This window comes from Brevibacillus centrosporus (genome assembly GCF_046622605.1).
Classification (GTDB): Bacteria; Bacillota; Bacilli; order Brevibacillales; family Brevibacillaceae; genus Brevibacillus; species Brevibacillus centrosporus.
This window is the reverse complement of record NZ_CP176856.1, coordinates 2,910,040-3,025,382: the sequence shown is the minus strand read 5'-3', so window position 1 is coordinate 3,025,382 and position 115,343 is coordinate 2,910,040. Positions and strand designations below refer to the sequence as shown.

Below are 115,343 nucleotides of genomic sequence, written 5' to 3'. Positions count from 1 at the left end.
GCTCGCAAAAATCTCGAGTGACCCTAGCAGCGATGTAAAGAAAATAAAGCACATAAAAATAAGAAAGAATCCGTGACAGCAGGCTTCCATAGGCTATCTTCAACAATTCATAAAAGCCTTTGCCCGGAAGAAGGGAAAGCATGAAGCAGTAGGCAAAGATCAAGAGCACTCCATAAATCGTCGCGATGCCAACAGAAATCCATGCATCCTGCTTGGCTGACTGTCCGAGCCCAATGACGATGGCTGTTCCTAATTGAAAGATAACAATCATTAAGAAAAACTGGCTGAGCGATATTTTTTCAACAAAGTCTGTACGCATATACCCTTCTCCAAACCACAAGATGGTAGATCACGAGCTCTGCTCTGAGCGCTGCTCCTTCCTACGAGACAAATCCGTACGAACGGTGAACACGAAGCTGACGAGATAACCAAAGATCACGTAATACTCTTTGGTGCCAAAGTCTATATCGAAAATATAAACGAGCGTGTCCCATACGGATCTACCGTACAAACAGATATCGATCATCGTAATCATGAAAATCATCGACACGCTAATAACGAGCACGGAAATCGTAATCATGATGCACCACCAGCCCGTGGAAATTTGTTCCTACTCATTATGTTTCAATTGGTGAGTGAACATACACTTCATCCGGCTTCTATTCGCAATTCCTACTATTCTCCTATATACTTAATGGTATTCTTTGACAGAGGTGAATGCGGATGAAGAACCAGACGAAAATCAAAATAGCGCGGTCGGCCCACGACGTGTTTGAAGCATTTGTCGACCCTTCAAAAATCGGGAATTTCTGGTTTTCTTCCAGTTCAAAGCGATGGGAGCCAGGCAAAACCATCACACTGCGCTACGAGGAGTACCAGGCGGAAGGCGAAATCACCATAAAAGAAATCGTAACGGACAAAAAAATCTCCTTTGAATGGGATTATGGTACGATACACCTGGTCACGATCGCGCTGACAGCGATTGACGATACGACGACTATTGTGGAAGTATGCGAGGAAGAGTTTCCGGAGAGCGCCGATGCGATCCCCCTGATCGTAGGAAACAAAGAAGGCTGGGTATACATGCTGACATGTCTAAAGGGCTACTTGGAGCACGGTATTACGACATTGCGCGCAGCACTTGTGCATGAGTAAACAGTCAGATTGACCACAAAAACACCCCTGAAAGCACAACGGGAAATCCGCTGCCAGCTTTCAGGGGTGCTTCTCAAGAACTACTCTTTCACGATCTCTTCGTACAGAGTATCAATCAGTGCTTCCTCCACGTTGTTGAAAGAACCGCGCGTGCCAGCCGATGCGTTCGAGCCATTTGTCACGAAAATAATGCCAAAGTCTTCCTCGCGGCTAAAGTACAGGCCTGAGTACAGCCCGTATGCACTGCCGCCGTGACCAAACATCCGTTTCGCTGGAATACATTCATCTGTAATATGGAATTGCAAACCGATAGCATGGAAGCCCTGATCAACTCCCGCTTGCGCCCATTGTGTGGAGAGCATCTGCTCCACCGTTTCTGGCTGCAGGATGCGTGCTCCGTTGAAGCTGCCCCCTCGCATAATAGCCATCATAAATTTGCTCAGCTCTCGCGCATTCGTGCGAAGCCCCCCTTGAGGTCCAAAGAGAGAGCCGTTCGTTCCTGGTGCAACGTTGGACCAGTCAATCGATTCCGGCTTCACCCCTTTGCAATCATCGACACCTGCGATAAACTGTCCCTCTTCCAAGCTGTAGATGACACCAAGCTTATTGATATCGGCTAAAGCCTGCACATGAAAGTCAGAGGCAGTCATCCCAAGTGGCCGAAGAATATGATCCCGGCAGTACTGATCGAAACGCTCTCCAGACATTCTCTCGACCAATGCCGCATTGATCATCGAAGCGAGGTTGGAATAGGCGAAGCATTGTGGATCACCAGGCTGAAACGAGCTCCACAAGCTGTCTACATACAAGGAGCCGCCTGGAACGAGCAGGTCTTCCATGGTCGGTGGGTCTGATTGGCGAGATGCTTTCGAGAACACCACATAGAGCTCGCCCCCTGTCTCATCCTCGTTTAAGCTCGTTGTATGTGTCAACAGCTGGCGAAACGTTATGGGAACATCCGGATAGTGTGGATTGCGGAACGAAAAGCCCAAGTAATCACTGATATCGTCATCCAGTTGAAACTTGCCCTGTTCATACTGCTGCATCAAGGAAGTGGCGACAAACAGCTTGGATATCGATGCAATACGGAAAACGGTGTCCTCCGTAACAGCAATCTCCCTATCCAGATCGGACCAGCCATATTCATTGGCCCAAACGACCTGGTTTTCTTTCACGACAGCAGCCGAGACTCCGACGATCTGATACGTCTCCATCAATGCGACTATTTTCTTGTCCACTTCTGCAATCAGTTCTTTTGCAGGCGGTTGCTTCCACAGACTCATCGCGTAAAACTCCCTTTCAGCATCTTTTCCCTAGATTCGGAATGGCTTTTTTCACTTCCTTACCTGTTTCATTTCCGCAGAAGCAGCCTGTTTTCCTTTCTAAAGATCACGATTGCCAGAAGTTTCGTACAAATCTAATCAGCTTTTTTGCAATGCTTAAACGCTTCCTAAAATTGTATTAGACTAACCGTGTTAAAAAAGTCAGTGACAGTCAAGGGAACGTTAATCAAGAATCCTAGACCGCCTCTGGATCATTGACGTATGGCAGCTAGTCATCGAGCCACTTAGCCGTTTTCTCAGCGTAGAGTGGCTTTCATTCAGGTATTGAATTTAAGAGTTCGTCTATAACAGTGGTTTGCAAGAATTGATTTACCAGGTTCACCCTCTCCTCATCGAACAAACCTGCCCGTTTCCTTGAGAAAAGAGCGCAAAACCGGCAGACGTTATTGAGCGATCGGTCCCGTTCGTTCAATAGCTGCAAACCGCTCACCATTCATCATATTGATGAATGGCCATACACCGAGTGAATCCAAGTTGTCTAATTGACCACACGAAAGCATTTCTTTCTCCCGGTTATCCCAACCCCGGAATTTCAACTCACGTCCTGCTTGCATCCCGTTCCCTCCTCGTAACTTCTTTGGTTGACTAGTAGCATGTGAAGGAGAGGATGTTCCGCTCAACCGCAAAGCCGAGCTCCTAGATCCGGCTAAAAACCGAGTCCGATCGACCAGGTGCACCAATTGGAGCCACAGGCAAATCGCTTTCTATTCATGCCATCCTTACCCTTTATCACAAATAATGATGTGTTATATCCGTATTTGTCTTTGAATCAATCTGTCTGTTATAATTTTTTCAATTAATTACAAGAGGTGATTTTTTTTGGAAAACACTGCGACAAGCGATGTCCAGTTACGAGATGTCATAGAGGCGGATCTTCCCGTATTTTTCGTGCAACAACTTGACTCAGCTGCCAACTATATGGCAGCCTTTACTGCCAAGGACCCAACAGACCGGGATGCATTCACTGCCCACTGGGTCAAGGTTTTAGGCGACAAAACTATCCAAAAAAAGACTGTACTCTTCCATGGGCATATAGTTGGCCACATCTCGAACTTTGAACAGTTCGGTGTGCCAGCCGTCAGTTATTGGATCGGAAAGGAATACTGGGGCAACGGCATCGCAACCAAGGCACTCTCAAAGTTTCTGGATCTCGTAAAGACGCGGCCCCTTTATGCCCGTGCTTCCAAAGACAATATCGCCTCTATCCGCGTCTTGCAAAAATGCAATTTCAAGATTTCCGGCGAGGACAAGGGGTTTTCCAACGCACGCAGTGAAGACGTTGAAGAATTTATTTTGATACTAGATACAAATGACCATTAACATATTGAAACGAACGTTGTAATTGCAAACACTCAATAAAGGTGCGATCTTATACTTGTGCTTGTTTAATCTGATACAAGCTGATGGCAAGTTCTAAGGACCGGTTTATCTCAGATACCACCTGCAGGGCAGGAGCCAGTGAGTCATCAATGCCATCCACGAAGAGATCAAGGTGGAACTTCAACGTATGACCCAGCTGTCTGCCAGACGGCGTCACAGGCGGCAACGCAAACGGCCGCAGCTGCATCTTGTGGCCGCCTCTTGCACAATCCCGGACGAACCAGCCGAGAAACTCAAGTGCTTGCCAACCTTCCTGTGACGACTGCAGCACAAGCTCAAATTGAATTAGAACCTCATTGTCCAGCCCTCCCCCGGTACGCAGCAGAGCGGCATGTGGCAGATGGGCATACTCCGATACGAAAAGCAGCTCCGCATGTACAGATGACAAATCATCCACACCGCTAATGGCAGAATCGACACCGGCTAAGCTGCACAAGGTTTGGTGAAACTGTTCAATTTCAGGGGGATACCCTCTCATTGTTTTTCCTCTTTTCTATTGGTGTATGGTCTTCATCTGTGATGAATCCGCCAAGCAGAACAGGTTCCGATGATTCCGGTAGTCTACCATTTAGCTCAACGAACCAATGATATCTCCATAAATATCTTTGGCATTCACATCAATTTCACAGAGTTTTTCGTTTTCGGTAGGGTTCGTTATGATCCTCAATAAATGAGGAATTAGTTCCTTTTAACTTCATTTAGTTCTGAAATAAAAAAACAAATGCATGAAAGCTGCCAGCAATCATCACCACTGTTCAAGACCATCTTGATTCATCAATCCATATCCAAGAATCCGCTCGAGAGTCATTTTGGGTGGGGCCATTCCCAGCCAAGCTGGAGGAAAAGTCCAAGACGATCACTGACGGCCCGAATCTCACTTATTTTTCCATCTGACACGGTGAAGATGAAAATCGCCTCATTCTCGAAGCATTTATTCGTCGGTTTGAACATCCGGGGATGAGTTCCGCTGTGAATACCATTTTGAGTAATCCGTACCACCACGCGGTCAATCTCAGAAATGATTTCGTCGATACGAGCATGGTGCCGCCAGCTGCTGTTTGATACCATCAAAGGCGCCACCCGGCTCGTCGGCTTCACCGTGGATGATTTTGTTGTAGTCGATGACATCGGCAGCTAAATATTCCGTCAATGCGCCAATCTGTCGATGGTTAATCGCATCGAAAAATTGCTCCACCACTTTTTTGTTGTTCTCCGACGTTACAAGTTCCATGCTCCTACGCTCCCCTACATCCCAAGATTTTCAATCCGATTCTAGTATTACGATGGAAAAAATGTCAAGAAGATTGGAGTAGAGATGAAGATAACTGCTCGTTACCTCCATACATCAAATAGGAGCTGTCCTTGAAGCATCTCCACGTTAGCCATTCCTGATCAGGGCACGATGTGTGCGAGAAGCCAATGACAGCGATGTCGGAACGGTTTTCACCGAAGTTGGGAAGCACTGGCACAAGCGGCTCGCCGAGGACGACGACCGATTAACGGAATTGTAGATCCGTGGCTTTCGCGCATTTGCTCAATCGGACGGCGTACCCGGGCACCACACACCTAGCCACTGCTCGGCACCGTAGTCCTCGAACCGCTCCACCTCGGTGAACCCCAGCTTCGCCGCGACGCGCATCGAGGCCTCGTTGGCGGTCTGGGTAGAAAGCACCACCCGCTCGCCGGGATGCGTGTTGGCGAACCAGTCGAGCGCCGCTGCGCACGCTTCGGTGGCGTACCCCCGTCCCCACGCCTGCGGCAGGAACATGTAGCCGAGCTCTGGCTCCCCGCCCTCTGGACGGATGTGACCCTTACGCTCCCGGTCGCGCCGATCGAGCGTGATCATACCGATCGTTGTTCCGTTGAGCTCGACCACGAAGAAGCCGAAGCGCTGCCCTGGAACCTCGGGCAGAGCGCGCTCGAGCTCTTCACGCGGTCGAGCACCGCCGACGTAGATGACCACCTCTGGTGAGGCGAACAGGTCGATCAGCGCCGCACGGTCCCGTGCCTTGGACTGACGGAGTACGAGCCGCTCGGTCTTGATCGGGGCAGGTGGCCAGTCGACGGGGTGTACTGTGATCTCATCCGACATGGTGTAATCTCCCTTCTTTCACATTGGGGTACCGCCAACAAAACGCAGAAAACCATACGCTTTGCAATTCGTTGCATAAAAAGCGAGCTCTCCTTTTCTCTACAAGGGGATCGCTTTTCGTAAATCGCAGCAGACTTGAACTAACGATATCCTTTAGTGATAGTTTTCCATTTCTGGTTTTAGCGGAAATAATTACTTAGACGATAATTCTACCAATAATTTTCTCGCCTCTTCAAAGCTTGTATATTCCTCATAAAATTCCTTATAGGTACTAATTTGGTCTTCAAGAAACTTATACTGATTAAAGTAATCAAAAAAAGAAAAACGTAAAAGCTCCACCTGATTTTGAGGGATTCTTTTACCAGCTAAAATGTAGCTTAGACTTCCAGCGATATTCATGCAGAAAGAATGAAAATCACCACTTAAACAATTCTCTTCGTCTGACAGCTTCAAGAACTCTGCGTGGAAATCCTCTTGTAATTTTTGTACATCCTTTTGAGGAAAAGGATCGAATAATTTATTATTTATGTAGGTTAGCTGTTTTACAATATCCTCCATAAGCGATTCCCCTCTGGACATATGTTTGTGCCAAAAAAAAGAGGGAGCATACATTTCCCTCTTTCCCTTTTACGAGCTGCTATGATTTTTTATCTAATATGGAGCGCAGCTCCTTCATGTCCTCTTCCGACAAGGAATCGTCCTGAATGAACTGAACGAGCATGGATTTCATCGTCCCACCATAAATTCGTTTCAAAAACGACTGTGCTTCGGCTTGTTGGCACTCCGCTTGCGTATAGCGGGGGTAAAACGTATACACCTTTTGATTTTGATTTACGCCGACTACCTCTTTTTTCACGAGACGATCCAAAAGGGTACGAATCGTCTTTGGCTTCCAATCCATTTTTTCCTGCAAGGAGGAAATGACTTCGTTCGCCGTTTGTGGAGACTTTTCCCAGAGTACATTCATGACCTCCCACTCTGCTTCCGTGATTCCTGGAACTTTATTTGCCACCATTACCACCCCCTTACGATTCCACTTGTCATGATGCGATCGTTGTCATCTACTGATCAACAAGGCGCGGGCTTTCATAGATTCCTTTTTCTTTTAAGATCGAAAGAGTGATCTCGGCTGCTTTGCTTCCAGAGCTGTGATCTTTACCCTGAATATTGGTTGCAAAAAAATACGTGTTTCCCTTCGTCTCCACATAACCGATAAACCAACCGTTTGTCTCTTTGTGATTGACTGCGCCTGTTCCTGTTTTTCCGGATAGCAGGACTCCATCTTTTTCTTCTAATGCAATCGCATTCTTCACTGTCTGTATGTTTGGCTCCTGGAACCCAAATTGATTGAAATAAAAAGAGCGAAGGAGCAGCACTTGCTCTACCGGAGAAATCTTTAGGGAGGATTCCATCCAGAATGAATCTACGCCACCTGACACGTTTTCATTTCCATAGCCAATCTGTGATAGATACGCCTGCAAATGATCGATTCCCGTTGCTTGATCAAGCTCCTGGAAGTACCAGTTCACGGAGCTTTTCATCGCGGTGTTCAGGGTCTGGTCTCTGTTCCATTCCGCATAGGGAGATGGCACACCGCTCCAAGCAAGAGTGGAATGGTCATTCGTAATCACATGTGTCTCCAAGGCGAACAACGCGCTATATATCTTGTACGTCGAATCGGGTGACACCCGTGATTCGCTCTGTTGCTTATTGTAAATGCTGTAACGATCAGCTTTTTGATCATACAAGACGAAGCTGCCATCATATCCAGCAAAAAATGACGCGAGATCCTCGTAGTCTGCGTTGTCGCCGTGAAATTGGTAGCTCGTGCTGTCGCTTGCGATTGCGGTAACGAGGGGGATCTGACTGATCACGATCGCGCCTGCAAGGATAAAAACAGCAATACTTTTCGTCCGCAGCTGTGTGGATTCCATTTGAAACGTGGCAATCTTTTGGATGCGCCTTTTTAATTGCTCTTTGGAGCTGCCCATTTCGCTTTCCAAGACAAATCTCTTTTGCTTTGAAATTTTGCCTACAAAATGAATGATCGTATGGCCGTATTCGACATGGCTACGTTCATCCAGCGTCTGAAGAACATCACTATCACAGGCGATTTCACGATCCACGCGCATCTCTCGAAAGGCAATCCAAACGAGCGGACTAAACCAGTACAGAAGCTGAAACAAGACGATCAAAAAATTGGACAGATTGTCTTTATTTTTGGAGTGACTCAGCTCATGCAAAAGCACATACCTGATCTCGTTTTGCGATAGCCACTCCTGAAAACCGATGGGAAAGACAATGTACGTCCTGCGCAGTCCAAACATCATCGGAGATTGCACCAGCGGTGATTCCCCTACGATCAATTCTGCGGATAGCTGGACACGCTGCTTGCACTCCTCGAGCAATCGCAGCAGGTCAGGATTATGGATGCGGGAAGTGGATTTTTTTATTTTCTCCATTTTAAGCACGGCGTGTATGGCAGGAACCGTAAAGAGCAGCATTCCTGCCACCCAAATTATCACCACAAGATGATCCAAATACGCCGGAGTTGCGCGATCAACCGAAACGGCAAAATCGTTTAACCAGTTCGCCTTTTCCTGAGCTGGACTCTGGGCCATCGCTTCTAAGCTGCCGAGCCAGCTGTCCGAGTGAAAAGCCTCTATCGGAAACGCACTGCTAAATGACAATAGCGGCTTGGGAATAAAGGGAATGAGCAAGGCAACAAACAATAAATACCAAATATTATAATGCCATCTTGCTGAAAGATTCCTTTGAAAGATCTTTTTCGTCAGCAAAATAACAGCCATGCTAAAAGAAGACACGATTAAACATGTCAGGAAATGGGTCAAAAACATACTTCTCCTCTCCTTCATGGAGCCTGAACCACTCATATATTACAAGTGTAAGACGAAATATGCAAGCGTAAAAGGAGAAGTCTTACGGTTAAGAAAACCTCTATCGAGGCCATCTCATGGAGGAGCGACCGCGTTTTAGGGAAAGTTTTACCGAAGGAATGCCAGAAGCGGACGCTGAGGCACCTCGCCATGCGCTCCAGAATTCATAAGCATGACGCTTATAAATTCTTATACGTTCAAAAAGACTCGCAAACAGCTGCGAAAGCCATTTGCGAGTCTTTGCTGACAGACTAATTGGAGGTTAAGGCATCGAGTGCGACTTTTGCGGCCTTTTCTATAAGCGCATTGTCGTACGTAGCATCCTGTTTTTCTTTACTGGATAAAACAGCCATGACAATCGGATCCCCATTTGCGGGCCAGATGACGGCAATATCGTTGCGTGTGCCATAGCTTCCGGCACCTGATTTATCCGCGACGATCCAATCCTTTGGTGCGCCAGCACGAATCAGCTTATCACCTGTTTCGTTGCCAAGCATCCAGTTAATCAGCATAGAGCGTTTTTCCTCGGGCAGTACATCCCCAAGCGTCAATTTTTGGAGTGTGACAGCCAGCGCCTTTGGTGTGCTGGTATCCCGAGTGTCACCAGGAATGGCTTCATTCAGCTCGGTTTCATAGCGGACAGGGCTCGTTACTTTATCGCCCAGCTCTCGCAAGATCTTTTCAAAGCCTTCCGGTCCGCCCAGCTGCTTGAGCATGAGATTCCCTGCCGTATTGTCACTGTAGCGGATAGCCGCTTCGCTGATCTCACTGAGCGTCATCCCTGTTTGTACGTGCTTCTCTGTTACTGGCGAATACGTTACCAGTTCATCATTTGTATAGTTGATTACCGCATGGAGCTGCTCGTCTGTACTTTGTTTGAGCACCGCTCCTGCTGCCAGCGCTTTGAAAGTCGAGGCAAATGCGAATCGTTCCTCGCCGCGATACTTGATCTCTCTTCCCGACCCTGTATCGATGGCATAAACCCCGAGGCGCGCTCCAAAGTCTTTTTCCAATTGAACGAACTGCGGATCAAGTGATGTTTGTTCGTTCGCCTGCTCCTTAGCTTGAGGAACCTTCTGCTCATCCTTAACAGACGAGCATCCCGCAAATACGACAGCCATTAATAGAAATGGGATCACTGCTTTCCCGTTCGCAAGATAACGTGCCATTTTTCTTGCTTTATTCATAGCTAACCCCTCATTTCTTCCAAATTTATAGGAATATCCTGTACATACGCTATTCCCTCTTTTGATTACAATTGTAATCCTTGAGACCGAAGTCATCCCTCGTTTCCAAACAACGAAGAGAGCTCACTTTTGCAGTCCGACGTATTTGTCATAGGCGTCATATACGGAGCGCGTAATTACAGCTGCGGAACGTCCACCGTACCCCCCTTCCGGAACGACTACTGCAACCGCCAGCTTGGGACGGTCTGCAGGAGCAAAGGAAATACTCACACCGTTTGTAATACGGGCATGCATCTTCCAGTCCGTCTTTTTCTCTCCCGAATTTGGATCCGTCGTCGTGACGGGTACATAGATGTCTTGTTCGGAAGTTCCTGTCTTGGCTGCGACCGAATACGGCAAACCTCGGAAGGCATTCACTGCCGTACCTCCCGGCTGTGTCACCATCATCATTCCTCGAGTAAGGATGTCCCAGTAGGCGTCTGGATGGGGGAATGTACTAAGTACACGCGGGGTAAAGCCTTTCACAAGCTTGCCGTCTGGTCCAGTGATCTTTTCAACTAATTGAGGCTGCAAGCGTACGCCCTTATTTGCCAGTGTCGCCGTATACTGGGCCAGCTGCATGGCGGTAGCTCGAATTTGCTGACCAAAGGAAGCTTGCACCATGGCTGCCAAGGGACCGTAATGATCATTCATCACGAGGTAGTCTTCTTTTCCCCTGCTTTCATTTGGCAAATCCACACCTGTTTGAATCCCGAGCCCAAACGCATGGTAGTAGGTTTGCAGAAGCGATAAAGATTTCTTCCCAAATTTGAGAGAGAGCTCCTCTCCAATCCGTGCCATGTATGTATTGGAGGATTTTTGGATCGCCTTCTCAGGTGTCAATACTCCGTAGACATGACCGCTATCATTCTTGATTCGATCGGTTCCTCTTCCATAGAAGTAAACGCCCGGATCTGTCCATTGATCCTTTGGAGCTATGATACCTTCCTGTAAACCGAGTAATATCGTAATCGGCTTGATGACAGAACCAGATGGAACGATGGAGCGCGGGTGCTTGTCGTTTTCCTTGGCAGCGGCTTCCCCTGTCAATGGCCTTGCGTCATACGGTGCTTCTTTGATTGTCCCATTCGTTACTGCGTACTGAATCTGTTCGTACTTTTTCTGATCGGGTCCCTCGATCCAAACATTCGGGTCGTATTCGGGGTAACTGACCATCGCCACGATCTTTCCGGTTTGGATCTCCATCGCCACGACATAAGCTCCCTTGGCATAGGAAGCTTCTGGGATGGTAGCGCGCAGGTTGGGCAAAAACTGCTGGATCGAATCTCGTATATCAGTTTGCACGCGTTGGTCAATCGTGAGAGTCAGATCGTTTCCACTTATGGGCGAGACTTTTTCGATCTGCTTGACAACCGTTTGATCAGCAGCCACCTCGTACAGCCGGTAGCCGTTTACTCCACGCAGCTGATCTTCATACGACAGCTCAATTCCATCCAAACCGACGAATTGATTAGGCAAGTATTTCTCCTGTTCGCTGCGATAATGGGCAATATCCAGGTTTTCGGCAACATGGTAGGGCCTCACGTACCCGACTGCCTGAACAGCAATTTGCTTAGGGTCGTATTGCCTGATCGGCTTCGTCACGACCTCGATCCCATGTAAATCCCCCCGGTGCTCGCTTAATTCTGCAATTTCTTTCTGTGAGAGATCACTTTTGAGCTCTTTTTCTATATATTTTGGCATTTGACGCGCGGTCCTGATGAAGCGGCCATTTTCAAAAGCGTAACCGATATCCATTTTTTTCAGAAGCGTCGCGCGATCTACGTTCGTCAATATGTTCTCCAGCTTTTCGACCAGTTGAATGTAGTCTTGCTCGCTCATCGTATCCTCCTCCCGAAAAACCGCGAGAAAGGCTGGACGGCTCTGGGCAATGACATGCCCGCTACGATCGTAAATGTTACCGCGCATAGCCAAAATCGCATCTTTTTTGAGTGATCGTGCCATGAGTTCGCTCGTATACTTGCCACCTTGCTGAATTTGTAGCTGTGCCAGCCGCAGAATGATGGAGGCAAACAGCAAGAACACCATGAGGTACACGATTTGCAGTCGGTTGATGCGCTTCTTTCGTTCCCCTTGTACCGATGGTTCACTCATCTTTCTTTCACCTCTTGCATTGCCTCTTTCTGCTACTCACTCCCCCGTAAAGGAGAGATTGCTTTCCGCTCCTCCCTTAAGATTACAATCGTAGTACAATACTACATTCGTAATCCGAAAATGTCAAACCTCTCTCCAACAAATCCTCTCGCATGCAGACACCACGTAGGATACCCTGTGAGCTGTCTCACTTGTGAGAGGCACCCCGGGGATACCTCTCGCAACGTTCGAGGCTTTGCTACCAAGTTTTATACCGAAGAAGGCATCTTTGATCTAGTATGCAATCATATTCCTGTGTTTCTGGTACGGGATCCGATCCGCTTTCCTGAATCTATCAAAGCCCTTTCCCCTTCTCCCGTAAATAACCTGCTGGACCCAGAGCGGTTCTGGAGCTTTATTGCCAGAGCGCCTGAGGCCACGCATTTTCTCGTCCGTCTGTACTCTGATCAAGGTACGGTCAAAAGCCTTCGCCACATCCCCGGCCATAGCGTCAATACTTACGTCTGGCGGAATGCACAGGGTGTCCGCAGCTATGTGAAATACCGCTGGCTTCCTTTCGATGGCGAGCAGTACATCGATCGTCAGGAAGCAGCTCGTCTGGCCGGAGAGAATCCTGATTATGCGGGACAGGATCTATTCCAGACACTAGCCGCAGGAAAAACGGTGGAATACGGGCTTTATGTTCAACTGATGAACCCCGAGGACGAATCGAAGCTTCCCTACGACCCGCTGGATGATACCAAGGTCTGGGACGAACGGCAATATCCCTTGCTGCCGGTTGGAAGACTGGTGTTGAACCAAAATCCGGATAACTACATGGAGCAGGTAGAAAAGGTGGCCTTTTCTCCGTCCAATCTATTACAAGGCGCGGAACTGTCTGCCGACAAAATGCTTCAGGGACGTGCGAATATTTACTGGGATTCCCAAAGGCGGAGATTAGGTCCCAATTTTCGCAGTATTCCAGTGAATCACCAGGAGGACTGGACCCCTGCTTCTCTGGTAACCAGCGGCAGTGGCGAATATGTGGAAGGTCACCTTGTCCGATCGGCTGCTCCCAAACCCGACGACTTCTCGCAAGCCGGACAGTTTTATCGTAGTCTAAATGCAACGCAGCAAGAGCATTTGGTAGGTAATCTTGCAGCTGACCTAGCGGGTATTTCCCCAGAGTTGCAGGATATCGTGCTAAGCTACCTGCACAACGCTTCGCCAGAGCTGGAGGAACGAGTATCTCAGCGTTTAAAGCGCTAGACTCAGCATAGAGGCCATAAAAATACGGCAGCTCTGAAATGATCGTAGATCGATCACCCTGAGCTGCCGTACCTTTTACATCAATAGATCTCCGCCGCTACGTATATCGCGATCCCAATCGACACAACGTTTGCAAAGATGAGATACCATTTGAACATCAGTTTGTTGCGTCTTTCAGAATCGAAGAGGCTCCAATTTAGATCAAAAAAACCGGGGATAAACCACATAATCATCACGATAATGTACACGACAATCCCTGTAAGCAACTGCTCTCCCATACTTTCCACTCCTTCAAGATCTTTCCCAACAGTGAAAATAGCAAATCGGAGCAAGCAAAAAAAACTAACCAAAGTTAGTTTTTTCGTAAAAGCATGAGACTCGATGGCTATTCCTTCAACAAACCCAGCTCTTTTGCTCTTGAAACAGCTTGAACCCGGCGATTCACCTGCAGTTTTCCGTACAGGTTCACGATGTAGGATTTGACTGTTCCAACAGTGAGAATCAACCTTTCCGCGATCTCCTGATTGGACAGCCCCTCTGCGATCAAAAGCAAGATCTCTTGTTCCCGGTCAGTGAGCGGCTCGATCAAGGAAGCGGTTTTTTCAGGTTCTTTTTTCTCGCTTACGCCCGCGTCGGAGAATCGCAGCAGCTTGGCGCTAGCCATTTGGGCAGATAGCATCTGGGAAAACTCCAGACGATCGGTATGGAATGCATCCGGAGTCAGGCTATTCTCTAAATAAAGCACCCCCACCAGTACGCCTGTGTAAAGGATCGGCACGCAGAGAATGGAACGCGGGCGATATCGCACCACGTAGGGGTCTTTGCTGAGCCATGAGGAACATTCGGCTTCGCTCAGTACGACAGCTTGTCTTGTTCTCGCCACATAATGAACGATAGAGGCGGGAATGTATGCAAAGCTGTCTACCGATTCTCCCAGATTTGCCGAATCAAGCAGAGCATCTGCTATTTTCCCGGCCTCGACCCGTAGGTCACCATCTTTCTCTAGAAGGACAAAACCCGTCTCGGCACCAGCATTTTTCATGGCCGTTTCCAGATAAGAGACGAGCAGCTTCGGCAAATCCGTCTCCTTTGAGAAATCCAGGAGCGCTTGCTGGAAGGTTTCTAGATCCAATTGGAAAGAAGAGCCTGAATGCGTAGTCGTACTGCTAAAAAACAGACCGTGGTGATCTCCCATGTGCAGTGGCTCCTGCTCGTCCTCGCCGCCCCATTGCGTTACTTGGTCTTCGCACAGCTCTGGGTATCTCTCTCGAAGCTGCCTGACCTTTTCAGTTGCCCCCCACTGCCCAAAGGCTTCGATCGCTTCTGTGATGTACGCTCTAGCAAACCTCTCCTTTTTCTTCTTTCCATAAAAGCTTGCCGCAAGCTCACAGGCGATCGCTTGGTTGCGGACATATTGCTGTTCCTTCGCTGACTGGATGGCTTGGTCGTATAGGTCGGTAGCATCTTGATCCCTACCATCCAAGCGTGCTTTTTCAGCTTCCATCAGTCGGTATTTATGCACAAAATTGTCTGGGCAATCTGCTGCCCATTTTTTCATTTTCTTGATATTTCTTTTCACGAGCCTTCCGTATTTTTGGCGGCTCGCATCCGAGAGCTCGTCAAATCCGGCGGTTATCGCCAGCGTCTGGTAGAATACCAATTCCGGTACATGCAGCAGATGCGTCGAGTATTTCAAATGAACAGCAGCTTTCTCGGCATAGCTGAGAGCCCCTTGATAATCGCCAAATAAATAGCAGATTTGCGTTTTGTACGTGTAGTATTGGAAGAACGTCGTTACCTGCGTATCTTCTTGTTGAATTTCCTGCACAAACGCTTCTTCGCTAAACTGATCGTCGCTAAGTGTAAAGCGATGATCCGTTTTGCCTTGCAGGTTGCGAATCAGCTGTAAATACACGTAAAAATTTTTCCGGACAAACTCGTCCTTCAGCTGTTGCAAGACGTTCAAATAACGAGTGACAAGCTCCTCCAATCCTTGCAAAGAGCCCCATACATAATACGCATTGACGTGTGTCCCCATGGCGTAGCTGGCGTAAATGAAATCGCCTCGCTCCAAACCCAGCTGAAGCGCCTTTGCGATGTCTGCATGAACGTGCTTGGGATGACGTACCCACGGGCTGAGCGTACCTCTTGCTACCACCAAGGTTTGGCAGGAAAAAGGATTTTGAGGAAACTGTTCCATCCATTTCATAGCAATTTCTCCCAGCTGATCCCCTTCCTTGTAGCGCCTCATGATCAGGCTGAGAACCAGACCGAAGCTTGCGTACGCCATCGCGGAAGCATCCGTGTTGCCATATTTCAGAGCAAGCTGGATATATCTGCACGTCAAGACAACAAACACTTCTTTGTTTGCAAAAAACGTTGGTGCGACCAGTGTCATAATCAATTTCATCGTCGCTTTGATCGTCGGATCACTTACGTTCGGAAGTTGAAGGAGCTGTTCCCTCTTTTTGATAACCTTTCCTCTCGTCATAAGCGATTCGAATAGAATGGTGTGCGGACTGGGCCTAACCGATATCGACGTCCCCAGCTCTTCCAATCCTTGCAAGCCGAGCTGAATCGCCTCTACATACTTGCCGAGATTGGTATAAAGCGCAATCCGTATCCGGTACACCTCCGCACGGTCGATACGATCCCGGGCACGATTCAGCAATTTCCCAAATTCTTCTTCTGCTTTTTCATAATGCGTGCACAAATATTCGCATTCCGCCAGGCGCAGATGCATTTGAAAGATGAGCGCATAGCGTTCGTCCCAATCTGTTTCCGAGAGCAGCTCCATCCCAGTGCGAAAATGCGCCAAAGCCGAGAAGTATGCCGTCGTGGCTTTTGCTTTCATCCCAGCCTGAAAATTCAGCTCTGCCAGCCTTTTTCGCTCGTCCGCGCTCTTGATCTCCTCTTTCCCGATGTTGAGGTGGTGAACGATTTGATAGATTCTCTCTTCCAAATTTTCCGGTCCGACTAGCTCTAGCATTGCTCTGCCAATTCTGGCATGGATGGACTTTCTCTGATCCTCTGAAATCAATAAGTAAGCCGTTTGCAGAACACGGTCATGCAAAAATTCGAAAGACGTGTTCCTATCAATGGAGGAATCCTCCTCTTTGACTAAGACCAATCCTTCCGAGATGACTGGTTCAAGCAGGCGCAGGGTATCTTGCAGGCCAAACCCGGAGGCGCGTGACAGTGTGTACAGATCGAAGCGGTTACCGATGCTTCCCGCGAACATGAGTATCTCTCTGGCTTCATCGGGGAGCTGCTCCATTTTTGCAAGCATCCATTCCATGACGTCCCCGAAGCTCTGCTGTTTATCCATCTCTTCCAGATCCCATTCCCATTTCGCGCTCTCGAAGTTAAAAAGCAGGAGGTGATCCTTGTACATGGCCTGAAAGAGCTGCTTGAAATAAAAAGGATTGCCTGCTGTCTTTCGATACATCACTTCAGCAAGCGGACGAATATGCTCTTTTTCAGTAGAAAGCGTCTGGGCAATCAAATGATGAACATGCTCCAGCGTGAGTGGGCCTAGCTGCACCCGGGTCAGCGCGATCCCCTTTTCCTCCAGGTCGGTAATCGTTTCGAGCAACGGATGAGAATCCGAGACTTCATTCTCCCGATATGCCCCTACCACAAGCAGATGACGGCTTCCCTGTTCGGTGAAAAGCAGTCGGATAAAATGAAGCGTGGCTTGGTCGGCCCATTGCAAATCGTCAAGAAATAAAATAAGCGGATGATTGCGATTGGAAAATACCTGAACGAATTTGCGGAAGACGAGCTGAAAGCGATTTTGCGCCTCAGCTGATGGCAACACTTCAACCGACGGCTGCTCCCCAATGAGCAATTTGATTTCCGGAATGACCTCGGTCACGACGGCACCTGTGCGTCCCAAAGCACGCTGCAGCTTCCTTTTCCACTCGGCGATCCGCTCTGATGACTCCGTGAGAATCTGTAGAACAAGATCCTGAAAAGCTTGAATCAGCGGCGCGAAAGGGATCTCCTGTTGCAGTTGCTCCCATTTTCCTGAAATAAAATAGGCTTTTTCTGAGGCGGCCAAACGATAGCTTTCTTTGATTAGCTCTGTTTTTCCTATACCAGAAAAGCCGCGGACAAGCACTAGCTCCGCCCCACCTGCCTTGGCCCGTTTGTACGCGTCACGCAGCTGAGCGATCTCGTTTTCCCGACCGTACAATGTCGGGGGCAGCTGAAACACACTCGAGGCATCTTTTTGCCCGATGACAAAGGGGCGGATCTCTCCGTCTTCCTCCCACATCCTGTGGCAAAGCACTAGATCCTCCATCAGTCCATAGGCGGTCTGGTAGCGTTCGGCTGCCGTTTTGGCGAGCAGCTTCATCGTCATGTCGGATAGGACTATAGGGAGTTCGGGGATCCATTCATGTGGAGGGATTGGCTTTTTCGCCATATGAGCATGAATCCAATCCAGCTTCGTCTCTGCGTGAAAGGGAGACTGAGCGGTCAAGATTTCATAAAAAATGATGCCCAGCGAATAAAGGTCGCTGCGGGAATCGACTGCCCTGTTCATTCGTCCCGTCTGTTCCGGTGACATGTAAGGCAAGCTTCCTTCCAGCGACTGTACCAGATAGCTTTTGCGATTTTCCTTGAACCAGATCGCATGGCTAAAATCAATGATAGATACTTGCTCGCTCTGCTCGTTGATGATGATATTGTCCGGCTTCAAATCCTTGTGAACCACGCCATGCCGATGTATGTCCATCAGGATCTGGCTCAGCTGAATAGCAATCCGGAAAAAAGCTGGCAGGGTCAGCCTTCCCTTTTGCAAGTAGGCTTTCAGCGATATGCCGCCTGTATCTTCCATAATTAGAGCTACGGTTCCCCCCGTTTGCTCCTGGGACAACGGCTTTACGATTCCTTTGATGGGCAGATGCTTCGCGACATCGTATTCATGCAGCAATCTTGCTGTATCACTGGTTGTCATCGTCTCTGCGTTCAACGCTTTGATAATGACTGACTTCCCATCCGCAGATCGCAAAGCGCGGTAAATCCTCTTTTTTTCGCTTTGGTATATCACTTCCTGCAAAGCGTAGCCAGGTAAAGCTGCCATTTTCAAAACTCCCCATGATTTCCATTTCTTTCGATATTATATAGCGCTCGCAGGCTCTCATCTATCAAAATTCTGCCATCATTCGACTACAGTTGGTACTTTTGAATCAAGGGAACGCCGAACCGCAAGAGGATCCATGACAACACACGCCAAACAATCCGACGGGACAAGGGAAGATGTCTGACGTACACGGCGGTATACTCTACTTCTCCCACTGCGCCTCGATCCGCCTTGAAGGCCCCAACTCCTGCGCTTTGATGCAGCAGCAGTTCCTTTTTCCTGGCTTCTTGTACCAGTAAGCTGGACAGCATCCGGTACAAACCCGCTTCTTTCGGCAGCGTGGTGTCATATCCGAATAGCGGTGTCGTCATGACCCCATTCCGCTCAAAGTACCCGAGGATGCCATCCAGCTGTCCATCCTTCTCGAGCCCTATTAATGTCAATGTCCTCTTTTTCAGAGCAAGCCTAATAAAGTCATGGGTAAACTGAGGATTTTGATGGGAGTATTTATCCAAATAGAGAGCGTTATACAAGTCGATGATCCGCCCGACCAAAGCTTGGTGCAGTTCTTCATGTGGAACGACGCGATAACCGGAGTTTTGCAGCATTCGCTGATCGCGCTTCAGCGTATTGCGTACTCGCCACCCACCAAGAGCAGGCCAATCAGGATGAAAGAGATAGATGCAACGGCTCGGCACCATGAGATACCCCGCTTTTCGCATCCCTTCGTACATAGCAGGGTGCAATTTCGCACTCACAGAGCGAAAGGCGATCACATACTGAAGAAATTCATGGGTACAAAATTGTGTGAGTGCAGATATCTGTTCCGGGGACAAGTCATGATAGAGATTGGTAGAGAGGAGCCAGTTGTTGAGGATGGCGATCTGATTGACCCTGCTTATCTTGAGCAGCCAACCGAGTCCCTTTAATACTCGCTCCAAAATCCATTCGAGCATCGGCATCCGCAGCATCCGCAGCTCTTCCCGGGCATAGGTAATGTAGTGAGTATACGGCGAACACACGTAGGAGTTTTCGTATTCCGTTTCATTGATGGTCACAGGCAACACGATGTCATCAACGGCTAGTGCCTCCATTTTTGTCCGTACGTTTTTCACATAGCGTTCTGCTCCATCTATCAGGCAGGCAGATAGGTAGGCTTTCACATAAGCTCCGTCTTTCATTTGTTCCCAGGGAACTTCCTGCAAAGCGCCTTGATCGTAGCGACGTACATTTCTACTCGATTTCACTTTGAGTAAACATCCTCTCCACTCGTCGCATTTTCTTCCCGCCTGACACTCGCTCGTATGGGGTAAACTGTATCTTCGGAATCTGAGCGCCATGCTGGCTTATGGCCTCCTGCAATCGACTTCTGACCTGCTCATACAAAAGCTCTTCTTTGCCTTCTGCTTTTATCGATACCTCGAGCAGCTGCGGATTCATCTGCTTGACTTTGTACTCCTGGATATCCTCAGACGTACGCAGCAGTGCACGCCGGATAAAATCAGGAAACACTGAAACCCAGCGATTTTGCGGTTGATTTTTGTGCCTGAACAGGAACACATCGTCTGCTCGTCCCTCAATCTTCTCCAAGGCTGTAAAAAGAGAACCGCATGGACAAGCGGTTTTCTTCTCTGTCAAAATATCGTTTAGCCGATAACGTATGATCGGCTGGGACGTACGAGAGAAATCTGTAAGGATTGGGTAAAATCGCTCCTTCTGTTCATCCAGATACTCTTTTCCCATCACGAGGATGTCTTCATTCACATGCAGGGTGCCGTGCGCACAAGTCACAGCAAGAAATCCTTCCGTGCATTGATAGATTTGGTGAATATTCTGGTGAAAGACTTGGCGAATGAAAGCTTCATCTAGCGGATCCAGCACTTCGGCTACCGAAATAATCTTGGCGGGAGACACCCGAAGCTCCCCTCTTTGTTTCGCTTCGGCTAACAAACGGAGCATGGAGGGTGGCGCCACGAGTACGGTTGGAAAAAACTCGTTTAGCCGTTGTATATGCTCTGAAATCGGATGTAACAGATCAAAAAAGGAAAAGCGAATGCGCCGCCGATTCACAGAGGTATAGAGATTGCTGTTGGCACGAAGGAAAAAGGCAATTCGATGGTCGTTCCACAGCTGCCCAGGAAGCGCCTTTGCCAAAACCATTCCCGCCCATCTCGCCCGCTCCTGTGGCCCGACGAGAAAAATCCCTCGGTTCCCCGACGTTCCCGAAGACAATCCAACTGTCACTTTTCCGATCTGCGGTGTAAAATCTCGTGAATCCTCCGCTTGAAAAGCGACTTGAAACGCATCCTCTTTGTGGATTCCAAACGTATTTAGGGAACTGAAATTTTCCATCATAAGCTGTTTATCGATGGGTGCAAGCTCCCTCCACGCATCCGGCAGGAGATCTCCAAACCTTTCCTGGTAAAAGGGAGATCGGGGCAAAATAGTGCGCAGCAGCTTTTGTACCTGCTGCTCTTGCCAGGCTTCCAGCTGGCTGCGTGTAGCCCACTTTTTCTGTAGACGCTTGGTCATCCAGTATTGCCACAGTAACGTTACGATCTCCATGCAAACACTCCTTGGCTCATTTGCCATACTTCCGCACAATGCGTTGGCAAAATTTTCAGACTAGGCCAATGAACAGACAGCTCATGGAGTCGTTTCAGATTTTCCCTGTAAGAGCGAATATCTCCCATAATGAACTGAGCTAGAGCATGCGGGAGCAAGTTTTGCCTATAAGCCGTGCTCGACCATGCCGCATCTGCACAGAGAAGTACGTCGCCTTGCTCCTGATCACGCAAAAACAAACCATATTGGCCGATAGCATGTCCGCTCAGATCAACCAAGAGCATACTTCCATCTCCAAAGAAATCATAGGCCTGCGAAAACGGCTGATAGGTTTGCGAGAGTGCTTTTGGGACCCCATGATCTACAAATTTCACGCGCTTTTCAAAATCGGAAGGCAGTAAATCAGGCAGATACCCTTCGCGAAGGGCACTGAGCCCCCGCTTTCCTTTTATATGCTCGTATGCAGCGGAAAAACAGAAAAGCTTTGCGCCTGGGAAATCCTGCAGGCCACCGATATGATCTGCATGGAAATGAGAGAGCAGCACCCCCGAAATACGCTGTGCTTCGATCCCGTGAGCCGACAGCTGTGCCTTTATACTTAGCTGCGGCGCTGTCACAACCGGGGTGATTTTTTGGTAAAGCGCATAGGGAAACAAACGGGTCGCCTCGAAAAAGCGTGGAGAGTACCCCGTATCAAATAAATACAAGCCATGTACCGGATGCTCAATGAGCGCAGCAATGGCATGAAAATCTATTGACTTCAGCCTGCCCCCTTTTATCGAAAACATCTCCAGCTGCCGGCAATAGCCTGTGTCCAAAAGGGTTAGCTTAACGTTCATGCTGTGTCCTCCACCATTTCGTAAACAATTCGATTCCTTCTTGCATGCTCACCCTCGGTTGGTAGTCAAGCTCGTCTTTCGCACGTGAAATATCTAGCGTCTGGCTTTTTGCCAGCACCCCGACTGAGTAACGCGTCAATACTGGCTCTCGGTATCCCAGAACCGTTTTGGATGCCAGTTCGAGCATCCATGCTGCTGCATATGCCTCCCTGTATGATATTTGCTTGGCTCGCAGTGGCATGCCTAGTCGCTGGAAGACCTCTCTGAGCACATAGATCATCGTCACAGGCTCTCCATTTGTGATGTTATAAGCCCGCCCCAGCGTCCGACTAGGTGAATCCATACAAAGCAGCAGGGCATCGACGACATTTTCTACATAAGTCAAATCGATTGTAGCTTTTCCGCCATTCACCAAAGGCACGAATTTCTCCTCGTTTGCCCGAATCAACCTGGGAAGAATCGCGTTATCTCCCGGACCGAAAAGCCCCCGCGGCCTGATCGTGATCGTCGCCAGCCCTCCTTGAAAAGCCTTTTCGATCTCAAGCTCGGCCAAATATTTCGTTTGTGCGTATGAATTGGCAAAGCGCCTGGGAAGCGGTACGGATTCTTTTATGTCGAGTCGGTCTTCAAAGTCAAAATAGATGCTGGGCGTGGAGACATGAACCAATCTCTCTACTCCATGTGCTAGGCAGCCCTCGATGGTATGGATCGTCCCTTCTACATTTGTCGCGTACATATCGGTGTATTTTCCCCATGGGGAGGAAAACGCTGCAGCGTGAAAGACGATTTCCTGACCTTTGCAGGCATGTCGAATCGCTTCCCTATCCGTGATATCCGCTTGGACAAACGCAATGCCACGATCGGTTAAATAGCGGCCAGCCATCTCGTTTCGCCCAATAACGGTAACGAGATGGCCATTGTCCTGGAGGCGCGTCGCCAGTTTTTGTCCGAGGAACCCTGTTCCGCCTGTCACCAATACTCGTTTCATCATGCCTCACCATTCCATTCTATATCGCTCGTGCTGCATTCCATCATACTTTTGCCAGTCTTTCGAGACTGCATCGCTAGATCAGTCAGCATGCGTACCTGTTGCAAGAACGGGAAAGGGTCTGTCCTGCTCCATACGACATCCCGCGCCGAACGAAAGTCCTGCAAAAAGCGCCGGCCATCTGCTGCTGACCGTACCGCCGGAAGACCGTACGCCATCATTGCCATCCCCAGCATAGACGGATGATTGCCGTGAGGAACGAATAACTCTGATTGTGTTCCAAAAAACGCTGCCGTTGCTTCAGGCTGATCTGCAAATAAATGAATGCCGCTGGTAAGGCGTGGGTTACACTCGATCACGTAAAGCTCGCCTGTTTCGCCTTCTATGAAATCAAAGGCAATCTGCCCCGAAAACTGCTGTCCATGGACAAATCGGTGAACAAAGTCCTTGACCTTGAAGTGATTGGCGTATGAAAAATGAATCGTGGCCCCTTGTCCAGCCGTATAAGAGGTCTCGTAATCTGCATAAAGGGCCAGTCTCCCTTCATGCGCCACAGCGTAGCTACAGATTTGCCTGCCTTTGATGAAATCCTGGACAAGCCATGGCTCTTGTTTGGAAACGGCCGGCAATTCCCCAAGCGCTGCCGAACGTGGGTCTGTTACGATCCGTATGCGTGAGGCAAATCTGGAAAAAACGGGCTTCAGTACGACCTGCCTGCTCGAATGCTTCAATGCTTCCCTCAGCTGCTCTTCTGTCTCTACCTTACGAGTAAGAGGCACTGCAGCCCCCGCCTGTTTCGCCAATTGCTGAAAGCTCCATTTATCATGAAGAGGACGCAGTATTTCTAGCCCTTCTGTCAGGACCTGCCCTTTCTCCAATAACCCATTCAGGCCACGCGAGACGTAGAATATCTCTTCGCAGGTTGGCAGGAGCATATCTACTTTTTCCTGTTCCATGATCCTTTGCAGTGCTTGGATATACCCCTCAGACTGTTGCCGCGGAGAAGGTACCCGATAGGATCGGGACACGGCCCGGGAACCCTGGCAAAGATGGTGACGGGCACTTTCCGCCACGATGACCCGATGCCCTGCCTGATGAAACAGGCGAGCGAGCTCCAGTGTAGCGGGCGCTCTCCCTCCTGTCAGTAATACCGTTTTTCTAGTACTCAAGGAGGAGTCCTCCAAGCGATAATCCTGCCGATGTTCCTAATAGCAGCAGGAGATCACCTCGCTGGATTTTTTCCTGCACGATTGCCTCATGCAAAGCCATTGGAATGGAGGCAGCAATCACGTTTCCATGGTTTTCGATGATATTCATCATTTGACTGCTGGAAAAGCCCAGCTTGGTTCCCATGATTCTCAAAGCCATTCCACTTGCCTGATGCGGAACAACCAGCCGTATGTCTTGCTTATTGATACGAACTGAATTCAACAGCTCTTCGACAAAGCCGGTGATGAGCTGGGAAGTCATTCGAAATATCTTCTTCCCATCCATGTCAAACTGAAAGTCTGCCTCTCGTCCTTGTCCGTATTGGCTCGGGTGTACCAGCGTTCCTCCTCCCCTGATTTCCGAATAATGAGCTCCTTCGCTGTAGGTTTGCATGCGAGAAGACAGGATACGGGAATTCTCCCCTTCCCCTGTTCGCCCGATCACCACGGCAGCAGCTCCATCGCCAAAAAGGATACAGCTCTCTTTTTGACCCCAATTTAGCCCTACGGAGGATACTTCTGTAGAGACGATGAGAATCCGCTGGTAGCATCCCATGGCTAACGAGCAGGATAACATATCCAAAGCCGTCACAAAGCTCAGGCAGGTCGAGTTCATATCAAAGCAGGGAATACCCGAATGGGATTGATGCAATTCTTTCTGAATGAGTGCTGCTGTGCAGGGAATTTCCTGCTGAGAGGTTCCACTTGCGCAAACGAGACAGTCGATATCAGAAAAGTCGAGCCCAGCCATTTCCAATGCTCGCTGCGCCGCGATGGCTCCCATCTGGGATGCCGTTTCGTCCGTCACGAAGTGCCTGATCCGCACACCCGATTTTTTTGCAACCCACCCTGCAGAGAGGCCAAGCTTTTCATCAAGCTCCTCTGCCGTCACTTGTCGCTGGGGCAAGTATTTACCTGTCCCCAAGATTTTTACTTTTCTTTCCATGCTGCGGTTCTCCTCTACTTCGTTCACAATCTCTCTTTTCTTCCTACAATTTACAATATATGAATGGAGTGGTATGTCAATCTATCTTTCGATTCATAGAAGTAATGCTCTCAAGTTGCTCGAATCTTATCGCTTTACCAAAATCCGCATAAGGAAGCCCTGAAAATGGCATCATTACCCATATAGTCAAAAAGGAAGGTTGTCCTCATAAGTGGGTAATGAATCAAGCGGAATCTCTGTGATTCAATTGTTTACGATATTCGCCCTGATGAATGGGCTCAAGAACCATGTGATCATCAACCCTATGCTGCTTGACGCTTCTGGAAGAGATGCTTGGATTACCGTTCTGGTGACCGGGCTGCTTTTTATTGGATGGTGTCTCCTTTTAAACTGGATGAGCACGAGATCGGGTCAACGTCCTTGGAAGGAGTGGTTAGCGAAGAGTACGCATCCCGTGATCATGTGGATTCTCATGATCCCCATTTGGTTGAATTTGTACTTGATTGGTGCGACAACGGTTATCCACACCGTTACCTGGAATACGACCAACTACTTGCCGGGATCATCGGCGATTTTACTTGTTTTGGCATTGATCATCATTTGCCTGGTCCTCTCTATCTGGGGAGTTCGGATCATCGCGATTACTTCGGGAATTTTGCTTCCGATCGTCATCCTCTTGGGCATTTTCGTCAGTCTGGCAAACTCGGCCGAAAAGAACTTCCAGCTCCTCAAGCCTATACTGGAATACGGATGGGAACCTGTGAGAAACGGTATGATCTATGCCGCTGGGGGCTTTTCTGAAATGCTCCTTGTTCTGTTGCTCCAGCATCGATTGACGCAGAAGCTTAAGACCTGGCAATTCTTTTCGTACAGCATCTTCACGATCATCATCATGATGGGACCAATCTTGGGAGCTATCACAGAGTTTGGTCCAGTTGAGGCTGCCAAGCAAATGACATCCCCTTACGAACAGTGGAGACTTGTCAGCATCGGCCAATACATCGAGCACGTAGACTTCTTTTCCATTTTCCAATGGCTGGCGGGTGCCTGCGTGCGGGTAAGCACTGCTGTTTATTTGCTCATCGATACCTTGCCCATAAAAAAAAGTGGGCATCGGATATGTACGATTCTTATCGTGATGGCAAGCTACATCTTGCTCTGTAGTATTCCAGCCATTAATGATTACACCTTTTATCTGTGGATGTACCACTATTCCATCCCTATTTCCTTTTATGTACTCTTCTCCTTATCGATCATTTGGTTTTTGATTACCTTATTTGCGAAACCTCTGCGAAAGGCTGAATCCGGATGACGAAGATGAAGCGCAGTTGGTCGGAAGATCAATTCAAGGATCTCTATAAAGGGTCGGCTGATGTCAGTATTGAGCCTTGCTATTTTCAGTCAGACTCTACTCCGACTGTCCTTCTGATCTATGTAAATGGCTTATGTGACTCCATCCGTATCCAAGAACTCGTCCTGCCTGAGCTCATTCGTTATTACGAGTCTCCAACTTTGGAGGATCAATCGCTGGATCTGTTGAAGACCAAGCTTTCCCTCGTCTCTTTTCTGGATGTTCCTTCTATCGACGAAATTGACGAATCTATTTTCGAAGGGGATCTTTTTCTTTTTTTTGTAAACGAATTCCGATTCTACCGAATGCATTTGAACAGCGTACCCAAGCGTCCACCCGAAGAGTCGAGTACAGAAATCTCCATCAAAGGGCCGAAAGACGGTTTTACGGAGGATATCACGACCAGCGTGGCGCTTATTCGCAAACGAATCCGCAGCCACTCCCTACACGTGGAAGAGTTTGTCATCGGCAAACGAACAAAGACCAAGGTAGCCTTGCTCTATTTTACTGATATTATCAACCCCAAAATATTAGCAGAAGTAAAAACAAGACTTACCTCGATCGTAACCGATGGCCTTTACAGCATAAACCAGCTGGAAGAAGCTTTAACTGGCTCTAAGCTAAAAATTTTGCCGCTCATCGAATACACAGGCAGAACAGACTTTTGCGTGAATGCTTTACTGGCTGGAAGATTTGTGCTTGTCCTTGACGGAAATCCGATGGTTTTAGTCGGACCTGCAGGGTTAAGCTTGATTTTGAAGTCTCCTGAAGATATACATTTCAATTATACCTACATCTCTTTCGCGAGGGTCATTCGAATTTTCAGCCTTTTTCTCTCTGTCTTTTTACCAGCCGTATGGGTCGCTTTGATGGCGTTTCATCAAGATCAGCTTCCCTTTCGAATCATGGCTACCATTGCCGTTTCACGTTTGGGGCTACCCTTCTCCTCGCAGATTGAGATGTTCATCCTGCTGATGCTCCTGGAGATATTTCGGGAAGCAGGGATTCGTCTGCCCAATGCGATTGGCCAAACACTGACTTCTATCGGAGGGTTAATTATTGGCGATGCCGCTATTCGAGCAGGGCTCGTCTCCCCCTCGGTGGTTGTTGTCGGTGCCATCACAGCTATTTGCAGTGTAACATTGGTCAACCAATCACTCAGCTCCGTCAGCAGTATTTTGCGTTTCTTTTTCTTCTTTCTCGCTTGTTTTCTCGGGATGTACGGGGTCATTCTGGGCATCGTCTTATTTGTCGCCTATATGGCAAGCCAGCGATCGTTTGGAGTAAGTTATTTGGCGCCGCTCTCCCCGTTGCTCTTGAAAACAGTCGTTCAGTCTTTTTTGCGAGTGCCATGGGAGATGCTGCGCCGCCGGCCAACCAGCATCCGAACACAGGACGATGATCGGTAAGGAGGGTGTGTGCATTGAAGGTAGATCGCATTTTTGTCCATTCCCTGCTCGTCCTTCTCTTGTTCCTTCCCGGATGCGGAAACTCGCGGGACATTCAGAATTTGGCCTATGTGACTGCTCTTGGTGTTGATTATGTCAATGGCAAGTATGTATCCTATGTGCAAGTTTTGAATTTCAGCAATATCGCCCGCTCAGAGGATTCCGTGCTAGGAAAGCCCGTTCCGATATGGATTGGTGTTGGAGATGGACAAAGTCTGTCTGGTTCGCTGACGGAAATCAATGCTACCTCCCAATACCCTTTGTTTTGGGGACATCTCAAATCTGTGGTCGTGACGGAGAGAGCCTTGAAACAGGGAGTTGCCGAAATATGCAGTACGTTAAATCGCAATCGTGAAATTCGCTACAATATCCTCGTATACGGTACCAAAGATAATTTGACGGACATTTTGACGCAAAAGTCGATCTTTAACCTCTCTCCCCTGGACACGATCATGTTTACTGGCGTGCAAATGAGTAGCCAAAAATCTTTTTTAGTCCCCTTGAACGGAAACCATGCCATCGCGAATCTTCATGAAAAAGGGAACCCGGCCATGATCCCCTCTATCGCCATCTCCAAGAAGAACTGGCGGGAGGATCACCTGAAAAAAGGAATGTTTATGATTTCTGGCGCTTACTTTTTCGAGAATGAGCGGTTAAACACGTGGATGCCACTCTACGAGCTAAAAGGCATACGCTGGACGAATCACGAACTCGAAAAAACTCCTCTCCGCATACCGTCAAAAGCTCCTGCGGGTATCGTGATCATGATGACTCATCCTCGCTTTAAAGTGAAACCTCACATCAAGGGAAATACCGTGACGTTTGATATACACGTAAAAGTAGAAGGAACGATTTATGAGCAGTTCGATGATATTCCGACAAGCACGCTTGAGCGGCATGCCGCCGAGGCCATCGAAGCTGAGCTGAGAAAAACGTTTGCGAAAAGCGTAGCCCTCAAATGCGATCCTTACCAATTACGCGAAATCATCTACCGTGATTTCCCTGCTGATTTTCATCGCCTGACCAAAAATAAGCCCTTCTTTTTAGACAAAAATTCGCTCGGAAGTGTAAAGGTAGAGGTGAAGGTGACTAGCACAGGCAAAATGAAAGGAGGATTTAATCGCAAACCGTAACAGCAGGCCCTTCAAGCTTAGAGGTGCCTGCTGTTTTTCTCGAGCAAAGCATGTTTTCCTTTCAACAAGGCATTCAGCTTTTCCGTAAAAAAGAGCATTCCCGCAGCGCTCAGGACAATTGCCCACGGAAAAATGGCAATGGATGTTTGGGACGCCAAAAAACCAAAAAGCGGCGGCAGACAAGTACTTCCCGTATAAGCGAACGCCATTTGATAGCCTATCATGGACGGAGCGTTTTCCCTTCCAAAGCGTCTCGGTGTTTCATGGAGCATGCATGGATAGATCGGAGCAAGGCCGAGCCCCGTAATGATTATGCCTGCCAGTGAAAAGAAGGGCGGCAATGGCAGGATCAGCAAGCACGCCCCAAATAACGCTATCCACTGGCCGAGACGGATGAGGGATTGATTTTTTATCGTAAAGGCAACAAATCCCGTAATGAACCTGCCTACCGTAATGCCCGCGTAATAGAAGGAAATCCATTGAGCAGCAACAGCTGCAGGAACTTCTTTCACATGGACAACAAAGCTGCTCCCCCATAAACCGATCATCGCTTCGACCCCGCAGTACAATAAAAAAGAAGCGAGTGCCAATCGCCCCCCTTTGATCTGAAGCGGATGAGAAGTATGGACACCTTCTGTCTCGATAAGAGGTGCTTCGATTAAGGGAGCCTGTGCGCGATTGGCTGCTGCTCGTTCCCATAAAGGGAGTGTAAGGAACAAAATAACCACTAACATAAATTGAACGCAGGCAACAATGAAATAGCCCTGCCTCCATAGAGTTTCCTCAGAAATATAAGGCGCCATGATCAGCGGTCCAAGCATGGCCCCAACACCCCAAAAGCAATGCAGCCAGCTCATATGATGCGCTTTGTAATGGGCCGCTACGTAATGGTTCAATCCCGCGTCTACTGCTCCACCTCCTAGCCCAAGCGGAATGGCGAGTATCCATAGCCATAACAGCGATGGGGCAAAAGCCATTCCGAGCAAAGCGGTGGCAGTCATGATGCAGCTAACCAAAGTGACTTTACCAGTACCGAACCGCTTCAATACTGTTCCACTCGCTAAACTGGATACAATGGTGCCGGCAGCAATGCTCATAAAGAGGAAGCCAGCCATCTCCATCGGGGCCTTCAAATCCTTTTGCATCACCGGCCATGCTGCACCGAGCAACGAGTCAGGCAAGCCCAGGCTGATGAAAGCCAAGTAGATCAGGACTAAAAAGAAAGTCGCCATCCTTACCCCCCGCTTATATCTTCCCGTAGTCGGTCAAAAAACAGAACCTGCATCCATACCTATTCAGCGCCATTGGTTTCATTACGGAAAGGAGCAAATCAAAAAAGCGCTATCTTCCTCAAGCTGGTCGAGCTTTTCAACGGAGAGGCTGCTCAAGACCTGCGTGAGATTGCGTTGTGCGCTTTCCGCTCCCCATCGAGATGATGTGGCCATGTGGCCATTCCGGGAGGCTTTCAATTCGCCTGATCAGCAGCAAGTCCTTGTATGCCATGTTGAAAAGGTGCGTACCAGCTCTCTTTATCGAATGTGGAATCTAGGACCTTCAGTAGCAAATCCATTCGGCTCACAGACAGCTCCTCCTTGTTGGTTGGATTACTTCAAGTATCTTCCCGTAATCGACTGCTCGGCATGGATGATCTGCTCAGGTATACCCTCGAACACGACCTGACCGCCCTTGCTTCCTCCATCCGGTCCACTATCGATAATCCAATCCGCTTGGCTGATCACTTCCAGATTGTGCTCGATCACGCCCTCCACCGTAATATTCGTGGCCTTCCCGGCGAAATCCATCTTCACTATCCTCCTTATAGTCCGGCAGCAAGATGGCCCCTTCATTTAATGATTTTGACATGTCCAGCGCCTTGCTCATGTCTACGACCAGCTTGCGTCCAATCCCGTTACACTCGGGACACATACCTTGTGGATCGTTGAACGAGCCACCCAGCCGCTTTTGATCCACGATCACAGCCATGCTCAGGTTTTCGATCGCGTCTGTATCCGGCTGCGGATAGCGGGGCAGGAACGTACGCACGAACATGCTGAAGTTCTCGTTTAGCAAACGCGTAGACTCTGCGGCGGTCGTATCGAAGACGATCGAGGATTTCCATGGCACCATTCTTCGGGCTGGGAAAGTCGACTGCCCGACACGGGGGCTCGTACATGAAAAAACCGGGGGCAAATATATACCCTCTGCTAGCTGATTCTTATTGTGGATTCAATAGAGGACTTCAAAGCAGCTTCAGAATCGGCCTATCGTTGTGCCAATCCAACTGAAGCGGTACGTGATAAGCACGCGACAGGTTTTCTGTGGTCAAAACCTCATGCTTTGCACCAGCCGCTATGATTTTCCCTCTTTCGAATAACGCGCAATGGGTAAACAGGGGGACAATTTCATCCAAATGATGGGTAACATAGATCAAAGTGGACTCAGCAACCGTTTTTTCTAAGGTCGATAGCACTTGCTCACGCTCGTACAAGTCAAGCCCGGAGCAGACCTCATCCAGTACCAATAGATCCGGAGATTTCATGAGCGCGCGGGCAAGCATGACTTTTTTCCGTTCTCCTTGGGAAAGAGAGCCAATCAACTGATCATGCAGATGCGCCAAGCCGAACTGCTCGAGCTTCTCGTACGCTTTTTCCTTCAGCTTTGGAGGCATTTCCTCATACATCCGCAAGTAGCTGTATTCACCGGTGGCGACGACTTCCCATACAGGGTCGTGAGAGGTCAGTCTTTCAAATAACGATTGGCTGACATACCCGATGCGCTTCCGAATCTCTCGTACATCGCATTCACCGTATGTATGTCCAAGTACCTGCACACTCCCCTTGCTGGGAAACAAGTAGCCAGTGATCAGCTCTAGAATCGTCGTCTTGCCAGAGCCATTTCTCCCTAGAAAGACCCACCGCTCCCCTTGATCAATCTGGAGATGCACATCTGTAATAACCTCGCGCTCCTGGCGTTGAAAAAAAATCTCTTCCAAGCGAACTACGCTGCTCATCAGCCGATTCCCCCGTTTTTCATACTCCGTCTTTTTTTCTTTCTACTTGTCCCGTCAAAACCCGATGAGACTCTTCACCGTCAAATATACCACTGGAAAGAGCAACGCGGGTATCAGATTCATCGTTTTAAACTTCTTCACCCCAAGAATGCTAAGTCCTGAGCTCAGAATCAAGACACCGCCGATAATTGAAATTTCCGTGAGCAGCTCAGAGGTAATAAAATCGGCAACATACCCTGCTGCCATGTAGAAAAAGCCTTGCCAACAAAACAAAACGATGGCAGATAAAGCAATCCCGATGCCGAAAGTGGCAGCCAGCACCATGGATGTGATCAAGTCCAAGATCGCATTGGTAAACAAATAGGTCTGATTGCCGTTCAATGCACTCTCAATCGGTCCGACTATGGACAAGGTACCGATGCAGAATAGCAGTACAGCCGTCGATAAGCCCTCAGCCAGGTTTCCTTTGGAGATACGAGAGACGAGGTTCTTAAATCGGCTCTCCATATCCAGCTTTTCACCAACAATACTCCCTACTGCGAGACTTACGATGAACAAAACCGGGTATTGACTATTCCCCATATGCTTCGAGATGGAAAAAACGCCAAGCGCCGTGACGGCGAGCCCCATTCCCTGCATCAGGATGTCTTGATAGGATTCTTTCATCCCTCTCTTAAAAATACTTCCAATCACACTGCCAATGATGATCAATACAACGTTCACAATGGTTCCGAGCACAGTGATTTTCCTCTCCTTCATTTATTCTTGGAGAAAGAATAAACCCTCCAGTAGATGGAGGGTCAATAAAAAGTTGCTGCTCGCTTATAAGTCGACTTCTTTGGTTTCGGGACCGATCAGTGCGCCTATTGTAATGAAGAGTCCACCTATGACCAGAATCACGATCGGGGTATAGACATAAGGCATGAAGCGTTGGAAACCGAGCATGATAAATGGTGTTAGCGCTGGAATGATAAGTGCCAGGCTGTAGCCGACTCCATAGCCGGAAGCTCGTACTCCGGTATGAAAGCGCTCCGTAATGTAAGAGGTCAAGACGCCGAAGACTGGCATCACCAGCGAGTTCACCAGCACAACCAAAAGGATGAGAGAACCAGCATGCTGGTAGCCGCTGCTAAGTAGATAATAGTAGAGAATCGGAGAAACGGTAAAGCCCAGGATGCCGAATAGAATCAGGACTGCTTTTCGACCTATTTTTTGGCTGATGGCTCCTGCAAAAATAAACAGAAAGAACATGACAATGTTTGTAATGAGTTGTGCATTGGTGGAAAGGGTACTATCTACCTTCAGCATCTTCAGCATACCAGGCAAGGAAGAAATGATTGCGTTGGTCGCAAACCACACACCGCTCATGACCAGAAATACTTGGCCGAGCTGGGCGAGGTTTGCTTTGCTGACTAAATCCTTGAGAGGGTTATCCGCCTTTTTGGATTCTTTCCATACCTCTGATTCTGGTACTTTATAATAGGAGTAAATAAATAGGGCAAAAGAGAGCAAGGCACCGATGATAAAAGGAATTCTCCACCCCCACACGGCATAGGCGGAGGTCGCGTCACCCGCCGGGAACAGCTTCAGGGTAGCCAGCGTCACAACGGATACGATAATCGTTCCAGCTGGAAAGCCGGCATTGATAAATCCGCCAAACAGTCCACGCTTTTGCTTGGGCGCGTACTCCATAGCCAAAGGATTCGCTGACGTATACTCGCCTCCCATAAAAATACCCGCAAACAGTCGGAGGATCGCCATCGTGATAATGCCGCCGAGCCCCCAGACAGCATACCCGGGCAATAGCGCAATCAACAGTGTCGAGACCGCGATGCCGAGAATGGATACCAGGGTCGTTTTTCTCCGCCCTATCTTGTCTCCGTAATAACCGAAGATCATGGAACCAATCGGCCGTCCAATCAGTGACAGGACAAATACCAGGAAATAGAGCGTCGTTGCTACTGTCGGCGAAAGATCTGCCGGCTGAAAATACACCATCGCAGGCGCTAAGGCAATAATCGGCAAATACACGTCAATCATATCGACTGTAAATCCAAAGAAGGCTGCCAGTAACGTTTTCTTTCCTTCTTCACTCAGCTTCTCGCTGGATTGGTCTTTCGTTACAAGGATGCTGTCTGTAGCTGCTTTCCCCATGGATAACCCCCCTTAGGCTCTAACATGCTTGGAAGCTGCGCCTTACGCGTTTTCACGCAAGGCACAGGCTTTGGCGATACCTTCTATTACCTGTTTGAACAACGCAACATCGGACGCCCATACAATATAGGGAATTTGATGTTGGAGCGCAAAGCGATACTGCTCTTCATTTGTGACGGCGATTCCCGCTTGTTTCCCCCGCTGCTGACAAACCTCCAAAATGCGATGGACAGGCTGGGCGAGCCCTCCGCGCAAATAGTCGGCTCCAACTCCCAAGGATATTCCCAAATCGACTGGCCCGATAAATGCTACATCCCATCCCTCTACCTGGCAGATCGCATCCACCTGATCGTAAGCGCTTTCAGTTTCGATATGAATGGCTATCGTTGTCTGCTGGTTGGCTTTTGCCAAATAGTTTGGCGGTGTATTCCCGAAACCTGCTGCGCGGTGGGCGTAAGTGACGCCACGTGACCCTTCCGGTGGATATTTCGCTTTGTCTACAGCATCCTTGACCTCCTCGACTCCGTACAGCTGCGGGATCTGGATGCCTGTCGCACCCAAATCCAACGCTCTGAGCACGGAGCTCCTGGTCGCATCCGGTATCCTCACCATGCTCGTCATACCATGGAGATCTGCTGCGCGAACCATCTGCTCCACCTGAGAGAAGCTCAGGGTGGTATGCTCCATATCGATCACGATAAAGTCAAAACCTGCCATCCCTAACAGCTCAATGATCTCAGCGGAAAATATTTTCACAAAAGTCCCCAGCTGCGGCTCGCCCGCTCTCAGCCTCTTTTTGAAGGTGGAGTCCCTCTCCTGCCTATGCATCATACTCTGCTCTTTTCGGTGTAAAGATGTCCAGATTGTATACAGGCTCATCGCCAACAACTTCTGCGTAATGCTCTACATCGGGCGGCACTACGAGAAGTCCTCCTGCCTCCAGATAGACGATCTCTGCACCCACATGAAAATTCACCTTGCCGCTCACGATGTAGACAATCTGCTCGTAGGAATGATGATGCGGCTTCGGTTCATGTCCGGGATGAAGTACGTGCAGAGCGAGCGTAGCCCCTTCTCCGCTGAATGCTTTTCGAGTCACACCTTCGCGTACAAGCACTTCCTGCATCGTGTTCCAGTTGGCTGCCTTAATGGTTGCGTTCCCCATATGTTTCCCTCCTGAGTATGTGGATTTCTAGCCTTCTACCAAAAACGTCGTGTTGGTTGCAGTCATTTGCTTGATTTCTTCTTTCCCAAAGCCATTGTTCAGCAGATTGGAAACAAAAGTGACCATTCCTTCATCTGGGAACGGATTGTTCACTTGTCCAAGGTCGCTGGAAAGAATCGTACGCTCTGGTCCGACAAAGCGAATCATTTCATAAAACTGTTCCCATTCCACGCCATACGTCGGTGTAATGACACCAAAGCACTGCTCCATGAAAGCTCCTAGCTGCGCGAGCTCCTTTTGCTCCTCTTTGGAAAGGCTTACAGAAGAAAACGTGGGATGGGTGACTACGACCTTTTTCACACCGTGATCGCGTGCGGCTCGAACCAGATGATAAATTTCTTCCTTGCCCAAGTGACCGGTGGCCAAAATCAGATCTCGCTGCGCCACAATCTCCACCACTTCTAGGGCAGCTGCCGTCAGCTTGCCATCCTCTAGAATGGAAAGACCGGCCTGAGTTTTGCCCTGCTGATTGAGCTCCAGCTGGACCTTCGCCCAAGGGGGCAGCTCTTCATAGCTGTTTTGCGCCAATAAGTATCGGAGCTCATTGGCTGCATCAAAAGTAGGCATCCAAACTATTTTGGCGCCGTCGCGCGCTGCCATCTCGACTGCCATCGGATTGATTCCGCCTGTCGGATAGTTCAGGGCAATCGCCCCGATCGGATTGACGTCAGGATACAGCTTCTTCACCAATCTCGCCCGCTCTGCTGTACAGAAGTAATGAGATTTGATCCCAAAGCCTTTCATTCCTAGACGTTGCACCCGCTCCGCCATCTCGAGGTCATCGAGCTTTCGTTCGTTGACATCAGGTCCGGTGTGTACATGGAGGTCATACGCTCCCTCAAGCAACTCTGCGTACATCGTATCAGCTCACCTTCTGCTCAAAATGATATGGAAAATTTTCACCATTACATATGATGATGAGTCAAATTATATATAATCTGAATCATGACTGTATATTATAAAAAATATTGCGAAACTTCAAGAGCTTTTTTCCATGAATTTTCTCATGTCGCGTTTGCAAAATACCCTTCGTTTACGAATCATGTACAAAATCAACAAAATCATATATAATTACTATCCGACATGATATATTTTTAGTGGATTCTTTATGAAAAGGATCCTACTTCTTACATCTATAGAATGACTAGAATGGGATTTGCGAGAATCATATTTCGAGGGAGCGTTTATTCCATGACAATCGGAGATTTTGAGGGGAATACCAAATCAGATAAAGTATACGAGTATTTGAAGGAGAGAATTTTGACCGGGGCCTACAATCCTGGAGACCGTCTCGTCATTCGAGAGGTATCTCGCCAGCTTGGAGTGAGTGACATTCCCGTACGTGAAGCGATCAAGAAGCTGGCTTCCGATGGTTTGCTCGAGCTGAAGTCACATAGTGGCGCTCGAATTGCACCTCTGAATATTAAAAACCTGGAGGAAATCTTCACGATTCGCGTAGAACTGGAGACGCTTGCCACTAGACTTGCCGTAGATGCAGTGACTTCCGAGGAGCTGGACCTCTTAGAAAGCTATGTACAGAGCATGGATGAAAGCATCCAGAATAACGACATTCCCACCTACACCGCGAGCAACCGCCAGTTCCACCAGCTGCTCTACCGCGCCTCCCACGCGCCTATTCTGGTAGAAATGATTGAGAATCTGTTCATGAGAAGCGAAAATTCAAAGATGATTTTCCACCATGATCCCGCTCGTCTACGCGCATCCAATGAAGAGCACCGCGCCGTTGTAGAGGCGCTGCGCAGCAAGGACCGGGAAAAAGCTGTATCCGTCATTCGGGCACAGAAAGAGAGTGGATTTAAAATCGTCATCGATGCCTTAAAGCTTTCCAGATCACTGCTCGGGGGGTAAATCTGCCTCCCTGCTCGTTTTGACTCGTATCTGGATTTCGGTGACAAATTTGGATCTGTCATTCGTAAGACCATAATCGATCAACGTAATTTCAATCGCATCCTCCGTCATTTCGTAGCCTTTCCGCTCGAAATAATCCAAGAGCTTTCCATAGTAAAAAGAGGCGTCGGCATGCGTCCCTGTAAAGCGAATCGTGGCGTATTGGCCTGCAGGGAGCGTCGTTGCCTGCGCCTCCTCCATTTCCAAGCTTTCATTTTCCATGATGACAAAGATAGAGTCATACTCCTCAAAGCTCCGTTCCTTGACCTTTTCCACGTCAAGCAATAACCCGACCTTCCCCAGAAAAATCGTGGATTTCATCCTCGTACTGTTTTCCAGCAGGCGTATAGACATTTCCAGGCTGTCGTTCTTCTGAATTTTTTGTTTCAGACGAACGATCATGCGTTCCGGAATGAAAACTTCTTTGATCTTATCCAGCTCTTCTTTCTGTGTGGCGTCCGTGATCTGATGGATGCGGCTCGCAATCTTTTTTTCAATCTGCTTAAATTCCTGGATGCGCCTTTGTGTTTCCCGCTGTTGTTCTTCCAGTAACTGCAGGATTCGGTCGATATCCCGGTTTTCCAAAAAGTACTTCACATTTTTCAGCGGGATGTTCAATGCTTTTAAGTACAGAATGGTATTGAGCTGTTCAAATTGCTCGATCGAGTAGTAACGGTAGCCCGTTTTTTCATCGACGTGGGCAGGCTTAAACAAGTCGATATCATCGTAATATCGCAAGGTGCGGATATCGATTTGGAAGAGTTTTGAGATTTCTCCTATTAAAAACATCAGGCAGCACGTCCTTTGGGAACTTTTCTCCAGCAGCGGAAAAAGCGAAGATAAAATTAGTATAGAAGCTAGCATACAATCATTCAATCTCCGCAAGCCCTGTGCCCTGTGTTGTCCCTCCTCCCTTCGAAAACCGTGAGCTTCAATGAAAAGCATTTGGACTGTGCTGGCTCGATGCGCATCGCCACTCCTTTTTCTATCGAGTCTAGCAAGCCTTCCTCTGAAAACGTGCTGCAAGGCTCCACTCCCATGACGTAGCAGCGCCCGTAAAACGGGTAGTCTTTGAGTCCCTGAAATTCTTGCCAGAGCCATACATACGGCATCACACGCAAATCCCAGGCAACGCCTACCGACAGATCAAGTTTGCCATTCGTAAGCTCGTAATAGCCCTCTGACAATTCGCATAAAACGCCAAAATCGGTTGTTTGCTCGTGACGCGGCGGCAATTTGCTCATATCGTGGATGGCGCCGTGTGAAGTAACGAGTGGCCAATTGGATGGACCAAAAGGCAATCGAGACAAGCGTTGATCCCGCACAGCGCCGATGATCGATTTGGCAGGGACATGCAGCGAGCAATCTTCCGAGAGAAACGGTTCGCCGAAAGCAATATGCTGCCCCCACTCGCAGTCCATGGCTTCCCTACCCAGGTTTGTGATCTTCTCTTCGATCGTCAGAGTCGCCGTGTTCGCCTCCAGCTGCAGTACCCGCTCCAGACGAAAGGGGGATCTCGTCAAATCGGTGCAAAATCGTACACGCAGCTTCTCTCCCGTTTCCTCGACCTGGTACTTCCAGAGAACCATGCTCGCTTCTCCATGAAAGCCGTACAGTGCGCCTTTATAGTGGCATTCATTCCCCGCATTCGGAAACATGAGCTGCCAGCCTCCATGATAGGCATCCAGCCATCGCTGCTTGGAGCCTTCGCTGTGAAGCATGCACATTCCCGGCGCGCTCACACCCCAAGGGGCTTTCCACAAAAGCTCCAGATTTTCGCGTTTTTTGTACTGAATGCTGTATATATCCGCTCCCTTCGCTGGCAGGACGACTACCCGCAGCAGCGGGGTATGCATTTCGATAGCGAGCATTCCGTTTTCCAGCCTGCTTTCCTTGACGATGCACAGATTGTTAGGCATTGCGATCTATCCCCCCTATTCCGACTGAAAAACAGCCCAAGAAAATCGGGCTGCTTACATTCTAACGGGCACGCTTTTTCTGAAATTGGATCGCCGTAATGAGAACAGCAATGAGAATCAACAGGCCTCGAACGATGTATTGCACGTACTCGTTAATATTTAATAGAACCATGGCGTTGATCAGTACCCCGAGAAAGATCAGCCCGATAAAGGTGCCCCACACCTTGCCAATACCGCCCATCAAGCTGGTTCCCCCGATAATAACGGCCGCAATGACCAACATCTCCCACCCTTTTCCAAAGTTAAACGATCCAGACATCACTTGTGATGATACGAGGATTCCGCTCAAGGCTGCACAAAGCTGAACGGCAACCATGCAAATGATCTTCACGCGGGTAACATGGATTCCGGAAAGACGCGCTGACTCGGGATTGCCTCCAACGCCATACACCTCACGCCCAAATTTCGTATGGTTCATGATGACAAAAACGACTGCGAAGACCAAGAGCAGAATGATCGCAGGGATTGGGATCGACCAAATCTTCCCCGAGCCAATCACGCTGTACCAGGATGGAAGCGTCGTAACGGGAAACCCTTTTGATAAAACAGCAGCAAGCCCGTAGATCACATTGAGCATCGCGAGCGTGATGATAAACGAAGGCAGTTTGTATTTGGTCAGTATCCATCCGTTAAAAAGCCCGAGCAAGCCAGCTGCGAAAAAAGCGACAACGATTCCTACGAGGGCCGCTTGATCGATTCCCATCCAGCCTGATTCAGACAACCATCCGCTCACAAGACCGACAATCACACCTGTTAAAGCAACGGTCGAGCCAATCGACAAATCAATCTCGCCTGCGATAATTACCATCGTCATGCCGAACGCGATGCATCCCTGCAGAGCCATGTTCCTCAGGATGTTCAGCAGATTATCCGTCGTGAGAAAGCCAGGAGAAGCGAAGGTCATCGACAGAATAATCACGAGGAGGATAATCTCCAGTACGTATTTGTTGACGATCTTGCTCCATAGGGCTGCTTGGCCCTGCTTGGTAGTATGGTTAACCTCGATCGGGGTCGATTTCACGTTCCTCGCCTCCCATACTCAGCGCATACACATCTTCCATCCGCAGCTCTTCCGGAGCGTATTCCCCCACAATCTGTCCATCGCGCAGGATCAAAATGCGATGACACACCTCCAGCAGCTCCTCCAGCTCAGAAGAAACGATGATGCTGGACACGCCTTTGCGCGACTGATCCCAAATGATTTGAAAGATTTGTTGCTTGGCGTTCACATCGATACCTCGGGTTGGCTCGTCAAAGAAAATGACGCGGGGATTGCTATTCAACCAGTTGCCCACGACTACTTTTTGCTGATTGCCACCCGATAAAGAAGAGATCGGATGCTCGATGTCGGTCACCTTGATTTGCAGATCAGACACTTGGCGATCGACAAGCTGGAGTTCCTTCTGACGATCCAGAAACAGACCTTTTCGGATCTGGTCGAGATTGGCAAGGCATAGATTTTCCCGGATGGAATGGATTTGAATCAAGCCTTCTTGTTTTCTGTCCTCCGGGGTCAGGGCAACTCCCCATTTTTTCATTTTTTCGGGAGTAGGGGCAGGAATGCACTCCCCTTGATAAATAATCTCTCCGCTGTCAAATCGCTCTGCGCCAAAGATGGATTTTAACAGTTCTGTACGTCCTGAGCCGAGCATCCCAGCAATTCCGAGAATTTCTCCTTCACGCAGCTGAAAGGAGATGTCTTTCCATTTGTTTTTTCGGGTTAATCCTTTTACCTCCAGGACAATCCGTTCCGATCGGCGTAAATCACTCGGACGCGTCCGAATTTCCACGTCGCCAAACATCATGCTGATCAGCTCACGCCGGGATAGCTTTTCCATGGGTGCTGTACCAATCAACTGGCCTTCTCGCAATACCGTGCAACTGTCCGCTATTTCCCATAGCTCGTGCAAGCGGTGCGAAACGTAGATGATAATCACGTCCTGCTTTTTTAATTCGCGAATCATCGCAAAGAGCGCTTCTACCTCGTTCTTCGCCAAAGCTGAGGTGGGTTCATCCAACTGCAGCACCTTTGGCCGAAAGCTCATCGCCTTTACGATTTCGATCATCTGCGCTTGCCCGACACTTAAGTTGTAGACCATTTCGTCTGCGGGTATATCAACGCGCAGCTCTTGTAATAGCTCCTTTGCCTTCGCATACGTTTGCTTCCAGTTGACGAGTGGACCACGCATGGGGGTTCGGCCAAGCAGAATATTTTCCGCTACGGACATCCCGGGAACGAGGCTTAGCTCCTGATACACGGTAGCAATTCCTTTGGCAAATGCTTGACTCGGGTCTGTGAACTTCAAGGGGGTGCCATCGAGCACGACCTCGCCGCTGGTCGGCGGGACAGCTCCCGAAAAGATTTTGAGTAGAGTGGACTTTCCAGAGCCATTTTTCCCGAGCAGCGCATGCACCTTGCCACTTTCAAAGGAAACGGATACTTGCTGCAAGGCAACCGTGCCAGGGTATATTTTGGTTATGCTTCTCGTCTCCAATCTCGTCACTTTGGGCCACCACCATTCCCTTGCAAAAATAGAAAGCGGGCCCTGCAGAATCGAGAAGAGGCATACTGCAGGAACCCTGGAAATGCGAATCGAACACCTATTTCCCCATCTTTGCTTTCAGATCTGCTTCGAACTTGGCGATGCCATCCGGATTGGAGCGGCTGAGCAAGATACCGTCTACAATCTCGGTCTTCCCTTTGCTCGCACTGACGTCTTCTCCCTTTACTTGCTTGATCAAAAGCTCCATTGCCTTGTAGCCCATAGTGTATGGATCTTGACCGGTTATCGCCTGCAGGATGTCGTCATCTGCTTTCAGCATGGAGATTAGCTGGTCGCTGGCATCAGTGCCAAAGACTTTGATCTTCCCTGCTTTTCCAGCATTCTTAACGGCCATGACCGCACCGATCGTCCCGCCTTCATTTGCCGCCCAGATGATGTCGACATCTGGATGAGCGGTCAGTACGTCACCTGTCACAGCTACTGCTTTATCCTGGATCCATGCGTCCTGATCGGCCACAATCTCGACGTCCGGATTTTCCTTTTTTACTTCTTCCACAAACCCCGTATAGCGTGCCGCACTTTGCTCAGGGAGCAGCGACTTGTATTGGATGATCGCAATCTTCGCTTTGCCGCCCAATTTTTCTTTGATATAGGCAGCTGCTTCTTTGCCCGTAATCTGCCCGATGTTCTGATTGTCGGATGTAAAACCACCAACAATGAATGGGGCATTGCTCAAGGAAATATTCGTGACCGCTACCTTCACCCCTTGCTCATCTGCCCGCTGCAAGGCCGCTATGGAGGACTCCTGATTCAATGGGGCAATCGCAATTCCGTTCACCTTTTGGGCAACGTAGGTATTGATCAGCTCTGCCTCTTTTCCTTGATCGTTTCCTGTATTGCTCGTCAAGATTTTCACTCCGGCAGCTTTGGCAGCATCCTCATACCCAATAGAGAGCAGCTTCATGAATTGGTCTTCCTGAAAAACGACACCCGCAACAGTCAACTCCCCTCCGCCCGATGAGCCTGATGCTCCACTTCCAGCACTGCCACCGCCATTCCCGCCAGCAGGTGTACTACTGCATGCGGCGAGCATAACCGTCAGAAGTGTTGAGACACCAATCAGAAGCGATTTCCTCCACTGCTTCATTGCCGATTACCCCTTTCCATTTGTAAGGAATCTGACAAAGCGAAAGTAAGCGCTTACTAAAACACCTTAGCTGCTGTTTTGGGAATTTTCCGTCAAAACGGCGCCTTACGTATTGATACCTTCCAATCGATTTAGACCTGGGTCAGTAAACACATCGAACTCATCCCGGCTCGTACTGGAAAATTCGGATACAATCGCCCCTTCGTCGCTCGCCTGAAACCAGTGCTTCGTATGCGGAGGGATCGTGTACTGCTCGCCTGGTCTCAAAATGATTTCGTGCTTGGCTGTGTAAAAGGCTTCTTTTCCTGCGGGAGGAATGCCTTGAATGTTTGGCGTTTCCTCCCCCTCCACGTACAGATAGACAGTCCCCCAACGGCAGCGAAACGTTTCCATTTTCCCATCTTCGCCATTTACAGGTGGATGCAGATGCTCCGGGCACGTTTGTCTTGGGAAAAGCACCAGCTCCTTGGCGCAGTAACGATCAGTATTGATGTACGTAAACAGCTGCAGTCCTTCGATCTCAAGATGCCCCAATCCCATATCCGCAATCTCGATTTGTTTCTGCTCTTCTTCTGTCAGCAATAATCCCGCTTTGTGTAAAAGCTCTACCGTGCGCTGCTTTACTTCTTCACGATTGGCCATGGACAAAAACCTCCCTGAAATTTAGACGAGAACGAGCTTCGGACTTTCTTTTTCCTGGAACTCGCGCTGGTACTCCGCTTTTACTTGCGTGGTCGAAATCACGGCATCGACGTGCTCCCATCCGGCGAATCTGTTGAAGGCTGTTTGTTCAAATTTTGTATGATCCGCGACTACATAGACGTGACGGGTCACGGTCATCATTGTACGTTTGACTTCTCCTTCAACCATGTTGGAATTCATGAGACCGCGCTGCTGGGAAAGCCCGCTGCAGCCAATAAAGGCGTGATCCACCTGCAGCTGCCGTAAAAACTGAACGGTTGTGGGGCCGACCAGCGATTGCGTGGAATGACGTACATCGCCCCCCGTCATAATGACCTGCAGATTCACATTTTGCGACAGCAAAGAAGCAATATTAATCGCATTGGTAATGACCGTAATGTTTTTTTGAGCGAGCAGCTTCCTCGCAATTTCGAGTGTGGTCGAGCCTGCATCCAGCAGCACAGACTGCCCCTCCTGAACGAGGGAAACCGCCTTTTCGGCAATTCTCTCCTTTTCCGGCTTGTGCGAATCCTCGCGAATGGAAAGCAGGATGTCTTCTTCCAAATCTTCGGTGTAAACGACACCGCCATGAACCCGCTTAAAGGTGCCCAGTTTTTCCAGCTGCACCAAGTCGCGGCGAACAGTCATATCCGATACCCGAAAATGCTCGATCAATTGTTGAACCGTAACGTTTTTCTGTTTCTCGATAAACTCTTTCATCTGTATTTGTCTCGTGCTGTTCAGCATGATTTTCCCCCTCGAAAGCGAAAGCACTTGCCTCGATTCATTCAATTCCACAAACAAACATTTTCAAACAACATTAAACGCGCGATCGATCCTTGGGTCCGATCCATACCGTTGCCGCCTCCTGCCACTCCCAGCAGGCTGGAGCCTGTCGCAGAGGAAGTCGATCGCCCCTCTCACGTACCCGCACGGATACTTGCTCCCACGGAACCACGCCGCTTGTAGCATCGATCGCTTCCACACAAAAAGCACCGACGGCAACGGCATGATTCATCGCGCTCTTTGGTGAAAGCCCTTTGAGCAAACCCGCCAAAAATCCAGCGATGGTGCAATCTCCCGCACCTGTCGTTCCTTTTACATTTGTTTCAAAGCAAGGTGCCCACAGCTGCCTTTCGGACCAGCGTTCCACGTCGCCAATCAGTCCTGCCCCTATTTCTAATAGCCGCTTTTTGGAGCCTGTTTGCAAATACAAACCGGATTCTCCCAGCTTGATGACAACCATTCCACATCCCATACCAAGCAGCTCTTCCGCAAGCTCGCCAATCACTTCTTCTCCGACGAGAGACAACATTCCGTCCTGGCCCGCCCGAAGCTGCAGCTCATCATAGTAAGGGCGCTTCAGCATAAACAGGATTTCCTCCAAGCTGGGCAAGAAAATATCTACATGTGGCAAGGTTTTGCGCAGCACGCCTACCCAGTCGATGCTCCCAGATTCTGCATCCGGGTCAGGCATCGCCATGTCCAAAGAAGTGGCTGCCCCTAAACCTTTTACTTTTTCCATGAGCTGCGCAAGATTATGCCCTTCACGCTCGCGGATTCGTTTCATTTGTGGCGGATAGCCAAAATGGAACAGCTTTGCCCGCTCGACCTGTTCGGTTTTGATGTCCTCAACAGTAAATGTATCATTGGCGCCAGGACAATGCAGGAAGATGCGATCAACGCCAGGAATGCTCAAGACGATCGAGTAAGAGGTGTGCTGTCCCTCTGCTACGATCATGCTCTCAGCCAAACGAGGATCTACTCCCTTCAAGGAATCAAGGAGAATCCTGCCGAATTCATCATTGCCCACCTTGCCCATGAGACTCGTCGATATCCCCAAACGATGCAGGGCAACCCCCGTATTGGCAACGGCTCCGCCTGTTGCGATCGTCGCAGCTCCTACCTCGATCAGCTTGCCTGGCAAGAAAAATTGCTTTAGTAATTTCCCTTCCTGGATGGAAGGGATGACATCCAGACAAACAAGTCCAGCGACTACGACTTCCGGTATATTAGGGGTCATTTCGTTACCACTCCTTATTCCAAGTTGACAATCACACCCTTCCGATGGGATTCCAAAGCAGCTGAAAATAACTGATGGGTAAAAGCAGCTTCTTGTGGAGTTGCACATGTGAAGGGCTGGCGCATATTTGGGCCATTTACGACTTCATCGCAAAACGCTGCCCACATCTGCAAAATCGCATCGGAAAAGCCAAATTCAAAAATAGGTCCGGTAATCGTCGGGTATGCAGAAGCATAAGGCAAATCTTCCGTGCACCAAGCCTGCTCTCCTCCGGGCCGATAAAGCATCGAACGCCATTCTTTCGGATTCTTGGTACTGAATTCGACGGAGCCTTCCATCCCAAGCACACGAATGAACCAGGTGTTGTTATGACCAGGAGCAATGCGCTTCATCGATAGACTCATGGGGAAGACATGCGAATCCGCTTTCACTTCGCAAAGCAAGGTAGCGTTGTCCCACGTCTCACATGGGACCAGACTGTCATCTGCTTCTGGCCTTTGCTCCACCAGATTACTTAGGATCGCTCGCACATTTCGCGGCTTCCACCCAAGACGCAGCGGCAAGTGCAGGACGTGCATCCCCAAATCTCCCATGCAGCCGTATTCGCCATTCGTAGCGATCCGGCGCTTCCAGTTGATCGGCTTTTGCGGATTCAAGTCGCTGCTATGTAAAAATCCTGCTTCCACCTCGATGACTTTCCCCACGTTTCCTTTTCGCACAAAATCATAGACCTTCAAACCCCCTGGGAAAAATGGCAGCTCAGAGGAGCAGCGCACCACCAAATCTGGACGCTCCGAGATGGCTTCCAGCACTTGCACATTTGCTACCCGATCGATACCAAACGGTTTTTCGCCCAGCAAATGCTTGCCTGCCCGAATAATCGCTGTGTATAGCTCTGCGTGCAAGTGATGGGGAACCGCACAATAGATGGCATCGATTTCCGCCAGAGAAAGCAGCTCCCGGTAATCCTTTGTCACATGACGAATGCTGGGGAAATGAGAAGTGAACCACTCGGCAGCAGCCAGATTGGCGTCACAAACAGCGACAATCTGCGGCTCGGCCTCCGTATCTAAAAGATGACACCAGCGCGAAACGGCACTGGCAAACTCTTTTCCCATCAAACCGCATCCAATGACTGCGAATCTCACCTTCTTCTTTGACATCTTCAGCGATTCTCCTCTTTCAAGATTTGCATCGCATGCTCGACAGTCGCCCCATCATGAACAATTGCCATGAAGGCCCGGGTTATTTCTCTAGGTTTCGGATGTTGGACGACATTTCGCCCATAAACAATTCCAGATGCACCTTGTTGCATGAGCTGATAGGTCCTTGTGAGAATCTCCTCCTCCGACGCTTTTCCGCCTCCACGTACCAAGACAGGAATTCCAGAAGCGGCTTCAATCACCCGATGATACTCCGTGATGTCATCGCAGGGATCTGCTTTGATGATGTCTGCCCCCAGTTCTACCGCCTGTCGCACAAGCGGGATAATTTTCTCGATGTTCCCGTCCACCATATAACCACCGCCCTGCTCATTTGGCAGCATGACCAACGGTTCAACCATCAGCGGCATCCCGAATTTTTCACAGGCGAGTTTGATTGTACATACGTTTTGGATACATTGATGATAGACCTCAGGCTGGTTCGGAATAGAGAACACATTGACCACGACACAAGCAGCATCCAGCAAGAGAGCCTGCTCCACCGGATTTTGAATCATCTCGCTGAACAAATGTCTTGGCAGCTCTTTTCCATAAACATTGGCAACATCTGTGCGCAAAACAAGGGACGGTTTTTGTCTGCCAGAAATCCGCTGCAAATACTTCGCCTGACCGACGCTGAGCTGGATGGCATCCGGATCGGCCGCCACGACCGTCTTTACAGCGCGCTCCATCGACTCGATCCCGGACAGAAAAGCATACTCATTGAAAAAGCCGTGATCAATGGCCACATCAAAGCATTTCCCATCAGCAGCAAAGAGCCGGTTGAGCCGGGCAGAAGGCGACATCTTCATCACTCCATTAACGGAATATTTTTGTTTGTAAGATATATGCCTATCATAGACAGGAGATAACTGGAAATCAACATAATTATCACAAACGAACATTAACAAACAATCAGCTTGTTTATCGCTAAGGAATGTCGTTCACTCTGTTCACTTACACGCGAATTTCACCCGCTGCTTTCTTGCCTCGATTCTTCGGCATACGATGTTAGCACGGAGAGAAAGGAGGTATGACTGTTGAGCATCAAAAGGACGATGGAGTGTTTCCATCGCTTCTCCTTTTATTCGCATGTTTGTTGGTTTACATAATGATTGTTATGTTGCGTAATTTGCCATACCCGTGCTCTATTTACCTACATGCTTAAAACGCAAAAAGAAAAAGCTTCATCCGCGATTGGACGAAGCTTTGTATTAAGCAGATTCCGAGCTGCTTGGAAATATGAGCTTGTACTCGGTTCCTTTCCCAGGCTCACTGGTGATTTCAATCTTGCCGTTCATTTTTTTGATGATCCCAAATGAGACCATTGTCCCCAGACCTGTCCCTTTTTCCTTGGTGGAATAATACGGTGTTCCCAGTCTCTTGATCTGTTCCGCAGTCATCCCAATCCCTGTATCGTTCAGATTGATGATGATATGATCATTCTTTTTGCTTGCCTTTATCTCCAGCATTCCCCCATCACGGAGGGCCTCGATCGCATTTTTCCCAATATTGATTAAAGCTTGACGGAATTTGTAGCGATCCCCGATGATCTGGAGCGCTTGATCTTCAGGAAGCACTTTGTGAATTTGGATATTGTTGTAATTGGCATACGTGATCAGTAGATTCGATAAATAGGTGATCTCTTCGTGTACGCAGATGGCTTCAATCGATTCCGGATCTGGCTTTGCCAAGGATAAATAATCACTGATGATGAGCTGCGCACGATCCAGTTCTTCCAAACAAATTCTTTGATAGAACTGCTTCTTTTGCTTGTCCACATCATCGGCAGCGAGCAATTGGATAAAGCCTCTTACGGTTGTCAGCGGGTTGCGGATCTCATGGGCGACCGAAGCCGCCATGTCACTGACGATTTTGGTTTTTTCGCTTTTAACGACCTCTTCTTGCATATAAAAGTACGATTGCAAAAACTCCATAGCATACACGCAAACGCCAATAATGACCGCTTGCAGGATATAGGTATTCAGGGTTGCGAGCGGATACTGCAATACTTGCTGCAAGCTCCCTTGCGTGATGAAAAAATACGTCGAAAACGTAGTGAGCTTTATCGCCGTACACAACAGAATTGCGACAGCAATTTTTTGATACAGCTTTTGATAAGGATAGTTTTTGTACAGCAAAAGAACAAAGGCGAAGCTCGGCAGTATGGAAACTGCATAAAGAAAATTGTTGGGATTGCCTAACAAAAATCGATAAATGAGTAAGGTCAAGTAGAGCAGAATAGAGACGACGGGCCCACCGTATAGAGAAGCGATCGCCAAGGGAACCGACCGAAAATCATACGTGACTTCATTTACTTTTACCGGAAACGACATGCTCAGCAGCAAGGCTGTTGCGAAGAGGACATAAAAAAGTAACCGGTGATAAAATACGTTGCTTCTGTTTTTATACAGATAGGGATAGAAGACAAGCGGGGAAAAAATGATAAAAATATTGAGTAAAAAATCCTTGAAGTAAACGAACGCCGGCCCCTCCCTTTTCGTAACGAGAAGTATATACCCTCTTCATACACATTTTAACATTTATGAAAAAATGTGCACAGAGTTAATTGTGCCAACAAAATTGGCGTGACTTTGTCGTTGAAATCGTGATTTGTTCCTATCGTAGCATGTCTTCTCTTTCGCACTCTGTCAAGTCTATTTTCCATTCGGAGCTCCATTGTCATTCCATCTATTGCTGACTGAATCGTCTGCTTGGTACAATCTATTCGATACATACTTAGACGTATGGAGGGGTGTAAGCGTGAAATACTTTCCTTTGAGTGACACGAATCTCGAGGTTTCTTCACTCGTGTTGGGCTGCATGCGGCTCAAGCAGCTGTCGATATCTGAAGCAGAGTCATTGATACGATCTGCGATTGAGCAAGGAATCAACTTCTTTGACCACGCCGATATTTATGGCCATGGCGTATGCGAAGAGATCTTTGCGGAAGCTCTCCAAATGAATCCCAGCATACGCGAAACCATGATCCTGCAAAGCAAATGCGGCATCCGCTCCAAAGAAAACTACTACGATTTGTCAAAAGAGCATATTCTCCGATCCGTAGACGGAATTTTGAAGCGACTTCAAACCGATTACCTGGATATACTCCTTCTCCATCGTCCGGACCCGCTTGTAGAGCCTGATGAGGTTGCCGAAGCCTTTGATCAGCTGCATAGCCAAGGCAAGGTGAAGTACTTTGGCGTGTCCAACCATACACCGGCACAAATCGAGCTGCTCCAGCGCTCGCTTCCACACAAGCTGATCGTCAACCAAATCCAGCTAAGTATTGCCCATACACCCGTGATCGACTCTGGTGTTTCGTTCAATATGAAGGTCGATCAGTCCATCAATCGTGATAGCAGCATCGTGGACTACTGCCGCTTGAACAACATCACCCTTCAGGCATGGTCACCTTTTCAGCATGGATTTTTTAAAGGGCCTTTTCTTGGAGATACCACCAACTTCCCTGAATTAAACCAAATCATTGACACCATTGCAAAAAAATATGAAGTGACCAATACAGCGATCGCCACCGCCTGGATCGAACGTCATCCGGCAAACATTCAAGTGATCCTCGGCACGACGAAGCCGGAGCGCCTGCTCGACGCTTGCAAAAGCTCAGGGGTAACACTGACGCGGGAAGAATGGTACCAAATCTACAAAGCCGCTGGAAATATCGTGCCGTAGCTGTCCCGTTCTCCAAAAAAGAAACGAAGGCCGGATCAGCCGACCTTCGTTCTTTTGTGCGTTCTTCAAATCTTCCGTTTGTATTTCAGCATATCCTTGATTTCTTTGTAGGTGCGAAATGGTTTGCTCATCACACGATAAGGGAGTGAAAACAGGAAGTGAGGTAAGTTATCCCCTGCCTCATTTTTAAACCGCTTCGGCTTGCTGAAGACACGCTCCATGTAGTTTAAGTACAGCTCTCTTTGAATGTCCGCCCCGCGCGAATCCGATAGGGAGCATACTTCGCAGCGAATTTCATACAAAATGTTGTCGACATACGTCACTTCATGGATGGTATCGTCCATGCATTTGATACAGAACAACGAAGCCTTCATCTTATCCTCTTTCACTTATACTCACCCCCTTGGCCTTCTCCAGTAATCGCTCTGCCAAATATTCATCTATGATCAACTTGTCGAAATAGTTGCCTTGCAAACCTGCCCAAACTGCCGCAAGCTTTTTCGTGCCTGAGACAACACCTACAACCGTCGGGATATTTTTGAGATCTGCAAGCTCGATTCCGATGACCCGGTTATTCAAATTGTTATCGATCGGCTCTCCTGTCTTGTCAAAGAAACGGGAGCTAATGTCCCCCACTGCTTCGCCATCCCGCAATTGTCGGATGTCTTCTTCTTTCAGATAGCCCATCTCTGCCATGGTGGATTCGTATGGATTTCCGATCCCTACTATGGCCAGCTCGACACGGCGCGCTTCCTCCTGAATGGAGCGTATGTCCGGCGAGTCTACCAACTGCTTTTTCAGCTCGATGGAGTCCGCGATGGCTGGTGCGTAAAGAAACTCACAGGTTCCTCCCAGCTTTTTGGAGAACTCGTAAGCAAGCTGGTTGGAGTGAATTTCAATGCGGTGCCGACCGATTCCTCCTACTAGAGGGTATACTTTCATTTTATGATGTCTCTCAAATGGATATTCATTGACCAGATGGTATAGCGTCGTTCCCCAGGAGATACCGATCCGCCGTTTGTTGCGGATCCACTTCGGAAGGTACTGTGCTGCTGCTTTCGCTACCTGCTGCTTGATGATTTCTTCATTTGTAGAGCCTTGGGCGGGTACGACAATGACCTCATCCATCTTCAAGGCTGCTTCCAGCTCTTGCTCCAGCTCAACCATACTTACAGTCTCGTCCCGAATGTAGATTTCTACGACTCCTGTATCTTTGGCACGCTGCAGCATTTTGGAAATAACCGGCCGGGAAACTCCGATTTTTTTGGCGATTTCCGCCTGTGTGAGTCCATTGACGTAGTACATTTTGGCGATGCGTACCAGTTCGCGTTTTTCTGTCCAGTTATCCATATGTATCCCTCATTAAAAACGTTACTATACTCTTCTTCCTTACATATTATAACAGATTTCCCCTGTTTTTTAGAAAGAAAAGAGGAAGACGGCTGTTGCCTTCCTCCCACTGTTTAATCATTGTTCTCCATTTGTTCACGAAGTCGCATGATCGTATTTTGTTCGGTGATCTCAATATCATGGAAAGTAATCACGGAGCCTTGGGCAACGTCTCTGCTAAGCCGAATATTTGGACCAATCAGACCAATCGGCAGCGCTTCTTGTTCGCGCCTATCAGCTGCCGTGATGATTTTCCCGTACGCAGAGAATCCTCCGATGCCATCGAGCGCTTCGCCAGCTTGCAAATCTTTTTTGGCTACGGCCACCGTTTCTGCCACCATCCCAAAGTAGGGAGCAATTGTCGCTTCCTTTTGCAGGTAGGCACGGGCGATGGAGAGCGGAGTCTCCAGACTGGTCAAATGATAAGGCCGATACAGGACGTAGTTTGGACCCGAACCCATCTTCAAGTACTTCATCGTGTCATGTACCTCTTGCATCGAGGAAGAGATGATTGCAAACACTCCGGGCGCAACGCCGTCCACATAATCAACGATCTTGGTACGATGCAGCATGCCGCCTGCTTCTGTCAGAGAGAACAGCCCTGGCAGCTCAGCCAGCTGTGCTTTGCGGCCATGCATCCCCGGAACATCCGGAACGAACCCGGTTGCGTTTGCCACTGCCGTCATTTCCACCATCGTCTTGGTGCCGTCCTGGAACGAAGCAAGCATCTTGGGACTGGAGCCTTTGGCAGCAGCTTCTTCCCGTGCCGTATCGGGATTGGCGTGAACATTCAGAGCGTTGTTCTTTCCTTTTCCGAGCGCAACGATCTCAAAGCCTAGCGCGTCGGCAAAGTCATGAAGCTCCATAATCGCACCCGGCTCATCCCCAGCAGAACCCGTATAGACGACTCCTGCATCATCTGCCAGCTTCTTCAGCCATGGTCCTACGGTGACATCCGCTTCTACGTTCAGCATGACGATATGCTTTTTATGGCGGATGGCTTCCCAAGCTATTTTCGCCCCGATGTCTGGCATACCAGTCGCATCCACGATCACATCCACATTGGATAGCTGTGGGATCAGCTCGGCTTCTGTGGTCGCGACCGAATAACCCGAGGCAATCGCTTGATCCGCTTTGTCAAAATCCTGCGTCTCCAGGATGCGAGTATCTGGTACACCTGCTCTGCGATAGGCAGCTTTGATGTTTTCCGGAAACAGGTCAGCCGTGATGACGACTCTCATTCCGTGCATGCCTTCTATTTGCGAGATCAAACCGCGTCCCATTTGCCCAGCGCCGACCAGACCGACGCGAATGCAGCCTCCTTCTTTTTCTAGTGCTGCAAGTCGTCTATTGAATCCCAACATGGTGTCTCTCCCTCTTTTCTCTTGATTGGATGTTGTGAATTACGGACGGATGAAGGCGACTTTCAGGCCAACTTCCAATGGGGGAAAGTCAACCTTTGCTACGTGGATATTCCCAGGCAGCTGCGGGGTTTCACTTCCATCCGCTTTCACAGTGCAATGACCGATGTTTTGAAGGGTTTCGTTTGCTTTCTCGCCCACACTCGTCACTTGCAATTGCGTATCTCCCAGAAGTAGAATGTCCCCTGGCTTGATTTCCTCTGTATGCGCTGATTTGGTATGCAGCACGGCCATATCGTGCAGCTCTTCCGGGGCGTCCTGATTGAAGAGGATCAGCATATTTTCATTCAAAAAGTCTGGAACCATCGCTCCAATCGAGACAACAGTGCTGGTAAACAAGGTGTTCATGGAATACCTCCTGAAATGATTACTCGCTGTAGAGTCCAAAGCTTGCTACGTAGGCAATGACGACTGCGATCGGGCCCGTGATCTGGCGGGAGAGCAGTACGGCTGGTACCCCCACTTCGATGGTCTCTGGCTTTGCTTCACCCAACGTCAGCCCTACTGGTACGAAATCGCAGCCTACTTGCGGGTTGATGGCAAAGAGCGCCGGCAACGCCAACTGTGGCGGGATCGTGCCACGACCAATCTCTACCCCCACCAAGACACCGACTACTTGCGCGATGACGGCACCTGGTCCAAGCAAAGGCGAGAGGAACGGCAGTGCGCAGACGATCGAGATGATCAACAGGCCGATGATATTTCCTGCGAGCGGTTTGATGACGTTCGCTAAAATATCGCCAATCCCGGTGAAGAGAATGATCCCGATCAAGGTACTGACGAATGCCATGAACGGAAGAATATTGCGCAAAACCTGCTCGACCGTATCACGACCTGCCTGATAGAAGGTTCCGACCACGCCCCCCATCAGGCGACCAATTTTCTCAATGAACCCGGTTTTCTTCGGCGGCTGATTGCCCTGCATGCTGGCGACTTTCGCGCGGGCTTCCGCTTTCAACTCCTGTGCCGATTTTTTTTGCTGGCTTGCGGCATTACTCGCGGCAGCAGTCGCCACTTCATCCATTAAGGACACATTGTTCTCTTTTACGCCGGAGACAAAATTCGTCTCTTTGATGAAGTTAATCAGTGGACCAGAGGGAGAAGCAGGAGTCACGTCTACGGTAAGAACGCCTAGCTTTGGATACACACCGCAGCGTGCTGTTCCACCGCAATCGATCACGACGCATGCCATTTCATCCGGCTCTACTTTGCTGGAAAAGCCATCGACGGCAATCCCGCCCGTCAGCTCCGCGATTCGGGCTGCAACGGGATGAATCCCTCCCCCTGTAATCGAAGCGATATATGGTTTTTCGTCTGTCGGCAGGATGGTAAGAGGACCTCCCCACCCACTTGACGCTTTTGTTACTTGCACCGCACGATAGTTGCTCATGTCAACGTCTCCCCTCTTCGCTTCCTTATACTGCTGCTTGTGCTTCGCGGCGTTTCATCATCGCCTTTGTGATGTACTCGGTTACGATACCGCGAATCAAAATGACGAGGATCCCGACCAGGAAGTAGCGAATCGCCAAAGGCCCGAGAGACAGTCCCAACTGAGTGATGCCGGTCGCAATACCCATGTAAACGAAGAGCTCAGAAGCGTTCGCATGAGGGAACAATCCCGTGATCGGATGGCAGAACGATACGGCAGAATCGTAGAAGGCCGGTTTTTGATACTCCGGCAAGAATTTACCGAATGTGTATGCCATCGGATTGGTCAGGAAAAACATGGATAAGATCGGGAAAATGGTGTATCGCAGGATCATATTGCCTGTGCATTTGGCAGCGAAGCGTTCGATGCGTTCTTCTCCAACGAATTTGATGAATGCGTTTACAGCTGTGATCAAGCAAATCAATGTAGGAATGATTCCTGTCACTAATCCTACGAAGGTCTTGCCGCCTTCCTGAAACATTCCGATAAACCCTTCTGCAAGATGTACAAAAAAGTCCATTTACGCATACCTCCCGATTAAAAAATAAAAACCAGATGAAAGAATTCATCTGGCCCGCGGCCCAACTTTTTTATCCAATTTGTTCATGTTCCCTTTGTTGCTGCTTGGCCTGCGCGGCCCGGATTTGCTCGATTGCCATTCGAAGCGCTGTCTGCACCGGCTGCTTTTGCTGTTTGGAGGCAGTGTCGTACAATGTGTCCATTGATTTGCCAATCGGTTCCCCGTACTTCTGAAACCGGGAGAAAACGCTGACCCCCGACATCCGCTTGCACTGAGTCACAATTCCTTGTGGATCGGTAACGAGAATGACGACGGCACCGACTCCAAAGCGTCGTTTGTTCACTCCCACTCCCAGGTAGCCGTTCGGTTGCTGCTGCATGAGACGCAGCTCCTGATAGTAATGGCGTGACTGTAGCTGTGTCAGCACAAGCTGCAAAATCCAAAGCCCTGCGAACAACAGAACAACGTACCCCCAAGTCAAGTGACCACCTCCCTTTACAAATGTTCTTACTAGTTACAATTGTAAATTGAAAACGTTTTCATGTCAAACAGATTCTTTCTTAGGCGTGGATGCCTTTCCCTAGCCATTTTGCTGCTGCCTCCATGAAGCTCTCTGAAACGGTAGGATGCGGATAGATCATGTTCGCGACATCGTCTACGGTTGCTTCCAGTGACAGGAAGGCCGTGCCTGTTGAAATCATTTCCGTGACGTGTGGGCCGACCATGACGACTCCCAGCACTTCACCGTACGTTTCTTCCGCAATCAGCTTGGTAAAGCCGCTGTTCTCGTCTGAAGCCATCGCTTTTCCGTTTCCTGCATGCGAATAAATCGTTGTCTTCACGGCATATCCTTGTGCTTTTGCTTCCTCTTCGCTCAAGCCCACGCTGGAAATCTCAGGCGAGGTATAAATGCAGCGAGGAACTGCTTTCATATTTCCCTTTTGTTTTCCGCCTGCTGCATTGATCGCAGCAGCTTGACCTTCTGCACTCGCGACATGTGCCAGCTGCCATCCACCGATGATATCTCCCGCCGCATAGATACCTGGTATCGATGTTTCCAAGTATTCATTGACCTGGACAAACGGGCCGTTCATCTCTACACTCAAATTTGCTACAGCGGACAAATTTGGCTTCCGACCCACAGCTACAAGCAACGCGTCGGCAGGAATCGCTTCGGTATTCCCCTTCGTATCCTGGGCATGGATTACGATCCCTGTCTCACCATTTGCGATCGAAGTCACTTTTAACCCCGTCCCAATCGTCACCCCTTTCTTGCGCAACGACTTGGACAGGCTACTAGCTGCGTCTTTGTCCTCTTGAGGAATAAGTCTGTCCGCCATTTCCAGCACAGTCACCTTCGACCCCAGGCTCGCAAAAATGCAGGCGAACTCTACTCCGATAAAGCCTCCCCCGAGAATCGCGATTGACCTTGGTACCTGCTCGACATCAAAGATCGTGTCACTCGTGAAATAAGGTACCTGTGCTAGTCCTGGAATCGGTGGTACAGAAGGCGTGGAACCCGTTGCCAAAATGATCGAGCTTGCTTTGACGACCGTGCGCAAGCCGTCAGCTGCTTGAACGGAAATGCTCTTGTCTGGATTCACCTCGCCAAAGCCTTGTACAAGATCGATTTTGCCTGCTTTTAATAGACCCGCAATTCCCGTGCGAAGGGTTGCGATCACCTGATTTTTTCGGTTCAGCATCTTCTCGAGAGAAAACGTCACCTCCCCGGTCTCGATTCCCCAGCTAGCGGCATTCCGGATCTGGTCCAAAATCCCCGCCTGATGCAGCAGCGTTTTGGAAGGGATGCAGCCTCGATTCAAGCAGGTACCACCCAAATGGTCTGCTTCAATCAGTGCCACGCGCTTTCCTTCCTTTGCACCGCGAATGGCTGCAACATACCCTGCTGGGCCTCCCCCAATCACTGCGATATCGTATGTTTGCGACATAGTTAGCTCCTCCTTTTACGCCAGCAGGTGGTATGGTGCCTCTAGATATTCTTTGACATCCTGCAAAAAAGCTGCCGCAGGAGCACCATCCATGACACGGTGATCAAAGGAAAGACTCAAAGACATCATCGGGCGCAGCACAATCTGTCCATCGACTCCCACAGGCTTCTCATGAATTCTTCCCACACCTAAAATGGCGCTCTCCGGTTGATTGATGATCGGGGTGAAGGCATCGATCGCGTACATCCCTAAATTGCTGATCGTGAATGTACCACCACGCATGTCATCTGGCAGCAGTCGTCCTTCACGTGCCAATCCTGCCAGTCGTTTCGTATCGGTGGTCAGCTCGGCAAGACCTTTGCGATCGGCATGCTTAACGACGGGGACGAGCAGTCCATCGGAAACCGCTACGGCCAATCCGACATGAACCGAATCGTGGTACACAATCGTTTCATCCTGCAAGGAAGCATTGACCTTTGGATGGCGTGCCAAAGCGGCTGCGACCGCTTTCATGATCATTTCGGTATAAGACAGGCGCTGACCGGTCGTTTTCTCGATGGAGGGAAGCAGTGTCGCTCTGACTTCCTGCACGCGTGTCATGTCCGCCTCTGTCGTCAATGTCACATGAGGAGCAGTGAATGCACTCTGCGTCATTCGCTGTGCGATTACCTTGCGCATTCCCTCGAGCTTACTTGACGTACTCGAGGAAGCAACTGTTTCAAAAGCTTGGCTCACAGCAGGCTGGGACTGCCCTTTCCGTGCTGAAATGGCGTGCTCGACGTCTCCTTTTTGAATACGTCCATTCGGTCCGGAGCCTTTTAGTTGGCGAAGGTCTACATCATTTTCACGCGCAATCCGTCGAGCGACTGGCGTGGCTCTGAGTTTGTCTCCATCCGATTGGGTTTCCTCCATCTTTCTTGCTGTTTCCTCATGCTCTTCCTGTTTTTCTCCGACCTGCTGGGTATCAGCTGCTTCCAAAGAAGGAGGCGCGTCTGCTACCACCTCGCCTGCAGCGCCGACATATCCTATAACCTGGTTGACAGGTACGACTTCATCTGGGCCATAGTAAATTTTCAGCAGCGTCCCTGTCGTATAGGACTCTACCTCGATATTGATCTTATCCGTTAAGACTTCCAGTAAAACATCACCTTCACGAACCGGGTCTCCCTCTTGTTTAAACCATTGGATGACGGTTCCGGTTTCCATCGTCATACTCAGTTTTGGCATGAATACTGCGGTTGCCATCTTGCTTATCCCCTTCCTGTCAGCGGAATACCGTTTCCTTGACTGCTTGGATGATATCTTGTTCTTGTGGAATGGCTGCTTTTTCGAGGACAGGATTGTACGGAATCGGAACTGCCTTTCCTCCCAGACGTTTGATCGGCGCATCGAGATAATCGAAGGCTTCGCTTTCCGCGATCAGGCTCGCTATTTCTCCGCCAAAACCGCCGCGCTTGACTGCCTCATGGACGACAACCACACGCCCTGTCTTCTTGACCGATTCGACGATCGTCTCGATATCCAAAGGCACCAGCGTGCGCGGATCGATAATTTCTACACTGATTCCTTCCTTCTCCAGCTCGGCTGCTGCCTGCAAAGCTTTGTGTACCATAATCGCAGTTGCCACGATGGTCACATCGGTTCCGGCACGTTTGATATCGGCTTTTCCAATCGGCAAGCTATAGGACTCCTCCGGCACATGGCCCTTCGTCCGATAGAGCAGCTTGTGCTCGTAAAAGATGACAGGGTTGTCGTCATCGATGGCGGCTTTCAGCAATCCTTTAGCGTCATAGGCGGTAGAAGGCTGTATGACCTTTAGCCCCGGAATATGCGCCATCCATGCTTCCAGGCTTTGGGAGTGCTGGGCTGCAGCACCTGTCCCCGAGCCAGAGGGCGTGCGCAGAACGAGTGGAACCTTGCCTTTCCCGCCGAACATGTACCGGTTTTTCGCTGCCTGATTCACGATCTGATCCGTCGCAATCGTGATGAAATCGGAAAACTGCAGCTCCACGATCGGGCGCATTCCCGTCATGGCTGCTCCAACAGCTGCCCCTGCGATCGCCGCTTCCGAGATCGGTGTATTTCTCACGCGCTCTTTTCCAAATTCCTCGATCATGCCGCGCGTTACACCAAACGCGCCACCGTAGACGCCGATGTCCTCCCCCATGATGAATACATCCTGATTGACCCGCATTTCCTGACTCATGCATTCCCGCACCGCTTCCAAATAAGTAAGCTCTCTTTGTGCTGACACTGTGTTCCCTCCCTCGCCTATGCGTAGACGTCTTCTTCTAGAATTTCGATGGGCGGCATCGGGCTTTCCTCAGCAAACTTCACCGCATCCTCTATTTCCGCTCTTGCCTCCGCTTCGATCCGGGCTGCGTCCTGTTCACTGAAGATTCCTTCACTGATCAGCACCCGTTTCATTCGCTCAATCGGATCGCGGTTGTTGCGCCAGTCCATTTCCTCTTCCCGAGTCCGGTACTTTTTGGCATCGCTTTTCGAGTGGCCTTTCCAACGGTAGGTTTTCGCTTCGATCAGAGTTGGACCCTCGCCTCTACGGGCACGTTCTACTGCTTCATGGGTCACATTCATCATGGCGAAAATATCATTTCCGTCTACGACTGCTCCAGGAATGCCGTACGCTGCAGCCCGCTCTGCGATGTTGGCGACCTTCACCATCTCTTTTACCGATCCAGACATGCCGTACTGGTTGTTTTCACAAATAAAGACGACAGGCAAATTCCAAATGGCGGCCATGTTCATCGCCTCGTGAAAGCTCCCTTCATTCGATGCCCCGTCTCCGAAAAAGCAGAGGGTGACATAACCGAGCTGCTTCATTTGGGAAGTCAGCGCAGAGCCAACAGCGATCGGGATCCCTCCACCGACAATGCCATTCGCCCCCAGATTTCCTTTCTCTACATCGGCTATATGCATGGAGCCGCCTTTTCCTCGGCAGTAACCGGTTACCCGTCCTAACAGTTCCGCCATCATCCGGTTGGCTTCTGCACCCTTGGCGATGCAATGGCCGTGTCCTCTGTGTGTGCTCGTAATCTTGTCGCGATCCTCCAGCACCGCAATGGCACCAGCTGCGGAAGCTTCCTGCCCTACACATAGGTGCGTGGTCCCGTGAATCATCCCTTTGGCAAAAAATTCATCGACTTTCTCATCGAAAAAGCGGATCACCCACATTTGGCGAAACAGCTCCACCAGCTTTTTCTCTGTAACCATCGATGGAACACTTACATTGATAACCAAATTCCTCTCCTCCTCAAGTTGTCTTTCTCTCCAGGCTTGTATATAGCAAAAACGGATCAGATGGAGGGAATATTCCCCCACCTGACCCGTGGTCCAAGCGTCGGTCTTGCCTATTGAGATTATGGAGTTGACTGCTTTTGCTGGCTTTGATCACGCTCGTATTCTTCGCGCGTCATCTTTTTGACGGAGATGAGAAACACTTCATCTTTTCCTTCGCAAATCAGCTCTTCGTGTTCAAACAGTTTGTAGACCTTCGTTCCGGGAGTTACCTTTTCAATGACCTTCATGCGTGTCACCTCCGGATGTCTTTACATTTGTTCTTAGTAGTTACATTTGTAATTCATTATAAATATTCTGATAACCTAGTCAAGTGGCAAACGTTTATTCTTCCCCAAACTTTCTCTCCACAAGAGCGGAAAGCGAGTCGATCGCTTCTTCCTCATCTGGTCCTACCGCCTTAAGTGTCAATACCGATCCCATCGTAGCTGCCAGGGAAAGAACATTGAGTATGCTTTTCGCGTTTGCCACTTTTGTCCCCAAAAGAATCGTGATCTCTGATTTATATCCCGCCGCCAGCTTTACAAATTCTGCAGCAGGACGGGCATGCAAACCAGTTTTATTCAAAATCGTTACTTGTTTTTCCATATGGAATCCTCCCTGATGTTTCACCATTTTCGAGTAATGCTTGCAAATCGGGTGATTGATTCGCCTCTTGTCTTTCGCTTAAAAAAGAATAAAGCTCCTCCACAGCTAACTGGCAGTGCTCCGTGATCGCCAGCATGTAAACGTATTGGACGAATAGACCTGGCTCCCATTCCACTGGATGAGCGAGTCTGGCGGCAGCAATTCCCGGACGGATTGTTTGCATTGTATCCGCATGCGGGATAGCCGCTCCCAGCAAGCATGTATTCCCCATCCGTTCCCGTTCCCAAACCTTCTGGGCAAAATCTTGCTCGACAAACCCTTGTTCTCGCAAAAGGCTTGCAAGGGCTTCGATGACTCGTTCCTTACTGGCCCGCTCCTCACAATTCCAGATCAGTTCGGGATGCAATAATTCTCGTAGCCCGTAAGAATGCGGCGGCAGCGATGGGGAGAGTGTTCCATTTGCCACGAGCAGCAATCTCTTGATAAAGCTGATTCCTGTTTCATCTACGATCTCTTTAATGGAAATAAAAGGAATTCCGTCCAGCATCGGATTGACTGTCCCTACCACTGCGAAAATATGATATTTTTCCAGCCACTCCTTGTATAGCTTGCGAATGGAGAGCGAGCTTGCCTGAAGAATCGTCACCTGTTCTTCTGTTGCATCCAGCTTTTCCTTCAAGAGCATATCCAGTCTTTTCGCCGCTCCTTCTCCAGTCAGGCAAATCGTCACGATCGCAACCGGCTTTGAATTGGTCGTATAGACGGACGGCAGCGCATTCGTCGGCATTGTGCGCAACCGATTCACGATCTGACTCATCGACTCGCTCGAGTACAGGCATTTTCGAATGACCTCAATCACCAAGGTCGTTGTCACGTTTGGCAGCACCTGCACACGCACGCCGGTCCGCACCTCCCACTCGGCTTCACTCAACAAATTACTGCCCATATCCGCGAGCAAAATGACGCCCTCTCCCTGATCCACCTGCCGTATCGAAGCACTGATACGTTTGATCGCAGAAGAGAGGTCGTCGTTCCAGTACAGCTCGACGGCGAGCGCATGCTTCCTCTCAAACAAGCGCGCAGCAACCTCGACCATGCTTTTTGCTACCTGCCCATACGAGGTGACGACCACGCCGATCACCGGTTTTGGTTCCGTGAATACCGAGCATTGCTTCAAATACATCTCGAGCAGCGCTACTTCCGAATCCGGCAGGGTGATTCCCCATATGGTCTGCACGACCTTCGCCATTTCCAGGGCGACTTTGTACTCCATCGATTCGCAGTCTGACTCCAGCGGAAGCTCTCTCGTTTTTGGATCCGGCCATCGATCCAAGAGGCCGTGCAGGTGAATCGCCAAGGCATAGGAAATTCGCTGGTAATCCAGCGTCATATGCCGCTCCGCAATCCATAGCATTTGTTCGACCGCCTGAACTACCTGATCGCCGACAAGCTTTACCAGCTGTTGCAGGCGCAGCGCTCTCTTTTCATGTTCACCTGCTGCAGGCTCTAGACGAGTATCCAGCTCTTTGTTTACGATCAGCTCAATCAGTTCTTCGCTTTGGCCCTGGTTTTTCAGGTTGCGATACCGTTCAACAACCCAGTTGTATAAATGCTGGGCGGAATCTTCGCACAACTCACTGCCGAGATCGGAGCGCTGTCCCGGAATAAACAGGAACTGATCTTTTTTCAGCATGGGCAGCTCGGGTGCCAGCCCGTTCAATTGCTGCTGACTTACGACGTGCATGGGCAAATCGTACCGATCCACTTGCACCACGGACTTTTCTTCCTGATGGATCGTTTTGAGAAAGGCTTTCGCCAGCAGTACCCGGATGTCACTGTGCAGCTGCCCCATATTGGCGGGACATTCGTACATCATGAGGGAGGCAATCACTTCTTTTTGGACGACGACCTCTTTCCCGATCCGATCGGTTTCTTCGTTCAAAAAATGCAAAATTAGCGAGAGCCGCTCCTGCTGCGTCCACTCGGATAAGGCAGGCAGCTCAATGGTCATCGGGATGCGCCTGCGCAGTGTCAGCAGCAGGCTCGACTCCGGGCTTTCCGTAGTCGCACCCACGATCAAGATCGTCGCCTTTTGCTGGAACTGAACCTCTCCTAGCCGACGATATACCCCTTTGTCGATCAGATAAAAGAGGTTCTCCTGCCCTTCTGGCGGCAAGCGATGGATCTCATCCAGAAACAGAATGCCCCCATCCGCCTCATCCACTAATCCGAGCTTGTCTTGCTGCGCACCTGTAAATGCACCTTTCACATATCCGAATAGCTGGGACAGCAAGAGCTGCGGGTTTTTGGCATAGTCCGCGCAATTAAAAATGATAAAAGGGGCATTTCGCTTCATCACTTGCTGCTCAATCGCGAAATGATACATCGCTTCGGCCATCCTGCTCTTCCCGACGCCACTCGCTCCAAAGAAAAGCGTATGCAGCCCATTTGGCGGGTAAAGCGCCGCTGCCTGTGCTTGCTGGATCGCTGCTTTGAGCGTCCCCTTTGCGCCGATCAAGCTGGCAAAGGTCACCGCCTGGCTGGCTTTGCGAGCTTTTTGACGCGTGCGTTCTTCCGTTTTGGGCGTATCCTCTTCTTCTGAGAACGCTTCCATTTTGCCACGCAATTGATGGACCATAAAACGCGAAACCTCATAGCCCATCTCATTTAAACGACTGGTAAGCTCTCGACTCGGCATGCTAGGGGTTTGCTTCAGAAGGTGCTCCATTTCTTTGAGCAGGAGTGGCTGCCTGCGTTTTCGAGAATCAGGAATCTGCAGCTTGTGTCGAAGCAAAGTCACCTCGTCACGTCGCACTCCCAATTGACGGGCGATTTGCTCATCGGTTAAGGGAGCTTTTTTATCCTCGTATTCGATGATGTGCCTGATGCGTTCCTCCATACCATCCCCCCACAATCTATCACAAGCAACATTTGTGCCAATGGTTAAAACTCGCATTTTCCTCGCCATTTCGCTCTACATTATCTACCATAACATAATTCAAAAACGGTATCAGAATATTCTGTGGCATTTTTTGTGCACGTTTCTCCACAATGTATACCTTTTCGTTGACGATTATGAGAGGAACCGCTAAGATAAACGTATTCAAATCCTTTGGATCATGGGTCAGGGACGATTCCCTGGCCTTTTTTGCGTCTATAACTTTACTTTCACTGGAGGGATACGATGTATAAAGGGATTGCCGCCTCACCCGGCTATGCCGCAGAACGCGCTTTCGTATGGAAGGAACAAGCATTATCCATTCCCCATGAAACAATCACAGCAGACCAAGTGGAGCTGGAAAAGCAGAAAGTCCGCGACGGCCTAGAGCAGGTCAAACAGGAGCTTGCCTTCACACGAGAAGATGTCCGCGAGCGCTTCGGTGAAGAGGAATGCGCCATTTTTGCCTCTCACTTGATGATGCTAGAGGACCCTATTCTACTAGAAGAAATCGATCGAGAAATCCTCGATTCAGCCAAAAATGCTGTCTGGGCAGCCCACGATGTCCTAACGACTCACGCTTCTGTTTTTGAATCGATGGACGATGCCTATTTGCGCGAGCGTGCCGCTGATTTTAAAGACTTGCGTGGCAAACTCGCGAGACGACTTCTCGGTGTCGGTGACGTATCTCTTGAAGCGCTAGATCGACCCGTTATTCTAGTCGCCCATGATCTGACGCCCTCCCAAACGGCTCGGCTGAATCCGGAATGGGTCAAAGGAATCCTGACGGAAATAGGCGGACCGACCAGTCATTCTGCTATCCTGGCACGCACTCTGCAGATTCCTGCTGTCGTGGGTTGTGGTCCGATCGCCTGCGAGATTACCGATGAAACGATTCTTGCTCTAAATGGAAATACGGGAGAGATCACGATCCATCCAGAGCAGGAGCAGGTCGAGCGCTACCACCGGGAGCAGCACGCCTTCCAAGAAGAACAAACGCGATTGCGCGCCGCCGCTTTTGAAACCGTATACACGGCAGATGGAAAAAGGATTGAGATTGCAGGGAATATCGGGAACCCCGCGGACTGCCGCTCTGTACTCGCGAACGGCGGAGACGGTGTAGGCTTGTTCCGCTCTGAGTTCCTTTTCCTTGAGCGGGATCAAATGCCGAGCGAAGAGGAACAGTTCGAGGCGTACGCCGAGGTGGCACTTGAAATGGCTGGGCGCCCTGTCATTATTCGAACGATGGACATTGGCGGAGACAAGCAGCTGCCTTATCTGCCGATGGAGGCGGAAGAAAATCCATTCCTCGGATTTCGTGCCATTCGACTCTGTCTGGCTGAAAAGGAAATGTTCCTAACCCAGCTGCGCGCCATCCTGCGAGCTTCCAGCCAAGGCAAAATCAGAGTGATGTTTCCGATGATTGCGACAGAGGAAGAATTGCTCGAGGCGAAGTCTCTGCTCGCACAAGCGAAGGAACAGCTGCGAGAAAGACAGCTTCCATTTGACGAGAAGATCGAGACAGGAATCATGATTGAGATCCCTTCCGCAGCCATCATCGCCGATCAGCTTGCTCCTCATGTCGACTTTTTCAGCATTGGCTCCAATGACTTGATCCAGTATACCTTTGCCGCTGACCGCATGAATCAAAAGGTCAGCTATCTGTACAATCCGGTTCACCCGGCTATCCTTCGTCTGATCGGTCGAGTCGTCCAAGACGCGCATACACATGGCAAATGGGTCGGCGTTTGCGGGGAAATGGCTGGTGATCCTCTTTACGCAAAGGAACTGATTGCCCTTGGCGTCGATGAATTAAGCATGACTCCTTCGCTGATCCCCAGAATGAAACAAGCGATCAAAGGCATGTCCGCTACTACTCTCATCTATAAATAATTGCTGCCAAAACAAGACCCACAAATGATTTTGTGGGTTTTTGCGCTTTTCAGGTTGATTGAAACGGACAATTCCTTCAGGTATACCTTTGCCGACTAAGCACTTCTTCAAAAGGAGAAGCACTCCTGAAAATAACGGTACTACGCTGACTATTGGCAATTCGAGATTGAAGAATAGCATCGGGAATATCAAAATTTACGATTATGCTTACAAAACCTTTTTGACGGAACCGCTCGAGTAAATCCAGACGACCTTTGCGACCACGATTGGCATTACATAAAATGAGATGAAAATTTGTTTCATTAACAGCATAATCGACGATCGTTCGAGAGATAGCGTCCTTAAGTGTATTGACTCCTTGTTTAGGTAGCAAGCTTTTATAATAGGTCTGGATAAATTCAGCATGGTTATCTCTGTCAATCACAACGGAGTTTTGTAAGTGCTGTTCTAATTCTTTAGCGAGCCTTTTCATTCATGCACCCCTTCCATTCTCAAATCATTAGTCGAACAAAGTCGGCTGTTAGCTTTGTGTCTGCCCCACCAATAGTGGGTTCTATCTCAAACATGGGATTGTTGTCGCCACCCAGGTTATAAAAATTCCATCTGAATGTTTGTAGCATTTCAACCGTTCCAGGAGAATATCCTCCCTACTGTAAGCTAACTTTCCTGTCTACGCTTGCAGAAGCAACAGTCTTTATGAATAGAGCCAAAGAAAACCACCCTGTACATGCCAGCAGGCAACGTACAAGGTGGTTGTTCGTTTTCGTCCTTTATAATGCTTTGTTCACAGATTGCGAAGAATTCTTTTGCTTGCGCTGGACCAGGTAAGCGACGCCCAAGCCAATGACGGCAATCCCGATAATCCCCACGTAGCCTAGCTTTGCTCCAAACAAGAAGATTGCCGTAGTCGGAACCGCCCCATCGACAAGAGAGGATATCGCACTTGCCCCGTCCGGGAATTTGAAGCCGGCGTTTTGGGCTGCTTGCGTAAACAGCGGCGAAATATAAGTAGCCAAAAGCAAGCCAAATGCGAGCGAGATCGTTGCCCCGATCACGGTACGGATGACGTTTCCTTTAAAAATAGGCACCATCAAGCACACGATGAACGGAATGGTAGCCAGGTCTCCAAAAGGAAGAACTTTATTGCCCGGCATCAAAACGGCCAGACCCAAGACAATCGGAATCATCAAGAGTGAAGCGGCAATCGTGGCCGGATGACCGACCGCAAGTGCTGCGTCCATGCCGATATTGACTTCACGTCCAGGAAAGCGCTTACGAACAAATTCACTCGCAGCTTCCGAGATCGGTATCAAGCCTTCCATCAAAATACTGACCATTCTCGGCAAAATCAGCATGACAGCAGCGGTTTTCACGCCCAAATCGAGAACCTTCTGAAGATCCCATCCAGCCAAAAGCGCGATAATAATGCCTAAAATAAGTCCTAAAACGGTCGACTCACCCAGCAAGCCCAAACGTTTTTGAATCGTTTCGGGGTCTGCTTTCAGGTTGCGGAAGCCCGGAATCCGATCAAACAGCTTTTCCAGCGGCAGAGCGATCAAGTAATACGGTGTCGACGTTCCGTGCGGGAAGGAAATGTTCGGGTAGCCATAATAGTTGGATACGTGCTTCGCCGTGAGATCCGCCAAGACAAGAAGGATAATGGCATGGGCAATCGAAGTCAAAATCCCCAAGGTAATGTTGTTCGACATGACTGCGACCAGCGAGCCTGTAAATGCAATATGCCACAGATTCCAGAGGTCGATGTTCAGCGTTCGTGTCAGACCGAGCACCAGCATGCCCAGATTGACGGCAAGCCCGATCGGAATCGCAAGTGCACCGACTGCCGATCCAAACGCAATGGCCGAGGTAGCTGGCCAGCCTACGTCAATGATCGTAAGCTGGATGCCCAGGTTTTTGACCATATCCTGGGCAGCGGGTCCAAGACTTCCCATCAGCAGGCCAATCACAAGGTTGATCCCAATGAATCCAATCCCGACCGTCAGACCTGCACGGAAGGCTTCCCCCGGCTTTGTTTTCAAGATGATCCCAAACAGAAAAATGAGAACGGGCAAAACAACCGAGGGGCCAAGGTCTACGAGGTACTTGATAACGTCCATAGTGAACCTCCTTTGATAAGGCACATATTGATTTTAGGATGTTAGCTTTGCTTCAATTTGTTCAAACACTTGCTCTTTTCCGATTCCTGTAAGCAGGGGAACCGCATTGATGACTTTTTCTTGCAGCGAAGGAGGTACCGTCGTGGTGGAAATGATCAGGTCGTATTGATCGGCTTTGTTTAGTACGTCACTGACTTTGGACTGATCCAACGATGCATCGATGCCTTTGTCCCGTAAAAACGCTTTCAATTTTTGCATGACGACAGTTGAAGTAGCTACACCGGTACCACAGATGACGAGTACTTTTTTCTTGTTCATGATTTCTCCTCCACCTGCTCAAGCTGGGCGAGTACATTCCATACCTCTTCCGTTCCTTGAGCATCCATAATTTTCCGCATATTCGCCTGATCCTGAATCAGGTTCATGACTTGTTCCAAAATGATTAATTGCGTCTCGCCTCGCTCGGGAGCAAGCAAAAAAACCACTTGTACAGGCAGGTCATGGTTTGGATCTGCCATATTGCGAAAGCGCACACCTTGTCTGGCTACTCCTACAGCGATCGTCGGTTTCCGAACGTGCAGGGGGTCCGCATGAGGGATAGCGACATTCACCTCGCCTGTGAGCAAACCTGTCGGGTAAGATTGCTCCCGTACGCACACCGCCTCGATGTACTCCGTACCTACTGCTCCGGTTTGTATCAATGTGTCTCCCAACTGACGGATCAGCTCGGACTGCTCCAGGTGTTCTTCAAATATGCGAATATGGTCCTTCCCAATATATTCAGACAGACTCACTCTTTTATCGCACCTCCTTTCCCTTTTGAAATAGCAATTCCCGTGCCAAAATCGTTCGCATGGATAAAGCCTTATTCCGCAAGCCTTCACAACATTTTCCACACAATTTCTGGCGGTCTGCACACAAATTCTTCTGCATGGTTTGTGGGCGGTTTTGCGAAAGGGAGAAAGGATAACGAAACCAAGCGCTACTGCTCCTTTTTTGAAAAGCTCTCCCGATGAAAACGAGTGATGAAGGAAAACAAATGCTCGCCGCTGGTTGAAATCGGCTTAGGGTTGAGCTGATAGTACATCGCCCGATAAGGTTCTGGGACCCAAATGTATTTATGCACATATTCCGTTGAATGAAATCCCGCTTTTTCCCAAAACTTCGCGCGCTCTGCATTCGTCTGGGTGTCTTCCGCCTCCACTTCTATGAGGAGGATCGTGTAGTCGCCATCCGCTTTTGCCCATTCCTTCAGTAGCGCGAGAAAGACGGAGCCGATCCCTTTGCTTCTCAGGTCAGCCCGCACGGCAAAATAGTCGATTATGATAGCACGGCTAGCTTCGACTGTTCCCGTGATCGCCATCGCCACAAACTCCCCCTCACTCTTCGCAAGATGCAATTGACAGAGCTGTTTTTGAAACATGTTGCGGATGATCGCTTTGCTTTTCCTCCCATGCTCCGGAAAAGCCGCATAGTAGATAGGCTCCGCTTCACGCCACAAGACTTCGTCCCAATGATCTGTGGTAATGACATCCATGCCCTGCATCCCCTTTCTGCTCGTACCTCCTATTGGCTTTCCCACTCTCTTCCTTTTTCATGAAAAAACCTTGAATCAAAAAGAGGTGCATGGGCACGCTTTCCGATTCAAGGGTTGTACTTTTGCTAAATAGCAGACTGAGCTAATCATTTTGTTTCAGTTGTACGCCATTGATTTGCAAATGGGCACGGAACATCTCAAGGATGGAAGGCACCGTTTCTTTTTCCGGCCAGGACGATGTGTTCCATATACCTGCTTGTTTGAAAGCTCGCGGGCAATGGATGAAACATTCTTCTACTTTTACGACCACGCCAATATTGAGCGTTTTGCCTTTCCATTCTTGCTGAGCCAACAATTCAGCATTTTTGGTTAAAGTAGCGGTACCATTGATTCGCAGCACTTCTTCCAGCCCAGGAATCACAAAAATCATGCCAATCTGCGGATTCTCCAAAATATTCAACATGGAATCTACACGCCGATTCCCCATTCTTTCCGGATAAATGAGATGGTGATCGTCCAGTACCTTCACAAAGCCAGGCTCGTCACCGCGCGGAGAAACATCTCCTTTTCCTTCTGAATTGGCCGTAGATAAAAAGAACAGGGGGGATTTTGACAAGTATTGCCGGACGTGTGAGTCTACTTGCGCAATCGTTTTTTTGACGACAGTTTCATGAGGGGCTCCCACGAGACTTCTTAGTTCATCCGCTCTAGTGATGCGATCTTCCGCTGTCATTTGATTCCACATCGATTCCCGCTCCTCTCTAACCACTATGTATGCCTATCATATTAAATATTGCGAATGATTCTCATACTTACTCCTCATCTTAATGGCTCATCGGTTTGAATGCAAGCTTCTCCAAACAGCCATTTCATTGCCGCTATAAATCGGATCGAAAAGAAGAAGGAGTCGTGTGTACCAAGCAAATCCGTTTCCAAGCGGAGGTTCGCCGGAACAAAGCCTTTTTCCAGAAGGACGTGATGAGCTTCTTTCGTTTTACTGACCATTTGGGACTGAATCGTCTTTTTGTAGATTCCTTCCAGCTCCCCTGCATATATGTACATCTGGTGGTCCAATGCTGGCAGCGATTTGCTCCGAATGAATTCGACAAAGCTACCATACCAAAAAGAGGCGGAGATCAACGCGCTCTTGCCGAATATCTCCGCATGCTCATAGAACGCGTAAATACTGACCAGGCCACCGAGCGAGCACCCAGCAATGGCAGTGTTTTCTTTCTCCGGTAGTGTACGATAGGTTGTTTGGTCTATATATGGCTTTATCTGGTCGACAAGTGTTTGCAAGTAAGCCTTCGCACCTCCGCCAAAATCTCTACCGCCTGGAACAAGCGAAGCTGTCGGCCAAGGCGTATACTCATCATTTCGCTCGTGCGGTTTGATCCCGACAAAGATGATTTGGGGAAGCTGCATGGTGGGTGATTGCTCTCAAAATAATGAACAGGCAAGTAAATACGCAGCTCAAAGCCGGCAACTTCTTCGATGATGATCCGTTTCTTTTTCATTGCTCTTCCTCATTTCCACGGTATTTCCCCTATTATAGAGAGAGTTCGTGGCACTGAACATGTACGATATCCAGATGCTCCATGGAGCAAGTACGGATGTGCTCATGAAAAAACTCCGTTATACGGCAACGGAGTCGTTTTGCATGTGATTGCTCAGTCTTTCCTGACCCCCGCTTCCACCACTTCAAGGAAGGCTGACATCATGACCGACGTAATGACTACGGCAACAAACGCAGTTCCATTCTCAAGCTCTTGGCGTACACTTGCTGGATTGGCTGCGATATTACCTAGAGGAATATTTTGCTGCTGGGCTCTTTCTCGCAGCTGTGCGATAACGTTTTGCACCTCAGGATGCCGAGCTCCCTCTTCCTTGTAGCCCATGGAAATCGACAAATCAGTCGGACCAATGAAAGCCATGTCAAGACCAGGCACACTGACAATCTCCTCAAAGTTTGCCACTGCCTCCGGTGTCTCGATATGGACGATGACCAAGGTTTGATCGTCTGCGGCATCCAGAAAGCCGATCCCGTGATCCTTTCCGTAGCGAGCAGGACGTGTCGTATAATTCGCTCCCCTTTGCCCGAGTGGAGGAAACTTCACCCTCTGTACCACTTTTTCAGCGTCTTCCCTGTTGTTCACCATCGGTACCTGGATTCCTTTCGCCCCTCGGTCCAACGCCTTTTGAATGCAGGAAGGGTCGTAGGCAACACGAACAGATCGACGCATTCTGCCGCACGGATCATATTTTCCAGGTCTCTCGGACTAAACGCCCCGTGCTCGTCGTCGATGACGAGAAAATCGAAGCCGGCGTGCCCGAGCATCTCTACCATTTCCGGGCTATAGATCCCTACAAAAGCGCCAACTGTTTTCTCCCCGTTCTTCAGTTTTTCTTTCACTCTATTTTTCATCATCGGTAACCAGTCCTTTGCTTTTCAGCTAATCTCGGTTGCTATTCGAGAGTTTGGCGACATTCTCCTCTTTCCGTTGATGAATCATTTATAAACAGGTGTGACCCATTCCATGTAGCGCTCGTCTTTACCTCTCACAGCCGAATCATAGGCTTCCTGCAGCTGCTTTGTAATCGATCCCATCTTTCCTGTACCTACAGGACGACGGTCTACGGAAGTAATGGCGGCGATTTGCGCCCCTGTACCTGCCAGAAACATTTCATCGCAAATGTACAGCTCGGTTCTGTCTATCTGGCGAACCTCGTAGGACAGCCCGAGATCATCGGCTAGCTGCATGATCGCACGTCTCGTAATCCCTTCCAGAATGTCGGAGGTAATCGGTGTTGTAACCAGCACACCATTGCGTACGATAAAAAGATTGGCAGAGCTTGCTTCTGATACCTGTCCGTCACTGGAGAGCATGATGGCTTCATCATAACCATCTGCTGTCGCTGCATCATTCGCCAAGGCGGGGTTTATGTAAGCGCCTGTCACTTTGGCACGGGAAGGAATCATGTTGTCGGAAATGCGCTGCCAGCTGGAGACGGTAGCAGCCAGCCCGGCCGTATCCACGTAATTGCCCATCGGAACAGAAAAGATCGCCAGTTCATCGCGGAGTCCTGTGAGAGTGACCTTGATGACTTGCGAGGCTTTGAAAGCAAACGGGCGGATGTACACGTCCTCGCGGTAATCGTTTTTGGCAAGCATGAGACGCGTCCGTTCGACCAGTTCTTCCGCATTGTACGGAAGGTTGATTTTCAGAATCCGGCAGGACAAGAGCAAACGCTGGTAATGCTCCAGAGCTTTTAGGACATACAGCTGCCCTTCTTGTGCATTCCAGTAGGCGCGTATGCCTTCGAAGCAGCCGGTGCCGTAGTTGAGCGCGTGTGTGGAAATATTGACATTTGCTTCTGCGAGGGGCATGATTTGTCCCTTAAAAAAGCAATAGCCGGACGTGATCTCCTGATTTGGAGATGGGCCTTTCGTGGTCTCGATGATTTCCATTCGTTACTCCTCCTTTGCGTTACCTGTTGGTCAAAAAACAACCTGGAAGGTGATTCGCTCTTCCTTCCAGGCTGTGTGCACGTTATCTTGCTGTACGAAGCTTTTCGGTTGGTTTCATATAGGTGATGCGGCTCTGCTTGACCTTCATCGCGATGACGCTTTCCAGTACTTTGGCAGAAGCAAACGATGGATCAATAACCGGAACATCGTAGCCATGCTCCTTCAGCTTGTTTTGCAGCGTCTCGGCTACGCCCATCATACCTGTGCAGCCCAAGATTAAAGAATGAGCTTTATCGATTTCGATAGCTTTTACCATTTCCTCGAACAGCGCTTGCTCCATTTTCTCTTTGTCCACGAGGTCGAGCACAGGGATGTCGACGTAACGGATCGACGCTAGCTTGCCGTGAACGCCAACGGATTTCGTCACATTCTCGATCATGGCAATCACGTTTGGCAGAACGGTAACGACTGAGTAAGATTTGGCCAGCATACTTGCGAACAGCATCGAGGATTCACCGGCACCTACGACAGGAATATCCACTGCCTCACGAGCCGCTTTGACACCGGGGTCAGCGAAACACAAGCTGATCACACCGTCGCAGCCTTCGTTTTGCGCTTCTATGGCTTTTTCCAGCATGTTCGGAATCGCCAGTGCTTCATCGTACTCGCCTTCTACAGAAGCTGGACCGTAATCGAGGTGGCGAACCTGTACTTCGACGGATTCATCCAAGTAATGCGCAAATTCCTGCTGAACCTCCTCGTTGAAAATATCCATGATGGTTGGCAATAAGACTCTGATTTTCATCTGAATCTCCTCTTTTCTATTATTTTGGAGCTGCCGTGGTCAACAAAATGGAACCTTCGCGGAATATTTATACCTCTACCGGTGCTGCAAGCGTCCCTGCCGCTTTTACGCGAATACGGGTGGCATTGCCCAGATAGGACAAAGGAATGTCCTCAAATTCAACGATTTCAACGGTTTCCGGTTCAGCTCCAGCTGCGATGGCTTCATCGATCGCCATCCGTTTCGCCGTTTCCAGCGTCTGCTCGCGGCCCGTTTCATCCAAGGAAAAGACCCGATCAATCTGTCCACTGATTTGCGCAATCGCGGCACCAATGGCATTCGCCACACCGAAGTTTTCAGGGCGGATGAGCTGTGATGCGCCTTTTAAGGAATCAGGGAACAGAATGCTTCCGCCACCTACCAGAATGACCGGAACGGGCTCTGCACTGGTCTTCATCTTGTCAATCGCTTCCTCAGCCATCTCGACGATCCGGCTGTAGATCTGCTCGAGAAGCCCTTTATCCAGATGGGCCACTTTTTGCGGATCACCCAGATTCACTTTTCCGAGCGCAATCACAACATCCGTCGTAGTCAGCGTATCCCCGCCAAAGGCAAGACCTTTCTGTGGCAGCTGATAGCCAACGCTGTCTGGCCCTACCGTAAACTGTCCGTCGTCTTTGATTCGCACAATCGTTCCTCCACCCAAACCAATGGAGATCAGGTCAGGCATGCGGAAGTTCGTGCGTGCCCCACCGATTTCCACGGCCAGTGAGGACTCGCGCGGGAAGGAATTGACGAGGACACCAATGTCTGTCGTTGTTCCGCCTACGTCTACCACGAGAGCATTTGCCAATCCAGACAGATAGGATGCGCCGCGGATACTGTTCGTAGGGCCGCAGCCAATCGTGAGGATCGGGTACTTGATGGCGTACTCGATGCTCATCAGCGTCCCGTCGTTTTGTCCGAAGAAGACTCTTGCGTTGACGCCTTCTGCTTTCAGTGCGTCTATGAAGCCATAGGCGGTCGTTTTTGCTACCGTCACGATAGACGCATTCAGGATCGTTGCGTTTTCGCGCTCCAGCAGACCTACGCTGCCGATTTCGTACGACAAGGAAATGGGAACTTCATCGCCTAGAACTTCTCGCAGGATTTCCCCAGCTCTCAGCTCGTGATCTTTGGCGACAGGCGAAAAGACAGCGGCCACCGCTACCGAGTCTACTTTTCCTTTGATCTCACTGGCGATCCGATACAGCTCCTCTTCATCCAGCTTCACGATTTCACGCCCATCGAACTCGTGACCGCCACGGATGATGTAGACACGCTTGCCCAGCAGCGCTTTTAAGTCATCCGGTACGCCAACCAACGGCTTGATCGCCAGGGATGCAGGTGCTCCAATGCGGATATAGGCGATTTCATTCAGTCGTTTTCTTTCTACAATCGCGTTGGTGCAATGCGTGGTTCCGAGCATCGCGTACGTAATCTGCTCGCGAGGAACACCTGCTTGCTCGATCACTTCTCTCATGGCTGCATAGATCCCGCTGCTGACATCCTGCGTTGTAGATGATTTTGTTTCCGCCAGCACTTTGTATTCACTGTCCAACAAAACAGCGTCCGTATGCGTACCACCTACGTCAATTCCGATGCGGTAATTCATTTCGCAACACTTCCTTTCTCTACCAGCTGCTCTACCGGGATGTAGTCGGCATCATAACGGAAGTAACGTGGTCCCACCGTTTCAATCCCTTTTTCTGTCCGCCATTTTGGATGGCAAGGCATGCCGATGACGACACAACGTGCACCGTAGCGCAATCCTTCCGTGGTGATGGGAAGTCCGGTTTCCGCATCCAGGACGGCAATCAAGTCAGGAGTGACGCAAAGCAAACGATCCTTAGTACGGGCCAGGAGATGTTCGTTTTGGAAGCGGATTTCGAGATTTTCACCTTTATAGGCCTGCAATCCTTCGATTTTGGCGACTCCACGTGCCCAGCCGCCTTCTGTTTTGCGATCTACGTCTACCACTTTACCGCGGAACAGCTCAAACCCGCTCGTTAGCTTCAGTACCTCGTTGACCGGGTCTACATTCGTTTCCTTCGCCAAACGGATAGCACGGCCGATCTCTTCTTCCAGCTGCAAGATGCTGTGAATACCGCTTTCCTTCAGGTTTTTACCCAGCATCGGGTAAATGGCGCAAGTGGCGGATCCGCCTTTTTGTACCGTAACGCTGCGCGCAATGCGTTCCGTCCAGGAATTGTCGATCGTATCCATGATGGTGACATTGCCTTTTTCATCCGCTAGCACCATTGGCGTAGCGGAAATGCCATCGAGGTAAAAAGTCGTCATTTGCAGCTCAGGGAATGCACGACCCATTCCGTCTACATCCACGACAGGGAGACGAAGTTGTGCCGCAAGAGCCAATGGCAGCATGGAGTTGATTCCGCCAGCCTCGATTGGATACGTGGCAAAAACTTCTTTCCCCATGTATTTCTCCAGGGATTGAAAGGTTTGCGCGACTTCATGGCCGCTCGGAATTTTCTCAATCAGGACGGTAGGAGCACCCATTCCACCCGATGCGACGACGAGAGCGTCATCTGGAACTTCATCTACCGACAGCAAGGTAATAGGTCCGTATTCTTCTACTGCCTGCAGAGCCATCAATTTGCCGATGTACGGATCTCCTCCGCCTCCGGTTCCGAGTACGGCCGCACCAATTGCGATGTCTTCTATTTCTTGTTTACCTATCTGTCTCACATGTACCTCTCCTTTGATTTCAGATTTACCCTGCTTTGTCCATTTTCACATTCCATTTTTGATCCAGAGATGCCCCGAATACCTTCATACCGGCGTAGTAGACAATACCGGCGACCAGCAAGGAGTTGATCGAAGGAATCCCCCATTGAACCATGTAGCCGACTCCAAAGCCTAGCGCCCAAGCGACGAGTGAAACTGGATTCCACGTTTCACTCACCACTGGCAGCTCCCCGCGCTCTCGACTCTCATCCAATACTTTTCTGCTTCGTTTTAAGATGAAATAATCAACTACCATGATTCCGGCGATAGGTGGGATCCACACCCCGAGAAAAATGAGGAAATTAACGAATTGATCCAAGATACCGAGAACAGATAAAATGGTTCCTGCAATTCCGACAATTAGCGTGATAAGTCCGCGATTCACGTTCTTACCGAACAGGGCATGGATGATGTTGGTGAAACCTAGCGAAGCCGAGTACAGGTTAATATCGTTGATTTTTACAGTAGCAAAAATGACGGTTGCAGCTCCGATCCAGCCAGACGTCTGCAAAGCAATCGTCACTACGTCACTCGTTTTGACAGCGTGAGCCATTAGGACCGCGATCAGATTGATGATAATTTCTCCGATGACGACGGAGATCAAAGTCGACCAAAGCACGTCTTTGCTGCTTCGGCAATAGCGGGTCATGTCTGGGGTTAGTACCGCCCCAACCATGAAGCTTCCTGCAACCATTGTCGCCGCCGCGCCCAAGGAAAGAGCTGGACCAGGCGCTGCAGAAGACATGAGCTCAGGCAGCGAGTGGCTTTCAAACACGTTGTAGATACCGTATGCAATGGTCAATAAAAATCCGGGGACCGCGATCTTGGCCGTTACTCCCAGCCACTTGAAACCAAAAATAACGATCACGGTGACAAACAATCCTGTCAGAGTCGCAGCGAGAGGAAATCCTAATGCCCCACCGACAGCGTCATTGATCCCGTTTGCAAATACGGAGTTCTGCACACCGAACCAGCCGATGGTAGAAACCGCGATGACGAATCCGATAATACTGGACCCGTATTTGCCAAACCCCGTCCATCTGCTCAGCATACTGGTCGAAAGCCCCTCGCGCGCACCAGCAATTCCGATGAGGAGGATGACTACTTCCAGGATAATGGCACCGAGAAAGCTAGCTAATGCAGCGTCCCAAAAGGACATGCCATAACCGAGAAATGCACCGAGAATGAACTGACTGAGAGAAGTAAACGCCCCAATTCGAATGACGAGAATTTCCCACATCGGCACGCGTGCCTCTTTCGGCACCCTGCTCAGCGAGAAGTCGTCTGCCATGTTTGAATGACCTGCCATGATATCGCCCCTCCTTTACCTTGTTTGTTTTTCTGGATGGAACAGAAAAGACTGAATGTTCACCTCCGAACAGTTTGAATATTCTTTGTTGCAAATGGCATGCCAACCTGAAAAGCTAGATATTTCTTGCATTTTGGGCTGCATTTGAGAAAATTCTCAGCTCAAAAAACAATCAAAATTCACAGATAATGATTGTTATGGACTGTTTTTATATTCTTTTCTCATTTTTTCTCTATTTTTCGCACTCTTTATTTTTTCTCAACCTGAGAACTCTCCGTCATAAAAAAGAAGCCGGATTTGCAAGGAGCAATGCCCAATGCAAATCGGCTTCATGCTTGATACTTTTTTTACTCATCAGTTGTACTTGTTCGCCATCCTATTTCTTGTGACCAATTATGGGCTTTCTGCAGAATATCCCATACGATCGGACCTTTTCCTTCCACATATTTCGGACGTTCCCCTCTGTATAGCTCCATTAATCGATGCTTTTCTTGGGCGTAGCGCAAACAATCATCAGGGTGAGCACGCAAGAAGTCCCTGAAAAGCAAGGTGACTTGTTCGGAATAACTACCTGCCTCTCTTACATGAACGTGCGTCCTGCGATTTCCCGGTATCTCCCGAAAATACCTCTTCGTCCTGTCCCGATTTTCTTCTCGTAACACGAACCCCACGTTTTCAATCTTCGTCTGATAGGTCGAGATATCATCATAGTTTCTTACAGATATTTGGATATCGATAATAGGCTTTGCTGCCAGACCAGCTACAGAAGTTGAGCCGACATGGTCGATTCGAACAGCCGAATCTCCCAACGACTCTCTTAAACTAGAAGCAACGTCACGAAACAGACTCTTCCATCTAGGGTCATACTCGGATATTCTCCACTGATCCTCCACTGACACTCACCTCTGGAGTCGTATTCTCAAGGTTGAAATGATTGCTTTGGATTACCGCAGATGCTGAAAATCCAAAGTCCCTATGGCTTTTACATTGATACGTATTGCTTTCGTCGGCATATAGGCAATGGGGTTGATTTCTACTCTTTGTACGAATACCGACTTGGGGGACGCTCCTTCTGCGATGGCAGCTTGAATGGCTTCCTCTTTCGCGATCTGAATCGTTTTATCCCGATCTTCTTCATCTACCCAATAAATACGATCGACTGCTCCGCTCACCTGTGCGATACATGCACCAATCGCACTAACATTTTCAAACTCGGCTGGATGAAGTACATCTGACCATGGATACTTGAACGAAGGGAAAATGCGATCGCTCCCATCCCCCACAAAAACGATAGGGAGGGGTTCGAAGCGAGGCTGAAACCTTTGAATCGCGTGGTAGATCGCATCCAGATTGTCGTCGTCTGCAGTACGATCCTCGCTTATGATGAGATTCGTAACGTCTGACATTTGCAGACTGACAGGAACACCGGCCATTTTCATGTTACGGCGTTTTTCTTTTGGAAATCCGCGTTCCAATGCCCCGATGCTCGCTTTCGATTGGCAAATATCGACAATTACACAATCGTTTAAACCTGTGAGCAGCGAAGCTCCACGAAAGCTGTTGGAAATGCGTGAACCACAGGTACGAATCGGATATTGCAAGGCAGACTCATAGCCTAAGAGAGAACCATCGTTCTGAGTAAAGTAGATCTTCGCGTGGAGCCCGTTTTGATGCATCAGGTCTTGGAGCCCTTCGACGGAACGCAGAATCGTCTTCGATAAAGCAGCATTGAAAATACTGGAGTTTTCCCGCTCCAAAAAACCGATACTGCCGAGCATATGCGATTTGGTGACGGTACAATCATCCCCCACGATCTCGCGAATCCATTGCTCGACGATATTTTCATGCGCAGGGTTCACAAGTGAAAAGGCGCCTGTGATCGCAAATGAATTGATGCCTTCCTCACGAATCGTTTCCAAGAATGTTTCCAGATCGTGCTTTCCGGGTTGCAGGGAGGAACTGCCGTCCATCTCATGTCCCCCGTATAACTGAAAAGGAGTGACTTCGATCGCTTTTTGAATAGAATCGGATGCTCCGTACAGTGGCGGGATTGTGTTTTTCGCTTGCCCTATGCGGATGGAGCAGACTTTGGAGAGCCGCTCCCCTTTTTCTAATAGATTGGCAAAGTAATCGGTTCCAATAATCACTTCACCTATACTCGTGCAGCTCTTGTCAGGAGCCGTAATTTCTTTTATGACTTCGGAAAGCCCGACTAAAAAGTCATTCTGGGTAGGTGACTTCGCCACATGCAGGATCGATCCATCACGGTTCATGACAATTCCCGTCGTTGTTTTGCTATTGATATCAATCCCAAGACGCAGCACGATGTATGCCATTCCCCTCTTCTGAGATTAGTTGTTCGACCGGTACATACTGGTCCATCAGGCCAAAATTCCAGGGGCCAACGACATCGAGCATTTTCGGATGGCGAACGAGTATTGGGCAAGGGATCGCCACGACCCACACCTTCATTTGCAGCTCCAGCTCATCAATCATCACGGGAAGTCCTGTGTCCGCATCCAGGATACAAAGAATATCAGGTACGGTCGTGATGACTCGCTCGCCCTGCTTTGCCAGCAAGTATTCATTGAAAAACTGAACCTCAATTTGCTCACTGTGATGATAGCCCGTGCCTTCCACGATGGTTTCCCCCCGTAGCATCCCATCCTTCAAATAGCGCTGGACGTCCACAATTTTTCCTTCGATGAGCTTGAAGGGCTTACCGTATATGGAGTTTTGCAAAACGCGCGAGAGATGGAGAAATACACGGTGCACATCCGCTCCTGCGGCCAAAATACCTTCTCCAAGCCTTTTGCACAATAAGAATGTGTGTGGAATGACCGCTTCTTGCAGCGCTTTGGCTTGCATCGGAAAGGAAGCAGCTGCTACCGCTCCGCCCATGCCAGGTAAAGCATTGCGGGCCATTTTCTCCACTTCCAAGGTGGATTCATGAATAATCCGTACGTACTGACCGTTGTCGGCGCAAAGGATAAAGGGGCTCGCCTGTACGCCAAAAGCATGAAACGTCGTCATTTGCAATTCCGGAAAGGCTCTTCCCATCCCATCACAATCAACCAGTGGAAGGTTCGTTAAGGATGCTGCCAAAATGGGCGTAATCGCATTGATTCCCCCGATTTCAAAAGGCACAATCACCTTGGCTGTAATCTGCTTCTCGTTTTCCAAAATACGCAAAGCTGTCGTAAATTCTTGTCCGGATAGGAACCTTTCATATCCGATCGTTTGGGAGCCCATCATCGATATGGTGACACCCCAATCCTCGTCCTGAAGCTCAAAGGGCGAGAGAAGTCGAACGGGTCCCCGATCCCGTATCTCCTGCTTGGCCATAATTTGGATAATGGAGGGATCTCCTCCGCCACCAGAACCGAGAAACAGGGCACCGCAGGCAAGGGAATCGACGTCCTTTTCCGTTAATATTTGACTCATGTCCACCCTCCCCCTATGTGCTACACCAAGTGCTTTCGCTTTAGCTTATTTAAACGTCTGTACAACGTCGCAACACTGATTCCGAGATGCTCGGCTGCTTTTCGTTTTCCTTCTGTTGTTTTGCCAAATCGTTGGATCGCTTGAATAATCAGCTGCTCTTCCGTCTTTTCCAAGGAAGAAGCCGCAAAGGGCGGGGCTGGAGCAGCGGTTGCAGCCATGGTTTGCTCTTCTTCCAATACCCGATCACCTCGAATGGACGCAGGCAAGCTGCTGATCGTAACCAAATCCCCGATCTCCAGGTTCACAATGTACTCCAATGTGTTTTCCAGCTCACGGATATTCCCTGGCCATTGATATTCCAGCAAGCATTTCATTGCCGCTGTGGTAAAGCGCTTGGACTCCTTGCCTAGCCGATCTCCGAACCATTTCATGTAAAACTGAATCAAATCGTACAAATCTTCTTTACGATTCCGCAAAGCCGGGACATAGAGCGGGATGACATGCAGGCGATAGAACAGGTCTTCACGAAATTGTCCGCTGACAATCATCGACTCTAGATCCTTATGAGTAGCAGCGATCAGTCTCGTGTCTACCGGAATACTCTCTGACCCTCCAATGCGCTCAATCCGCCGCTCTTGCAAAACGCGCAGGAGCTTCGCTTGGAGAAAGGGTGGCATATCTCCGATTTCATCCAGAAACAAGGTCCCGTTCAAAGCCAGTTCAAACCTCCCTGGCTTTCCTCCTTTTTTGGCTCCGGTAAAAGCGCCATCCTCATAGCCAAACAGTTCACTTTCCAATAGGGATTCCGGTATTGCCGCACAGTTGATGGCGACAAACGGCCCGTTGCTTCGGTTGCTCGCATGATGAATCGACTGTGCCAGCACTTCTTTTCCCGTGCCGCTCTCACCCCGGATTAATACGGTCGAATCGCTTTTTGCTATTTTTCGCGCCTGCTCCAGTAAAGCGATCATAGCCGGACTGTTTCCCCGAATATCCTCGAATGAATAGCGCGTGGCATATTTTCGGTTTTTTTCGAATTCGGTCTCGATAACTTGCTCTGTGAACTGAAGGATGGCCCCTTCGACCTGACGATTGACGAATAACGGGTGCAAGCGGCAAAGATAAGGAAAGTGCTTGCCGGCAGCGTCCTTGATTTCTACCGGATAATCTCGAAGGGGCTTGCCTCTCCGTACAAAATCCAGCAGCTTCGTCGATTCTACGAGATCCGTCAGCCTCTGATTCAGCAGAACGACCTGTGAACGGCGCCAGATGTGCTCAGCTGTTGGGTTGACGTGTATGACTTGTCCACTCTTCTCAACTACCAAAATAGGCAAGGAGATAAAAGACAGAAGCCCCTCAACTTCCTGTAAAAGCATTTTCCGTTCCTTTTCTGTCTGCTCCGCCATTTTCATCCCCCCTTCGCGCGCGTCCCTGTATGCGTGTTTAGATTATTATAGCCGATCTATCCGCGCTCCCCCAAAAAAACTTGCTTGATCGCGATTCGACAAGTTGGCTGCCCCAAGACTTGTGCGGTGCCTTGGCACGAAAGGGTTAAAAAACCTAGTCCAAAAAATAAAAAAGAGCTGCACGCAAGCAACGTACAACTCCTCTTATTCACTCTATGGCTTGCCTACTGCAAGACTTTCGCTTTATTCACAATATGAATGGCGTGACCGAGTACCGCTTCTGCCGCTTCCAACCATACCTCACTCAGTGTCGGGTGGGGATGAATCGTGAGGGCCAAATCCTCTACTCGTGCAGCAAGCTCTAAGGCGAGCACACCTTCTCCAATCAGATTGGAAGCATCCGCGCCTACCAGGTGCAGCCCTAGCAGCAGATGGCTCTGTTCATCCACAATGACTTCTGCAAATCCTTCTTTTTCATCCGTCGCCAAAGCACGCCCGTTGGCACGGTAGGGAAAGGCTGCCGTTTTGACGCGATAGCCTTGCTTCTCCGCCTCTTCCTTTGTCAATCCCACTCCCGCGATTTGCGGCTCCGTAAAAATTACATATGGGACATACGGGGTGTCAAAGCTGCTTGGCAGCCCGGCAATGACCTCTGCCGCTACCACACCTTGCTTCGACGCTCGATGGGCCAAAGCTGGACCTGGCGTCACATCCCCGATCGCATAAATATGCGCCACGTTCGTACGCCCCGTGCTATCCACATGGATGTACCCTCGCTCGTCTGTCTGTACGCCTGCTTGTGACAGCCCGATCTCCCCTGTATTCGGCACACGCCCAATCGTAACGAGGACTTTTTCCACTGATACCTGCTCCCGTGTGTTCTGATGGGTCAAAATATCAAGGGTAACTTGAGCTTGCTCTACAGATGCAGCCTCTACCTTCGTCCCAGTGCGGATCGTGATCCCCAGCTTTTTTGCTTGCTTTAATACCTCTTGGCTGAGACTGGCAACCGTCTGCGGCAAGACCTTGTCTGCCGCTTCCACAATGGTGACTTTTGCGCCCAGCTTGGCAAAAGCCATCCCGAGCTCCATCCCGATATACCCGCCGCCTATAATCCCCAGTGACTGAGGGACTTCCTGCAGATTCAAAGCATCCGTGGAGTCCAATATATGTACCCCATCCGGTTTCACGAATGGCGGCGTGAAAGGTCTGGAGCCTGTCGCGATAATTGCTTGGCGAAACTTGTATGTCTCGAAATCACCGCCGGTCTCGACTCCGATCCGGTCATTGGACAAAAACGTCGCTGAGCCTTTTACTACGGTGACGCCATTGGCTTGGCAAAGATGGTCCACCCCATTTTTCAACTGATTTACGATCGATTCTTTCCACGTCTGCCAGGTGGACATCTGAAAAGTGACGTCTCCTTTTGGCAGCTGAATTCCCAGCTTCTCCAAACTCGCCAGCTTGTGATATTCCCCTGCGCTGTGAATGAGCGCCTTGGAAGGAATACACCCTCGATTCAGGCACACTCCACCGAGCTGATCCTTTTCAATCAGGACCACTGATTTTCCCAGCTGGCCGAGGCGAATGGCAGCAGCATATCCGCCAGGTCCTCCACCGATTACGACAACATCTGTCTCGACTGCAACCTCTCCGACTACCATCTATACCATCTCCACGAACAACAAATTCGGATCCTCCAGCAGCTCTTTGATGCGGTTCGTAAACCGGACTGCCGTAACTCCATCGATTAGGCGATGATCAAAGGACAGTGACAGGTTCATCATCCAGCGAATCACGCCCTTATCTTCGCGAACAACCCAGCGCTTCTCCATTTTGTGCAAAGCCATGATCGCGACTTCCGGGTGATTGATGATCGGAGTCGCTTGCAGGCCGCCGATCGGACCTACGTTGCTGATCGTAAAAGTACCGCCCGTAATCTGATCCAGCGAAAGCTTGCCATCTCTTGCCAGCTGAGCAAGCTCGCTGATTTCGCGAGCGATCTGGAGGAAGGATTTACGATCAGCTTCCTTGATCACCGGTACGATCAGCCCGTCTGGTGTATCGGTAGCAATTCCAATATTGTAAAAATGCTTCAAAAGAACTTCATTCGACGCATCGTCTATGGAGGCATTAAACGTCGGGAACTCTTTTAAGGCGATCACTAGCGCTTTCACGAAAAACGGCAGGAACGTCAGCTTGATTTGGCGCTTGTTTGCATGAGGCTGCAAACGCTCGCGCAATTCGCGCAGCTGATCCATTTCGATTTCATCGACGGAGGTGACGTGCGGGATGATCGTCACGGATTTCACCATATGCTCCGCGATTTTTTTGCGAATCCCTTTCAGTGGCAAGCGTTCTACCCGCATCTGCGATGAGGTCTCAGGCGCAGCGAAGGCAGTGGCCGCTACCTGCTCCTCCGCCTTTCGCACACTGGCCGACTTTGGTTCTGTTTTGGCTGGGACCAGCGAAATATCTGGCGTGCTTGGCTTGCTGCTTCCCTGTTGGAATTGTCGCAGATCTTCTTCCGTTACTCGTCCGATCGGTCCTGTGCCGATGACTCGCTCGATGTCTATTTTCATTTCGCGAGCCAACTGACGCACATACGGCGTAGCCAATGAACGTCGATTCTGAGTCGTTTGACTCGTTTGCGGGACTGCGGGGCGCTTCTCTGCTGCCTTTTGGATTGGTTTTTCGGTTTCTTGAGCAGGGTCAGCTGGAGCACTCACTGCCGCTTCTCCCGTTCGGATCACTAAAAGCGTCGAGCCTACCTCTACGGTTTCTCCCTCCGCTACTTTAATTTCTTGGATGACTCCGCTAACGGGTGCAGACAGCTCTGCGTTTACTTTATCCGTCTGTACTTCGATTACAGGCTGATCCTGTGACACGGTATCGCCAGGACGGACCAGAATCTTCAGGATTTCACCTTCATGCATGCCTTCCCCCACATCGGGTAGCTTAAACTCTACCATTGCCCTCGCTCCTTCTTTCTAGTACGTAACCGTTTCCAAAATTCCGTTCATGACACGACTTGGCGTTGGCATGTAATCATCCTCGATGCTAAATTGCGGAACGGGTACATCAAAACCGGTTACCCGCTTCACAGGGGCTTTCAGGTAAATCAGTGCTTCATCGTTTATGACTGATATGATTTCGGCACCCACACCCATAGTCTTATGCGCTTCATGGACGACCATCGCACGCCCCGTCTTTTTCACGGAGGAGACGATCGTATCCCGATCCAGTGGGTAAATCGTGCGCAGATCTACCACTTCGCAGCTGATTCCCTGCTCTCTCTCGATCTGTTTCGCTGCGTCATCGGCTACGCGAAGCATCGCTCCCCAGGCGAAAATAGACAGGTCATTTCCTTCACGGACCACCTTTGCTTTGCCGATTGGCTCCCGGTACATTTCCTCTGGTACTTCTTCCTTAAAGGCGCGGTAAAGCTTTGTCGGCTCCAGAAAAATAACGGGATCCGGGTCTTCCATTGCCGCGATGAGCAGGCCTTTGGCGTCGTACGGATTGCTCGGGACTACGACCTTCAAGCCGGGTACGTGAGCGAAAAACGATTCCACGCTCTCTGCATGCAGCTCAGGCCCGCGAATGCCTGCTCCGTACGGTGTACGAACCACCAAAGGTACGTTGTAATGACCGCGCGTCCGGTAGCGCATCCGTGCCGCATGAGAGACGATCTGCTCGAAGCCTGGATAGATAAAGGCGAGGAACTGGATTTCGACTACGGGAATCATTCCATTCATGGCAAGCCCGATTGCCGCACCAATAATGCCCGATTCAGCTAGCGGTGTATCCACGACTCGATTCTGACCATATTTTTGAAGCAGGTTTTCAGTCGCCCGAAATACCCCACCGTTCACTCCAATGTCCTCACCGAGCAGCATGGTGCGAGAATCTTCTGCCATCTTTTGGTCCATCGCTTCTGTGATCGCCTGTATCATTGTCAGTTTTCGCTTCATGCTGGGATCCCTTCCTTTTTCACAGGCTGTGCGAGTTCTTTTTCTTGTTCAGCCGCCATCCAGGTAGGCTCCGCATAGACGTGCTTGAACATATCCTCTGGACGCGATTTCGGGTAGCTCTCCGCTTCAGCCAGCGCAGCATCGATCTTCTCCCCAAAGCTTGCGAGGCGCTCATTTTCCCACGCTTCTGTCCACAGTCCTTGCTTTTCCAAATAGACGCGCAGCCGTTGGATGGGATCGCGTTCACGTCTCCATTCTTCCGATACGTTTTCCTGGTCGCGGTATTTTTTCGGATCGTCTGCAGTCGTATGCGCTCCATAGCGGTATGTCACGGCCTCGATCAATGTCGGTCCTTCCCCGGCTTTGGCACGCTCGATCGCCTGCCTAATCGTCATAAAGACTGCAAACACGTCGTTTCCATCCACGCGAACGCCAGGAATGTCATAAGCAGCTGCGCGTTGGGCAATCGTTTTCGACGCAGACTGCTGCGAGAAAGGAACGCTGATGGCATAGCCATTGTTTTGGCACAAGAAGATCGTCGGCGTTTTAAATACCCCAGCGAAGTTGAGTGCCTCATGGAAATCCCCTTCAGAGGTCGCTCCGTCTCCAAAATAGGCCAAGCTGACCTTCTTTTCCCCTTTCAGCTTGCTCGCCCACGCTGTACCCACGGCATGGATCATTTGCGTTGCGATCGGCACACATTGCGGCATGATGTTCAAATGGCTAGGGCTGATACTGCCGTCCATATGTCCCATCCAATAAAGGAAAACACGGGCCATCGACTGACCATGCACGATGCTCGCCGCATGATCGCGATACGTTGGGAACAGCCAGTCTCCAGGGCTCAGCGCCATGGCACTGCCTACCTGTGAAGCTTCCTGTCCTTCAAAAGGTGCATAAGTACCCATCCGACCTTGACGCTGCAAGATAATTGATTTACGGTCAAACATTCGAACGAGCAGCATATTTTCAAACATTTTCACCATCGTAGCTTGATCCAGTTGGCCATCGAGGTTTGTGGCGAGCTCCCCTTCTGGAGTCAATACCTGATATAATGTAGACATTCCAACATCCCTCTCTTTCTGATTCGCTTCGTTACGCTACTGTAGAGCAAATAACGTGCCAAGCGAAAAAACGGCATTTTCGGCCACTAACGACGCATAGATGATCATTTTTGCATATGCATCTTTGCTCATGAATGCTCAATTCTGACTATTCCCACGAAAGACAGACTGGGTCCAAGGGGGCAACCATGTTTCGTACAAAGTTTTTTCAGTCAAGCGATACCGAGGAGCTCGTCAAACTGATGACAACCGTTCTGCAAAGCTCGCATGATGGCCTTGCAATCTGCGACAGGAATGGCTATGTCCTTCTCTATAATGAAGCGTATTTGCAAATCACGGGTATACCGGCAGAGGTGTTGAATCAATACAGCTATTTCGAGCAAAAGGATTTACATATGGTGCCGGATTCCTCAGCTGTGCGGGCGATGAAGACGAAGCAAATGCACAGCGTTGTCATCGATTACGCAAACGGCCGAAAAGCGATCAATACAGCCACTCCGCTGCTGGATGAAAATCAGGAGCTGCTGTACGTTGTCGGAAACGTTCGCGACATTACGGAGCTTAACCAGCTGCAGCAGGAGCTTGAAGAGACACGTCAGATCAACACTGCCTTTCAGCAAGCTTTGGAACAAATCCGCAACGACATCGACTACGACGGACAGCTCATCTACCGCAGCAATCTCATGCTGCGAATCGTGGCACTTGCGGATCGTTTTGCCACGAACGATTCTCCCATCCTCCTGCTTGGGGAATCAGGTGTGGGAAAGGATGTGCTGGCAAACTACATCCATACGAAAAGCGGAAGAACGGGAGAATTCATCAAGATAAACTGCGGAGCGATCCCGGATCATCTGCTGGAATCTGAGTTGTTCGGGTATGAAAAAGGGGCGTTTACCGGTGCCAGTCATGCAAAAGAAGGTCTTTTTGAATTGGCGCACAGCGGCACTATCTTTCTCGATGAAATAGGTGATCTGCCCTATCCACTGCAGGTAAAGCTGCTTAACGTCCTGCAGGATGGGAAAATCCGGCGTTTGGGGGGAAAAACGTCCCGCGAGGTCAATATGCGAATCATCGCGGCCACCAACAGCGATCTGGAAACCATGGTCGAGCAAAAGCGGTTTCGCCAGGATCTTTTTTACAGGCTGAACGTCCTTTCTATTACCATACCCCCATTACGCGAGCGGCGTGAGGATATACCTGCCCTAATTTTTTACTTTTTGAAGCTGCTGGAGAAGAAATACCAGCAAGACATGCGCGTGGAGTCAGATGCGCTGGAAGCTCTGCTGGAGTACGACTGGCCAGGAAATATTCGCGAGCTGAAAAACGTCGTAGAACGCTCCTACCACCTGAGCGAGCAAGGAAAAATATCACTGGAGCAGCTCCCTACCTCCATACGCAAGGTGCAGCATGCTGCGATCCCAGCCGAGCTATCCACCATGGATCCTTCTCTGTCATTGAAGGAGGCTGTCGATCATTTTGAACGAGAATACATTCACCGCATTTTGCAAGAGACTAAGACCATGCAGGAATGTGCAGACCGTTTAGGCGTAAACATCTCTACGCTCGTACGCAAGAAACGGAGCTTGGGAATTAAATAGAGATTAGAAAACTTGGCTGCGCCAAGCCTTTTGCACCCAAAGGGTACAGGTCTCCGCCTTAGTACCCAAAGGGCACAAGTCTTGCTATCTCACTTCGTTCGAAGTCTCGCTATGTTGCACTTATACTGGATAAGAATCTTATCAATTCTTACTGTACAAAAAAACAGCTCGCATCCCAAAGGATCGAGCTGTTTTTTCCTGCTTTGGATGAAGCGTATTAGAACGAGTTCACTTGCCCGCTTTCTGGAACGCGTTAAAAGTAAAGCCTTCGTACCCCCTCTCCGCGATACCTGTACATATCTGGCGGTAGTTTCCCACACCTCCGAGGTAGATGGGGAACCCAACCGGCTTATCTTTAATATTCGCGCCTGTATACCAGGATTCGGCCTTGGTAAACAGTGTTGCGCTGGCAACCTCCCAGCAGTGCTTGCTCCATGCTTCTTCTGCATCCTTCACGGCCTCTATACTCTCATAGCCTTGTTCACGAATATATTGAATGCAATCCGCGATCCACTCCACGTGCTGTTCGATGGATACAGGCATGTTGCTCAGTACAGACGGGCTTTCCGGTCCGGTGATCATGAACATGTTGGGAAAGCCTGCGTTGGCGATCCCCAGATACGTTTTCACGTTTGCCCCTTCCGCCCACTTGTCTTTCAGCTTCTCGCCGTTTTTTCCAACGATGTCCATTTTCATCAAAGGCCCTGTCATTGCGTCGTAGCCGGTGGCGAACACCAGAATGTCCAGCTCGTATTCGCCTTTTTCCGTGCGAATTCCCTTAGGCGTGATTTCAACGATCGGGTCTGCTTTTACGTTTACCAGCGTGACATTCTCCCGGTTGTAGGTTTCAAAATAGCGCGTGTCTAGAATCGGACGTTTGGTCGCAAAAAAATAATTCGGCATCAGCATTTCCGCAGTCTTTTCATCGTGTACGACCGCCCTGATCTTGGAGCGAATAAACGCAGATAATGTCTCATTCGCTTCTTCGTTCACAAGCAAATCGTTAAAGGTACTAGTGAGAATCAGACCCCCTTGGGCCCAAGCGGATTCATAAACCTGCTGCCGCTCCTCCTCCGATACTTCCAGTGCCGAAGCTCGGCTGCGTTTGTAAGGGAAACCCGCCGTAGATTCTCGCATCGACTGTTTCATCTCATGAAAGCGGTTTTTGGCATTTTGCACGTACACTTCTTCCAAATCATGATTCTGTGCAGGCGAGCTATATTGCGCTGTTCTTTGAAAAACGGTCAGGTGCAAGGCTTCTTCCGCAATTACAGGTATGGACTGGATTCCGCTTGAGCCAGTACCGATCACCCCTACACGCTTACCATGGAAATTTACTTTCTCATGCGGCCAATTTCCGGTGTGGAACCATTGTCCCTCAAAGGTTTCGAGTCCTTTCATTTTGGGAACGTTCGTTGCGGATAAGCAGCCCACAGCCGAAATAAAATAAGTAGCCATGACGGTTACCCCATCATTCGTTTGAATTCTCCACTTGCGCTCATTGTCATCGTAGTGCGCCGCAGTGACTCTTGTACGGAATTGAATATCTCTGCGCAGGTCGAATTTATCCGCAACGAAGTTCAAGTAACGCAAAATTTCCGGTTGTCCCGGATAGCGGGAAGACCAGGTCCATTCCTGATACAGCTCTTCGGAAAACGTATAGTTGTAGTAGATGCTCTCGGAGTCGCATCTCGCACCCGGGTAGCGATTCCAATACCAGACCCCGCCTACGCCTTCTCCTGACTCATAGACACAAGCGGACAAACCAGCTTGGCGCAGCCTATGCAGCATGTACAGCCCGGAAAACCCCGCTCCGACAATGACAGCATCAAACGCAGGAAGCGGATTAGATTTTGTGTTGTGTTGCGTTGTCATCCAGCCTTCCCCCTCACAACGGAAATTTGAAAGCGCTCTACAGAACATCCCTGTCTCCCTATCGATATTTTCATTTTAATCTTATTTGTAAAGCGGAGAAATTACCTGTTTTCAGGCAGACAGACTCCCTCAAATCAGGGGGTTGCCCCCCCTTTCACAGGCATAAAAAAATAACCGCTTCTAGGGCGGTTATTCGGCAGATTTCATGGCTCACAGGCTAATCGGCGCCAAGGTTTTGCCTGTTTCCAGCAAGCTTTTCAGGTTGCTGAGAATGGCTGGCCATCCGTTGTTCAATCCCTCAAATGTGTCATCTCGGTCTACGATGTCTACGGATACGAGCTTCTCATGCTTCAATGTCAGCTTGACCGCAGAGTCCATCTGCTTCAGCTCAAAGGTCACTACAGTCGGCTCTTCCCGAACAGCTGTGTCTGCTGTATACGTCCAGGTAAACGACAACACCCGATGCGGCTCACACGTAAGGATCTTTCCATAATCAGAGACTTTTCCATCTCGGGAATAGGTGATTTCAGAACCGACCTTCCAGTCAGACTGAATTTTGCTTCCAAAGAAATACTTCTCCGTAAAGTCACTATTCGTCAGTGCTTCCCAGAGTTTCTCCGGTGTCGTCGCGATGTAGGTCACATAAACGAAGGTCGAATTATCCATGCGTGTCCTCCTCAAGCTTTCTTTTCAGTTCCACCAAAGCATCGATTCGCTGCCGCTCGTATTTCCCAATCCAACGGTCGTAGATTTCTGCGATGGGAGCGGCATTCAAGTAATGCCGTTTGTGCCTGCCTTGCCATTCCACTACGACAAGATGTGCCTCCTCCAAAATGACGAGATGTTTCGTGACCGATTGCCGCGTCATATCGAGATGATCGCACAGCTCACTGAGTGTTTGCCCGTTATTCTGATAGAGCAAGTCCAGAAGCTGCCTTCTTGTCGCATCCGCTAACGCTTTGAATACCTTGTCCATGTCTTGATTATATGCAACCAAATAGCTGCATGTCAATTCTCCTTCTGCCATGCAGACACACAAAAAAAGAACCCCACGTTCATTCTTGGAGTTCTCCAGCCTTTTCATCTTAATGACCCGAACCAGCGTGATCTACGTGCATGACGTGGCGGCGATTCAGGAATACAAAAACCACAGACAAGAGGACAAAGCACGCCCCTACAATAAACGGAACATGAGGGTTGAACCACTCTGCCAGCTTACCTGCCATCACAGGAGCAATCGCACCGCCGATAAATCGCAAGAAGCTATACGCAGCCGAAGCAGTCGAACGCTCGACTGGTGCTGCATTCATCACAGCGGTCGTAATCAGCGTATTGTTATTCCCCAGCAAAGCGCCGGAGAAAATGACTGACACAATCACGACAGCTGGTGTATTCGTCCATATTCCCATGGCGAGAAGGGTTAAGCCAAAAAAGCCGAGCATGACGGACATGGATTTGACTGTCCCAAACTTTCGCTGCAGGATGGGCGCCATGAAGACCGACGTGACGGCAAGCAAGACTCCCCATCCTAAAAAGACGTAACCCAGCCCATGCTCATCCAGTCCCATCACGAAAGGAGCGTACGCCATGAGAGTGAAAAACCCGATGTTGTATAAGCAAGCCGTCAACCCAAGCACGACGAGGGAACGATGCTTCATCGCACGGAATGGATCGCTAAACGAGGTCTTCTTTTTCGGAGCATTGGTTGTCACAGCCTCAGCCGGCATGAGGAAAATAAGGGCGATAAAAGCAATTACCATCAACGAAGCTACTCCAAAAAATGGACCTCTCCAAGAGATCGCTCCCAGCTCTCCTCCCAGCAGTGGACCGACAGAAATACCAAGTCCGATTGCAGCTTCATACAGGATGATCGCCTTTGTCACACCTGATCGGGACAAAGAGACAATCGCCGTCAATGCGGTGGCTACGAAGAGTGCATTCCCAAGCCCCCAGCCTCCACGCAATCCACCCAGTACCCAAATATGATTGGATATACCTCCGAGAAAAGAAAAAAGCGCGATGATGACAATCCCAGTAAGCAGCGTCTTTTTCACACCGATCCGGGAAGCAATCATCCCTGTGAACAGCATAGCTATCGCCATGACGGCATTATAGCTGGTAAAAAGCATACTGACTTCACTCGGGGTTGCATGCATCTTTTCCGCAATAGCCGGCAGAATCGGGTCAACCAGCCCAATGCCCATGAAAGCAATAATTCCCGCAAAAAATACCGCCCAGACGGATCGGGGCTGCTGCAGAAGTCCAGCCTCGTACGTATCCGCACGGTTTGCCTTGGCTGCAGCATTTCCTGAACGTGACATCCTTATCTTCACTCCTGATTTGCCATCATGGCTGTGTATTTTGTTTTGGCGATTTCTACGCGCTCCTGCAAATCTACGAGTTCAAACCGGAACTGCTTGATCTTCTCCAGCTTTAGATCAATCATGCGAAGCTGTTTCTCCAGCGTTTCCTCCAGCTCGGCTACTTTTTCCAGCTTCTTCTGAATATCCTCTGTTTGCTTGGCTTCCACACGCTGATTGTTGACACTATCGCTCATCTGGATAAACTCTACAAGCTCCGGCAGTGAAAAGCCCAGCACATCCCGTGCGCTGATGATCTTCTTTAGCATCTCAATATGCCGCTCTGTATACATGCGATAGCCTCCGTCACTTCTCTCGGGCGGAAACAGCAAGCCGATTTCCTCATAGTAACGGATGGTGCGCTTCGTCAAGCCGCACTCTTTTGCGACTTCTTCGATTTTATAAAAGCTCATGACATCTCCCCTCAAGTCCTTCTGATTTATGGAACTAAATTATCACGTAAGTAACGTTTACGTCAACGTTAATATTTTGCGACAACATTTGCACGCTATCTGTGTGATCCATTTATTGTAAAAAACAAGGAGATGAACGTTGTTACTCGAATGGTTACATGGGAATGAAGTTTTCCCAAAGCCTGAGTTTTAGCGAGATTCCACGAAAATGAATGCGAGGTGCTACATGTTGGCTGGAATCATCAAGGAAAAGCGAATTTAAATCGTATACCAAGCCTTTCCTACAGCACAAACCCGTGAGTCAGGGCTGTGGGCCGCATCTTTTCGTGTAACAAAAAAATACCCTCGAGTTATCCCCGAGGGCCGTTGATAGAATTTCTTGTTACAACCTTGATGAATCGATCTGTAATTCACTCCAGTCAAAGGTAAAAGGAAAGAATCCATCATTTTCCTTGCCCCCAACCTTCTGCTTCATAATGAACGTTACCATTGCTCGTTGTTGAAAATGCGTAATACGAATATTGTTCCCACCGTACCACCTTAGCAGTATCTCCTTTTAATCCAGTTACTTCTGGATATCTTGGTAACTACCGGTAATAACGGTTGGATCAGCGTAGCTCTTATTTCCACAAGGGTTCGACAGCTACACGCATGATATCCGGAATGCGAATTTTTTCTTTCGTGTTCTTATCTACGGCTACAAAAGTCACCTCTGCTTCCAACACCTCTGCCTCACGTTGATTCGTGATGGTCTGCTTCAGAACGAAGCTCGTATTTCCGACGTGGTGAACGCTGGTTTGAATGCGAAGCTGATCACCTAGAAAGCTTTCCTTTTTGTAGGAAGCGTTCAGATTCGCCATAAAAGAGCTGAAACCCAGGTTCGAAAAGGCTTCATACCACGGTATGCGTGCCTGCTCCAAAAATTCCAGGTACTTCACGTTGTTCACATGTCCTGCTTGGATGACGTCAGGTTGTACGACCAGCTCATAAACAGTAGATTGCATGCGTTTCCCTCTCTTTCCTTATCGGGTTCGGATTTTGCTAGAGTCGGAAATAGACATCCCCATTCCCAGCCGCTGTCGCTTTCTGATCAATTGTAAGTCCGTTTTTGTCTACGTGCAGTGCTACATCGAGCAGCCATCTGGTGAAGCTGGCCAGCTCCATATCCTTCATTTCCTCCAGAGAAAAGAAGCCTGCTTGGTCGACTTCCACTTCATCTGGTCGAGGTTCGCCTTCCACATAATCCATTTCGAATGCAATGTATACATTATGAATGCTGCGTGGCTGGTCGCGGACCGCAACAATGCTTTTCACTTCTGCCTGTATGCCTGTCTCTTCCAAAACCTCACGCACGATTGTTTGTTCAATCGGCTCCAGCTGTTCAATATACCCACCCGGATTCGTCCACTTTCCTTTTCCCGGTTCCTGCGCTCTGCGTACGAGGAGCATTTTTTCGTCCTTAAACACGAGGGCTCCGACCCCAATACTGTAGTTTCCCCAGTGAACATTGCCACAAGCTGTGCAGACGCGACGTTCGACCCCATCTACTTCGCGGGTCTCCATCGGGTGTCCACATGACATACAGAAGTTAACAGCCATCTCTCTCATCCATCCCTTTTTCTTTCTATGATAAGAAAATGATAGCAGATCGTTCCCTAAGAAAGAAATGCCTGAACTGCCCGGGAAGCTAACAAAGAAAAAACCGATCCTCACCTGACAGCAGTGAAGGATCGGTTTTGATGCTTTGGAATACTACTTTCCGACAGTAGCCGCGACTTGTTCTTCCGCTTTACGCTTTGGGGCTTTTTCGGAGTTTTTCTTTTGGCTCATCTCAAAAGCTGCCAAAATGGCTTCGCTGCGCTTCATTCCGGACTGAAGCAATTCTTCCAGCGTGAGAATGATTTGCTTGTAGTCTTTTGGAATGACTTTGACGAACTTTGTTACTGTCTGCTCCCATTGGTCGAGCAATCTTTGGGCATGCTTGCTGCCAGTATACGCGACATGCTTTTCCAGAAGCTGTTTCACTTCCTTCCTTTCGCGTTCCTCCTGCAGCTGTTCAAGCAGTACCATTTCCTGATTGCAGGAAGCGGCGAACACTTCTTTGTTTTCTACCAAAACATATGCCGTACCGCCTGACATCCCGGCTGCAAAGTTTTTCCCGACCTGGCCCAGCACGACGACACGTCCGCCTGTCATGTATTCCAAGCCATGATCGCCGACTCCTTCGACTACAGCTGTCATGCCGCTATTGCGTACGCAGAAGCGCTCTCCTGCCATACCGCCGATATAGGCTTCACCGGATGTCGCACCGTAGAACGCCACGTTCCCGATGATGATGTTCTTTTCGGGAGCAAAGGTCACTTTTTGCGAAGGGAACACTGCAATTTTCCCGCCGGACAATCCTTTGCCTACATAGTCGTTCGCATCGCCTTCCAGCTTCATCGTGATACCACGTGGGACAAAGGCACCAAAGCTTTGACCAGCAGACCCTTGGAAATTCAGCAGAATGGTATCCTCAGGCAAACCATGCTCGCCATAGCGTCTCGTCACTTCACTGCCCAGAATGGTTCCCACCACACGATTCGTGTTGTTGATCGGCAGCTTGACTTCCACTTGGCGCTGCTTGGTCAGCGCTGGTTTGGTCAGATCAAGCAGATGCTTGCGGTCCATCGTGGCATCCAGCTTGTGATCTTGTGCACGCTGATGGAATCTGCCTGTATCGCCCTGTACCTCTGGCTGGAACAGAAGCAGAGACAAATCAATGTGCTTCGCTTTCCAGTGTTCTTTCGCTTTGTCGTTCATCGTCAGGAGATTGCTGCGGCCGATCATGTCCTCGAAAGAACGGAAGCCCAGCTGAGCCATGATTTCACGTACTTCACGGGCTACGAAGCGCATGAAGTTTACCGCATGCTGCGGATCTCCCTTGAATTTTTTGCGCAGATCCGGATTTTGGGTAGCAACTCCTACCGGGCAGGTATCCAAATGGCACACCCGCGCCATGACACAACCGATGGAAACAAGTGGTGCAGTCGCAAAGCCAAACTCCTCCGCACCGAGCAATGCCGCGATGACAACGTCACGACCTGTCATCATTTTGCCATCTGTCTCTACTACGACACGATCGCGAAGCTGGTTTAAGAGCAGCGTTTGATGGGTTTCGGCAAGTCCCAGCTCCCACGGCAATCCTGCGTGCTTGATACTGCTTTTTGGCGATGCACCCGTCCCGCCATCGTGTCCGCTGATGACGATCACATCCGCCAGACCTTTGGCAACACCTGCAGCAATCGTACCTACCCCTGCTTTGGAAACGAGCTTCACGCTGATCCGTGCTTTTGGATTCGCATTTTTCAAGTCGAAGATCAACTGTGCCAAATCTTCAATGGAATAGATATCGTGATGCGGCGGTGGAGAGATCAGCCCGACGCCCGGTGTAGATTTCCGTACTTCCGCGATCCACGGATAAACCTTGTTCCCTGGGAGCTGGCCGCCTTCACCTGGTTTCGCCCCTTGCGCCATTTTTATTTGAATCTCGCTGGCATTGACCAGATAGTGGCTGGATACGCCGAATCGCCCGGAAGCTACCTGTTTGATCGCACTGCGGCGCAGGTCGCCATTTTCGTCTGTAAGATAGCGCTGTGGATCCTCTCCGCCTTCCCCGCTGTTGCTTTTTGCACCCAGACGGTTCATTGCAATCGCCAGTGACTCATGTGCTTCCTTGCTGAGGGAACCGTAGGACATGGCACCTGTTTTAAAGCGGTGAACGATGGAATCTACAGACTCTACTTCGTTTAAAGGCACAGGCTTTCTGTCCGATTTAAAATCTAACAGATGGCGCAGGAACGCAAATTGCTGTTCATTTGCCAGTTCCGAATACAGTTTGTATTGCTCATAGCTGCCTTCACGAACAGCCTTTTGCAGAGCGTGCACCGTCTTTGGATTAAAGAGGTGAAACTCGCCGTCACGACGGAATTGGAAATCGCTTCCTGCCTCCAACGTTTCCTCCGCATGCTCAGGCAAAAAGGCTTTTGCATGACGGATCAACGCTTCTTTTGCAATAATCTCCAGCGTGATTCCTCCGATTTTGGAGGCTGTACGTGTGAAGTATCGATCGATGACAGTCTGGTCAACGCCGACGGCTTCGAAAATTTGTGCACCACGGTAGCTTTGGACGGTGGAAATTCCCATTTTGGACATGACCTTCACGACGCCCTCAATGGCCGTTTGTAGGTAGATCCCCACTGCTTCTTCCGCAGTAACATCAGAGACCTTCTGCGCTTCGACCAGCTCAACCAAAGAATCAATGGCCACATAAGGATTGATCGCATCTACACCATAACCGATCAGCATTGCAAACTGATGGACGTCACGCGGTTCTCCGGATTCGATGATCAAGCTTACTTGCGTCCGGGTACCTTGACTTACCAAGTGATGATGAAGGCCGCTGCCTGCCAGCAATGCGGGAATGGCAGCTAGCTCTGCGTTCATCCCACGGTCAGACAAGACCAGCAAGGTGTTACCCTCTGCCATCGCTTGCTGGGCAGAAGCAAACAACTCATCTAGCGCCTTCTCCAGCTCTTCCGCGCCACCGTTGGCCGGGAACAGAATCGGCAATCTCTTCGCTTGAAACTCTGCATGTGGATTGCTTACCAGCTGTGCCAGCTCTGCGTTCGACAACAGCGGGGAACTGAGGCGAATACGCCGGCTGTTGCTCTCATCTGGTGCCAGCAGATTTCCCTCTGCACCCAGATAGGATAAAGTAGAAGTGACACATGCCTCACGAAGCGCATCGATTGGTGGATTGGTTACCTGTGCAAAAGATTGCTTGAAGTAGTTGTACAGCAGCTGTGGGCGATCAGACAGGACAGCCAATGGCGTATCGATCCCCATCGAGCCGATCGGATCCTTTTTCTCGGCAACCATCGGCGTCAGAACTTTGGACAGCTCTTCCTGCGTATATCCAAAAGCTTTTTGAAGTGCCAGCAATGCCTCTTTCGTCAGCTTGGCTGGAGAAACAGCTTTTGGCAGGTTTGCAAGCGATACCAGGTTTTTGCTGACCCATTCTTCATAAGGCAGCTCGCTGGCAATCTGCTGCTTGATCTCTTCATCGGAGACAATTCTACCTTCCTCCAGATCGACGAGAAGCATTTTGCCTGGACTCAGACGTCCTTTTTGCACGATCTTTTCATCTGGAATTTCGAGAACCCCTACCTCCGATGAGAAAATAATAGTATCATCAGAGGTAATATAGTAACGAGCAGGACGCAGACCGTTGCGGTCCAGAATCGCCCCGATTTGTTTTCCATCGGTAAAGGAAATCGCTGTTGGACCGTCCCATGGCTCCATCAAGCAGCTGTGATATTCATAGAACGCTTTTTTCGCAGCGTCGATATTTTTGTCTTGGTCCCATGGCTCAGGGATCAGCATCATGGCCACGTGCGGCAGCGACCGACCGGCCAGGGAGAAGAATTCCACACAGTTATCGAGAATCGCAGAGTCACTGCCTTCTAGATCGATAACAGGCACGACTTTGTTCAGATCTTCTCCAAACGCTTCTGATTGGAACATTTGTTCACGCGCACGCATCCAGTTGATGTTTCCTTGCAGCGTATTGATCTCACCATTGTGGATCAGATAACGATTGGGATGAGCACGCTCCCATGTCGGAAACGTGTTCGTGCTAAAGCGGGAATGCACGACAGAAAATGGGGACGCGTAGCTTTCGTCTTGCAAATCCGTATAAAACTGATCCAGTTGCTCTGGAGTCACTAAGCCTTTATAAACAATGGTTCGGCTGGACATGGAAGCTGCATAGAAGCCTTCTTTCGCGATCCGCTCCATTTGTTTTCTGATCATATACAATTTTCTTTCAAATGCGAGCTGTTCTTTGACCTGCGAGCTAGCGCCGATAAATACTTGGCGGACAAACGGCTGACTCGCCTTCGCTGTTTTGCCGATTTTCGTCGCATCGGTTGGAACCGTTCTCCATCCGAGCAGCTTTTGACCTTCTTTGATAATGATCTCTTCCAATTGTTTTTCGTACGTCTGGCGGAGAGTCTCGTCCATTGGGAGAAACAGCATGCCCACACCGTACTTGCCTTGGGCAGGAAGCTTGAAGCCTAGCTCTTCACATGACTTTTTGAAGAAGCTGTGCGGAATGCCTGTCAAAATACCGGCACCGTCGCCTGTTTCCGGATCGCTTCCCTGTCCACCCCGATGCTCCAAGTGACAGAGAATTTCCAATCCTTTTTTCACCATCTCGTGATTCGCCTTGTTTTTCAAGTTGGCGATAAAGCCGATCCCACAAGCGTCATGTTCGTACATCGGGTCATAAAGTCCCTGTCGTTCAGGCATTCCACGCATTGTCATAATCTCCACTCCTTACTCTCTCTGGTAAGACTTATTTTAGATTGAGCAAATTATTTAAACAATATATAATAATTGGTGAATTGATCTCATATTGAGATAAGTCGCGTGTAAGGAGATAAAAAATGGATTTCAGACAGATACAATACTTCATTGAGGTCGCCAAACGTGAGCATTATACGGAGGCAGCCCATTCCCTTCACGTCGCCCAATCCGCACTTAGCAGGCACATGGCCATTCTGGAAAAGGAACTGGGCGTGTCTTTGTTTATCCGAGAAGGACGAAATGTCAAACTGACGAATATCGGCAAGATTTTTCTCCAGCATGCAGAGCTGTCATTGGCTGAGATCGAGAAAGCCAAGAAAAAGATCAAGGAAATCCTCGATCCCGAGCGCGGTTCAATCCGTGTAGGCTTTACCAGCAGTCTCGCAGCCAACCCGCTTCCTGCTGTGATTTCCGCTTTCCGCGCGCGCTATCCGGACATCGGCTTTCAGCTGCGGCAAGGTGCCTATCTTCCCCTGATCGATTCGGTCATCAAAGGGGAGCTTGACATCGCGTTTCTCGGCCCGGTTCCCACTCAGGAAAAAAACGTGCAGAGCCACATCTTTTTTGCCGAAGAGATCGTTGCCCTGCTGCCGGCGAAGCACCCACTGGCGAAAAATCAAACGCTGCGTTTGAGCGAGCTGATGCAGGATACATTTGTTTTGTTCCCACCGGGGTATATTTTGCGCAGCATTGTCGTCAATGCCTGTGCTCAAATGGGGTTCGAGCCCAAAGTCGCATTTGAAGGAGAAGATATCGACGCCATCAAAGGGCTGGTGGCCGCTGGACTTGGAGTGACCCTGCTACCAGAACTGACCTTGGCAGATAATGTCCCGCGTGAGACTGTCAAGCTGCGAATCAATGAACCAATCGTGACGAGAACCGTAGGCATCATCATCCCGAAAAACCGGGAGCTGCCTCCTTCGGAAAAACTGTTTTACAACTTCCTGAAGGAGTTCTTTGACAGATTGGGCCGCTATAGTGGATGAGGAAAGACAAAAACTGACGCCTTTGAGCGTCAGTTTCTTTTTTGTCGGGATATTCTTAGATTCGCTTACGTCAATGAAGTGGCATACAGCTCCGCATACTCTTTCTTTAGCAGATGCTTTTGGATTTTGCCTGTTGTCGTCATGGGAAAGGCTTTGACGGTCACGACTTTTTTCGGTACCTTGAAGCCTCCCAATTGGGTTCTGCACAGCTGGATGATTTCTTCTTCTGGCACTGCCTCATCGTCCTTGGAGATGACAAAAGCCGTCAGCGCCTCCGTCCAATGCACGTGAGGCAAACCGACCACTGCGACATTGAGCACCCGTGGATGCTGGAAGATGACCTTTTCCACCTCGATCGATGCCACGTTTACGCCGCCTGTTTTAATCATGTCTTTCTTTCGGTCTGCGAACCACAGGATGTTATCTTCGTCAAAATATCCCTCGTCCCCGCTATGAAACCACCCGTTAGCAAAAGCCTGTTCCGTGTTCTGTGGATCATTCAAATAGCCTTCCATCGTTTGCGGGCTGCGGTAGACGATTTCACCGACTTGCCCTGTCGGCAATAGATCTCCATATTCATTCATGATCCCAACCTCGACATTCGCAGCCGGTGTTCCCACCGCACCCGATTTGGTCAATTGATGCTCAGGCCGGAATACAGTAGCGACCGGAGCCATTTCTGTCTGACCGAACAACAGGGCAAAATCGCATTGGAAAACATCATGTGCTCGCTGCAAATCTTGATTGGGCATAGGTGCCATCGCATAAATGCACAGCCTGAGCGTAGTCAAATCAAAGCTTTCCCTCTCCGGGTGATCGAGCAAAGCACGGTACATCATGGGGAGGCCGAAGATTTGAGTGACTCCCTCCCGTTCGATGAGCTGCATGACAGCAACGGGGTCGAACTTTTTAACAATCACGGTCGTTCCCCCAGCGATCATGACTGGCGTTGTAACCGCATTCAATTGTGCGGTATGAAACAGAGGCAGCATAGCGATCGAGACATCGTTCTCCGTAAATTTCAAATCAAAGGCGGTACCCAACGTATTTAAGTAAACCGCAATGTGACTGCTCATGACCCCTTTCGGATGAGAGGTCGTTCCACTGGTGTACAAACATTGCATGAGGTCGCGATCTTCCACGTGGCATAAAAGCTCCGTGTCGTTCTGAGCCTCCCATACTTGTTCCCACTTGTGGCAGCGAATCGCTCCTGGTTGCTCGGGAACCGACTCAGTACCAATCAGGATGAGATCCGTGACAGCATGGTGCTCCCCTTCCGCAGGCCATTTATCTAGAAACATCTCTTCCAATACGACTGCTTTTGCGCCAGAGTCCTGTAAAATGTAGGAGACCTCATCCGGATGCAGCGCCAAATTAATCGGAATGATAGTGATCCCCGCTTTGGCGCAGGCAAAATAAACAAGCACAAATTCGATGGAATTGCTCGCCAAAATCGCCAAGCGGTCGCCATGCCCCAGGCCCAATGCGAGCAAGCCCCTCGCGACTTGATTGACCCACGCATTGCACTCTTTGTAGCTGATTCTGCGATCGCCTTCAATTACTGCCGTTTTATGAGGAAACCGCGCCGCGCTTCGCTTCAAAATATCCCCCACGTTCACACGGTGAATCAAATTGTACGCAATCGACATGGCCATCCCTCCTCATGTTTATTTTTAAAATTCAGACAATATTTCCGCCAGATGTCTCGCTTGTGCTTTGCTGCATCCGATATTGCTGCTTGAGAATACTTTTATTGATTTTTCCGCTTCCTGTCTTGGGGAGTTCCGAGACGAAGAGGACCTTTCGCGGTCGTTTGTATCCAGCGAGTCCGCGATGCTGCACGCAAAACGCTTCGATATCGGCAATAGCGACATTCGCTTCTTCCCGGGGGACGATAATCGCGGTAACCTGCTCCACCCATCTTTCGTGCGGCGTTCCAATGACGGCAACTTCAGCAACGGAAGGATGCTCCGCCAGAATGTTTTCCACTTCCTTCGGGTAAACATTTTCGCCGCCGGTAATAATGAGATCATCGAAGCGGTCGGTATAGTACAGGTACCTGTTTTCATCCCAGCGGACGATGTCCCCTGTCTTCAACCACCCGTCCTCAAATCGCTCGCGATTCAACTCGTCCTGCTTCCAGTAGCCAGGAGTCACGACGTCACCTCGCAAATACATCACCCCTGCTTCCTCGTCACCAGGTGCGATCAGTCTCTCTCCGTCAGCAGAGACGATTTTGGTTTCCACGACTTGTGCCATTGGTTTGCCCATCGATCCTGGGATGCGCCGTTCTCCTGCTTGATACGTAATCATCAAACCGGATAGCTCTGTTTGCCCATAGATTTCCAGCAAATTCACACCTACTACCTCTTCAAAATACTCGCAAATCACACTGGGTGTAGGAGACCCCCCAAAGAAGCACAATCGGTAATGATTCATCGGGCGCTGCTCCTGCGGGTTTGCTTTGAAAAAGTTCACGACATCCACCTGTAAAAAGCGTAGGAAGTGTCGTACACTGCAATCCTCCTACATGAAACATCGGAAGGGTAGCCAATATATGATCACGTGAAGTCAGCTTCCATGCATCCACAACCATCTCGATCGATGCGGAATTGGTTCGATGAGTTTGCCTGACTCCTTTCGGCTTGCCGGTCGTCCCGCTCGTGTACATCAGCATCGCGTCTTCTGAATCCCGGCAGGGCAAGACCGACACCTTCTGCTCCACACTTGTTTTATAGATCTCGGATAAGCACGTATGACGATTGCCTTCCTCCAGTTCTCCGGCAAACAGCAGCCGGATGTGCGCGTGCTCTGTCAAGATGTCTTGTAATTTTTCAAGGTCTTCCCTGGTCAAAGCAAGCCATTTGATCTCAGCGTCCGCGATCACAAACGCAAGCTCTTCTTGGCGGAATCGATAGTTGATGGGGACAGCCACTCCCCCAAGCATCCATGCGGCATAAAAAAGAATGAGGTAATCAGGGCAATTGGCTAGATAGATACCTACTTTGTCACCTTTGGTAAATCCATTTTTACGAAAATACGCTGCGAGGGCTCTGGCCCTCTGGTCAAACTGTTCATAAGTGATTTCTTTCTCGTCCATTCGAATAGCAACCTGCTGAGGATTCTCTCGAACGGATCTTTCCAGATAGGATGCGAGATTCATTTCGTCCTCCTCACTTTCGGGCAACATGTTCGCGCTTTAAGTTTCTCGCTCTTAATAAGGGACGAACGTCAGTCCTCTACCAAGCGAGTTGCCGCCATCTATCACAATAAATTCGCCTGTCATATACTCTGCTGCCGGGCAGGACAAATAGGTTACCAGCCAACCCAGCTCCTGCAGCCTTCCTGTCCGCCCGAGAGGTACGTCCTGGGTGACTTGCTCTATGAAATGGGGGCCCGCCGAGCTCGCCATTTCCTCTTTCATTCCTTCTGTCACAAATAGACCGGGGCCAATCGAGTTGATACGAATATTGTATTTCGCCCATTCCAAGGCCAATGTACGCATCATCCCGTACACCCCATTTCTTGCGGCTACAGAATGCGCAATCCCCGGAGCACCTCGATGCAGAAAGCTGACCAGGATATTGGTAATTGCCCCTCCCGTCCCTTGCTTGATCATCTGCTTAGCCACTGCCTGGGTGACGTAAAAGGTTCCATTTAAATTATTGTGTATGACAGCATTCCACCCGTTCGGTGTCAGTTCCTCTGATTTTTTAGGAAATTGCCCGCCCGCGTTGTTGACGAGAATATCCACTTTGCCAAAGGATCCTACCGTAAAATCTACCAGCTGCTGGACTTGCTCCGGTACTCTTATGTCTATGGAAATCGCGTGAGTCTCAATCCCCTCCTTTACAAATTCATTCCTGGTTTCTTCCAAAACTTCTTTCCTGCGCCCGGCGATAACGACTTTCGCCCCGCTTTCCCCGAGGGTTTTGGCAATCTGCTTTCCGATGCCTGTGCCTCCCCCAGTTACGATGGCTACTTGATTCGCCAAGAGATTCTCCGAAAAGATCTGCATGATCTCTTCCCCTGCCTTCTACCGGATGGACCGGACATTTATTTATCCTAGAACGTCTTTACTCCCAACAGTTCTCTGGCGATGATCAATCTTCTTACTTCCGACGTGCCTGCACCGATCTCATATAGCTTCGAATCACGCAAATACCGATTCACTGGATAATCGAGCATATAGCCGTAGCCCCCGTGAATTTGCACCGCCTCCAGCGCTACCTTTGTCGCTGTCTCCGCTGTAAAAAGAATAGCAGCCGCAGCCTTCAGCGTTATTTTTTGATTCTCGGCTGCCAGTCGCGCTGCATCGTAAGTAAGCAAGCGAGCTGCTTCCAGTGCGGTGTACATATCTGCAATTTTTGCTTGAATGAGCTGGAAATGGGAGATCGGCTTCCCAAACTGGCTGCGCTCCTTGGCGTATTTGACTGCCTCGCGAAACGCTCCTTCTCCGATTCCCAGTGCCAATGCTGAGACGATCACACGCTCGATATCCAAGCCGGACATCATCACCTTTACTCCCTTGTTCACTTCTCCAAGTACATTTTCGGCTGGAACCTCGCATTCATCGAAGATCAGCTCCCCTGTCTGTGAGCCGCGATTCCCCATTTTTTCCAATCGCTTGGATACCGAAAAGCCAGGAAAGCCCTTTTCTACGAGAAAAGCTGTGATCCCATGCGCTCCTTTCTCTTTGTCTGTCTTCGCGTAGACTAGGATAAGGTCAGCAACAGGCCCATTCGTGATAAACGTTTTGCTGCCATGCAAAATGTATCGGTCGCCTTCTTTTCGTGCCGTCGTCCTCATCCCGACCGCATCCGATCCCGAGCCTGGTTCAGTCAGCCCTAAAGCCCCAATCAGCTTTCCGGTGCATAGGCCAGGCAGATACTTTTTCCTTTGCTCTTCGGTTGCATTGTGGTACAGATTGTGCGTGCATAAATTCGCGTGTGCCGCGTAGGACACCGCAATCGCAGCGCTGTATTTCGCGATTTCCTCCGTAACCATGGCTTGCTCTACAGGTCCCAATCCTGCACCACCGTATTCCTCCGGGACAGTCAGTCCAAGCACGCCAAGCTCTCCCAGCTTGTTCCACATGTCCTTTGGCCACTCATCTTTGCGATCCATTTCTTCAGCGATCGGTTCAATTTCTCTTTTCACAAAGCTGCTTACCGTCTTCCTCAGCAAATCAAATTCCTGGGGAAAATCCATATACGCCACCACCTGTTTGGGTAGACTGCTGTCAGGCTATTTTCACCCGACTTGATTAAGCAAGGACCGTACCAGACCGAATCTTTTTACTGATTCGCTAGCCTTATCACAGAACGGGCAGCGAATAATTGGTTATCTTTCGTGCATTCGTCCCGTTTCATAGACAGATGTGCATTTTTTAAACAATTTGTTTGGAGGGATAAGAAGTTAACATAATAAACATTCCGTAACCTATTTTCGAAACAGCTCGTCCCTTTCCTGAATCCTCCACTAGGTACACTCATGAAAACAACAAAAAAGCACATGGTTTCCTGTAAAAATCCATGTACTCTTCTCTTCACTCGCGAAAGATATGTCATTTGTAGTTATTCAAAGATCGATACACTTTTCCCCATCGTGTTTACGCCTGTATAGGTGCGCGGATCAAATTTCTCCACACACATCACCTCAGACACCATGAGTGGCTGCTCCGAAATGAGATCCTTGATTTGCAGATCGCTGTAAAATTCGTACGCATACCGATGGAGAAACCGGATACGCCAGATTTTCTGTCCTTGCAAAGAAGCGAAAAACTGCTGAAGGTGTGTACATAGATCTTTCCGTGACTCAACGATTTGCTGACAGGTCAGACATATATATTCCACGTTCCATTCCTCCAGACTGATGATAGTAAAAACACAAGCCCCTCTAGAATGCATTCCATGAAGGAAACCGAGGCGAAACTGAAATAGAATGATTCTTATTTATTTTAATCCTATAATTCATACCGGTCAAGTGTGTTTAATGAGTTTCGCAGCCTTTATTCCCAATTGTCCAAGCCCAATTTTGAATAAGAGGCAAGCTTCTGACCATATCTTTGTTTATGAAAGAAGCGAGTAGCTGAGAAACCATACAATCGTGAAAGGAGGCCGCGGAAAAATGGGAAAATCGAAATCAGATCGCCCTATGCCCGAGCCGATGAGAAGTGATGGGGCTGGCTGGGTCGATCAAGGTCCTCGAAATATTGCACGCGATCTGCAAAACCCAGATATGCTCGTTCCTCCCATTACGGACAACGGCTTGCTCCCAAATTTGAAGTTTTCTTTTTCTGACGCTGTCATGACATTGAACCATGGCGGATGGTCTCGTGAAGTGACCGTTCGTGAGCTCCCCATTGCAACCACGTTGGCTGGTGTCAACATGAGCCTGACCCCAGGAGGCGTCCGGGAGCTTCACTGGCATCAACAGGCAGAATGGTCGTATATGCTATTGGGACGGGCGCGGATTACTTCAGTTGATCAGGATGGGCGTAATTTTATCGCGGACATCGGACCTGGGGATCTGTGGTATTTTCCGCCGGGAATCCCCCACTCCATCCAAGGTCTTGAGGAAGGGTGTGAATTTTTACTTGTTTTCGACGACGGAAATTTTTCCGATTTAAATACGTTGTCGATCTCGGATTGGTTCGCGCATACCCCTCGTGACGTGCTTTCCGACAATTTTGGTGTACCTGAGAATGCTTTCGCCCATATCCCGCCCAAGCAGGTGTACATTTTTCAGGGAGAGGTCCCCGGCTCGATCCGAGAAGAGGAGGTGGAATCCCCCTATGGGACGGTTCCTTTGAGCTTTACCCATCGCCTGCTCGCTCAAAAACCAATCGTGACCCCGGGAGGTAGTGTACGGATCGTTGATTCGCGCAACTTTCCTATATCCAAGACGATTGCGGCAGCACTGGTCGAAATCAAACCAGGAGCCATGCGAGAGCTGCATTGGCATCCCAATAATGACGAATGGCAATATTACTTGACTGGTCAAGGGCGCATGACGGTATTTACGGGAGAAGGTACAGCCCGTACCTTTGACTACCGTGCAGGGGACGTCGGCTATGTCCCTTTTGCAACCGGTCATTACATACAAAACACGGGGAATACGACACTCTGGTTTCTGGAGATGTTCAAAAGCGATCGGTTTGTCGACGTATCCTTGAATCAATGGATGGCACTTACCCCGCATGACCTCGTCAGTGCCAATTTGAATGTCGGCCCAGAATTGATAGATTCTTTGCGAAAGGAAAAATGGCCCGTCGTGAAATACCCTGGCTATTAACTGTTGTGATCTTTTAACAAGAAGAGCACGCCATAAATGCGCGCTCTTTTTTCGTTTACCCTTTTCCAATCACTTTGCTTGCTCTCCATCCTTCAATCTGCTCTGGCAAAAAGCCCATCTCCAGCAATATTTCCTCCGTATGCTCGCCCAGAAGCGGTGGATGCCTGTGAACCTGTGCAGGTGTATCGGAAAGCTTCACGGGAAAGCCGGGCATTTTCAAATCTTTTACGATCGGATGCTCTACTTCGAGCACCATCTCGCGTGCCAGCACCTGAGGGTGATTCAAGACTTGATCTACGGTATGAATCGGGCCTGCGGGAACACCTGCTTGATCAAGCTTGTGAATGATTTCCTGTCTGTCCATTTCAGCGATGCGTGCAGAAATAATGGCAACCAGAAAGTCACGATGGGCGACTCGGTCGTCATTGGTCTGAAACCGTGGATCTTCTCGCAAATCTTCCCACCCCAAAGCACGACAGGCTCGCTCCCACAGGCTGTTGTTTGCGATCGCTAGAATGATATCCCCATCTTTTGCCGGAAAAGCTTGGTACGGAACGATGGAAGGATGGGCAGAACCTAGTCGGCCAGAAGCACGGCCTGTGGCAAAGTAGCTCGTCGCAAGGTAATTGAGGAGAACGACCTGACCATCCAAGAGACTGACATCGATGAACTGCCCTTTGCCGGTTCTTTCGCGGGCTATGAGGGCAGACAGAATCCCATAGACGGCAAACATCCCTGCATTCATATCGACAAGGGAGGTCCCTACCTTGACAGGTGCACGGCCTTCCTCTCCAGTTATGCTCATCAGGCCACCGTACCCCTGGAGCAGCAAGTCGTAGCCTGCTCGATTCTTCTCGGGGCCAGTACGTCCAAATCCAGATACGGAGCAATAAATCAGCTTGGGATTAATCTGTCTTATTTGTTCATAGCCCAGCCCCATCTGATCCAGAGCGCCCGTGCGAAAATTTTCTACCAGTATATCTGCTGTCTTGGCTAGCTCATAGATGATCTCTCTTCCTTCCTCCCCTTTGAGATCCACTGTTATGCTTCTCTTGTTTCGATTGGACGCAAGGTAATAGCTGCTGATGCCATCCCAAGTAGGCGGAGTAAACCGACGCGTCTCATCTCCTACGTCTGGCTGCTCCACTTTGATAATGTCTGCGCCCATGTCACCGAGCAGCATGGTGCAAAACGGTCCCGCCAATGTTCTCGACAAATCTAGTACACGGATATGATCTAACGCCTGCAAAGGGGACCCTCCCTTCAATCACTCGGTAGTTTCTGCATCGCCGTTTTCTACTAGCTGAACTTGGGCGGTCGTTTTTCGGCGATCGCTCGTACTCCCTCCTGATAATCCTCAAGCTCGGTTACCAGACCCATTGCAGATGAAATCATATCTAGCGATGTGCGCAGATCCGTCGACATGCCTTGGTAGACGGCTCGCTTCATAAAACGCATCGTTTCTTGCGGACCGCTCGCCAATCGCCGCACATACGCATCAACGAATGCATCAAGCTCCTCATCCGGCACGACATGCGTGATCAATCCTATCTGTTTTGCTTCCTCCGCCGTATAGGTATCACCGGTCCAAAGAATTTCCAGCGCCCGATCGACTCCTACCAGTCGAGGTAAAAAGTATGCTCCTCCATCTCCCGGAACGATACCCGCTTTGATGTAACCCTCCGCAACTCTTACACGTTGTGCGGCGATCCGAATATCGCACATCAGAGCCATATCCAAGCCGGCCCCCGTGGCAACACCGTTCATCTTGGCGATCACAGGCTTATCGATTTCCTGCAGCAAGAGCGGAATTCGTTGCACACGCTTCCACAGGCTCTTTTTGCGAGCGAGACCAGTTGATGACAGATCTTCTGCCTCGGTATTGTTGTGTAAAAACCCATCCCCGCGGACCATGGATTTGATATCTCCTCCACTGCAAAAGGATCTTCCATTTCCTGTAAGGACTACCACCCTGACAGAATCATCGTCACGAACAGACTCCAGAGCTTTGATCCATAGATCGATCATTTCCGTACTGAATGCATTCAGAGCTTCCGGTCGATTCAGCGTAATGGTGGCAATTCCCTCGTTTACTGTATAGAGCAGATCGGTCATCTTCCCGTCCCCTTTCCCATTTGCGGAAAATCGATTTGTTCGGTAACAACTATCCTTGCCGACTGATTGCTGGTTCGGTTAGAAACGGCCATAGTTCGTTATCTGCGAGCTGCATGAGCTGTTCCGCCAGCTTTTCTGCCCATAGGGTCTCATTCCCCCATTCTTCCCGCCAGGAAAGGACGCGACGTGTGCTTTGATGCAAAATGTGCTCATGGGTGAATCCGATAGCCCCGTGCACCTGATGCGCGATGGGCGCAACGGTTCCTGCAGCTTCGTTGATACGGATCTTTGCCATGGCGATGGCTTTCGAACCCGGAGTATGCTCATTCGCTGCTATTGCGCTTTGGGCAGCTATGTCGGCAGCCGTTACCTCCCCTGCCATAGCCGCCAAATGCTGCTGAATGGCTTGAAAGCGATGCAGCGGCTTGCCAAATTGGGTGCGCTCTGATGTATAGGCAGCGGTCAGCTCCAGAATGCGCTCCAAGGCTCCTGCCATCATGACCGAACGGCAAAGTGCGCCTGTGTATAGCAGCCACTCCTTTACCTGTTTGGCCTCTATGGAGAATACCCGACTCTCGGCAACGGCTGCGTGGTTAAGAATTACAGTGTCTCTCGCTTCTCCCGCCATATTCTGTCCGTTGATAATCAACGCATCATCGGAGCTTACGATGGCAAGAGAGCTGCGGGAATTCTCCTCCCCGATAACCAGCATCTGCTTCGTGTACCTGGCCCACGGCACATTCACGGCTTTACCTGTTATCTGCCAGCCATCCTGCGTGCGGATGAATTGGATCGGTTCCACCTCGTTACACAAAATGGTGAGCGGGTCCGTAGAGACGGGCATTTCCAAATCGGACAACAGCCAATTGCTCATATACGTTTCCGCTAGTGGAATCGGCGCTGCGTATTTGCCAGCCAGCCGCAGAATGTGGTACGCATCTGTAAAACTGCCCCCTGTTCCATCGAGTGACTCGGGAACAGCAACAGTCGTCATGCCTGACTCAGCCAAAATCCCCCACAGCTCAGCTGCCCAGTGTCCGTTTTCTGCTTCATTAACGAGCTCCTTCGTACACACATCTTTCATGATTTTCGTCGTGGAGTGAATCAAGATCTTCGTGACGTCGTTCACTTTGCGATCACCCCTTTCGCCACGATTCCACGCAAAATTTCGGTCGTCCCTCCACGCAGTGTGAACCCAGGTGCATGCAAGACTGCCTGAGCCATCAGCTGATCCAATCGGTTTGCAGCATTCGTCGAAGGTGTAGTCGGGATGAGCAGCCTTGCGATTTCAGCCACCTGCTGCTCGAATTTGGTCCCCATGTCCTTGACGAGGGCAGCAGCAATATCTGGACTCTCTCCCTTTTCCAAAAGGTGTGCGATACCGATCGACATCTGCCGCAGCGTACACAAACGCGAAACAAGCTTGCTTCCCTGAGCCATCAAATGCTTGTCACCTTTCTTGCGCAATTGGTTTATCAGCTCTTCCAGCAGCGGATAGGTGCTCAGAAATCGCTCAGGACCACTGCGCTCATATGCCAGCTCCGTCATTCCCTGCTTCCATCCGTTGCCCTCCACACCGATCAGCCTGTTCTCGGGAAGGAAGACATCTTCAAAAAACACTTCGTTAAAATGATGCTCGCCTGTCATGAGCAGGATCGGCCGAATGGTTACACCAGGCGCGGTCAAGTCAACCAAGAGCTGGCTCATCCCCTCGTGACGCTTTTCGGGATGGTACGGGGACGTGCGGCACAGGGTGATCATGTAATGGGCATGATGCGCACCACTCGTCCACGTCTTACTCCCGTTCAAAATCCATCCGCCATCTATTTTTTCCGCTCTCGTATGTACGGCTGCCAGGTCCGACCCGGCGTTTGGCTCACTTAATCCAATAGCAAAATAGCATTCCCCGCGTGCAATTCGCGGCAGAAACTCCCTGCATTGTTCATCTGTACCGTAACGGAGCAAAAGTGGTCCCGTCTGCCGATCGGCAATCCAATGGCCGGCTACGGGAGCACCAGCTGCCAAAAGCTCCTCAATGACCACATACCGCTCAATGGCTGAACGCTCATGACCACCGTATTTTAGAGGCCAAGTCATTCCGATCCAACCCCGCTCCCCCAATTTACGGCTGAAATCCGCAGAGAACCCGCTCAACCATGTATCGCACTTGGGGACAAAAGCTCCGTGCTCTTTCTCCTGCTTAAGAAAATCCCGTATCTGTGTCCGAAGGCGTCCTGTCTGTTCCGAGATTTCTCCAATCGGCAATTGCAGGCTGTTCATAGCTAACCTCCTCGACCAAGCTGTATAGATGGGAAACATTAACGTACCGTTTATCGGTACGCAATTCCTATAATTGAAATGATACACGAGAAAAAAGCTCAATTCAACACAATAGACTGAATTAAACAAAAATTTAACCCCTTCTCTTCTCATGCAAAAAAGCTACGTAATCCACTCATTGGCTGCAATGGAGTGAGCTACATAGCTTGCAAAGGTACTCAATATTCTTTGGTATGGGAAAACTTGAACTCATCTGAGATCTGTCTGGCTGTTTGCGTGATTGCCTGAATGAACTCTTGAAATCGTTCATCCGTGACTCGAATCATAGGGGCAGAAATCGAGATACCTGCGATCGTCTCCCCCCCTCGATTAAAGATGGGGGCACTGACTGAGCAGACACCCACAACACGTTCTCCATTGCTGCTGGCATAGCCTCTTTGCCGAACCTCCGCCAGTTCATCTGCAAGTTTTTCCTTATCGACCACCGTAGCGCTTGTTATCGGCTGCAAAGTTGTTTGCTGCATATACATCGCTAGCTTTTCAGGAGGCAAATAGGCAAGCAATAGCTTGGCAGATGCACCCGCATAGAGCGGTGAAGTTTGTCCAATGTACGATATCGTCATCAGATCGTGCTTCCCCTCTTCAAAAGCGATGCATTTTCGTTCGTTATTTTCAATGATATTCAGATAGACACTCTCACCAAAACGATCCCGGACCGCCTTGAGATAGGGTTTGGTCACGGTAAGCAGATGCGAATGCTCCTCCACCAGCTTGCCCAAATAATAAAGCTCATTTCCGAGGCGGTATGTTTTTCGCTTCTCGTCTTTTTCCAAAAATCCAAAGTTCACCAATGTATGTAAAATCCTTTGCAGACTGGATTTGGATAAGCCAAGCTTACGGTGAAACTCCGCCAAGGAAATTTCCTTCTCCTCCTTGGAAAAGCATCGCAGGATATGGATGGTACGACTTATCGTCTGCATAGATTGATCTGCGCTCACCGCTATCACTTCCCATACTCAATAGTGAGTCCATGGTATCATTTTTCAAGGAAATGATAAACCCATCTTCCAAACATTCAGAATGCGTTTACTCTTTGTGCAAGGCGCGCTTCAAGGCTTGATTGTACTCCTGTTTTGCTCGTTTGCTGACCGACGCATTCGGTACCGAGTGCTCGAAGCCGTGGAAGCAACCTGGATAGAGATGAAACTCGACAGGCACCTTGGCCTGAGTCAGCTTTAACACGTATTCAATCGTCTCGTCACGAAACGGATCCAAATCTCCTATGCATGTATACGTAGGGGGAAGCCGTGAAAAATCGGTTGCACGAGCCGGAGCCGCATAAGGAGATACTTCTCCGCCAGCCAGCTCTCCCAGATACATTTCCCAGCCTTGTCGGTTAAACTTCGCATTCCATACGCGATGATCCGTGATCTCATTACTAGAAACGGTGATATGACGGTCGTCGATCATGGGATACAGCGGCATCTGAAAAGCGATGGCTGGGCCGTTTCGATCTCTCGCCAACATGGAGACAGCGGCAGTCAAGCCTCCTCCTGCACTGGCTCCTACCACAGCTATGCGAGCTGGATCGACTCCCATTTCCACTGCGTTCGCTGCGAACCAAAGCAATGCCGAGTAGCAGTCCTCCAGTGGAATCGGATAGGGATGCTCCGGTGCCAGACGGTAATCGACAGAGACTACCACGCTGGAGAGGTCATGGGCTAATTCCTGGCAAGTATCATCGAACGTTTCAACACTTCCGACAATGTATCCGCCTCCATGAATGTAGAGGATTCCAGGAAGCGTCTCCGTCTTGGTGCGCGGAGAGTAAACCCTGACACGGAGCTGGTATTCTCCATCTGCTGCAGGTATGAACCTATCCTCTATGGAAAGGGCTGGGTTCTGCGGTGCACCTACGAACATCTCATCCATCGCTTTTCTCATGGGTTCGAGATTCTCCCGATCGAAGTTCAATTCAGGCATTACTGACAGCATCGTACGCAGCTCTGGATGCACTCTCTCTTCCATAGCTATTCCTCCTCCACAATTGGAAACGCATTCATTTTAATTGTGATCGAATCATCACAATTAAAATATACTAAGCTATGGTATAATAGTCAACGAAATATTCGG

At 49.5% G+C, this 115,343-nt stretch carries 106 protein-coding genes and 3 pseudogenes (1 of these 109 running past the window's edge); 12 read left to right on the top strand and 97 right to left on the bottom strand.

All coding sequences use genetic code 11. The features are described from left to right. Window positions 1-319: the start of a GerAB/ArcD/ProY family transporter gene (locus ACLIN2_RS15370; RefSeq protein WP_411501462.1), read on the bottom strand. 830 nt of this gene lie to the left of the window's left edge; the window shows 319 of its 1,149 coding nt (coding positions 1-319); it begins with the start codon at window positions 317-319; the stop codon falls past the left edge of the window. A gap of 30 nt (window positions 320-349) precedes the next feature. Next, window positions 350-580 (bottom strand): hypothetical protein, encoded by a 231-nt coding sequence (locus ACLIN2_RS15365; RefSeq protein ID WP_092276270.1) that lies wholly within the window; start codon window positions 578-580, stop codon window positions 350-352. 143 nt (window positions 581-723) lie between these two features. Here ACLIN2_RS15365 and ACLIN2_RS15360 point away from each other — a divergent pair, with 143 nt between their 5' ends. Then, window positions 724-1,155 (top strand): SRPBCC family protein, encoded by a 432-nt coding sequence (locus ACLIN2_RS15360; RefSeq protein ID WP_092276267.1) that lies wholly within the window; start codon window positions 724-726, stop codon window positions 1,153-1,155. Between the two features lie 80 nt (window positions 1,156-1,235). On the opposite strand, the gene ACLIN2_RS15355 is transcribed toward ACLIN2_RS15360, so the two are convergent. After that, window positions 1,236-2,438 carry a serine hydrolase domain-containing protein gene (locus ACLIN2_RS15355; protein WP_411501461.1) on the bottom strand — a complete coding sequence of 401 codons (1,203 nt, stop codon included), beginning with the start codon at window positions 2,436-2,438 and terminating at the stop codon, window positions 1,236-1,238. A 443-nt stretch (window positions 2,439-2,881) separates the two neighbouring features. Beyond that, entirely contained in the window at window positions 2,882-3,052 is a 171-nt protein-coding gene (locus ACLIN2_RS15350) for a hypothetical protein (RefSeq protein WP_411504498.1), read from the bottom strand. A gap of 265 nt (window positions 3,053-3,317) precedes the next feature. Here ACLIN2_RS15350 and ACLIN2_RS15345 point away from each other — a divergent pair, with 265 nt between their 5' ends. After that, window positions 3,318-3,818, top strand: a complete 501-nt coding sequence (locus tag ACLIN2_RS15345; protein ID WP_327929209.1) for a GNAT family N-acetyltransferase — start codon at window positions 3,318-3,320, stop codon at window positions 3,816-3,818. Between the two features lie 49 nt (window positions 3,819-3,867). Here the strand turns inward: ACLIN2_RS15345 and ACLIN2_RS15340 are convergent, their stop codons facing one another. The 9 genes from ACLIN2_RS15340 to ACLIN2_RS15300 form a co-directional block, all read right to left on the bottom strand. Beyond that, window positions 3,868-4,356, bottom strand: coding sequence for a hypothetical protein (locus ACLIN2_RS15340; RefSeq protein ID WP_411504497.1), 489 nt, complete (start codon window positions 4,354-4,356; stop codon window positions 3,868-3,870). 326 nt (window positions 4,357-4,682) lie between these two features. After that, complete coding sequence (locus ACLIN2_RS15335; protein ID WP_411504496.1) at window positions 4,683-4,946, bottom strand: ester cyclase; 264 nt, start codon at window positions 4,944-4,946, stop codon at window positions 4,683-4,685. Next, window positions 4,891-5,109 (bottom strand): hypothetical protein, encoded by a 219-nt coding sequence (locus ACLIN2_RS15330; RefSeq protein WP_411504495.1) that lies wholly within the window; start codon window positions 5,107-5,109, stop codon window positions 4,891-4,893. The genes ACLIN2_RS15335 and ACLIN2_RS15330 overlap by 56 nt, the downstream gene beginning before the upstream one ends. 303 nt (window positions 5,110-5,412) lie before the next feature. Beyond that, on the bottom strand, window positions 5,413-5,970 hold the full coding sequence (locus ACLIN2_RS15325; RefSeq protein ID WP_411504494.1) for a GNAT family N-acetyltransferase: 558 nt from the start codon (window positions 5,968-5,970) through the stop codon (window positions 5,413-5,415). A gap of 192 nt (window positions 5,971-6,162) precedes the next feature. Further along, on the bottom strand, window positions 6,163-6,528 hold the full coding sequence (locus ACLIN2_RS15320) for a YxiJ family protein (protein WP_411504493.1): 366 nt from the start codon (window positions 6,526-6,528) through the stop codon (window positions 6,163-6,165). A gap of 79 nt (window positions 6,529-6,607) precedes the next feature. Then, entirely contained in the window at window positions 6,608-6,982 is a 375-nt protein-coding gene (blaI, locus tag ACLIN2_RS15315) for a penicillinase repressor BlaI (protein WP_327929212.1), read from the bottom strand. A 49-nt stretch (window positions 6,983-7,031) separates the two neighbouring features. Beyond that, on the bottom strand, window positions 7,032-8,828 hold the full coding sequence (locus tag ACLIN2_RS15310; RefSeq protein ID WP_411504492.1) for a BlaR1 family beta-lactam sensor/signal transducer: 1,797 nt from the start codon (window positions 8,826-8,828) through the stop codon (window positions 7,032-7,034). A 290-nt stretch (window positions 8,829-9,118) separates the two neighbouring features. After that, window positions 9,119-10,036: a class A beta-lactamase gene (gene bla, locus ACLIN2_RS15305; protein WP_411504550.1), complete on the bottom strand. Its 918-nt coding sequence runs from the start codon at window positions 10,034-10,036 to the stop codon at window positions 9,119-9,121. A 141-nt stretch (window positions 10,037-10,177) separates the two neighbouring features. After that, complete coding sequence (locus tag ACLIN2_RS15300) at window positions 10,178-12,208, bottom strand: peptidoglycan D,D-transpeptidase FtsI family protein (RefSeq protein ID WP_411504491.1); 2,031 nt, start codon at window positions 12,206-12,208, stop codon at window positions 10,178-10,180. A 120-nt stretch (window positions 12,209-12,328) separates the two neighbouring features. Between ACLIN2_RS15300 and ACLIN2_RS15295 the strand changes: the two genes are divergently transcribed. Then, window positions 12,329-13,456, top strand: coding sequence for a catalase (locus ACLIN2_RS15295; RefSeq protein WP_411504490.1), 1,128 nt, complete (start codon window positions 12,329-12,331; stop codon window positions 13,454-13,456). Between the two features lie 80 nt (window positions 13,457-13,536). Here ACLIN2_RS15295 and ACLIN2_RS15290 read toward each other — a convergent pair whose 3' ends face one another. From ACLIN2_RS15290 to ACLIN2_RS15255, 8 genes are all read right to left on the bottom strand, one after another. Beyond that, the gene (locus ACLIN2_RS15290; RefSeq protein WP_327929220.1) at window positions 13,537-13,734 is read right to left on the bottom strand and encodes a hypothetical protein; all 198 of its coding nucleotides are present in this window, start codon (window positions 13,732-13,734) and stop codon (window positions 13,537-13,539) included. Window positions 13,735-13,841: 107 nt separating this feature from the next. Further along, the gene (locus ACLIN2_RS15285) at window positions 13,842-18,545 is read right to left on the bottom strand and encodes a helix-turn-helix transcriptional regulator (protein ID WP_411504489.1); all 4,704 of its coding nucleotides are present in this window, start codon (window positions 18,543-18,545) and stop codon (window positions 13,842-13,844) included. A gap of 86 nt (window positions 18,546-18,631) precedes the next feature. Continuing rightward, window positions 18,632-19,792, bottom strand: coding sequence for a GNAT family N-acetyltransferase (locus ACLIN2_RS15280; RefSeq protein WP_411504488.1), 1,161 nt, complete (start codon window positions 19,790-19,792; stop codon window positions 18,632-18,634). Continuing rightward, window positions 19,779-21,110 (bottom strand): F390 synthetase-related protein, encoded by a 1,332-nt coding sequence (locus ACLIN2_RS15275; protein ID WP_411504487.1) that lies wholly within the window; start codon window positions 21,108-21,110, stop codon window positions 19,779-19,781. Before ACLIN2_RS15275 ends, ACLIN2_RS15280 begins: the two co-directional genes overlap by 14 nt. Next, on the bottom strand, window positions 21,098-21,949 hold the full coding sequence (locus ACLIN2_RS15270; RefSeq protein WP_411504486.1) for an MBL fold metallo-hydrolase: 852 nt from the start codon (window positions 21,947-21,949) through the stop codon (window positions 21,098-21,100). The genes ACLIN2_RS15275 and ACLIN2_RS15270 overlap by 13 nt, the downstream gene beginning before the upstream one ends. Then, window positions 21,939-22,940 carry an NAD-dependent epimerase/dehydratase family protein gene (locus ACLIN2_RS15265; protein ID WP_411504485.1) on the bottom strand — a complete coding sequence of 334 codons (1,002 nt, stop codon included), beginning with the start codon at window positions 22,938-22,940 and terminating at the stop codon, window positions 21,939-21,941. The genes ACLIN2_RS15270 and ACLIN2_RS15265 overlap by 11 nt, the downstream gene beginning before the upstream one ends. Beyond that, window positions 22,937-24,106 carry an ATP-grasp domain-containing protein gene (locus tag ACLIN2_RS15260; protein WP_411504484.1) on the bottom strand — a complete coding sequence of 390 codons (1,170 nt, stop codon included), beginning with the start codon at window positions 24,104-24,106 and terminating at the stop codon, window positions 22,937-22,939. Before ACLIN2_RS15260 ends, ACLIN2_RS15265 begins: the two co-directional genes overlap by 4 nt. Further along, the gene (locus ACLIN2_RS15255; protein WP_411504483.1) at window positions 24,096-25,091 is read right to left on the bottom strand and encodes a beta-ketoacyl-ACP synthase III; all 996 of its coding nucleotides are present in this window, start codon (window positions 25,089-25,091) and stop codon (window positions 24,096-24,098) included. Before ACLIN2_RS15255 ends, ACLIN2_RS15260 begins: the two co-directional genes overlap by 11 nt. 211 nt (window positions 25,092-25,302) lie before the next feature. Between ACLIN2_RS15255 and ACLIN2_RS15250 the strand changes: the two genes are divergently transcribed. Genes ACLIN2_RS15250 through ACLIN2_RS15240 form a run of 3 tightly spaced genes read left to right on the top strand, consistent with a single transcriptional unit; the run spans window position 25,303 to window position 29,023 of the window. Next, window positions 25,303-26,403, top strand: a complete 1,101-nt coding sequence (locus ACLIN2_RS15250) for an endospore germination permease (RefSeq protein ID WP_411504482.1) — start codon at window positions 25,303-25,305, stop codon at window positions 26,401-26,403. Next, entirely contained in the window at window positions 26,400-27,851 is a 1,452-nt protein-coding gene (locus ACLIN2_RS15245; protein ID WP_400581796.1) for a spore germination protein, read from the top strand. The genes ACLIN2_RS15250 and ACLIN2_RS15245 overlap by 4 nt, the downstream gene beginning before the upstream one ends. Before the next feature lie 14 nt (window positions 27,852-27,865). Next, entirely contained in the window at window positions 27,866-29,023 is a 1,158-nt protein-coding gene (locus ACLIN2_RS15240) for a Ger(x)C family spore germination protein (protein ID WP_400581797.1), read from the top strand. A 17-nt stretch (window positions 29,024-29,040) separates the two neighbouring features. On the opposite strand, the gene ACLIN2_RS15235 is transcribed toward ACLIN2_RS15240, so the two are convergent. The 9 genes and pseudogenes from ACLIN2_RS15235 to ACLIN2_RS15195 all read right to left on the bottom strand — a co-directional run bounded on the left by ACLIN2_RS15235 (window position 29,041) and on the right by ACLIN2_RS15195 (window position 36,270). After that, window positions 29,041-30,255 carry an MFS transporter gene (locus tag ACLIN2_RS15235; RefSeq protein WP_411504481.1) on the bottom strand — a complete coding sequence of 405 codons (1,215 nt, stop codon included), beginning with the start codon at window positions 30,253-30,255 and terminating at the stop codon, window positions 29,041-29,043. Window positions 30,256-30,494: 239 nt separating this feature from the next. Then, window positions 30,495-30,602, bottom strand: a pseudogene (locus ACLIN2_RS15230) (DinB family protein); the annotation flags it as partial. Window positions 30,603-30,627: 25 nt separating this feature from the next. Then, window positions 30,628-31,138 (bottom strand): annotated as a pseudogene (locus ACLIN2_RS15225) (hypothetical protein); the annotation flags it as partial. Window positions 31,139-31,262: 124 nt separating this feature from the next. Continuing rightward, window positions 31,263-32,033, bottom strand: coding sequence for an ABC transporter ATP-binding protein (locus ACLIN2_RS15220; protein ID WP_411504480.1), 771 nt, complete (start codon window positions 32,031-32,033; stop codon window positions 31,263-31,265). A 54-nt stretch (window positions 32,034-32,087) separates the two neighbouring features. Further along, complete coding sequence (locus ACLIN2_RS15215) at window positions 32,088-32,771, bottom strand: DUF554 domain-containing protein (RefSeq protein WP_411504479.1); 684 nt, start codon at window positions 32,769-32,771, stop codon at window positions 32,088-32,090. 84 nt (window positions 32,772-32,855) lie between these two features. After that, entirely contained in the window at window positions 32,856-34,187 is a 1,332-nt protein-coding gene (locus ACLIN2_RS15210; protein ID WP_411504478.1) for an MFS transporter, read from the bottom strand. 42 nt (window positions 34,188-34,229) lie between these two features. After that, a complete protein-coding gene (locus ACLIN2_RS15205; protein WP_411504477.1) occupies window positions 34,230-35,018 on the bottom strand; it encodes an HpcH/HpaI aldolase family protein in 789 nt (262 codons plus the stop codon). Next, a complete protein-coding gene (locus ACLIN2_RS15200; protein WP_092269795.1) occupies window positions 35,008-35,352 on the bottom strand; it encodes a cupin domain-containing protein in 345 nt (114 codons plus the stop codon). Before ACLIN2_RS15200 ends, ACLIN2_RS15205 begins: the two co-directional genes overlap by 11 nt. A 27-nt stretch (window positions 35,353-35,379) precedes the next feature. Continuing rightward, complete coding sequence (locus ACLIN2_RS15195) at window positions 35,380-36,270, bottom strand: DUF6282 family protein (RefSeq protein WP_411504476.1); 891 nt, start codon at window positions 36,268-36,270, stop codon at window positions 35,380-35,382. Between the two features lie 333 nt (window positions 36,271-36,603). Here ACLIN2_RS15195 and ACLIN2_RS15190 point away from each other — a divergent pair, with 333 nt between their 5' ends. Further along, entirely contained in the window at window positions 36,604-37,281 is a 678-nt protein-coding gene (locus tag ACLIN2_RS15190) for a GntR family transcriptional regulator (RefSeq protein ID WP_301172785.1), read from the top strand. Here ACLIN2_RS15190 and ACLIN2_RS15185 read toward each other — a convergent pair. The 11 genes from ACLIN2_RS15185 to ACLIN2_RS15135 all read right to left on the bottom strand — a co-directional run bounded on the left by ACLIN2_RS15185 (window position 37,264) and on the right by ACLIN2_RS15135 (window position 49,270). Then, window positions 37,264-38,109: a MerR family transcriptional regulator gene (locus tag ACLIN2_RS15185; RefSeq protein ID WP_301172786.1), complete on the bottom strand. Its 846-nt coding sequence runs from the start codon at window positions 38,107-38,109 to the stop codon at window positions 37,264-37,266. The genes ACLIN2_RS15190 and ACLIN2_RS15185 overlap by 18 nt on opposite strands. Window positions 38,110-38,192: 83 nt before the next feature. Further along, entirely contained in the window at window positions 38,193-39,239 is a 1,047-nt protein-coding gene (locus ACLIN2_RS15180; RefSeq protein WP_411504475.1) for a DUF4432 family protein, read from the bottom strand. A 61-nt stretch (window positions 39,240-39,300) separates the two neighbouring features. Then, window positions 39,301-40,320: an ABC transporter permease gene (locus ACLIN2_RS15175; RefSeq protein ID WP_411504474.1), complete on the bottom strand. Its 1,020-nt coding sequence runs from the start codon at window positions 40,318-40,320 to the stop codon at window positions 39,301-39,303. Then, on the bottom strand, window positions 40,295-41,803 hold the full coding sequence (locus tag ACLIN2_RS15170; RefSeq protein ID WP_411504473.1) for a sugar ABC transporter ATP-binding protein: 1,509 nt from the start codon (window positions 41,801-41,803) through the stop codon (window positions 40,295-40,297). Before ACLIN2_RS15170 ends, ACLIN2_RS15175 begins: the two co-directional genes overlap by 26 nt. A gap of 97 nt (window positions 41,804-41,900) precedes the next feature. After that, entirely contained in the window at window positions 41,901-42,950 is a 1,050-nt protein-coding gene (locus tag ACLIN2_RS15165; RefSeq protein ID WP_411504472.1) for a substrate-binding domain-containing protein, read from the bottom strand. A gap of 105 nt (window positions 42,951-43,055) precedes the next feature. Further along, window positions 43,056-43,592, bottom strand: a complete 537-nt coding sequence (locus ACLIN2_RS15160) for a D-lyxose/D-mannose family sugar isomerase (RefSeq protein ID WP_411504471.1) — start codon at window positions 43,590-43,592, stop codon at window positions 43,056-43,058. 21 nt (window positions 43,593-43,613) lie between these two features. Next, entirely contained in the window at window positions 43,614-44,378 is a 765-nt protein-coding gene (locus ACLIN2_RS15155; RefSeq protein WP_411504470.1) for a DeoR/GlpR family DNA-binding transcription regulator, read from the bottom strand. A gap of 73 nt (window positions 44,379-44,451) precedes the next feature. Beyond that, the gene (locus tag ACLIN2_RS15150; protein WP_411504469.1) at window positions 44,452-45,654 is read right to left on the bottom strand and encodes a carbohydrate kinase family protein; all 1,203 of its coding nucleotides are present in this window, start codon (window positions 45,652-45,654) and stop codon (window positions 44,452-44,454) included. A 14-nt stretch (window positions 45,655-45,668) separates the two neighbouring features. Beyond that, a complete protein-coding gene (locus tag ACLIN2_RS15145; protein ID WP_411504468.1) occupies window positions 45,669-46,817 on the bottom strand; it encodes a Gfo/Idh/MocA family protein in 1,149 nt (382 codons plus the stop codon). Between the two features lie 2 nt (window positions 46,818-46,819). After that, window positions 46,820-47,662, bottom strand: a complete 843-nt coding sequence (locus ACLIN2_RS15140; RefSeq protein WP_411504467.1) for a class I fructose-bisphosphate aldolase — start codon at window positions 47,660-47,662, stop codon at window positions 46,820-46,822. Between the two features lie 408 nt (window positions 47,663-48,070). Beyond that, complete coding sequence (locus ACLIN2_RS15135) at window positions 48,071-49,270, bottom strand: ATP-binding protein (protein WP_411504549.1); 1,200 nt, start codon at window positions 49,268-49,270, stop codon at window positions 48,071-48,073. Between the two features lie 349 nt (window positions 49,271-49,619). On the opposite strand from ACLIN2_RS15135, the gene ACLIN2_RS15130 reads away from it, so the two are divergent. Further along, on the top strand, window positions 49,620-50,546 hold the full coding sequence (locus ACLIN2_RS15130; RefSeq protein WP_411504466.1) for an aldo/keto reductase: 927 nt from the start codon (window positions 49,620-49,622) through the stop codon (window positions 50,544-50,546). A gap of 65 nt (window positions 50,547-50,611) precedes the next feature. Here ACLIN2_RS15130 and ACLIN2_RS15125 read toward each other — a convergent pair whose 3' ends face one another. From ACLIN2_RS15125 to ACLIN2_RS15060, 14 genes are all read right to left on the bottom strand, one after another. After that, window positions 50,612-50,935 (bottom strand): hypothetical protein, encoded by a 324-nt coding sequence (locus tag ACLIN2_RS15125; RefSeq protein ID WP_122922755.1) that lies wholly within the window; start codon window positions 50,933-50,935, stop codon window positions 50,612-50,614. Beyond that, window positions 50,922-51,896 (bottom strand): sugar-binding transcriptional regulator, encoded by a 975-nt coding sequence (locus tag ACLIN2_RS15120; protein WP_122922756.1) that lies wholly within the window; start codon window positions 51,894-51,896, stop codon window positions 50,922-50,924. Before ACLIN2_RS15120 ends, ACLIN2_RS15125 begins: the two co-directional genes overlap by 14 nt. A 113-nt stretch (window positions 51,897-52,009) precedes the next feature. After that, entirely contained in the window at window positions 52,010-53,299 is a 1,290-nt protein-coding gene (locus tag ACLIN2_RS15115) for an NAD(P)H-dependent oxidoreductase (RefSeq protein WP_411504465.1), read from the bottom strand. A gap of 39 nt (window positions 53,300-53,338) precedes the next feature. Further along, complete coding sequence (locus ACLIN2_RS15110; RefSeq protein WP_411504464.1) at window positions 53,339-53,704, bottom strand: PTS glucitol/sorbitol transporter subunit IIA; 366 nt, start codon at window positions 53,702-53,704, stop codon at window positions 53,339-53,341. Window positions 53,705-53,723: 19 nt separating this feature from the next. Continuing rightward, window positions 53,724-54,746: a PTS glucitol/sorbitol transporter subunit IIB gene (locus ACLIN2_RS15105; RefSeq protein WP_327929251.1), complete on the bottom strand. Its 1,023-nt coding sequence runs from the start codon at window positions 54,744-54,746 to the stop codon at window positions 53,724-53,726. A 25-nt stretch (window positions 54,747-54,771) separates the two neighbouring features. Continuing rightward, window positions 54,772-55,305 carry a PTS glucitol/sorbitol transporter subunit IIC gene (locus ACLIN2_RS15100; RefSeq protein ID WP_092269852.1) on the bottom strand — a complete coding sequence of 178 codons (534 nt, stop codon included), beginning with the start codon at window positions 55,303-55,305 and terminating at the stop codon, window positions 54,772-54,774. A gap of 70 nt (window positions 55,306-55,375) precedes the next feature. Further along, a complete protein-coding gene (locus ACLIN2_RS15095) occupies window positions 55,376-55,786 on the bottom strand; it encodes a transcriptional regulator GutM (RefSeq protein ID WP_328211674.1) in 411 nt (136 codons plus the stop codon). Between the two features lie 79 nt (window positions 55,787-55,865). Continuing rightward, on the bottom strand, window positions 55,866-57,254 hold the full coding sequence (lpdA, locus tag ACLIN2_RS15090; RefSeq protein WP_411504463.1) for a dihydrolipoyl dehydrogenase: 1,389 nt from the start codon (window positions 57,252-57,254) through the stop codon (window positions 55,866-55,868). A 15-nt stretch (window positions 57,255-57,269) separates the two neighbouring features. Then, entirely contained in the window at window positions 57,270-58,499 is a 1,230-nt protein-coding gene (locus ACLIN2_RS15085; RefSeq protein WP_411504462.1) for a dihydrolipoamide acetyltransferase family protein, read from the bottom strand. A 19-nt stretch (window positions 58,500-58,518) separates the two neighbouring features. Next, complete coding sequence (locus ACLIN2_RS15080; RefSeq protein WP_411504461.1) at window positions 58,519-59,508, bottom strand: alpha-ketoacid dehydrogenase subunit beta; 990 nt, start codon at window positions 59,506-59,508, stop codon at window positions 58,519-58,521. Between the two features lie 17 nt (window positions 59,509-59,525). Then, entirely contained in the window at window positions 59,526-60,485 is a 960-nt protein-coding gene (locus tag ACLIN2_RS15075; protein ID WP_411504548.1) for a thiamine pyrophosphate-dependent dehydrogenase E1 component subunit alpha, read from the bottom strand. Window positions 60,486-60,631: 146 nt separating this feature from the next. Continuing rightward, entirely contained in the window at window positions 60,632-60,799 is a 168-nt protein-coding gene (locus ACLIN2_RS15070; RefSeq protein WP_411504460.1) for a hypothetical protein, read from the bottom strand. Between the two features lie 94 nt (window positions 60,800-60,893). Then, window positions 60,894-61,157, bottom strand: coding sequence for an HPr family phosphocarrier protein (locus tag ACLIN2_RS15065; protein ID WP_122922763.1), 264 nt, complete (start codon window positions 61,155-61,157; stop codon window positions 60,894-60,896). Beyond that, a complete protein-coding gene (locus tag ACLIN2_RS15060; protein WP_411504459.1) occupies window positions 61,129-64,056 on the bottom strand; it encodes a sigma 54-interacting transcriptional regulator in 2,928 nt (975 codons plus the stop codon). Before ACLIN2_RS15060 ends, ACLIN2_RS15065 begins: the two co-directional genes overlap by 29 nt. 285 nt (window positions 64,057-64,341) lie before the next feature. On the opposite strand from ACLIN2_RS15060, the gene ptsP reads away from it, so the two are divergent. Beyond that, on the top strand, window positions 64,342-65,988 hold the full coding sequence (ptsP, locus tag ACLIN2_RS15055; protein ID WP_411504458.1) for a phosphoenolpyruvate--protein phosphotransferase: 1,647 nt from the start codon (window positions 64,342-64,344) through the stop codon (window positions 65,986-65,988). A 76-nt stretch (window positions 65,989-66,064) separates the two neighbouring features. On the opposite strand, the gene ACLIN2_RS15050 is transcribed toward ptsP, so the two are convergent. The 22 genes from ACLIN2_RS15050 to pdhA all read right to left on the bottom strand — a co-directional run bounded on the left by ACLIN2_RS15050 (window position 66,065) and on the right by pdhA (window position 87,879). Next, window positions 66,065-66,460 carry a hypothetical protein gene (locus ACLIN2_RS15050; RefSeq protein WP_411504457.1) on the bottom strand — a complete coding sequence of 132 codons (396 nt, stop codon included), beginning with the start codon at window positions 66,458-66,460 and terminating at the stop codon, window positions 66,065-66,067. A 298-nt stretch (window positions 66,461-66,758) separates the two neighbouring features. Continuing rightward, window positions 66,759-68,105 carry a PTS galactitol transporter subunit IIC gene (locus tag ACLIN2_RS15045; RefSeq protein WP_411504456.1) on the bottom strand — a complete coding sequence of 449 codons (1,347 nt, stop codon included), beginning with the start codon at window positions 68,103-68,105 and terminating at the stop codon, window positions 66,759-66,761. A gap of 33 nt (window positions 68,106-68,138) precedes the next feature. Continuing rightward, window positions 68,139-68,423 (bottom strand): PTS sugar transporter subunit IIB, encoded by a 285-nt coding sequence (locus ACLIN2_RS15040; protein WP_092269879.1) that lies wholly within the window; start codon window positions 68,421-68,423, stop codon window positions 68,139-68,141. Next, on the bottom strand, window positions 68,420-68,899 hold the full coding sequence (locus ACLIN2_RS15035; RefSeq protein WP_411504455.1) for a PTS sugar transporter subunit IIA: 480 nt from the start codon (window positions 68,897-68,899) through the stop codon (window positions 68,420-68,422). Before ACLIN2_RS15035 ends, ACLIN2_RS15040 begins: the two co-directional genes overlap by 4 nt. Before the next feature lie 188 nt (window positions 68,900-69,087). Then, a complete protein-coding gene (locus ACLIN2_RS15030) occupies window positions 69,088-69,642 on the bottom strand; it encodes a GNAT family N-acetyltransferase (protein ID WP_411504454.1) in 555 nt (184 codons plus the stop codon). A gap of 142 nt (window positions 69,643-69,784) precedes the next feature. Beyond that, window positions 69,785-70,387: an MSMEG_1061 family FMN-dependent PPOX-type flavoprotein gene (locus ACLIN2_RS15025; protein ID WP_411504453.1), complete on the bottom strand. Its 603-nt coding sequence runs from the start codon at window positions 70,385-70,387 to the stop codon at window positions 69,785-69,787. A gap of 74 nt (window positions 70,388-70,461) precedes the next feature. After that, window positions 70,462-71,067: an alpha/beta hydrolase gene (locus ACLIN2_RS15020; RefSeq protein WP_411504452.1), complete on the bottom strand. Its 606-nt coding sequence runs from the start codon at window positions 71,065-71,067 to the stop codon at window positions 70,462-70,464. A 245-nt stretch (window positions 71,068-71,312) separates the two neighbouring features. After that, complete coding sequence (locus tag ACLIN2_RS15015; RefSeq protein WP_411504451.1) at window positions 71,313-71,885, bottom strand: HpcH/HpaI aldolase family protein; 573 nt, start codon at window positions 71,883-71,885, stop codon at window positions 71,313-71,315. Then, a complete protein-coding gene (locus ACLIN2_RS15010; protein WP_411504450.1) occupies window positions 71,795-72,070 on the bottom strand; it encodes a hypothetical protein in 276 nt (91 codons plus the stop codon). The genes ACLIN2_RS15015 and ACLIN2_RS15010 overlap by 91 nt, the downstream gene beginning before the upstream one ends. 81 nt (window positions 72,071-72,151) lie before the next feature. Next, the gene (locus tag ACLIN2_RS15005; RefSeq protein ID WP_411504449.1) at window positions 72,152-73,111 is read right to left on the bottom strand and encodes a branched-chain amino acid transaminase; all 960 of its coding nucleotides are present in this window, start codon (window positions 73,109-73,111) and stop codon (window positions 72,152-72,154) included. 82 nt (window positions 73,112-73,193) lie between these two features. After that, window positions 73,194-73,916 carry an aspartate/glutamate racemase family protein gene (locus ACLIN2_RS15000; RefSeq protein ID WP_122922774.1) on the bottom strand — a complete coding sequence of 241 codons (723 nt, stop codon included), beginning with the start codon at window positions 73,914-73,916 and terminating at the stop codon, window positions 73,194-73,196. Window positions 73,917-73,983: 67 nt separating this feature from the next. Continuing rightward, on the bottom strand, window positions 73,984-75,549 hold the full coding sequence (locus ACLIN2_RS14995) for a hydantoinase/oxoprolinase N-terminal domain-containing protein (protein ID WP_411504448.1): 1,566 nt from the start codon (window positions 75,547-75,549) through the stop codon (window positions 73,984-73,986). Further along, window positions 75,546-76,643: a DUF917 domain-containing protein gene (locus ACLIN2_RS14990; RefSeq protein WP_327929267.1), complete on the bottom strand. Its 1,098-nt coding sequence runs from the start codon at window positions 76,641-76,643 to the stop codon at window positions 75,546-75,548. The genes ACLIN2_RS14995 and ACLIN2_RS14990 overlap by 4 nt, the downstream gene beginning before the upstream one ends. Before the next feature lie 25 nt (window positions 76,644-76,668). Further along, window positions 76,669-77,991 carry a purine-cytosine permease family protein gene (locus ACLIN2_RS14985; RefSeq protein WP_400581828.1) on the bottom strand — a complete coding sequence of 441 codons (1,323 nt, stop codon included), beginning with the start codon at window positions 77,989-77,991 and terminating at the stop codon, window positions 76,669-76,671. A 347-nt stretch (window positions 77,992-78,338) separates the two neighbouring features. Beyond that, the gene (locus ACLIN2_RS14980; RefSeq protein ID WP_400581829.1) at window positions 78,339-78,884 is read right to left on the bottom strand and encodes a GrpB family protein; all 546 of its coding nucleotides are present in this window, start codon (window positions 78,882-78,884) and stop codon (window positions 78,339-78,341) included. Window positions 78,885-78,935: 51 nt separating this feature from the next. After that, window positions 78,936-80,327 carry a hydantoinase/oxoprolinase N-terminal domain-containing protein gene (locus tag ACLIN2_RS14975; protein WP_411504447.1) on the bottom strand — a complete coding sequence of 464 codons (1,392 nt, stop codon included), beginning with the start codon at window positions 80,325-80,327 and terminating at the stop codon, window positions 78,936-78,938. After that, window positions 80,296-81,435, bottom strand: coding sequence for a DUF917 domain-containing protein (locus ACLIN2_RS14970; RefSeq protein WP_411504446.1), 1,140 nt, complete (start codon window positions 81,433-81,435; stop codon window positions 80,296-80,298). Before ACLIN2_RS14970 ends, ACLIN2_RS14975 begins: the two co-directional genes overlap by 32 nt. A gap of 20 nt (window positions 81,436-81,455) precedes the next feature. After that, window positions 81,456-82,841: a sigma-54 interaction domain-containing protein gene (locus ACLIN2_RS14965; protein WP_411504445.1), complete on the bottom strand. Its 1,386-nt coding sequence runs from the start codon at window positions 82,839-82,841 to the stop codon at window positions 81,456-81,458. A 224-nt stretch (window positions 82,842-83,065) separates the two neighbouring features. Then, window positions 83,066-84,505 (bottom strand): dihydrolipoyl dehydrogenase, encoded by a 1,440-nt coding sequence (gene lpdA, locus ACLIN2_RS14960; protein ID WP_411504444.1) that lies wholly within the window; start codon window positions 84,503-84,505, stop codon window positions 83,066-83,068. After that, window positions 84,506-85,813, bottom strand: coding sequence for a dihydrolipoamide acetyltransferase family protein (locus ACLIN2_RS14955; RefSeq protein ID WP_411504443.1), 1,308 nt, complete (start codon window positions 85,811-85,813; stop codon window positions 84,506-84,508). A gap of 18 nt (window positions 85,814-85,831) precedes the next feature. After that, window positions 85,832-86,815 (bottom strand): alpha-ketoacid dehydrogenase subunit beta, encoded by a 984-nt coding sequence (locus ACLIN2_RS14950; RefSeq protein ID WP_092269928.1) that lies wholly within the window; start codon window positions 86,813-86,815, stop codon window positions 85,832-85,834. Then, on the bottom strand, window positions 86,812-87,879 hold the full coding sequence (gene pdhA / locus ACLIN2_RS14945) for a pyruvate dehydrogenase (acetyl-transferring) E1 component subunit alpha (protein ID WP_411504442.1): 1,068 nt from the start codon (window positions 87,877-87,879) through the stop codon (window positions 86,812-86,814). The genes ACLIN2_RS14950 and pdhA overlap by 4 nt, the downstream gene beginning before the upstream one ends. A gap of 188 nt (window positions 87,880-88,067) precedes the next feature. On the opposite strand from pdhA, the gene ACLIN2_RS14940 reads away from it, so the two are divergent. Beyond that, window positions 88,068-89,477, top strand: a complete 1,410-nt coding sequence (locus ACLIN2_RS14940; protein ID WP_411504441.1) for a sigma-54 interaction domain-containing protein — start codon at window positions 88,068-88,070, stop codon at window positions 89,475-89,477. A 228-nt stretch (window positions 89,478-89,705) separates the two neighbouring features. On the opposite strand, the gene ACLIN2_RS14935 is transcribed toward ACLIN2_RS14940, so the two are convergent. From ACLIN2_RS14935 to gltB, 8 genes are all read right to left on the bottom strand, one after another. Then, window positions 89,706-91,352 (bottom strand): flavin-containing monooxygenase, encoded by a 1,647-nt coding sequence (locus ACLIN2_RS14935; RefSeq protein ID WP_411504440.1) that lies wholly within the window; start codon window positions 91,350-91,352, stop codon window positions 89,706-89,708. A gap of 210 nt (window positions 91,353-91,562) precedes the next feature. After that, window positions 91,563-92,018 carry an SRPBCC family protein gene (locus ACLIN2_RS14930; protein ID WP_122960309.1) on the bottom strand — a complete coding sequence of 152 codons (456 nt, stop codon included), beginning with the start codon at window positions 92,016-92,018 and terminating at the stop codon, window positions 91,563-91,565. Continuing rightward, window positions 92,011-92,379: an ArsR/SmtB family transcription factor gene (locus ACLIN2_RS14925; protein ID WP_411504439.1), complete on the bottom strand. Its 369-nt coding sequence runs from the start codon at window positions 92,377-92,379 to the stop codon at window positions 92,011-92,013. Before ACLIN2_RS14925 ends, ACLIN2_RS14930 begins: the two co-directional genes overlap by 8 nt. 58 nt (window positions 92,380-92,437) lie before the next feature. Further along, window positions 92,438-93,673: an MFS transporter gene (locus tag ACLIN2_RS14920; protein WP_411504438.1), complete on the bottom strand. Its 1,236-nt coding sequence runs from the start codon at window positions 93,671-93,673 to the stop codon at window positions 92,438-92,440. Between the two features lie 8 nt (window positions 93,674-93,681). Then, complete coding sequence (locus tag ACLIN2_RS14915; RefSeq protein WP_411504437.1) at window positions 93,682-94,125, bottom strand: MerR family transcriptional regulator; 444 nt, start codon at window positions 94,123-94,125, stop codon at window positions 93,682-93,684. A 620-nt stretch (window positions 94,126-94,745) separates the two neighbouring features. After that, window positions 94,746-95,129, bottom strand: a complete 384-nt coding sequence (locus tag ACLIN2_RS14910; protein ID WP_411504436.1) for an acyl-CoA thioesterase — start codon at window positions 95,127-95,129, stop codon at window positions 94,746-94,748. A 37-nt stretch (window positions 95,130-95,166) separates the two neighbouring features. Next, window positions 95,167-95,706 carry an NUDIX domain-containing protein gene (locus ACLIN2_RS14905; protein WP_411504547.1) on the bottom strand — a complete coding sequence of 180 codons (540 nt, stop codon included), beginning with the start codon at window positions 95,704-95,706 and terminating at the stop codon, window positions 95,167-95,169. 171 nt (window positions 95,707-95,877) lie between these two features. Further along, window positions 95,878-100,491, bottom strand: coding sequence for a glutamate synthase large subunit (gene gltB, locus ACLIN2_RS14900; protein ID WP_411504435.1), 4,614 nt, complete (start codon window positions 100,489-100,491; stop codon window positions 95,878-95,880). Between the two features lie 122 nt (window positions 100,492-100,613). On the opposite strand from gltB, the gene ACLIN2_RS14895 reads away from it, so the two are divergent. After that, window positions 100,614-101,519 (top strand): LysR family transcriptional regulator, encoded by a 906-nt coding sequence (locus tag ACLIN2_RS14895; protein ID WP_122922794.1) that lies wholly within the window; start codon window positions 100,614-100,616, stop codon window positions 101,517-101,519. A gap of 65 nt (window positions 101,520-101,584) precedes the next feature. Here ACLIN2_RS14895 and ACLIN2_RS14890 read toward each other — a convergent pair whose 3' ends face one another. From ACLIN2_RS14890 to ACLIN2_RS14865, 6 genes and pseudogenes are all read right to left on the bottom strand, one after another. Beyond that, complete coding sequence (locus tag ACLIN2_RS14890) at window positions 101,585-103,168, bottom strand: long-chain-fatty-acid--CoA ligase (RefSeq protein WP_411504434.1); 1,584 nt, start codon at window positions 103,166-103,168, stop codon at window positions 101,585-101,587. A gap of 31 nt (window positions 103,169-103,199) precedes the next feature. Then, window positions 103,200-103,697 (bottom strand): class I adenylate-forming enzyme family protein, encoded by a 498-nt coding sequence (locus tag ACLIN2_RS14885; RefSeq protein WP_411504546.1) that lies wholly within the window; start codon window positions 103,695-103,697, stop codon window positions 103,200-103,202. A 21-nt stretch (window positions 103,698-103,718) separates the two neighbouring features. Beyond that, window positions 103,719-104,619: pseudogene (locus ACLIN2_RS14880) on the bottom strand (class I adenylate-forming enzyme family protein); the annotation flags it as partial. A gap of 114 nt (window positions 104,620-104,733) precedes the next feature. Beyond that, window positions 104,734-105,537, bottom strand: coding sequence for an SDR family oxidoreductase (locus tag ACLIN2_RS14875; RefSeq protein WP_092269967.1), 804 nt, complete (start codon window positions 105,535-105,537; stop codon window positions 104,734-104,736). A 47-nt stretch (window positions 105,538-105,584) separates the two neighbouring features. Then, complete coding sequence (locus tag ACLIN2_RS14870) at window positions 105,585-106,730, bottom strand: acyl-CoA dehydrogenase family protein (protein ID WP_411504433.1); 1,146 nt, start codon at window positions 106,728-106,730, stop codon at window positions 105,585-105,587. A 365-nt stretch (window positions 106,731-107,095) separates the two neighbouring features. Beyond that, a complete protein-coding gene (locus ACLIN2_RS14865; protein WP_411504432.1) occupies window positions 107,096-107,374 on the bottom strand; it encodes a hypothetical protein in 279 nt (92 codons plus the stop codon). 274 nt (window positions 107,375-107,648) lie between these two features. Between ACLIN2_RS14865 and ACLIN2_RS14860 the strand changes: the two genes are divergently transcribed. Beyond that, a complete protein-coding gene (locus tag ACLIN2_RS14860) occupies window positions 107,649-108,815 on the top strand; it encodes an oxalate decarboxylase family bicupin (protein ID WP_411504431.1) in 1,167 nt (388 codons plus the stop codon). A 55-nt stretch (window positions 108,816-108,870) separates the two neighbouring features. Here the strand turns inward: ACLIN2_RS14860 and ACLIN2_RS14855 are convergent, their stop codons facing one another. The 6 genes from ACLIN2_RS14855 to ACLIN2_RS14830 form a co-directional block, all read right to left on the bottom strand. Then, window positions 108,871-110,064 (bottom strand): CaiB/BaiF CoA transferase family protein, encoded by a 1,194-nt coding sequence (locus tag ACLIN2_RS14855; RefSeq protein WP_411504430.1) that lies wholly within the window; start codon window positions 110,062-110,064, stop codon window positions 108,871-108,873. 50 nt (window positions 110,065-110,114) lie between these two features. Next, window positions 110,115-110,930 carry an enoyl-CoA hydratase/isomerase family protein gene (locus tag ACLIN2_RS14850; protein WP_400581852.1) on the bottom strand — a complete coding sequence of 272 codons (816 nt, stop codon included), beginning with the start codon at window positions 110,928-110,930 and terminating at the stop codon, window positions 110,115-110,117. Between the two features lie 49 nt (window positions 110,931-110,979). Beyond that, window positions 110,980-112,059: an acyl-CoA dehydrogenase family protein gene (locus ACLIN2_RS14845; RefSeq protein WP_411504429.1), complete on the bottom strand. Its 1,080-nt coding sequence runs from the start codon at window positions 112,057-112,059 to the stop codon at window positions 110,980-110,982. After that, window positions 112,056-113,210 carry an acyl-CoA dehydrogenase family protein gene (locus ACLIN2_RS14840; protein ID WP_411504428.1) on the bottom strand — a complete coding sequence of 385 codons (1,155 nt, stop codon included), beginning with the start codon at window positions 113,208-113,210 and terminating at the stop codon, window positions 112,056-112,058. Before ACLIN2_RS14840 ends, ACLIN2_RS14845 begins: the two co-directional genes overlap by 4 nt. Window positions 113,211-113,428: 218 nt before the next feature. After that, complete coding sequence (locus ACLIN2_RS14835; RefSeq protein WP_411504427.1) at window positions 113,429-114,208, bottom strand: IclR family transcriptional regulator; 780 nt, start codon at window positions 114,206-114,208, stop codon at window positions 113,429-113,431. Window positions 114,209-114,296: 88 nt separating this feature from the next. Then, window positions 114,297-115,238 carry an alpha/beta hydrolase gene (locus tag ACLIN2_RS14830; protein ID WP_411504426.1) on the bottom strand — a complete coding sequence of 314 codons (942 nt, stop codon included), beginning with the start codon at window positions 115,236-115,238 and terminating at the stop codon, window positions 114,297-114,299. Window positions 115,239-115,343 lie beyond the last annotated feature (105 nt).

Coding starts and splice junctions, on each gene's coding strand:
- ACLIN2_RS15265 (WP_411504485.1), bottom strand. CDS start 22,940: ATGATGAAACGAGTATTGGTGACAGGCGGAACAGGGTTCCTCGGACAA.
- ACLIN2_RS15045 (WP_411504456.1), bottom strand. CDS start 68,105: ATGGACGTTATCAAGTACCTCGTAGACCTTGGCCCCTCGGTTGTTTTG.
- bla (WP_411504550.1), bottom strand. CDS start 10,036: ATGGCACGTTATCTTGCGAACGGGAAAGCAGTGATCCCATTTCTATTA.
- ACLIN2_RS14940 (WP_411504441.1), top strand. CDS start 88,068: ATGTTTCGTACAAAGTTTTTTCAGTCAAGCGATACCGAGGAGCTCGTC.
- ACLIN2_RS14970 (WP_411504446.1), bottom strand. CDS start 81,435: ATGAGTCAAATATTAACGGAAAAGGACGTCGATTCCCTTGCCTGCGGT.
- ACLIN2_RS15105 (WP_327929251.1), bottom strand. CDS start 54,746: ATGAGCAACTATCGTGCGGTGCAAGTAACAAAAGCGTCAAGTGGGTGG.
- ACLIN2_RS15200 (WP_092269795.1), bottom strand. CDS start 35,352: ATGGGGAACGCAACCATTAAGGCAGCCAACTGGAACACGATGCAGGAA.
- ACLIN2_RS15360 (WP_092276267.1), top strand. CDS start 724: ATGAAGAACCAGACGAAAATCAAAATAGCGCGGTCGGCCCACGACGTG.
- ACLIN2_RS14955 (WP_411504443.1), bottom strand. CDS start 85,813: ATGGTAGAGTTTAAGCTACCCGATGTGGGGGAAGGCATGCATGAAGGT.
- ACLIN2_RS14965 (WP_411504445.1), bottom strand. CDS start 82,841: ATGGCGGAGCAGACAGAAAAGGAACGGAAAATGCTTTTACAGGAAGTT.
- ACLIN2_RS15075 (WP_411504548.1), bottom strand. CDS start 60,485: ATGGTTACAGAGAAAAAGCTGGTGGAGCTGTTTCGCCAAATGTGGGTG.
- ACLIN2_RS15285 (WP_411504489.1), bottom strand. CDS start 18,545: ATGGCAGCTTTACCTGGCTACGCTTTGCAGGAAGTGATATACCAAAGC.
- ACLIN2_RS15140 (WP_411504467.1), bottom strand. CDS start 47,662: ATGTCGCCTTCTGCCCGGCTCAACCGGCTCTTTGCTGCTGATGGGAAA.
- ACLIN2_RS15065 (WP_122922763.1), bottom strand. CDS start 61,157: ATGGAAAAACAAGTAACGATTTTGAATAAAACTGGTTTGCATGCCCGT.
- ACLIN2_RS15160 (WP_411504471.1), bottom strand. CDS start 43,592: ATGGCCAATCGTGAAGAAGTAAAGCAGCGCACGGTAGAGCTTTTACAC.
- ACLIN2_RS15085 (WP_411504462.1), bottom strand. CDS start 58,499: ATGGCAACCGCAGTATTCATGCCAAAACTGAGTATGACGATGGAAACC.
- ACLIN2_RS15340 (WP_411504497.1), bottom strand. CDS start 4,356: ATGAGAGGGTATCCCCCTGAAATTGAACAGTTTCACCAAACCTTGTGC.
- ACLIN2_RS15310 (WP_411504492.1), bottom strand. CDS start 8,828: ATGTTTTTGACCCATTTCCTGACATGTTTAATCGTGTCTTCTTTTAGC.
- ACLIN2_RS15050 (WP_411504457.1), bottom strand. CDS start 66,460: ATGAAAAGGCTCGCTAAAGAATTAGAACAGCACTTACAAAACTCCGTT.
- ACLIN2_RS15350 (WP_411504498.1), bottom strand. CDS start 3,052: ATGCAAGCAGGACGTGAGTTGAAATTCCGGGGTTGGGATAACCGGGAG.
- ACLIN2_RS15320 (WP_411504493.1), bottom strand. CDS start 6,528: ATGGAGGATATTGTAAAACAGCTAACCTACATAAATAATAAATTATTC.
- ACLIN2_RS15115 (WP_411504465.1), bottom strand. CDS start 53,299: ATGTTGGGATTCAATAGACGACTTGCAGCACTAGAAAAAGAAGGAGGC.
- ACLIN2_RS15000 (WP_122922774.1), bottom strand. CDS start 73,916: ATGAAAATCAGAGTCTTATTGCCAACCATCATGGATATTTTCAACGAG.
- ACLIN2_RS15025 (WP_411504453.1), bottom strand. CDS start 70,387: ATGTGGAATCAAATGACAGCGGAAGATCGCATCACTAGAGCGGATGAA.
- ACLIN2_RS15355 (WP_411501461.1), bottom strand. CDS start 2,438: ATGAGTCTGTGGAAGCAACCGCCTGCAAAAGAACTGATTGCAGAAGTG.
- ACLIN2_RS15275 (WP_411504487.1), bottom strand. CDS start 21,110: ATGGAGATCGTAACGTTACTGTGGCAATACTGGATGACCAAGCGTCTA.
- ACLIN2_RS14910 (WP_411504436.1), bottom strand. CDS start 95,129: ATGCAATCTACTGTTTATGAGCTGGTCGTACAACCTGACGTCATCCAA.
- ACLIN2_RS15100 (WP_092269852.1), bottom strand. CDS start 55,305: ATGGACTTTTTTGTACATCTTGCAGAAGGGTTTATCGGAATGTTTCAG.
- ACLIN2_RS15020 (WP_411504452.1), bottom strand. CDS start 71,067: ATGCAGCTTCCCCAAATCATCTTTGTCGGGATCAAACCGCACGAGCGA.
- ACLIN2_RS15365 (WP_092276270.1), bottom strand. CDS start 580: ATGATTACGATTTCCGTGCTCGTTATTAGCGTGTCGATGATTTTCATG.
- ACLIN2_RS15155 (WP_411504470.1), bottom strand. CDS start 44,378: ATGCTGAACAGCACGAGACAAATACAGATGAAAGAGTTTATCGAGAAA.
- ACLIN2_RS15070 (WP_411504460.1), bottom strand. CDS start 60,799: ATGAAGGTCATTGAAAAGGTAACTCCCGGAACGAAGGTCTACAAACTG.
- ACLIN2_RS15245 (WP_400581796.1), top strand. CDS start 26,400: ATGACGAAGATGAAGCGCAGTTGGTCGGAAGATCAATTCAAGGATCTC.
- ACLIN2_RS14935 (WP_411504440.1), bottom strand. CDS start 91,352: ATGACAACGCAACACAACACAAAATCTAATCCGCTTCCTGCGTTTGAT.
- ACLIN2_RS14895 (WP_122922794.1), top strand. CDS start 100,614: ATGGATTTCAGACAGATACAATACTTCATTGAGGTCGCCAAACGTGAG.
- ACLIN2_RS15335 (WP_411504496.1), bottom strand. CDS start 4,946: ATGGTATCAAACAGCAGCTGGCGGCACCATGCTCGTATCGACGAAATC.
- ACLIN2_RS15185 (WP_301172786.1), bottom strand. CDS start 38,109: ATGTTTTTAATAGGAGAAATCTCAAAACTCTTCCAAATCGATATCCGC.
- ACLIN2_RS15150 (WP_411504469.1), bottom strand. CDS start 45,654: ATGACCCCTAATATACCGGAAGTCGTAGTCGCTGGACTTGTTTGTCTG.
- ACLIN2_RS14985 (WP_400581828.1), bottom strand. CDS start 77,991: ATGGCAGGTCATTCAAACATGGCAGACGACTTCTCGCTGAGCAGGGTG.
- ACLIN2_RS14950 (WP_092269928.1), bottom strand. CDS start 86,815: ATGAAGCGAAAACTGACAATGATACAGGCGATCACAGAAGCGATGGAC.
- ACLIN2_RS15255 (WP_411504483.1), bottom strand. CDS start 25,091: ATGGAAAGAAAAGTAAAAATCTTGGGGACAGGTAAATACTTGCCCCAG.
- ACLIN2_RS15030 (WP_411504454.1), bottom strand. CDS start 69,642: ATGGATGTCATTACCACAGATCATTGGGACGAAGTCTTGTGGCGTGAA.
- ACLIN2_RS14930 (WP_122960309.1), bottom strand. CDS start 92,018: ATGGATAATTCGACCTTCGTTTATGTGACCTACATCGCGACGACACCG.
- ptsP (WP_411504458.1), top strand. CDS start 64,342: ATGTATAAAGGGATTGCCGCCTCACCCGGCTATGCCGCAGAACGCGCT.
- ACLIN2_RS14920 (WP_411504438.1), bottom strand. CDS start 93,673: ATGTCACGTTCAGGAAATGCTGCAGCCAAGGCAAACCGTGCGGATACG.
- ACLIN2_RS14890 (WP_411504434.1), bottom strand. CDS start 103,168: ATGTCGATTGCGTACAATTTGATTCACCGTGTGAACGTGGGGGATATT.
- lpdA (WP_411504463.1), bottom strand. CDS start 57,254: ATGTCGCAAACATACGATATCGCAGTGATTGGGGGAGGCCCAGCAGGG.
- ACLIN2_RS15120 (WP_122922756.1), bottom strand. CDS start 51,896: ATGGATAACTGGACAGAAAAACGCGAACTGGTACGCATCGCCAAAATG.
- ACLIN2_RS15145 (WP_411504468.1), bottom strand. CDS start 46,817: ATGTCAAAGAAGAAGGTGAGATTCGCAGTCATTGGATGCGGTTTGATG.
- ACLIN2_RS15220 (WP_411504480.1), bottom strand. CDS start 32,033: ATGAGCAGCGTAGTTCGCTTGGAAGAGATTTTTTTTCAACGCCAGGAG.
- ACLIN2_RS15040 (WP_092269879.1), bottom strand. CDS start 68,423: ATGAACAAGAAAAAAGTACTCGTCATCTGTGGTACCGGTGTAGCTACT.
- ACLIN2_RS14840 (WP_411504428.1), bottom strand. CDS start 113,210: ATGAACAGCCTGCAATTGCCGATTGGAGAAATCTCGGAACAGACAGGA.
- ACLIN2_RS15235 (WP_411504481.1), bottom strand. CDS start 30,255: ATGGCGACTTTCTTTTTAGTCCTGATCTACTTGGCTTTCATCAGCCTG.
- pdhA (WP_411504442.1), bottom strand. CDS start 87,879: ATGTCTACATTATATCAGGTATTGACTCCAGAAGGGGAGCTCGCCACA.
- ACLIN2_RS14860 (WP_411504431.1), top strand. CDS start 107,649: ATGGGAAAATCGAAATCAGATCGCCCTATGCCCGAGCCGATGAGAAGT.
- gltB (WP_411504435.1), bottom strand. CDS start 100,491: ATGACAATGCGTGGAATGCCTGAACGACAGGGACTTTATGACCCGATG.
- ACLIN2_RS14975 (WP_411504447.1), bottom strand. CDS start 80,327: ATGGCATACATCGTGCTGCGTCTTGGGATTGATATCAATAGCAAAACA.
- ACLIN2_RS15110 (WP_411504464.1), bottom strand. CDS start 53,704: ATGAACACCTTGTTTACCAGCACTGTTGTCTCGATTGGAGCGATGGTT.
- ACLIN2_RS14885 (WP_411504546.1), bottom strand. CDS start 103,697: ATGTATTTGCGAGGTGACGTCGTGACTCCTGGCTACTGGAAGCAGGAC.
- ACLIN2_RS15005 (WP_411504449.1), bottom strand. CDS start 73,111: ATGGAAATCATCGAGACCACGAAAGGCCCATCTCCAAATCAGGAGATC.
- ACLIN2_RS15300 (WP_411504491.1), bottom strand. CDS start 12,208: ATGAGTGAACCATCGGTACAAGGGGAACGAAAGAAGCGCATCAACCGA.
- ACLIN2_RS15210 (WP_411504478.1), bottom strand. CDS start 34,187: ATGGGGAAAGCAGCTACAGACAGCATCCTTGTAACGAAAGACCAATCC.
- ACLIN2_RS15165 (WP_411504472.1), bottom strand. CDS start 42,950: ATGAAGCAGTGGAGGAAATCGCTTCTGATTGGTGTCTCAACACTTCTG.
- ACLIN2_RS15010 (WP_411504450.1), bottom strand. CDS start 72,070: ATGATGAAAAATAGAGTGAAAGAAAAACTGAAGAACGGGGAGAAAACA.
- ACLIN2_RS15295 (WP_411504490.1), top strand. CDS start 12,329: ATGTCAAACCTCTCTCCAACAAATCCTCTCGCATGCAGACACCACGTA.
- ACLIN2_RS14915 (WP_411504437.1), bottom strand. CDS start 94,125: ATGAGCTTTTATAAAATCGAAGAAGTCGCAAAAGAGTGCGGCTTGACG.
- ACLIN2_RS15060 (WP_411504459.1), bottom strand. CDS start 64,056: ATGGAGGAACGCATCAGGCACATCATCGAATACGAGGATAAAAAAGCT.
- ACLIN2_RS14995 (WP_411504448.1), bottom strand. CDS start 75,549: ATGAATTACCGCATCGGAATTGACGTAGGTGGTACGCATACGGACGCT.
- ACLIN2_RS15290 (WP_327929220.1), bottom strand. CDS start 13,734: ATGGGAGAGCAGTTGCTTACAGGGATTGTCGTGTACATTATCGTGATG.
- ACLIN2_RS15015 (WP_411504451.1), bottom strand. CDS start 71,885: ATGCGTCGATCTGTTCGTGTTGCCTACGACCCTTCCTGCATTCAAAAG.
- lpdA (WP_411504444.1), bottom strand. CDS start 84,505: ATGGTAGTCGGAGAGGTTGCAGTCGAGACAGATGTTGTCGTAATCGGT.
- ACLIN2_RS14830 (WP_411504426.1), bottom strand. CDS start 115,238: ATGGAAGAGAGAGTGCATCCAGAGCTGCGTACGATGCTGTCAGTAATG.
- ACLIN2_RS15325 (WP_411504494.1), bottom strand. CDS start 5,970: ATGTCGGATGAGATCACAGTACACCCCGTCGACTGGCCACCTGCCCCG.
- ACLIN2_RS14850 (WP_400581852.1), bottom strand. CDS start 110,930: ATGACCGATCTGCTCTATACAGTAAACGAGGGAATTGCCACCATTACG.
- ACLIN2_RS15190 (WP_301172785.1), top strand. CDS start 36,604: ATGACAATCGGAGATTTTGAGGGGAATACCAAATCAGATAAAGTATAC.
- ACLIN2_RS14870 (WP_411504433.1), bottom strand. CDS start 106,730: ATGGATTTTCCCCAGGAATTTGATTTGCTGAGGAAGACGGTAAGCAGC.
- ACLIN2_RS15270 (WP_411504486.1), bottom strand. CDS start 21,949: ATGAACGTTAAGCTAACCCTTTTGGACACAGGCTATTGCCGGCAGCTG.
- ACLIN2_RS15195 (WP_411504476.1), bottom strand. CDS start 36,270: ATGTACGCAGAGTTGCTTGAGGGAGCGTATGACCTCCATGTACACACC.
- ACLIN2_RS15180 (WP_411504475.1), bottom strand. CDS start 39,239: ATGCCTAACAATCTGTGCATCGTCAAGGAAAGCAGGCTGGAAAACGGA.
- ACLIN2_RS15205 (WP_411504477.1), bottom strand. CDS start 35,018: ATGATGCATAGGCAGGAGAGGGACTCCACCTTCAAAAAGAGGCTGAGA.
- ACLIN2_RS15330 (WP_411504495.1), bottom strand. CDS start 5,109: ATGGAACTTGTAACGTCGGAGAACAACAAAAAAGTGGTGGAGCAATTT.
- ACLIN2_RS14925 (WP_411504439.1), bottom strand. CDS start 92,379: ATGGCAGAAGGAGAATTGACATGCAGCTATTTGGTTGCATATAATCAA.
- ACLIN2_RS14905 (WP_411504547.1), bottom strand. CDS start 95,706: ATGTCATGTGGACACCCGATGGAGACCCGCGAAGTAGATGGGGTCGAA.
- ACLIN2_RS14875 (WP_092269967.1), bottom strand. CDS start 105,537: ATGCAGATCTTTTCGGAGAATCTCTTGGCGAATCAAGTAGCCATCGTA.